Annotated in this window: 61 protein-coding genes and 1 pseudogene; 39 read left to right on the forward strand and 23 right to left on the reverse strand. The window is 63.1% G+C overall.

Translation table 11 applies throughout. The features are described from left to right. The first annotated feature begins 138 nt into the window (after positions 1-138). Positions 139-543 (forward strand): annotated as a pseudogene (locus VHD36_14430) (sugar phosphate isomerase/epimerase). A 22-nt stretch (positions 544-565) separates the two neighbouring features. On the opposite strand, the gene VHD36_14435 reads toward VHD36_14430, so the two are convergent. Beyond that, positions 566-967, reverse strand: coding sequence for a thioesterase family protein (locus tag VHD36_14435; GenBank protein HVU88514.1), 402 nt, complete (start codon positions 965-967; stop codon positions 566-568). Positions 968-1220: 253 nt separating this feature from the next. On the opposite strand from VHD36_14435, the gene VHD36_14440 reads away from it, so the two are divergent. Next, entirely contained in the window at positions 1221-1715 is a 495-nt protein-coding gene (locus VHD36_14440) for an acetolactate synthase (protein HVU88515.1), read from the forward strand. A 521-nt stretch (positions 1716-2236) separates the two neighbouring features. Beyond that, positions 2237-2920: a hypothetical protein gene (locus VHD36_14445; protein HVU88516.1), complete on the forward strand. Its 684-nt coding sequence runs from the start codon at positions 2237-2239 to the stop codon at positions 2918-2920. Positions 2921-2941: 21 nt separating this feature from the next. Here the strand turns inward: VHD36_14445 and VHD36_14450 are convergent, their stop codons facing one another. Continuing rightward, positions 2942-4474 carry an alpha/beta hydrolase gene (locus VHD36_14450; GenBank protein ID HVU88517.1) on the reverse strand — a complete coding sequence of 511 codons (1533 nt, stop codon included), beginning with the start codon at positions 4472-4474 and terminating at the stop codon, positions 2942-2944. Between the two features lie 157 nt (positions 4475-4631). Between VHD36_14450 and VHD36_14455 the strand changes: the two genes are divergently transcribed. After that, complete coding sequence (locus tag VHD36_14455) at positions 4632-5963, forward strand: HD domain-containing protein (protein ID HVU88518.1); 1332 nt, start codon at positions 4632-4634, stop codon at positions 5961-5963. Positions 5964-5997: 34 nt separating this feature from the next. Here the strand turns inward: VHD36_14455 and VHD36_14460 are convergent, their stop codons facing one another. The 3 genes from VHD36_14460 to miaA form a co-directional block, all read right to left on the reverse strand. Beyond that, a complete protein-coding gene (locus VHD36_14460; protein HVU88519.1) occupies positions 5998-6840 on the reverse strand; it encodes a redoxin domain-containing protein in 843 nt (280 codons plus the stop codon). Between the two features lie 134 nt (positions 6841-6974). Further along, positions 6975-8741: an aspartate--tRNA ligase gene (aspS, locus tag VHD36_14465; GenBank protein HVU88520.1), complete on the reverse strand. Its 1767-nt coding sequence runs from the start codon at positions 8739-8741 to the stop codon at positions 6975-6977. A 197-nt stretch (positions 8742-8938) separates the two neighbouring features. After that, positions 8939-9943: a tRNA (adenosine(37)-N6)-dimethylallyltransferase MiaA gene (miaA, locus tag VHD36_14470; GenBank protein ID HVU88521.1), complete on the reverse strand. Its 1005-nt coding sequence runs from the start codon at positions 9941-9943 to the stop codon at positions 8939-8941. Positions 9944-10132: 189 nt separating this feature from the next. On the opposite strand from miaA, the gene VHD36_14475 reads away from it, so the two are divergent. Then, positions 10133-10486, forward strand: coding sequence for a phosphoribosyl-ATP diphosphatase (locus VHD36_14475; GenBank protein ID HVU88522.1), 354 nt, complete (start codon positions 10133-10135; stop codon positions 10484-10486). Positions 10487-10490: 4 nt separating this feature from the next. Next, on the forward strand, positions 10491-11342 hold the full coding sequence (gene hisG / locus VHD36_14480; protein HVU88523.1) for an ATP phosphoribosyltransferase: 852 nt from the start codon (positions 10491-10493) through the stop codon (positions 11340-11342). Here the strand turns inward: hisG and VHD36_14485 are convergent. Continuing rightward, the gene (locus tag VHD36_14485) at positions 11323-12618 is read right to left on the reverse strand and encodes an amidohydrolase family protein (GenBank protein ID HVU88524.1); all 1296 of its coding nucleotides are present in this window, start codon (positions 12616-12618) and stop codon (positions 11323-11325) included. The two genes, hisG and VHD36_14485, sit on opposite strands and share 20 nt — an antisense overlap. Positions 12619-12895: 277 nt before the next feature. On the opposite strand from VHD36_14485, the gene VHD36_14490 reads away from it, so the two are divergent. From VHD36_14490 to VHD36_14505, 4 genes are all read left to right on the forward strand, one after another. Then, the gene (locus VHD36_14490; GenBank protein HVU88525.1) at positions 12896-13978 is read left to right on the forward strand and encodes a DUF1570 domain-containing protein; all 1083 of its coding nucleotides are present in this window, start codon (positions 12896-12898) and stop codon (positions 13976-13978) included. 294 nt (positions 13979-14272) lie between these two features. After that, entirely contained in the window at positions 14273-15385 is a 1113-nt protein-coding gene (locus VHD36_14495) for a LysR family transcriptional regulator (GenBank protein ID HVU88526.1), read from the forward strand. A gap of 7 nt (positions 15386-15392) precedes the next feature. Then, positions 15393-19982, forward strand: a complete 4590-nt coding sequence (gene gltB / locus VHD36_14500) for a glutamate synthase large subunit (protein ID HVU88527.1) — start codon at positions 15393-15395, stop codon at positions 19980-19982. After that, positions 19975-21468 carry a glutamate synthase subunit beta gene (locus VHD36_14505; GenBank protein HVU88528.1) on the forward strand — a complete coding sequence of 498 codons (1494 nt, stop codon included), beginning with the start codon at positions 19975-19977 and terminating at the stop codon, positions 21466-21468. The genes gltB and VHD36_14505 overlap by 8 nt, the downstream gene beginning before the upstream one ends. 107 nt (positions 21469-21575) lie before the next feature. Here VHD36_14505 and VHD36_14510 read toward each other — a convergent pair whose 3' ends face one another. Beyond that, positions 21576-23708 (reverse strand): hypothetical protein, encoded by a 2133-nt coding sequence (locus VHD36_14510; GenBank protein ID HVU88529.1) that lies wholly within the window; start codon positions 23706-23708, stop codon positions 21576-21578. 253 nt (positions 23709-23961) lie between these two features. Between VHD36_14510 and VHD36_14515 the strand changes: the two genes are divergently transcribed. Then, positions 23962-24540, forward strand: a complete 579-nt coding sequence (locus VHD36_14515) for a thioredoxin family protein (GenBank protein ID HVU88530.1) — start codon at positions 23962-23964, stop codon at positions 24538-24540. Positions 24541-24874: 334 nt separating this feature from the next. Then, positions 24875-25057, forward strand: a complete 183-nt coding sequence (locus tag VHD36_14520; protein ID HVU88531.1) for a hypothetical protein — start codon at positions 24875-24877, stop codon at positions 25055-25057. Positions 25058-25629: 572 nt separating this feature from the next. On the opposite strand, the gene VHD36_14525 is transcribed toward VHD36_14520, so the two are convergent. From VHD36_14525 to VHD36_14535, 3 genes are all read right to left on the reverse strand, one after another. After that, complete coding sequence (locus tag VHD36_14525) at positions 25630-25887, reverse strand: hypothetical protein (GenBank protein ID HVU88532.1); 258 nt, start codon at positions 25885-25887, stop codon at positions 25630-25632. A 51-nt stretch (positions 25888-25938) separates the two neighbouring features. Further along, positions 25939-26799 (reverse strand): MqnA/MqnD/SBP family protein, encoded by an 861-nt coding sequence (locus VHD36_14530; GenBank protein ID HVU88533.1) that lies wholly within the window; start codon positions 26797-26799, stop codon positions 25939-25941. A 240-nt stretch (positions 26800-27039) separates the two neighbouring features. Next, positions 27040-29826 carry a TolC family protein gene (locus tag VHD36_14535; protein HVU88534.1) on the reverse strand — a complete coding sequence of 929 codons (2787 nt, stop codon included), beginning with the start codon at positions 29824-29826 and terminating at the stop codon, positions 27040-27042. 265 nt (positions 29827-30091) lie between these two features. Between VHD36_14535 and VHD36_14540 the strand changes: the two genes are divergently transcribed. From VHD36_14540 to VHD36_14550, 3 genes are all read left to right on the forward strand, one after another. Beyond that, on the forward strand, positions 30092-32113 hold the full coding sequence (locus VHD36_14540) for a biotin/lipoyl-binding protein (GenBank protein HVU88535.1): 2022 nt from the start codon (positions 30092-30094) through the stop codon (positions 32111-32113). Between the two features lie 173 nt (positions 32114-32286). Beyond that, a complete protein-coding gene (locus VHD36_14545; GenBank protein HVU88536.1) occupies positions 32287-33180 on the forward strand; it encodes an HlyD family efflux transporter periplasmic adaptor subunit in 894 nt (297 codons plus the stop codon). A 114-nt stretch (positions 33181-33294) separates the two neighbouring features. After that, complete coding sequence (locus VHD36_14550) at positions 33295-35460, forward strand: HlyD family efflux transporter periplasmic adaptor subunit (protein HVU88537.1); 2166 nt, start codon at positions 33295-33297, stop codon at positions 35458-35460. Positions 35461-35507: 47 nt separating this feature from the next. Here the strand turns inward: VHD36_14550 and VHD36_14555 are convergent, their stop codons facing one another. After that, positions 35508-36407, reverse strand: a complete 900-nt coding sequence (locus VHD36_14555; protein HVU88538.1) for a hypothetical protein — start codon at positions 36405-36407, stop codon at positions 35508-35510. 520 nt (positions 36408-36927) lie between these two features. On the opposite strand from VHD36_14555, the gene VHD36_14560 reads away from it, so the two are divergent. The 4 genes from VHD36_14560 (at position 36928) to VHD36_14575 (ending at position 49439) form a co-directional block, all read left to right on the forward strand. Continuing rightward, entirely contained in the window at positions 36928-41589 is a 4662-nt protein-coding gene (locus VHD36_14560) for a hypothetical protein (GenBank protein ID HVU88539.1), read from the forward strand. A gap of 111 nt (positions 41590-41700) precedes the next feature. Further along, a complete protein-coding gene (locus VHD36_14565) occupies positions 41701-47376 on the forward strand; it encodes a protein kinase (GenBank protein ID HVU88540.1) in 5676 nt (1891 codons plus the stop codon). 270 nt (positions 47377-47646) lie between these two features. Beyond that, complete coding sequence (locus VHD36_14570) at positions 47647-48579, forward strand: nuclear transport factor 2 family protein (protein ID HVU88541.1); 933 nt, start codon at positions 47647-47649, stop codon at positions 48577-48579. A 194-nt stretch (positions 48580-48773) separates the two neighbouring features. After that, complete coding sequence (locus VHD36_14575) at positions 48774-49439, forward strand: hypothetical protein (protein ID HVU88542.1); 666 nt, start codon at positions 48774-48776, stop codon at positions 49437-49439. A 265-nt stretch (positions 49440-49704) separates the two neighbouring features. Here the strand turns inward: VHD36_14575 and VHD36_14580 are convergent, their stop codons facing one another. Further along, entirely contained in the window at positions 49705-50286 is a 582-nt protein-coding gene (locus VHD36_14580; GenBank protein HVU88543.1) for a hypothetical protein, read from the reverse strand. Positions 50287-50692: 406 nt separating this feature from the next. Between VHD36_14580 and VHD36_14585 the strand changes: the two genes are divergently transcribed. The 5 genes from VHD36_14585 to VHD36_14605 all read left to right on the forward strand — a co-directional run bounded on the left by VHD36_14585 (position 50693) and on the right by VHD36_14605 (position 57032). Further along, positions 50693-51391, forward strand: a complete 699-nt coding sequence (locus tag VHD36_14585; protein ID HVU88544.1) for an HAD family hydrolase — start codon at positions 50693-50695, stop codon at positions 51389-51391. Between the two features lie 137 nt (positions 51392-51528). Continuing rightward, complete coding sequence (locus VHD36_14590; protein ID HVU88545.1) at positions 51529-52089, forward strand: nuclear transport factor 2 family protein; 561 nt, start codon at positions 51529-51531, stop codon at positions 52087-52089. A gap of 16 nt (positions 52090-52105) precedes the next feature. Beyond that, entirely contained in the window at positions 52106-54556 is a 2451-nt protein-coding gene (locus VHD36_14595; protein ID HVU88546.1) for a VCBS repeat-containing protein, read from the forward strand. A 194-nt stretch (positions 54557-54750) separates the two neighbouring features. Then, entirely contained in the window at positions 54751-55878 is a 1128-nt protein-coding gene (locus VHD36_14600; protein HVU88547.1) for a tetratricopeptide repeat protein, read from the forward strand. Beyond that, positions 55875-57032, forward strand: a complete 1158-nt coding sequence (locus VHD36_14605) for a tetratricopeptide repeat protein (protein HVU88548.1) — start codon at positions 55875-55877, stop codon at positions 57030-57032. The genes VHD36_14600 and VHD36_14605 overlap by 4 nt, the downstream gene beginning before the upstream one ends. A 4-nt stretch (positions 57033-57036) precedes the next feature. Here the strand turns inward: VHD36_14605 and VHD36_14610 are convergent, their stop codons facing one another. Further along, entirely contained in the window at positions 57037-57819 is a 783-nt protein-coding gene (locus tag VHD36_14610; protein HVU88549.1) for an SDR family oxidoreductase, read from the reverse strand. A gap of 168 nt (positions 57820-57987) precedes the next feature. Between VHD36_14610 and VHD36_14615 the strand changes: the two genes are divergently transcribed. Continuing rightward, entirely contained in the window at positions 57988-58827 is an 840-nt protein-coding gene (locus VHD36_14615; protein HVU88550.1) for an amidohydrolase family protein, read from the forward strand. 5 nt (positions 58828-58832) lie between these two features. Here the strand turns inward: VHD36_14615 and VHD36_14620 are convergent, their stop codons facing one another. Continuing rightward, on the reverse strand, positions 58833-60494 hold the full coding sequence (locus VHD36_14620) for a hypothetical protein (GenBank protein HVU88551.1): 1662 nt from the start codon (positions 60492-60494) through the stop codon (positions 58833-58835). Between the two features lie 626 nt (positions 60495-61120). Here VHD36_14620 and VHD36_14625 point away from each other — a divergent pair. After that, the gene (locus VHD36_14625; protein ID HVU88552.1) at positions 61121-64351 is read left to right on the forward strand and encodes an efflux RND transporter permease subunit; all 3231 of its coding nucleotides are present in this window, start codon (positions 61121-61123) and stop codon (positions 64349-64351) included. Further along, positions 64335-65783, forward strand: coding sequence for an efflux RND transporter periplasmic adaptor subunit (locus VHD36_14630; GenBank protein HVU88553.1), 1449 nt, complete (start codon positions 64335-64337; stop codon positions 65781-65783). Before VHD36_14625 ends, VHD36_14630 begins: the two co-directional genes overlap by 17 nt. 247 nt (positions 65784-66030) lie before the next feature. Here VHD36_14630 and VHD36_14635 read toward each other — a convergent pair whose 3' ends face one another. Continuing rightward, on the reverse strand, positions 66031-67002 hold the full coding sequence (locus tag VHD36_14635; protein HVU88554.1) for an alpha/beta hydrolase: 972 nt from the start codon (positions 67000-67002) through the stop codon (positions 66031-66033). 260 nt (positions 67003-67262) lie between these two features. Between VHD36_14635 and VHD36_14640 the strand changes: the two genes are divergently transcribed. From VHD36_14640 to VHD36_14650, 3 genes are all read left to right on the forward strand, one after another. Continuing rightward, on the forward strand, positions 67263-67484 hold the full coding sequence (locus tag VHD36_14640) for a hypothetical protein (GenBank protein ID HVU88555.1): 222 nt from the start codon (positions 67263-67265) through the stop codon (positions 67482-67484). A 141-nt stretch (positions 67485-67625) separates the two neighbouring features. Beyond that, positions 67626-68408 (forward strand): PhzF family phenazine biosynthesis protein, encoded by a 783-nt coding sequence (locus VHD36_14645; GenBank protein ID HVU88556.1) that lies wholly within the window; start codon positions 67626-67628, stop codon positions 68406-68408. Positions 68409-68523: 115 nt separating this feature from the next. Further along, positions 68524-68979: an SRPBCC domain-containing protein gene (locus tag VHD36_14650; GenBank protein ID HVU88557.1), complete on the forward strand. Its 456-nt coding sequence runs from the start codon at positions 68524-68526 to the stop codon at positions 68977-68979. A 137-nt stretch (positions 68980-69116) separates the two neighbouring features. Here the strand turns inward: VHD36_14650 and VHD36_14655 are convergent, their stop codons facing one another. Both VHD36_14655 and VHD36_14660 read right to left on the reverse strand, forming a co-directional pair. After that, positions 69117-70298 (reverse strand): acyl-CoA dehydrogenase family protein, encoded by a 1182-nt coding sequence (locus VHD36_14655; protein ID HVU88558.1) that lies wholly within the window; start codon positions 70296-70298, stop codon positions 69117-69119. Positions 70299-70431: 133 nt separating this feature from the next. Beyond that, positions 70432-71409 carry a histone deacetylase gene (locus VHD36_14660; GenBank protein ID HVU88559.1) on the reverse strand — a complete coding sequence of 326 codons (978 nt, stop codon included), beginning with the start codon at positions 71407-71409 and terminating at the stop codon, positions 70432-70434. Between the two features lie 525 nt (positions 71410-71934). On the opposite strand from VHD36_14660, the gene VHD36_14665 reads away from it, so the two are divergent. Beyond that, positions 71935-73410, forward strand: a complete 1476-nt coding sequence (locus VHD36_14665; protein HVU88560.1) for a hypothetical protein — start codon at positions 71935-71937, stop codon at positions 73408-73410. A 159-nt stretch (positions 73411-73569) separates the two neighbouring features. Then, positions 73570-75846, forward strand: coding sequence for a HEAT repeat domain-containing protein (locus VHD36_14670; GenBank protein ID HVU88561.1), 2277 nt, complete (start codon positions 73570-73572; stop codon positions 75844-75846). Positions 75847-75905: 59 nt separating this feature from the next. On the opposite strand, the gene VHD36_14675 is transcribed toward VHD36_14670, so the two are convergent. From VHD36_14675 to VHD36_14685, 3 genes are read right to left on the reverse strand one after another with little or no spacing between them, the layout of a single operon-like run. Further along, positions 75906-76802 (reverse strand): energy-coupling factor transporter transmembrane component T, encoded by an 897-nt coding sequence (locus VHD36_14675; protein HVU88562.1) that lies wholly within the window; start codon positions 76800-76802, stop codon positions 75906-75908. Next, the gene (locus VHD36_14680) at positions 76799-78388 is read right to left on the reverse strand and encodes an ABC transporter ATP-binding protein (protein HVU88563.1); all 1590 of its coding nucleotides are present in this window, start codon (positions 78386-78388) and stop codon (positions 76799-76801) included. Before VHD36_14680 ends, VHD36_14675 begins: the two co-directional genes overlap by 4 nt. Next, the gene (locus VHD36_14685) at positions 78385-79203 is read right to left on the reverse strand and encodes a hypothetical protein (protein ID HVU88564.1); all 819 of its coding nucleotides are present in this window, start codon (positions 79201-79203) and stop codon (positions 78385-78387) included. The genes VHD36_14680 and VHD36_14685 overlap by 4 nt, the downstream gene beginning before the upstream one ends. Before the next feature lie 368 nt (positions 79204-79571). Here VHD36_14685 and VHD36_14690 point away from each other — a divergent pair, with 368 nt between their 5' ends. The 5 genes from VHD36_14690 to ispD all read left to right on the forward strand — a co-directional run bounded on the left by VHD36_14690 (position 79572) and on the right by ispD (position 87808). Next, positions 79572-81722 (forward strand): 3-hydroxyacyl-CoA dehydrogenase NAD-binding domain-containing protein, encoded by a 2151-nt coding sequence (locus tag VHD36_14690; protein ID HVU88565.1) that lies wholly within the window; start codon positions 79572-79574, stop codon positions 81720-81722. A gap of 131 nt (positions 81723-81853) precedes the next feature. Next, complete coding sequence (gene fadA / locus VHD36_14695; protein HVU88566.1) at positions 81854-83011, forward strand: acetyl-CoA C-acyltransferase FadA; 1158 nt, start codon at positions 81854-81856, stop codon at positions 83009-83011. A 12-nt stretch (positions 83012-83023) separates the two neighbouring features. Further along, a complete protein-coding gene (locus VHD36_14700; GenBank protein HVU88567.1) occupies positions 83024-84721 on the forward strand; it encodes an AMP-dependent synthetase/ligase in 1698 nt (565 codons plus the stop codon). Positions 84722-84912: 191 nt separating this feature from the next. After that, entirely contained in the window at positions 84913-86877 is a 1965-nt protein-coding gene (locus VHD36_14705; GenBank protein HVU88568.1) for an acyl-CoA dehydrogenase family protein, read from the forward strand. Between the two features lie 190 nt (positions 86878-87067). After that, positions 87068-87808, forward strand: a complete 741-nt coding sequence (gene ispD / locus VHD36_14710) for a 2-C-methyl-D-erythritol 4-phosphate cytidylyltransferase (GenBank protein HVU88569.1) — start codon at positions 87068-87070, stop codon at positions 87806-87808. A 279-nt stretch (positions 87809-88087) separates the two neighbouring features. On the opposite strand, the gene VHD36_14715 is transcribed toward ispD, so the two are convergent. Beyond that, positions 88088-88729 carry a hypothetical protein gene (locus VHD36_14715; protein HVU88570.1) on the reverse strand — a complete coding sequence of 214 codons (642 nt, stop codon included), beginning with the start codon at positions 88727-88729 and terminating at the stop codon, positions 88088-88090. 272 nt (positions 88730-89001) lie between these two features. Here VHD36_14715 and tyrS point away from each other — a divergent pair, with 272 nt between their 5' ends. Together tyrS and VHD36_14725 are read left to right on the forward strand one after the other, a co-directional pair. Then, the gene (tyrS, locus tag VHD36_14720; GenBank protein HVU88571.1) at positions 89002-90285 is read left to right on the forward strand and encodes a tyrosine--tRNA ligase; all 1284 of its coding nucleotides are present in this window, start codon (positions 89002-89004) and stop codon (positions 90283-90285) included. Positions 90286-90474: 189 nt separating this feature from the next. Then, positions 90475-91236, forward strand: a complete 762-nt coding sequence (locus tag VHD36_14725; GenBank protein HVU88572.1) for a hypothetical protein — start codon at positions 90475-90477, stop codon at positions 91234-91236. Here the strand turns inward: VHD36_14725 and VHD36_14730 are convergent. Further along, a complete protein-coding gene (locus tag VHD36_14730) occupies positions 91188-91592 on the reverse strand; it encodes a DNA polymerase ligase N-terminal domain-containing protein (protein HVU88573.1) in 405 nt (134 codons plus the stop codon). The genes VHD36_14725 and VHD36_14730 overlap by 49 nt on opposite strands. A 45-nt stretch (positions 91593-91637) precedes the next feature. Continuing rightward, positions 91638-94034, reverse strand: a complete 2397-nt coding sequence (locus VHD36_14735; GenBank protein ID HVU88574.1) for a hypothetical protein — start codon at positions 94032-94034, stop codon at positions 91638-91640. Positions 94035-94397 lie beyond the last annotated feature (363 nt).

Consider the following 94397-nt stretch of genomic DNA (forward strand, 5'->3'; position numbering starts at 1 on the left):
CAATTGCCATTGTTCGTCCGTCAGGTCGCTGGGATAATTCGCGCACATCGTTACGGCTCCGTCTTCCTTGACTTGAGAACCAAGACGGCGGAGTCGTAACGTTTTTCATCGATTCATGCAATTTGAAAACACGGTCTTAGAATCGTGATCGAGCTCGAGCCCTTTCCGCTGTCGCTCGTCAACGACGTCGACACGATGGTCCGCTTGCTCGATGACGTAGGGCTGGCGAGCGTGCAGGCCAATATCGACGTCTCGCACCTGGCCCTGTCGCACGTGCGACCGGAGGAGCTACGCCGCCTGGCGGGCCGGGCCGGGCACGTCCATATTTCGGACTGTGACGGCCGGGTGCATGGCGACTTGCCGCCAGGGCGCGGGGTCGTTGAGTTCGAGCCCTACTTGCGCGAAATCAAGGCGCTGGCGATCGACGGTGCGATTTCCATCGAACTTGAGTTCGCTCCGCAGCCCGAGCGCATCGTGGAATGGGTCGAAGAAGCGTATCGGGCGACCGACCGGCTACTCGCGCCGCTTGGCCTGCGAGGCTAGCCCATCGGAGGGGCGACCGCGCTCAGCTTTCGCCGCGCAGCCACTCGGGCACGCGTTGCACGCGGCCCTCGCGATCGACACAGGCCAAGGTGCTATGCCCTTCGGCCAGCAATTCCTCGCCGCGGTAAATCTCGTACGCGTGCTCGATCTTGGCCGCCGATATCTTGCTGACCCGCGTCCGCAGCGTCAGCACGTCGTCGTATTTGGCGGGCTTCTTGTAAGTGCAGCCGATCCGCACCACGACCATGAACATTCCCTCTTCCTCGACCTGGCGGTAATCGCGACCATTAGCGCGCAATAGTTCGGTCCGCCCGATCTCGAAGTACGTGAAGTAGTTCGCATGGTGCAACACGCCCATGGCGTCCGTTTCCTGGTAGCGGACGCGGATCGGAATGTCTTGTTCGAGAACCATGGTCGTGGGCATCTGGTGTGCATCCCCCTTGAACCGCCCGGCCCTCCAGGGACGAGGACTTCCGGTGGCCGCCATCTTAGAAACTATCGCATTGCGGACATAGACGAACTGCAAGGACCGCGCCAACGATCGGGAGTGCTCGAAGGTTGACGCAAAACGGGCCATTCTCTACAGTTACCGGTCTCTGTCGTGTTCCTGAAAAGGCCCGCACGTCTACGCCCACAGCGTTTCAAATACCGCAACCCTGTCGCGAGTCACAAGTCGCATGAGCACGGGTGAAGGGTTGGGGACGGGCTACTCGACGATGCGGGGTCGCAATTACCCCTCGATTCGCCAGTTCACGGTTTTTCTCGAGAATCGCGTCGGCCAGTTGCTCGAGGTTGTGCGCCGCTTCGAGGGAAGCAAGGTGCGGATCGTGGCCCTGTCGATCGCCGACTCGGCGGAATGCGCCTTTGTCCGCTTTTTGCTCAGCAACCCGGAAAAAGGGCGCGAAATCCTCGAACGTGCCGGGCTGGCGCTGATCGAATCGGACCTGATCGGCGTCGAATTGCCGACGGGCCCGCAGCCGCTCCTGGAGGTCTGCACAGCCCTGTTACAGGCCGAGGTGAACATCGTGCAGGCCTATCCCCTGTTGGTTCGTCCCCGCGGCCGCCCGGCCGTGGCCCTGATGGTCGATAATATCGACATGGGGATGGAGACGCTGGCCAATAAAGGCTTTTCGATGATCACCGAGGGGGATCTGAGCGACGAGGACGAGTAGGCGCCGTCCGATCGCGCTGCCTTTCGTTCGCTCCGGCGTGATGTTACGGTTGCCGTGCTGCCCATCAAAGTAAGGGTATGAACGAACAGGACTCCCCAATCTGCCGAAGGTGGCTGGCGATTGTCGCATACCGTTGCGAAATCGCGGGCTCACCGACTGATTCCATTGATATCCAGGTTCGTTATCTGGAGGCCGACTCGGTGCCGGAGATCGAATCTCGGATAAAGTCGGAACCAACTCAATCCTATGAAAACCAGGCGGGCGAGATCGTAACTTGGCCCCTCATTCGAATGATGGCTGCGGAGCCCATGGATCAAGTCCCGAATGGCTCAGAGATCGTCGGTTTTATCGCTGGATGCCACGACTTCGTTAGGTGGACCAAGGGTATGCCCTAAGAACGCGTTCTGGTGCCGCGTTAGGCTACTATCGTCTCCGCTCCTTGACTTGGGCCGCGTTCCGGGTTCAGACTAGAGATTCTTGCCACCATTGAAGTTTTCGCCCTGAATCCGAGCCTTCGCGTCATGCCCATTGCCGTCCTCTGCCCGAACTGCAAGGCCCGCTTCCAGGTCAGCGAGAAATTCGCCGGCAAGCAAGGCCCCTGCCCGAAGTGCAAGGCGCCGATCACGATCCCCGCCGCACAAGCGGAAGTGCAGATTCACGCCCCGGACGCGGCCGCTCCAGGGGGCAAGACGGCCACCGGCGCACCGTCGCTCAAGCCGATTACGCGCAAGGAAACCAAGCTGCCGCTCATTCCCACCGTGATCGCGGTCTGCGGCGTGCTGACGGTCTTGGCCGTCGCCGCGGTGGCCGGCAAGGTCTTTCAAGATATCGTGGCCTTGCGCGGGATCGCCCTCTATCTCGTATCGGTGCCAATTACCGTGGCGGGTTACGCGTTTCTGCGCAACGACGAACTCGAGCCGCACCGCGGCCGATGGCTGTGGGTTCGCGCGGCCATCTGCGGGCTGGGGTTCACCGCGCTGTGGGTCGGCTACTGGTTCATACCGGTCGACCTGCGCACCACCGGCTGGAGCTGGTTCTTCATCGCCCCGGCGTTACTTTCCATCGGTGGCGGCATCGCCTGGGCCTGCTACGATCTCGATTTTGGTAACGGCTTTCTGCTTTGCTGCTTCTACGCCGCTTTGACCATTGCGCTAGGATGGCTGGCGGGCTTGGAAATGCCCTGGGCCGTGATCCGCTCGCGATAGTGAACAGCGGCACCGTGCCGCTCACGAATCGGGGTGGGCCTGCCGGAATTTCGCCGACATCTCGCGAACGATGCGCTGCTCGATCTCGCGGTTTCGCAGGCTATGTCCCTTGCCGGGCAGAATCTCGACGATGGCATCGCTCCCGAGCGTCTCGAGCGACACCTTCAGCTTCCGCACGGCGCCGTCCAGGTAAAACGTGTCGAGTTCGCCCGTGATGATATTCAGCTTGCCTGCCAGTCGCGGACCGAGCGTCGGCCAATTTCGTTCCAGGATCAGTCGAATGTCGTACTTTTCCCACGACTTGGCCACGACCGGATCGATCTGCCCTGTCTGGCGGTCCCACAGTTTCTGCGGCAGGCCGTCGGCGCCCCGCGGGCTGAACACGGCCTCGAACGACCGCAATTGTCCGCCGCGGCCGATCACATCATCCATTTGCCCAAACTTGACGAACCACAAAAAGGGTTCCGCACCGCGCCGCGCGATTGGTCGCATTGCTCCTTGTGGATCGTAATAGAGGCTCAAAGGGGGCTCGGCGTACAAGTCAACCTGCTGGAAATCGCGAAAGTCGACGGGATCAGGCGACGTGCTCCAGCAACCGCCGAAGGTGTCGGGGTAACTCACCTGCAACCATAAGCTCGACCAACCTCCCGAGCTGTGCCCCGTGACGAATCGGCCGCTCGAATGCGGCACCGTGCGGTACTTGCTGTCGATGTAGGGAATCACTTCGCCGACGAGCGCCGCGCCGCGCGGCCCGTTCGTCGCGCTATCGGCATAGACGTGATGCCCCCATTTGCAATCGCCGCTCAGGTACACGCGGATGAAGTCGGTGTCACCCTCGGCCGCTGTTGGCGCTGCTTCGCGCTCACTCTTCGGCGGCCAGTACGATCCGCCAAAACCCGGAATCTCGTACACCACCGGGTACCGGCGTTGCGGCTGATCGTCGTAGCCGGCCGGCAGAACGACCGCCGCCCGCTCGACCACGTCATGGCCAAAGAAAGTCGACAACAGCTCGCTGCGCATCACGATCTCGTGTACCCAGGCCGACGCGGGAAACGGCTCGGCGGCGATGACTTTGTCGAGCAACAGCGCGGGCGCCTGCGGCGCATTCGGCTTAACGTCGATCTCAATGACCGGGCTATAAAAGTTCCCGACTCCCTTGCCCTGGTTCTGATGATAGAAATCGTGATCCAGGATCGCTTGCGCGCGGTATTTGCCGGCAGGCAGCTTGTCGAGCGGCTCGGGATAGCCGTTGGCCGTGCCGTCGATCCGCCGCATTTCGCCGGGCTGCACGTCGCGCACGTCGACGCCGAAAAACGGCTCGGGCTGAAACCAGCTTGGCCCGCGCACGGGCTCGCCCGTCTCACGCTGGGAGAGAAACACATACAGACGGCCCGACACGGCACGGTGCCCGTTCGTCTCGGGCAAACTCGCTTCGGCCGCGGCCCGATCGAGGGTGACGTCAAACGCCAGATTCTCGGCGGCCTCGCAGCGCGCGCGGTTCGCCAAAACCTGACAAGCGAGCACGCAAGCGTAAAGCAGCTTCTTATGCGACATCGAGGGCCATTCAAACAGGTTCTGGTGAGCGAATGATTAAGAGCCTCCGATTCTAACCACGCCGCGCGCGGCTTGCAGCGGGGCGAGGCTCGCTGTAGCCTACGCGCTTGACACCGTCGTCCGCGTCCCCCGCCGGCACCTTTGAAATTCCGCTTTGATGTCGACGATTCGCGAAATCCCCGAAGTGGCCGGACTCGATGCGCCGCGCAGTCTGGTGCGCATTCCGCCTGAGTTGGATGTGCCGCTGACGGAGCGGGTGCGGCAGATTCTGGACTGCCGCGATTTTCGCCGCCTGGCGCGAGTCAGCCAGTTGGGCCTGGTGTCGCTCGTTTATCCGGCCGCCATTCATACGCGTTTCGAGCACTCGCTGGGAGTGTATCGCCTCGCGCTTTTGTATCTCAAGCAACTGTCGCACGACGAGCGCTTCGTCAAGGCCATTCGCCCCGCCGACGCCGAGGTGTTCATCGCGGCCGCCTTATTGCACGATTTGGGGCATTGGCCGTTTTGCCATCCGATCGAGGATATCCAGCTGCCCGGTGTCCCCAGCCACGAGCTGTTCGCCAACAGCTTCTTGTTGGAGGGAGAAATCGCTGACGCGTTGCGGACCGATTGGCACATCAACCCTCGCGACGTCGTGACACTCTTGAGCGATAAGCCGCGCGACCCGAGATCGCGCATTTTGCAAAGCCTGCTGTCGGGCCCGATCGACATCGACAAGATGGACTACCTGGCCCGCGACAGCTTGCACGCGGGCGTGCCGTATGGCAGGCATTTCGACCAGGGACGGCTGTTGGGCAGTCTGTGCCTGAACGGGGCCGGCGACGGGCTGGCCATCTCGGACAAAGGGCGCACGGCCGCCGAGATGATGGTCTTCGCCCGCTACGTGATGTTCAGCGAAGTCTATTGGCACCATGCCGTGCGTTCGGCGACGGCGATGCTGCAGCGAGCGTTCTATCTATTGCACGGCGATTTGGATCTTGACGCCCTGCTGCGGCTGCCGGAAACCTCACTGATCACGGCCCTTATCGAGGCAGCGGGGGCGGGGCCCGCGCGCGACCTTTTGAATGGCCTCTTCGGCCCGACGCGACGGCTTTACAAGCGTGTCGAACAATACAGCTTCTTCGAGCGACGCGAGTTGTACGAGCAGCTTTCGCATCGCCCGTACACATGGCTCGCGGCGTGTGCCGAACAATTCGCGGCCCTGGCGAGCACCGCACTGGGGCGCGTGGTGGCCCCGCACGAGGTTCTTTTCGATGCCCCGCCCGTCGGACGGGAAGTGGAGTTCAACATCGAAGTTTACTTCTCCAAGCAACGCCACTATCGCACGCTGGAAGAGGTCTCGCCGATGATTCGAGCGCTAGCGCGCGAGCAGTTCGACGATTATGTCAAACGGGTGCGCATTTTCGCCCACGCACGCGTGGCCAAGGACCTGCGCGAGCTTTCGAATCTGCCCAGCCTGGTGGAACAGGCGGTTGCGCGGATGCAGTGAATGGGCTCTAGCTCGGCAGGTGTCCGCCGGCAGGCTATTTTGCCTCCGAGTTAGCGGGAATCAGCGCCCGCAATGCCTCGCGCAGTTCGCGCCACATGGGATGCGAGTACTCGATGTCGAACCACAGAATCTTGCCGGTCGGGTCCAACAAATAGGTCCGCGGCAATTTCGACGTGGCGACATGGCTCATCATCGCGCCATCTTCGTCGATGACCACCGGGAACGATGCGCCTGCCTCCTCGGCGATCTGCTTGGCCGTTTCGGCGGTACCATGTTCGCAAATGGCAAAGATGCGCACCCCCTGGGGATGCAACTGGCTGGCCACCTTGGCCGCCAGTTCGTTCAACTCTTCGACGGACGAGCGATTTTCCGGCGACCAGAAGAGCACGATTGTCAGGCGTTCGCCCAGCGATTTCTGCAAATCCTGGTTGTCGCCATTGATGTCCGGCAGCACGATGCCGGGCATGGTGTCGCCGACTTTGACCAGGCACGTTCCGGCGTGCTGATCGCTCATCGCGACCGAAGGCACGCTAGGATTCGGCGAATCGAGCGGGTCCTCAGTCAGAATGCCCACGCCGGTCGGCCTCGCTTTGGCGACGACGACAGCGGCCTGGGGCTTGGCCTCTTCGGCGGACTCTGCCTCGGTTTGCTCTGGCGGCTTGGGTGTCGTCGGAGCTGCAGACTCGGCGGGCTTTTCGTCAGCAACCGGCTTCTTCGCGACGCTTTTGATCGCTTTCGGCCTCTCGGGCTTGGCTGATTCTTCGTTCGCCGTATTTCGATCACATCCTGCGCCGGCGACCAATAACGCGAGGCCCAATAGCGTGAAGCCCAATCGCGTGAAACCCGTTCCGGCGGTCCATCTCTGCAAACGATTCATGCACGGCCTCATCCATTTTCCGCGATGTCTTCTGCCCGCTATTCTTCGAAAACCGAATCTCTGGCAGCCACGTCGCACACGGTCTCTTACGATCGTTTCGCGTATAGTCAGTTTCCCCGGTCATGCCCGTAGCGTCAACGGTTGAGCTTGATCGACAGCTCGCGCAGTTGTTTCGCATCGACGACGCTTGGCGCTCCGGTCATCAGGTCGCTGGCCTTCTGTGTTTTGGGAAACGCGATCACGTCGCGAATGCTGTCGACGCCGCCAAAGAGCATCACCCAGCGATCGATACCTAGCGCGATGCCGCCATGCGGCGGCGCGCCGAACTGCAGTGCGTCGAGCAAAAAGCCGAATCGCTCCTTGGCGCTCTCAGCATCGATGCCCAGCAGGTTGAACACCTGCTGCTGCTCCTCCTGGTCGTGAATACGAATCGTACCGCCGCCGGCTTCCAGACCATTGATGACCAGGTCGTAGGCCTGCGCGCGGCACTTTCCGGGATCGCTTTTGAGTAGTTCGCGGTCTTGGGCTCGCGGTGCGGTAAAAGGATGGTGCATGGCGGCCCAACCTTTCGTTTCCTCGTCGTACGCGAACATCGGGAACTCGACCACCCACGAGAAGTGCATCGAGCCCGGCTCGTACAGCTTCAACTGCTCGCCCAGCCGCTTGCGCAGGCCGTACAACGCCTTGCAAGTGACTTCGAATTCGTCGGCCACGATCAGCAGCAAGTCGCCCGGCGACGCGTTCATCCGCTGGCCGATCTTGGAGAGGACGGCGGGCTCGAAGTTCTTGGCGATGGGCGAGGCCAACGAGCCGTCGGCCTCGACCTTGAACCAGGCCAGCCCCTTCGCGCCGAAATCGTGAATAACATACTCGGTCAATTCGTCGATGCCCTTGCGCGAGTAGCTCGCCGCGCCCCCCTTGGCATTCAGGCCGCGCACGCGCTTGCCGGCATCGGCTACAGCGCGGAAGACACGAAACTCGGTTTGCCCGGCCAGGTCCGTGAGGTCGACGATCCGCATATCGAAGCGCAAGTCCGGCGCGTCGTGCCCGTATTGCTCCATCGCTTCGTCGTAGGTCATGCGCGGAAGTGGCAGCTTGACGTCGATGTTCAAGAGCGTTTTGGCCAGCTTCGCGACCAGCCCGTCGATGATGCCGATCACGTCCTCGCTGTCGACAAACGACATTTCCAAATCGAGTTGAGTAAACTCGGGCTGGCGATCGGCCCGCAGGTCCTCGTCGCGAAAACAGCGCGCCACCTGCACGTAGCGGTCGTAACCGGCCACCATCAAGATTTGCTTGTACAGCTGCGGCGATTGCGGCAGCGCATAAAACTCGCCCGGATGCACCCGGCTGGGCACCAGGTAATCGCGCGCCCCCTCGGGCGTGCTGCGGCCGAGCATGGGGGTCTCGATCTCGACGAAGCCGTGCTCGTCGCAATAGTCCCGCATCAGCTTGATCAGCCGATGCCGCAAAGTCAGCACGCGCTGCATCTCCGGCCGGCGCAGGTCAAGGTACCGGTACTTCAGCCGCAGGTCTTCGCCGGGCAGCTCGGCCGCGCCGGGCTGGAAAGGGGGCGTCTGGCTGCGATTCAACACCGTGAGCTTCGTGGCGCGCAACTCGATCTCGCCGGTCGCCAGTTTCGAGTTCACGGTTCCGTCGACACGGCGGGCAACCTTGCCGGTGACCTGGATCACGAACTCGGTACGCAGGCCGCGGGCCAGTTCCTGCAATTCGGGGCCGGCCTCGGGGGCGAAGACCACCTGCGTCAGGCCGTAACGGTCGCGCAGGTCGACGAACAGAACGCCGCCGTGGTCCCGGTAGCTATCGACCCAGCCGCACAACGTCACTTCCTGGCCGACGTGCGTGGCCCGCAATTCGCCGCACGAATGGTTTCGCAGCACCGCAACATCCTCGCTGGCTTGGGACTTAGGGAAAGAACCGAATATCTTAGACGGACACGCCCCAGTGCGAAAGGTTGTTCGCAGTGCGGTGTCATACCGCGTTTTTGCGGAAAGTGATGGCTGACGAGGGGTTCTCTCGGCAAATGTTCGAGAGCGCACTCGGAGGCCGGACAGTGAGCCGTGGCCAACGAATGGGTCTAGCGTGCCAGGGGGCCCGGGGCCGCGTTCCCAGCCGCAAGAATCGTCGACGCCAAATCAGCCGCTGCCTGGCCAGGGGTGCAAGGAACTGCGCGGCACTCACTCAAGCTGCGAAACCAGGTCAATTGTCGCCGGGCGAACGCGCGGGTGCGGTTTTGTACCAACGCGATCGTCTCGGCCAGCGTATGCGCACCGGCGAGATGCTCGATCACCTCGCGATAGCCGAGCGCCTGCGCGGCGGTGCGGCTGAAGGCGCCCTGGCGTGCAGCTTCCGGCCCGGCGTTCTGCTCCCCTCGCGCGGAACTGGCCGCGATTAATCGCCGCACCTCATCGACCAGCCCTGCGGCGAACATCGATCCGACCCGGGCGTTGATCCGCCGGTACAGCTCCTCGCGCGGCCAATCGAGGACGAATACACGGCACTGGCTCGCCGGCCGGGCATGATCGAACTGCTGCTGGAGGGCCGTAATCGGCTGCCCGGTTTTTTCGAACACTTCCAGAACCCGGATCAAGCGTTTGGTGTCCTGCGGATGCAGCCGGTCGGCGGCCGCGGCATCGACCTCGCGCACCTGCTCGTGCAGCCAGCCAGGATCATGCGCGGCGGCTTCGGCCGTCAACCGTTCGCGAAATTCCCAATCGGCCGCCGGGCCCTGGAACATGCCGCGCAAGAGGGCCTTGAGATACAGCGGCGTGCCGCCCACGAAAATGGGCGTCCGCCCGCGCGATAACACATCAGCCGTTACGCGTTCCGCAGCATCGACATATTGAGCCAGGCTGAACGCCTCGTGCGGTTCAATCACGTCCAGCAGGTGATGCGGCACGGCAGCCCGCTCGTCGGCCGAAGGCTTGGCGGTGCCAATATCCATGCCGCGATACAGGGCCATTGAGTCGAGCGAAATGATCTCGCCCGAGAGGCGCCGCGCCAGTTCGATGCCGACCGCGCTTTTGCCCGCGGCCGTGGGACCTGTCAGAAACCAGGAATCGGCGACGTGGGAGAAAGTCACGAGCTTCGAGCGTTACGAGAAAAGACTGTCTTCTGTAGCCGGCCTCTGTGAGGCCGGGACTTCATGCTGCAGGTCCCGGAGTTAGCAGACCCCGACCACAGACGCTCTCGGCCACTTTACCCCGGATTGCCACCCCTGGGGTCGCGGCTTAAAGTGGACCGTTCGATTCCGTACCGAGGGTGACCGTCGGTGAGCAACACAAACACGATCCTAACACGACTGATGGCCGTGATCGAGGATCGCCGCGCGCATCCGAGCGACAAGTCGTACACGTCGCGGCTGTTTGCTGGCGGCGTCGACAAGATCGGCGAGAAAATCGTGGAAGAGGCGGCCGAAGTCGTCGAAGCCGCGCACGAAGCCACGACACCCGAGGGGCGAGCGCACCTGGTACACGAGGCCGCGGACCTGATCTACCACTTGTTCGTCATGCTAGGCTTCAGGGAGATCACGCTGGCCGAAGTCGAAGCTCAATTGGCCGGGCGTTTCGGCATCTCAGGGCTCGAAGAAAAAGCCTCCAGGCCTCCCAAGGAACAGTCGAGCTGAAACGATGACGAACCTGCGTATTGGCATTCCCAGCAAGGGACGTTTGTCGGAACTGGCCGGCGAACTGTTGAAAGAAGCCGGGCTGAATTATCGCCGGCCCGATCGCAGCCTGTTCGCGCGCTGCCGCGACATGCCGATCGACGTCACCTTCCTCCGCACCGAGGACATCCCCGTCCTCTGCGCCGAAGGGGCCATCGACATGGGCCTAACGGGCGGCGATCTTGTGATCGAGCATCGGGCCGACATCATCGAGCGCCTGCCGCTCGACGTCGGGCACTGCCGGCTGGCGATCTGCGTCCCCGAAAATGGTGACGTAAAAAGCCCGCGCGACCTGGCCAAGCGCCGCATCGCCACGAGCTTTCCGAATACCACGCAGGCGTATCTCGAAAAGCACCACACCACGGCGCACATGGTCCCGCTGTCGGGGTCGGTGGAAGTGATGATCGCGCTGGGCGTGGCTGACGCGATTGTCGACCTGGTCGAGACCGGCAGCACGCTGGCGGCCAACGGGCTGAAGATTCTCGACGAGATCGGCCATTATCAGACTGTGCTGATTCAAAACCGCGAGCGCCGGCATCCCGAGCTGGCCGATCGGGTCGTTCGGCGGCTCGAAGGCGTGGTGATCGCCCGTAGCTACTCGCTGCTGGAGTACAACGTGCCACGCGGCAAGCTGGCCGAAGCGGAAAAAATCACGCCCGGCTTCAATTCGCCGACCGTCAGCGCACTGGAGGACTCCGACTGGTGTGCCGTGCGCGTGATGGTTCGCCGCGGCGAAGTGATCTCGATCATGGAACAGCTCGAAGCGCTCGGTGCAAGCGCCATACTCGAAACGCGGATCATGAATTGCCGTCTGTAATCGGCTTGCCGCGGCAGTAAGTCGCGACGACCGGCAGCTCGGCGTCGAAGACGAGTTCATGCGGATCGGCCGCCTCGTGCGACGGTAGCTCGACAATCGCCAGGTTCGCGAGCTTGCCGGGTTGGAGCGAACCGGTGTCGGCATCACATGCCAAGGCCTGCGCCCCGGCGAGCGTCCCCAGCCGCAACACGTCGGCCGGGGCGATCTCTGGGAATCTTCGCGCGACGTGTCGCATCTCGGCGAGCACACCGAGATCGGGATTCGAAGCTCGGCTGTCGGTGCCCAGCGCCACGGAAGCGCCTAAGGCCAGCAGCCGCGGCAGCGGATGGCGGGCGTGCCCGAAATAGGCGTGAGTCCGCGGGCAGTAGACCGTCGTCATCCGTTCGGCATGAATGGCCAGATATTCCAGTTCTTCGTCGCTTAGATAATTGCCGTGAACCACGAGCGCCCGCGGAGCGGCGCCCAGCACCTGCAGATATTCAAGCGGTCGCGTACCGTGCGCGAATGCGGTCGCATCCCATACACCCAGCTCTTCGAGAAAGGTACGAAAAGGGCCACTGCCGGTCGCCAGGAGCTCAATCTCTTCGCGTGACTCGGCTAAGTGCATGGCGACGGGAAGATCGTGCGCGTGCGCCATCCGCACCAGACCTACGAGTAGCTCGGGATGAACCGAGTACGGAGCATGCGGGCTGAGACCCGCGCGCCAAGCGTGCGGCGGGCGTGCCCTGCGCGCGCGCGAAGCGACTCGTTCGGCCTCGGCCAGCCGCTCCGGCACGCGTTCAGCCAACAGCCCGCGCAGTTCGAAGTACGCCAACAGATCCACGGGGGCCTCGGCCAACGACTGGTCGGTCCAGCCGCCGGTGGCAATCTCGCCGATGGCTGTCGTCCCCGTCCGTACCGATTCATCCAAGCCGCGCGCGATTGCCACAGCGGCATTTTCGCCGGCGTCACGCCGCGCCGCGATTACCATCCGCAACCACGCAGGCAGTGGCATGCCCGCCACACCCAAGGGCGCGGCGCAATCGCTGAATTCCAGGTGTGTATGCGCGTTGACGAAGCCAGGCAGGATGGCCACGTTGCCCAGATCGAGGCACTGGCCCGACGGTCGTGCCGCAACGTCGACGATGCGCTCTCCTTGCACGGTCACGCAACCGCCGGCAAGCGGCGGACCCGCGACAGGGAAAAGATAACGGGCCGTGAGTGAAGTTATGGCGGGCGTAATCGAGACATCTCGCTGCTGGGTAGGATTCTGCCCGTTCAAGTAAACAGGGGACAAGTGCCCCGAACACCGGCGGCGCCCCTGATAAGAGTAAACCCGCGAACCCAGATTTCGCCAACAGTCGGCCGACAGAGGCGGTCATATGGCGTGCCAGGCTCGAGCGTCGCTGAAAGCGCCGGTGGGCTCCCGCGCCCCTCTAGCCCTCGTAGCGGTTATGACACTTGCGCCGCGATTGTGCGGGCGGTTGCCACGCTTTACCGCCGCCGGAAGCGATTCGGCCTAAGCTTTCTGTAGCGGCTGGTCTTCGAGATATCGCATTTTGCAGGAGCCGTCCGTGCGCGCGTGTCTTGCTTTGGCAGTTAGTTTCTGCCTCGTTCCAACTGCCGTTGCCGCCGATTTGCGGCGGACCGTGCAGTTCGATTTCGGCGGCCAGCATATCGAGGGTACGCCGCTCACCAGTTCTTCGGCGGGGGTGGAACTCTTGGGACGTGACGGCCGTTTGTGGACCGTGCCCGCGCAGGCGGCGAAGTCCCTCAAGCAAACGAGCTCGTCATTTCAAAGCTACCCCGTTTCGGTACTCAAGGGACGGCTGCAGACCGAGCTAGGCAAAGGGTTTCGCGTCGTGAGTACGGGCCATTACCTGGTCGCGTATCCCGAAAAGGTGCGCGCCAATTGGGCCGCGCGTTTCGAAGAGCTCTACCGGTCGTTCGAGCTCTATTTCTCGGTGCGCGGCTTTCGCTTGCAGGATCCCGAGTTTCCCCTGATCGCCATCGTCTGGCCCGACCGGCAGAGTTTCGCCCGGGCCTGTGCGGCGGATCGCGGTATTGGGTCCGTGCCGACGGGATTGCTCGGCTATTATTCGCCGGTCTCGAACCGCATCATGCTTTACGACATGGGTAACGGGCGAGCCTCGGACGAGGCCTGGGAACAGACCGGGGCTACGATTATCCACGAGGCGACGCACCAGACCGCCTTCAATACCGGCATCCATCGGCGCTTTGCCGATACGCCGCGATGGGTCGTCGAGGGGCTAGGCATGATGTTCGAAGCACCCGGCGTCTGGAATTCGCGGGCTTACACCCGTCGCGAGGATCGGATCAACCACGACCGGCTCGACTACTTCCGCGAGCGACTCGTCCCCCGCCACAAGCCCGAGATTCTTGAGTCGCTCGTGGGCTCGGATCGGCTCTTCACGAGCGACATACTGTCGGCCTATGCCGAGGCGTGGGCACTGTCGTTTTACCTGGTCGAGACGCAGCCGCGCAAGTATTCGCAATACCTGGCCGTGACGGCGCAGCGACCCGTCGGCCAGGCCTATGTGCCGGCGAAACGGCTGGCTGATTTCACAGCCGTCTTTGGGGCGAATTTCCGTATGCTCGAAGCTCAGCTCCTCCGCTTCATGGCGGACCTCCCTTAGGTACCGCCAAGAGGCTTTTCGGGCTGCCGGAGCAATGGGATTGCTTCTACACCGGGCCGTAGCGGCGAGCCGGGAGTGCTTGCACGCTCCCCTTCTTTGCTGGCTTAGCTTTAGAAAGCCATATGTGGCATCGGCTTAAGGCGGTTTCCTGGGAGGGACTTCGTCTTTCGGATTACGGTACGCAGGTATCGATTTTTCCACAAGGATGCTTGACTTCGTTCAGTTGACCTTCTAACGTTACATTCTTGATTTCGATGCTAAATCTGCGCTCTATTCGCCTGATTGATTCTAAGCATGGCTGTCCATCTGAAATGGCTGAAGGTCTTCTGTGACGTCGTTCGGCAGCGCAGCTTCTCGCGCGCGGCTGACGAAAACGACATGTCGCAGTCGGCCGCCAGCCAATTGGTCCATCAACTCGAGGAACGGCTCGGCGTCAAACTGATCGACCGCTCGAAGCGGCCTTTCGTACTGACCCCCGAGGGAGAGGTGTATTACGACGGCTGCCGCTCGCTCATGGAGCGGTATGGTTCGCTGGAAGATAAGGTCCGCACCCTGCATCAGGAGGTGGCTGGTTGCGTGCGCGTGGCTTCGATCTACTCGGTCGGGCTGCACCACATGAACCGGTATCTGCAGGAATTCCTGGTCCAGCATCCGAAGGCCAACGTGCGGCTGGAATATCTACATCCGCACCGGGTTTTCGAAAGCGTCGAGAACGATCTGGCCGATCTGGGCCTGGTCAGCTATCCGAAATCGTCGCGCACGCTCACGGCCATTCCTTGGCGCGAAGAGCCGATGGTGCTCGTTTGTGCTCCCACACACGAACTGGCCGGCCGCTCGTCGATCGGGCTGGCGCAGTTACACGGGCGTGAACTCGTGGGTTTCGACAGCGACCTCACGATCCGCCGCGAGATCGACCGCGTGCTCCATCTGCACCGCATCGAGGTGCAATTAGTGATGGAGTTTGATAACATCGAGACGATCAAACGGGCCATCGAAATCGATGCGGGTGTGAGCCTTCTGCCCGAGCCGACTGTCCTGCGGGAGGTCGCGGCCGGAAGCCTGGTCGCGGTGCCGCTGGATACCGACGAGCTGGTGCGCCCGCTGGGCATCATTCACCGCCGTGGCAAGCAACTGAGCGCGACCACCTGGCGGTTTGTCGAACTTCTGAAGCGAGAAGGGGACCGGATGCCGGCCGAGCCGGCAGCGGATCAGCCGGCACGCACCTCGATTGCAGGGAACGGTGCCGCTGGACAATCTGCCAAGAACGGCAAGCCCTCGCATCAAGTCGCTGGCGAATCGAGATCGCATGCAGGCGTCTCGGCCAGCGCGCCTCCCGCCCGTGGCGCGGGAAATGGAGAATCTGCATCGATGGCCGAATGCCGCGCGGCCGAGACCACGGTAGGATAAAACCGCGATGCCACCAGTAGCGCGAAGTGCCGGTCTACCCGTTCGCGAAGGGCTCTACGATCCCGCCCACGAACACGACGCTTGCGGCGTCGGTTTCGTCGTCCATATGCGCGGTGAGAAGAGCCATCAAATCGTGCGTTCGGGCTTGGAAATCCTCGTCAACCTTACGCATCGCGGCGCCTGCGGCTGCGATCCGCTCACGGGAGACGGCGCGGGAATTCTCACGCAGATTCCGCACGATTTCTTCAAGGCCAAGTGCAAGGAATTGGGTATCGACCTGCCGGCGCCGGGCGAATACGGCGTGGGCACGGTCTTTTTGCCCCCCGATCCCACCGAGCGACAGGCCTGTCAGCGCCGGCTGGACGAGCTGATCGAGGCCGAAGGGCAAAAGCTGCTCGGCTGGCGCGATGTGCCGATCGACAACGCCCATATCGGCCAGACGGCCCGCGACGTCGAGCCGTTCATTCGCCAGGTATTCGTGGCGCGCGGTGCGCGGACGCCGGCCGACATGTTCGAGTGGAAGCTGTACGTCATTCGCAAGCAGCTCGAATCGTCGATCCGCTCCAGTGATTTGTCGCAAAAGAAATACTGCTACGTGCCGACTCTGTCGTCGCACGTGATCGTGTACAAGGGGCTGATGCTCGCCGACCAGGTGCAGTTGTTCTACGGCGACCTGGCCGACGAGCGATACGTTTCGGCGCTCGCGCTTGTGCATCAGCGGTACAGTACCAACACGTTCCCGACCTGGGACCTGGCGCAACCGTTCCGGTATCTCGCGCACAACGGTGAAATCAACACGGTGCGCGGCAACGTCAATTGGATGCACGCCCGCCAGAGCATGCTGGCGAGCAAGAAGTACGGCGACGACCTGCGCAAGATTTTCCCCGTCTGCACGCCCGACGGCAGCGATTCGGCGATGTTCGACAACGCGGCCGAGCTATTAGTGCTGACGGGGCGGTCGCTGCCCCAGGCGATGTCGATGTTGATCCCCGAGCCGTGGGCCGGTCACGAGAGCATGCCCGACGACAAGAAGGCTTATTACGAATACCAGGCGTGCTTGATGGAACCGTGGGACGGTCCGGCGTCGATGGCGTTTACCGATGGTAAAGTGATCGGCGCGGTTTTGGACCGCAACGGCCTGCGACCGAGCCGGTACTGCGTGACAAAGCAAGGCCTGGTGATCATGGCCTCGGAAGCCGGCGTGCTGAAGATTCCGCCGCGCGACATTGTCTCCAAGGGACGCCTGCGACCCGGTCGCATGTTCCTGGTCGATACGGTCAAGGGGCGGATCATCGCCGACGACGAGATCAAGCACGCGCTGGCGGCGAAGCACCCGTACCGCGACTGGATCAACCAGAATCAAGTCAACCTGGCCGATTTGCCCGCTGTGGAGAGCACCAACGGCCACAAGTCGAACGGCCATCCCAGCGAACCGCTCGTAAAGCTGCAACGCGCGTTCGGCTACACGCTGGAGGACGTGCGCATCCTGATGATGCCGATGGCGACCGACGGGCAGGAAGCGATCGGCTCGATGGGGAATGACGCGCCGCTTGCGGTTCTCTCCGACCGTCCGCAGCTTTTGTACAACTATTTCAAGCAGCTCTTTGCCCAGGTTACGAATCCGCCGCTCGATGCGATCCGCGAAGAGATCATCACTTCGATGATCACCACCGTCGGCTCGGAAGGAAACCTGCTCGACGAAACGCCCCAGCAGTGCCGCAAGCTGCGACTCGACCGCCCGATCATCACGAACGAAGAGCTGGCGCAGATCAAGGCCCTGAATCAACCGGGCTTGCGCAGCCGCACGCTGTCGACCCTCTTCCCGCGCGAAGAAGGAGCGCGGGGCATGCGCCGCCGCCTGGACGAATTGCGCCGCGAGGCGTCGCGCGCCATCGCCGACGGCGTGACGCTATTGATTCTGTCCGACCGCGGCGTGAATCACGAATGGGTGCCGATCCCGGCGCTCTTGGCGACGAGCGGTGTTCATCACCACCTGATTCGCGAAAAGACGCGCACCCGCTGCGGCCTGATCATCGAGTCGGGTGAGCCGCGCGAAGTCCAGCACTTTGCCTTGCTCACCGCTTATGGCGCGGGCGCCGTGAACCCCTGGCTGGCCCTGGCCACGATCGATCAACTGCACGCTGACGGCTACATCGCCGATTCGTATACGCTCGAAAAACTGCACAAGCAGTACCTCAAGGCCGGCGTGAAGGGACTGCTGAAGGTGATGTCGAAAATGGGCATCTCCACGCAGCAGAGCTACCGCGGCGCCCAGATTTTCGAAGCCATCGGCCTCAACGCCGACTTCGTCGAAGAGTTTTTCACCTGGACCCCCAGTCGCATCCAGGGCATAGGGCTCGAAGCGGTTGCCGAAGAGGCGCTCCGCCGACACGAGCACGCTTTCCCGCGCGCCAACTTGCCCGAGACCCTCGATCTCGACGTGGGCGGCCAGTATCAATGGCGGCGCAAGGGCGAAGCGCACATGTTCAATCCCGAGGTGGTTGCCAAGCTGCAACACGCCACGCGGTTGAACAGCCGCGAGGACTTCGTCAAATACTGCCAGGCCATCGACGATCAGCAGCGGCAGTTGCTCACGCTGCGCGGCCTGTTGGAATTCAAGAAAGTCGAGCATCCGATCCCGCTCGACGCGGTCGAGCCCGCGGCAAATATCGTCAAGCGCTTCGCCACCGGAGCCATGTCGTACGGCTCGATTTCGAAGGAAGCGCACGAGACCTTGGCCATCGCCATGAATCGCCTGGGCGCCAAGAGCAATACCGGCGAAGGCGGCGAGGACCCCGCTCGCTACCACCCCGACGCCAACGGCGACCGTCGCTCCAGCGCCATCAAGCAAGTCGCCAGCGGCCGCTTCGGCGTGACGAGTGAATATCTCGTCAGCGCCCAGGAGCTGCAGATCAAGATGGCGCAAGGCGCGAAGCCCGGCGAAGGTGGCCAGTTGCCCGGGCACAAGGTCGACAAAGAGATCGCCCGCATCCGGCACAGCACGCCGGGCGTAGGTTTGATCTCGCCCCCGCCGCATCATGATATTTATTCGATCGAAGACCTGGCGCAGCTGATCCACGATCTAAAGAACTCGAATCGCGACGCGCGGATCAGCGTCAAGCTCGTGGCCGAAGTCGGTGTCGGCACCGTCGCCGCTGGTGTCGCCAAGGGCAAGAGCGACGTCGTACTGATCAGCGGCCACGACGGCGGAACGGGTGCAAGCCCCTACACGTCGATCAAGCACGCCGGCATCCCCTGGGAGTTGGGCCTGGCCGAAACGCATCAGGTGCTGGTGAAGAACGACCTGCGCGGGCGCATCGTCGTGCAGACCGATGGACAGTTGCGCACGCCGCGCGACGTTGCCATCGCCACCATGCTCGGTGCCGAAGAATGGGGTATTGCCACGGCGGCCCTGGTCACGATGGGCTGCATCATGATGCGCAAGTGTCATTTGAACACCTGCCCGGTCGGCATCGCCACCCAGGATGTCGAGCTGCGGAAGAAATTCGCCGGCAAGCCCGAGCACGTCGTCAACTTCTTCTTCATGCTGGCCGAAGGGCTGCGCGAGATCATGGCCTCGCTCGGCATTTCCACCGTCGACGAACTGGTGGGCCGCGTCGATTTGCTGGAAACGCGCCAGGCGATCGGCCATTGGAAGGCGCGTGGGCTCGACTTCTCGACCGTGCTGTTCAAGCCGCAAGTGCCGCCGAACGTCAAAACCTACTGCGCCGAACCGCAGGATCACGGGCTGGACAAGTCGCTCGACATGACCATGCTCTTGGACTTGTGCCGGCCGGCCATCCAGGACGAGACGCCCGTGGCCTTCAGCCTGCCGATTCAAAACACCAATCGCACGGTCGGCACGATCCTCTCGAGCGAGATCACCCGGGCGCACGGGCCAAAGGGACTGCCCGAGGATACGATCCAGCTCACGTTCCACGGCAGCGCCGGGCAGAGCATCATGGCATTCGGCGTGCCGGGCGTGACGGTGCGGGTCGAAGGCGAAGTGAACGACTACTGCGGTAAAGGTCTGTCAGGCGGCAAGGTGATCGTCTACCCGCCGGCGGATAGTTCGTTTGAAGCTGAGAAGAACATCATCGCCGGCAACGTGGTGCTCTACGGCGCCACCAGTGGCGAGGTCTACTTGCGCGGCATTGCCGGCGAACGTTTCTGCGTTCGCAACTCGGGCGCGCGGGCTGTTGTCGAAGGCGTGGGGGACCACGGCTGCGAATACATGACCGGCGGGGTTGCCGTGATCCTGGGCGAGACGGGACGCAACTTCGCGGCCGGTATGAGCGGCGGCGTGGCCTACGTCCTCGACGAGGAAGGCGTCTTCCCCACGCTCGTGAACATGGAAATGGTCGAGCTCGAAGCGCTCGACGACGCCGAGGATCAAAAAGTCGTGCAAGACCTCGTGCGCAATCACGTGAATTACACCGCCAGCACGCGCGGTCAGTACGTGCTGGACAACTGGGAACAATTGATACCGAAGTTCGTGAAGGTTATGCCGCTCGATTACAAACGGGCCCTGGCGGGCATGAAGAAGGCCGCGGTCGGAAAAGCCGCCGGAGAGTTGGAAGAGGTGGCGCATGGGTGATATCCGCGGCTTTATGCAATTCGGGCGCCGGCAATACGACGAAGAGCCGGCCGAGGCGCGCGTCAAGCACTACAACGAGTTCTTGCGCGTGTTGCCGCCTGAGGAAATTCGCCGGCAAGGTGCGCGCTGCATGGATTGCGGCGTGCCGTTTTGCCACACGGGCTGCCCGCTCGGGAACATCATTCCCGACTGGAACGACCTCGTATACCGCGACCGCTGGCGCGAGGCGCTGGCGCGACTGCACGCCACGAACAACTTCCCCGAGTTCACCGGACGTGTCTGTCCCGCGCCCTGCGAGACGGCATGCGTGCTGGGGATCAACGAAGACCCGGTGTCGATCAAGCAGATCGAAATGACGATCGCCGACCGCGGCTTCGATGAAGGCTGGATCACGCCCGAGCCGCCCGAGGTGCGCACCGGCAAACGCGTGGCCGTGATCGGCAGCGGGCCCGCTGGACTGGCCGCCGCGCAGCAATTGAATCGCGCCGGGCATTACGTCACGGTTTTCGAACGGGCCGACCGACCGGGCGGGCTCTTGATGTACGGCATCCCCGATTTCAAGCTGCAGAAAGACCGGGTCTGGCGGCGCATTAAACAGATGGAGGCCGAAGGGGTCGAGTTCCGCTGCAATGCCAACGTGGGCGTGAATGTCGAGACCGCGCAACTGCGCGAAGAGTACGACGCGCTGTTGCTCACCGGTGGCGCCACCGCACCGCGCGACCTGCCGATCCCCGGCCGTAATCTGCAGGGAATCCACTTCGCGATGGAGTTCCTGCCGCAGCAGAACAAACGCAATCAAGGCGACACGATTGCCAAAGAAATCTCGATCATGGCCACGGGCAAGGACGTGATCATCATCGGCGGCGGCGACACCGGCAGCGACTGCACGGGCACCTCAAACCGTCACGGCGCCAAGAGCGTCACGCAGTTCGAGCTATTGCCCAAGCCGCCCGATCTTGGCTATTTCCCCCGTGCCGCCGAACGGCCGGTGAACACGCCGTGGCCCTACTGGACGATGATGTTGCGCACCAGCAGCTCGCACAAGGAAGGTTGCGACCGCCACTGGAGCATCCTCACCAAGGAATTTCAAGCCGACGAAAAAGGGAACGTCAAAAACCTGGTGACGGCCGAAATCGAATGGTATGCCGACGAGCAGGGCCGGCAGCAATTCAAAGAGATTCCCGGAACGACCAAAGCCTGGCCGTGTCAATTAGTCCTTCTGGCGATGGGCTTTCTCGGACCCGAAAAGAAAGGCGCGATCGCGGATCTCGATCTGGCGCTCGACGGCCGCGGCAACGTCAAGTGCGATGCCAACTACATGTCGAGCGTCGATGGCGTCTTTGCCGCGGGTGACATCCGCCGCGGCCAATCGCTCGTCGTGTGGGCCATTCACGAAGGTCGCGAAGCGGCCCGGGCCGTCGACAAGTACCTGATGGGCGTCAGCTACCTGCCCAGCGTGAACGCCGGCGATTTTGCCTGGAAGTAAATAGCTGCCACGGTCGTCATCGGCTCGAATACCGGCCCGAAGCGCCAGCGAGGGAACTACAGAAACGCTCGCTCGCGCTTCGGGCTGCCTGTCTGTCACGTACCGATCTACCCCAAGTCCAGCCCGAGCAGGTATTCGTCGAGCGACTTTTGCCGCTCGTTGATCTGCTTGTTGAGCTCTTCGATCTGGGCGTGCGCCTTTTCGACCTGGTCTTCTTGCTCGCTGAATTTCTTCACGTAGCGAGCGTACAGGTCGTTGTTGCGATCCAATCGCGTCATGTTCTCGCGAATTCTGGCCTGCTCTTGCGAGACGGTGGCAATCGTCTGCTCGTGCTCTTGCCGCTTCGTCAGCAACTCCTGGATCTGCTGCTTCCGCTTGACGACTTCGGCCAGCGCCTTTTTCACTTCGGCCGAAACGGCCTGCGAGTGTTGATAGAACACGATCGTGTTGTCATCAAGGTTCGAAAGCGCCAACTGCTGCGAGATCGTCTGCTCCTCGACGATCTTCAGCGTCGCCGGCTTGCCGGGCTCGGCCGTGACGGCAAAGCGGTACACGTCGCGGGTCTTTTCCGTCGGCTCCTTCGGCTCGACCAGCTTCCAATTCGCCTCGACCGGATACTCGACGAGTACGGTCTTGGTATTCTTGCCCGAGTTCTTTACGGTGTATGTCACGGTTCGCTCGTACTTGCGAGTCGTGGTCAGCGTTCCCTTGGCGATCTTCACGCTCGTCAAATGCTCGGGCGAAGGCTTGGTCTCGGGCACGACCTCGACGTCCAGATCCAGGGCGTAGCTGATCAACCGCTCGCTCCCCGGCGGCAGGTCTTCGATCCGCGCGTCACCGGCGTACGTGTTGTCATCGAAAACCGTGATCGGCCCCTGCATCAGGTGCAAGTCGGTCGAATTCTTCAACCGGAAGCCGTTCAGCGGATGTTTCGGCTGCACGTTGGCGTTGTAGATCGACAGCTTCTCGCCATTGATCTCCCCGTTCGCGATCGGCAGCATGGCCGACTGCTGGCGAGGTAACGTGACGGGCGACTCGATCTTGTACTGAAACAACTCGCCGACGTCCCCGCCCGTGGCCGCGCTCTCGACGCCGCGGGTGAGGTTTAATTGCTGGTTTTGAAAGCGACCGTCCTCGGCAAGTGAGACCTGGCCACCTGCGTCGGCTTCGGCCGATGCGGGCGCCGCGGCCGGAGCTTGCGGCTCGTCCCGTACTCCGCGCCGAAGTGCCAAGCTTTCTACCTGCTTGCCCTGCGCGGGCAGTACGCCGCCTTTGCGGTCGCTCAGGGCGAACCATTGCTTGTTGTTCACATCCTGCCCATAGACTTGCGGCCGTAACGAGCTAAAGAGCTCGCTTTCGACTACCGGGCGATTGTTGTACAGCGGTTGATACAAATTCATCACGAACGAAATTGGCCGACCGCTGACCAGCGTCAGGTTCACGTCGCGCCAGTCCTCTTCCGTGGTGTTTTCGACCAGGGCCCAGCCTTGCAGGAACGGCGCTTTCTTGTCCGACAGCACCAGCCGGTACGTGGTGCGCCAGATGGGCGATTGTTGGATGTAGCCGACGCGGACGGGGCGCTTGCCCGCGCCTTCGAAACTGAGCGACACGGTTTTCTTATCAGTCGCATGCCCCAGGGCGAGCACGTTTAGCGCCTGGCGCAATTCGCCGTCGAGCTTGGCGTCCAACAGCTTGATGCGGCTGATCGTCGCCATCGGAAAGCTGCGCAGGCCCGCGTCGGTCAGCAGGTTCAAGAACTCGCTCTTCACGACCTTGTCCCGATCGCCCACTTGCTGTTCACGCGTCTCGACGCCCAGGATCGTACCGGTCACGCGGTTGGGGGCTTCGATTTCGACTTTCTCGCCCCGCACCTGGTCGAGCAAATTGGCCAGCGTGGGATTGTTCGTCAGGTCGATGGCAAACGTCTTGAGCGTTTTCGTGATCGGATCCATCGAGGCATAGGTGACGGTCGAGACCTTTCCGCCGGCCAGGTCCTGCAGCACCATGCTCTTGAGCAAGTCGTTGATCTCGGCGGCGTTGAACTTCAGATCGACCTTGGCGTTGCCGTCGATCTCGGCGCGGCGCTCGAAGAAACCGACACCGGCGTTGTAGAGGACGACTTTCTTGACCGGCAACGGGTCGTCTTGCTTCTCTTGCGCGGAAACGGCGCCGCCACCGATGGCACCGGCGACAACCAGCCCCACGACAAGCATCCAATGAGTCAATCTGCGTGCGATCATCTCGATGTTCCTTTGCGATTGAATACCGGCTAGCTCGCGCGCGTGCAATGCTGCGCGGAGCAAGCCCCTGCCCGGCCCAAGACCATGAGCATGACTGCCCTCAAGTCTAGCCCTTTGATGCGTTTGCTGGTGCGAAAGTTCCCGGATTCCGGGCCACCCTGGCACTGTCAGGCTGGTTTGGTACGATGCGCACGGGCAGTACCTTCGACAGCTTTCCACACGCCCCGTAGCCCGAATACGCGAGGTTCCATCAATGGTTCTCACCCCCAGCACCATGCTGCCGCTGGGCACGAAAGCCCCGGCATTTTCGCTGCCCGATACTAATGGCAAGACGGTTTCGCTAAGCGATTTCGCCGGCAAGCCGGCGCTTTTGGTCGTCTTCATGTGCAATCACTGCCCGTACGTCAAGCACGTAGCGGCGGGCCTGGCTCAGCTTGCCAAGGATTATCAGGCCAAGGGAGCGGCCGTCGTCGGCATTAGCGCGAACGACATCAAGAGCCATCCCGATGATGCACCGGCGAAGATGGCCGAAGAGGCGAAGCTGCGCGGCTACACGTTCCCGTACTTGTTCGACGAGTCGCAGGCCGTCGCCAAGGCGTACCGCGCCGCATGCACGCCGGACTTCTACGTCTTCGATCGTGAGCAGAAGCTCGTCTACCGCGGCCAGATGGACGCCAGCCGACCCGATAGCGGCATACCCGTCACGGGCAACGACCTGCGTGCCGCGCTCGATGCGACGCTAGCCGGCAAAGCGCCCGCCGCCGATCAGAAGCCAAGCATCGGCTGCAATATCAAGTGGAAGGCGAACAACGAGCCGGACTACTTCAAGTAGTTCCCTGAGCTGGAAAGGCGGCGAGTGATCAGCCTTCTCGGGTGGCACGGACAACTCGTTTGTCTCGCTCGCTATTCTTTGGGCAGGATGGCCCTCGAAGTTCGCGCTCAAACTGTCGGGGTTCGTGACGTTTGCGCTCGTAGCCCTGGCCTACGGCCTTGTTGATTTAAGGAGCGATGCCCAGGCCGGAATCGCGTTAGAGATCTTGCTTATTCCGGTTCCATTTCTGAGCGCCATTGGCTTATGGAGTCGGAGTGGAGATCGATCGCCGCCGTAGACGAATGTCGAGCGACCCTCGCTAAAGTCGACGTTTGCAGCAACCTAGCTCGGTTTGATGAAGTACACCTTCGATCCCACCCGCGTCGCGCACAAGCCTGAGACCGCCGAGAGCGCGATCAAGCGCGCAGCGCGACGAATGCGTGTTCGTCTCGCAACATCGCGCGGCATCGCGATTGTGCAGAATCCAAGTGAGCCCATGCGGCTCAAGCTAGCTGTTCCCAAGCTCCAAGGCTTCTAGCGTCTCTGTCCAGTTGCGGCACTGCGACAGGTCGGGAAGCTTAACCGCGCGATGTGCCTGGCGAGTGCTGGGCGATGCGGTGATTGGGCCATTGGAATCGCCAGCGCTGCGATACTGTGGGCCGATGGCCCGCGCAAAACTGAGAGTTAGCGCTGACAGGTGCCGAAGACGACAGATCTTTGTGAGGCTCATTAGCGGTCTCTCCTTTACGAAACAGGGGGCACCCAGTGATGGCTGGAAATTACCCCCCCGTTATAGGACTGTCAAATATTTTCTAGTAATCCTGTCGAATCCGTCGCCTTTTGCATGAAAACCGGGTCGCACGATTCAAGAAAAGAAATGAGCCGTGTTACACGGGTAAGTGGCGCTGAGCCGACCCCCCGGGTGGATGAATGTGTTTCCCCCCTCCGGACAGGAATGGACTTCCGCGTTTTGCGTGTGGATGTGCAATGCACAAGCGCTTTAGAAACAGTAGCCGCAGCGGCCCTCGACCACGAATATTGGCGATCGACGGCCATCGGTCGGCCCGCTGGCATGGTTGGCAATTCGGAGACCCTGCAGAACCGTGGCTTTCACCGCCGGTTCGGCGTGCGCTCGTTCTCGTCCTCCTCTTCCGCTTCCACCTCGCGGTGGATCGCCGGCCCCAGCCACCATCCCCATACCAGGTAATGGAGGCCCACGGTCAGGAACAACCCGCCGCCCACGACCACGGCCAGCCCGATCGTTCCCAGCGACAAGACGTAGAGCATCACCAAAGCCACGGCCAAGAGGCCGATCGTCAGTGTGGCGGCCAGCAGTGAATGCCAGGCGCGTGGCTTTTCGTCCGACATGACGCGCGTCTCGAAACAGATCGGTTGCCGCCCGACGGCATCCGGGCGGCTTCAGTCGATGAACTCGGGCTTGATTTTTTGCGGAATCACGCCCGCCGCATGACCGCGCGCCAATAACTCGCGTACGGCCTGCCGTCCGCGCGGGCCGAAGTCGAGCGTCCAATCATTCACGTACATGCCCACGAAGGTGTCGGCCTTGGAGCGATCGAGATCGCGACCGTATTGCAGCGCGTAGTCGAGAGCCTCCTGGCGATGCTCCAGTCCGTAGCGAATGCTCTCCTTGAGCAGCCGATTGACGTCGCGCATGACGTCGGCGCCCAGATCCTTGCGAATCGCATTAGCGCCCAGCGGCAGCGGCAAACCGGTTTCTTCGAACCACCACTGCCCGAGGTCGACGATCAGGTCCAGCTTCCGCTCGCCGTAAGTGAGTTGCCCTTCGTGGATAATCAAGCCTGCGTCGACGGGCTTACCCTGATACGCGCCAGCCTCGACCGCGTCGAGAATCTGATCGAATGGCACCACCACATGCGCGAAGTCACGGGCCAGGCACATCCGCAAAGCTAGGTAGGCCGTCGTCAGCGTGCCCGGCACGGCGATCGACGTGCCGCGCAGCTCGTCGAGCGACATCCTCTTTTTGGCGACCACCATCGGGCCATACTTGTCCCCCATGCTCGCTCCGCACGGGCACAGCGCGTAAATATCGGTCAGGTACGCGTAACCGTGCAGGCTGACGGCCGTCAGTTCGAGCTCACCCGAAAACGCGCGGCGGTTGAGCGTTTCGATATCGACCAATTCGTGGCGAAATTCGTATTCGCCGGTGGCGATCTTGTCGTTCGCCAGCGCATGGAACATGAACGCATCGTCCGGATCGGGGCTATGCCCGACGCGGATCAGGTGTTTCGTCGCCGTCACTCGATTTCTCCCGAGGCAATTGGTCGCTTCGTGCGGTTTGTGCCGCTGAATGATAGAAGGCCGGCCGAACATCGTCAATTTGCCCGGCAATGCTCGCGCGGCACGTGACGGCGAGCGGCAAAAAGGGGCCATTGACACCGCTCGCGCGCAATTCCATCAACGAAGGAACCGCGAACTTGCGGCCGCGATAACAGACGCGGACTTCGTCAGGGCCACCCAGGTGACGTCGCACGCCTGAGCTTATCGTAGCGGCGCGGCGCCCGATGGCAGCGGCGGTGCAGGCGGCAACGTGACAGGCTCGCCGGCCGAGATCACGACCGCGCTTGCCGGCATGTTCGTGGGCGTTGGCGTCGCAGCTGGGATACCCGCTCCGGCCGGCGCTGGACCGGCGGCAATGACTACGGTTCCGGTTGGCGCCACGGGCGCCTGCGGAGTGGGGGACGCGAGTGCCGCGCGTTCGACGGCGCCCCCGTCAGGCCGGCCGACGTCGGTCACCATCGTCGTCGCCCGCGGCGAACCGGACACCATGGCGACGGCCGGCCGCACGACGCCTGACCCCGGGGGAATGCCGGCCGAAACGAGCGGCGCGGGCCCCGGCACGGAACCGCCAGGTCCCATCCCGATGGGCGCGGTCCCGCTTCGCCCCACCGTCGACGGAGCGCCAGGCGCACCCATGACGTGCAAGGACGAACTTTGTTCGTTGGCCATCGCCACCGGTGCGCCGGAGCGCAACGTGTTGCGTCCCTCCTGGCCCGGCGAAGGCGCCGGAGCCGGCATTGCAGGACCGTTCGTATGGATCGGCGGCGCGGGGCCCGGTAGCTCGATATCGGGCTGCTTGGCGCCGGGCATGGCACTGCCGGGTGACGGCAGGCTGTTCGGCGGTCGCGTTTCGCCGCCCGGCGTGGCACTCGGCGCCGGAATTACCTCGCCCGGCGCGGTGCCCTGCGGGGTCTTCGTAAGCGCTTTGCCTTCGGTCGTGACCGCCGGTGGTAGCTGGAACTGCTGATACATGCCGCGATCCGTGAGGGGGCCTTGCGGCAGGATGTAGCTCAAACGAGTTGGCCGCGAGCGATTTTCGTCGCGACGCTGGGCGTCGTGATAGGCCTTATGCGGCCAGGGCCCTTCCGCCATATTGATGCCGTTGTTCTCGAGCAATGTATTGCTCTCGAACATCACATTCTTTACGGCCAGCGTGTACTCGACCATCGAGCGCGCGTACCGGCTGTCGGCGTCGGCCAGGCGGCGCTGCGATTCGACCAGGTCCAAAAGCGATGCCGTGTCGGCCTCGAAAGCGGCCTGCACCGCGGCCATTTGCTGCGCTGCCGCCACGCGGCGATTGTAATTCGTCTGCGCCACGATGTAGGAGCGATCGACGTCCCCCACGACATTGCTTAGATCGTGAATGACCTGTAGCTCCATTTCGCGCAAAATGGCACGCTCGCGGGCCAGCACCAGCTGCGCGTTGCGCACCGCGGCATGCCCCTGGCGAAAACCGATCGGCATGTCGAACTGCGCGCCCAACTGCCATTCCTGGAATTGCCCGCCAAACAGGGTTTGCACGGCGTTGTCGAATTGCGGATTGTCGCCGTAATTGATCAGGTTGTGGCCGAAGCCGCGCCACCGGTACAGCCCCTCGGCGTCCAAGCGGGGCAACAGGAAATTGCGGGCCGCGATCAGCTCTAGTTCGCGGCGTTTGACGAACGAACGCTGCCGGCGCAATTCTGCACGGCGGTTGAGCGCTTCTTGCGTGAGTTGATCCCAGTCGAAACAGACCCGAGCTTGCAGCGGTTCCTCGGCCGGGCGGATGAGCCGTGGATCGTTCGGTGGCAGACCCATCGTCAATCGCAGCCGGCGCTCGGTCACGTAGACGCCCGGATTGGCGCGGAACGTGCCGCCGCTCGATCCGTTGTTGGTGCGCGTACCGTCGAACAGCCGCCCTGTGAGAGCGTCTTCGACCTCGGCCTGGAAGAAATAATACTGGTCGCGGGCCTGCGCTTCCTTGTCGGCTTCGCCACCGCGGCGGCCGGTGACGTACAAAGCATGAATCCGCCGCCACGTTTCCAGGGCGCTGTCGCGGGCCACGATTTTGGCGTGCAAGTCGCGATAGGCGAAATAGAGGTCCCAGTAGGCGTTCTCGACGTTGCTGATCAGGTTGCGCACGCCCAGCTCGAACTCGGCCAGGCTGATGTCGGTATTAACGCGCGCGATCAGCACACCGTTGGCCTGGCCGATCGTGCCGTTGGGACCGGCGATGCGGTTGTAGAGGACGCCGGCGCCTTGCAATAACGGCTGGCGGACCTCGGCCTCGATGTTATTGTCCCAGGAATGCGGGAACAAGTTCGCCGGGGCGTTGTTGGCGTCGTAGACCGTGTTCTGCCGCAAGAAGTACTGGCCGCCGGTCGCGGCGCGTTTGGCGAGCTGAATCTGGTACTGATTCAAATCCTGTTGGAACAGGCGCGTGCCGCCGCCGAAGAACTCGTTGTTGAGCGCGCGATGGTTGTTTTGCCAATTGCCCGTCGCCGACAGGTCGGCATCGAACTGCGATAGCGCGGCTTCGACACCGTAGTTGGGATCGGTTTCAGTGATCGCTGGCCCCTGCACCGTGCGCACGATTTGCGGATTTACGAGCACCTGCCCGCCCAAATCGCGCAGCACCGGCGAATTGACCATCGCCAGTTTCAGAGCCTCCTCCAGCGTCAGGTCCCAGTACTGCGGCGGTCCTTCCCGGATGACGTGTGGCGCGAAAGATGAAAAATCGTCCTTGCGCTCGGGCACCGGCTCGTTCGGGTACTCCATCTCCAGGGCCACGTTCTTGTAGTGCGCGGCTTGCTGCACCGAGGGATCGGCCACCGGCAGAGGCGTTCGCATCAGGCAGCCAGTGCTAGCTGCCAGGACGATCGCGGTCCAAAGCATGTTGGCAAGGAACACCCGGGCGGCAACGGCGCGGCGCAGCAAGGCCAGCGGTGCATCGCCATCAGGCGAATGCGCCGGCCCGTCGCTTCGGCCGTAGCGGCGTTTCGTTTCCAAGACGTTGGTCGCCAAAAGGATAGGTGCTGCCCACAACCCGCCTGGCGGCGGCTGCGTATATCTGCTGACTGCTTTGACCGTGGCGCAAGCGCAGCGCGGGCATCGCGCGGCCCTAGGCCATTGGGCATATAGATCGGCGCCCGCAGACTTTTCCCAAACTCTTTTTTCCACATAACCGGAAAGTTCGCCGCGATATTGGCCAGGCCTCCCGCCCCAGGCCTCGCTAGCAGCGTGACTCTGGGGGTGCGGCGATATACTGGGAAGAATGACAGCAGACCCGCTGCCGACGGAATTCGCGACCGCTGCGTCGACCTGGCAACATCTCGACGATCTCGTCGACGAGATTGTCGATCTGGTGCATGGCCGTCTGGCCCCGCGCGAATTCTGGCGGCAACTGCTCAATCGCAGCGTCCAGGCGCTCGCTGCCTCGGGCGGCGCCGTCTGGCTACAGCGCACCGACGGGCGTTTCGTGCTCGAGTGCCAGATTGGTTCGGAAGAAGCGCCTTGGCAGGGACCGGCCGAGTCAGCGCACAGGCACGCGCGGCTCATCGAGCACGTCGCCGAAACGCAATTGGCGCTTTCGCTCCCTCCTTGCAGCGGCCCGGCCACCGAGGCGGCGACCGATAACCCGTCGGCGCAGCTATTGTTGCTCTCGCCGGTCGTTGCGGATGGACGAACGACGGCCATCCTGGAAATCTCGCAGCGTCCGACCGAAGCGCCCGCGGCCGCCGACGGCTACCTGCGATTCCTGTCGGCCGTTTGCGAGGTGGCCGCCGACTACGTTCGGCAGCGGCAATTCCATGAGTTGCGCGAGCACGCCACGTCGCGCGGGCAGTTCGACAACTTCACGCAATCGGTCCACGCCACTCTCGATTCGCGCCGCGTGGCCTATGCCCTGGCCAACGATGGTCGGTCGATCATCGGCTGCGACCGCGCGAGCGTGGCGCTCATGCGCGGGCGGAAGGCACGCTTGCTCGCGGTCTCGGGCGTCGACACGCTGAATCGCCGCGCGGCCAGCGTGCGGGCCCTCGAAGCGCTCACTAGCGCGGCGGTCGCGATCGATGAACCGCTGTGGTACCCGGCGGACGTTGCCGAGCTGCCGCCGCAAATCGAGCGCGTATTGCAGGCTTATCTCGACGAATCGCACGCCCGGCAATTGGCCGTTATTCCGTTGCGCGAGCCGGTCACGGATGACGATCATCCGCGCGAGGCACGGCCCATCGGCGCACTGGTATGCGAATACTTCAAGCCACACGATGACGCCGGGCAGGCGCAAGCGCTGCCGCTCGCCGTGGCCGCGCAGGGGGCGACCGCGCTGGCAAACGCCCTGGAATACGAAGCGATTCCCTTCGCCCGCCTGTGGCGTGGGCTGGGCCAATCGCGACGGCTGGTGCGCGGCCGACAATTACCCAAGACTCTCTTGGCCTTGGCCGCAATCGCCGCCGCCGTGGCGACGCTGGCGTGGGTGCAGGTCGACTTCACCGTCGAAGGACGCGGAGAGTTGGTGCCCGCGGTGCGCCGCGACGTCTTTGCGCCGGTCGACGGCGTAATCTCGGAAATCCTCGTAGCGCACGGCGACGCCGTACGCGAAGGGCAGGAACTGCTCGTACTGCGGCGCCCGCAACTGGAGCTGGAACGCACCCGCGTGTTGGGCGAGCTGCAAACGGCGCGCAAGAAGTTGTCGAGCCTGCAGGCCATGCGCTTCGCGGGGAACGCGTCCTCGGCCGAGGCCCGCGAACAATATCGCCAGCGCACTGCCGACGAAGAAGAAGTCAAAGAGCAACTCGCGAGCTTGCAAGAACAGCTCGCGCTGCTGGACCAGCAGCAAGCGGAACTAACGGTACGCAGCCCCATCGCCGGCCAGGTGCTCACCTGGGACGTCGCGCAAGTGCTCGCCTCGCGACCCATCGAGCGTGGGCAGATGCTGCTATCGATCGGCGACCCGGCGGGGCCGTGGGAACTCGACCTGCGCGTGGACGATGATCGCATCGGCCACGTGCTCGAGGCGCGGGGCCAATCGGACCTGCCGCTGCCGGTATCGTTTTTGCTAGCGATGGATCCCGATCACGAGTGCCAGGCGGAGCTTGCCGACGTCGCCCTGAATACCGACGTGCTGGAGAACGCCGGACCGCAGGTTCTGATCACGGCCAAGGTCGATAGCGAGGTCCTGCAGCGGCCGCGACCGGGGGCCAGCGTGGTGGCAAAAATTCACTGCGGACGGCGATCACTAGGGTTCGTCTGGTTACACGACCTATGGGATGCGGCGCGGACGCGATTGTTTTTCTAACCATTTGTTTGAAAACCTTAGGACCGTCTCGGGTGGGTGCCACTGGTAGCTTGTCTACCAGTGCCTATGTGGAGTTCTGCACTGGTGGGCGAGCCACCAGTGGCACCCGATCGAGGATATTAATACGCCGTCGGACGAATTAGCATTTCACGCCAGAACACGCGGAGATCGCCATGCAGTGGCTCGCTACGATGTGCCTGCTGTTAGCGCCCGATGCTGCGGCGGCCGATGATTCGATCGTGGTCGAGGAAGCCCTGGTCACGTTGATCGAGCAGGCCGAGGTGCCAGCGCGCGAGGCGGGCGTGCTGGCCGTGATCAATGTCCGTGAAGGCCAAATTGTCGCCGTCGGCGATGCCCTCGCCCACCTCGACGACACGCAGGCCCAATTGACCAAGAAGCGGGCTGAAATCGAGCTCGACGTCGCCCGGGCCGAGGCCGCGAATGACGTCGACGTGCGCTTCGCCCAGAAATCGACCGAGGTCACCCGCGCCGAGCTTCGCCGCGCCAGCGAGTCGATGGAGAAATACAAAAAGAGTGTCTCGGCCACCGAGCTTGACCGGCTGCGTCTCGAGGCCGAGCGCGCGGCATTGCAAGTCGAACAAGCGCAGGAAGAGTTGAAGGTCGCCGGCTTCACCGAGCGGCTCAAGCAGAACGAGCTGGACTATGCCGCGTGGACCCTCGAACGGCTGCGCATCAAGTCACCGCTCGACGGCATGGTGGTCGAGATCAATCAACGGCCCGGGGAATGGGTGGAACCCGGTGAAACCATGTTCCGCGTCGTGCGCATCGATCGGCTGCGCGTGGAAGCGTTTCTCGATGCCCATCAGGCGGCGGGCTCACTCGCCGGCCGCCCGGTCAAGTTGTCTATCGATGGCAAGGGAGACAGGAGCGCGGAATTCTCGGGCAAGATCGTTTTCGTCAGTCCCGAAGTCGATCCGGTGAACGGCCAGGTGCGCGTGTGGGCCGAGGTGGAAAACCGCGACGGCCAGTTGCGCCCCGGCGTACATGGCAAGCTCACGATCGGCCCGCTACCGGCCGACACTCCGCGCCCGGCGGCGGCGAATTGAGCGCGATTTCGGCAGGATCCGACATTTGAATTTCGACATTCGTCATTTGACACACCCGTGACCACGCTTGCTCGACAATCTGCCGCTGCTAGCCGTCGGGCACTGGCCGTGCGCATGCGCCCGGACCTGGTCGTCGTGCCGCAATCGGTCGCTGGTCGTCGCAGTTGGGCCATCAAAGATCCAGTGGCGCTGGCATATTTTCGACTGCGCGACGAGGAATTGGCCGTGCTGGAAATGCTCGACGGCCGCGCGAGCGCGGCCGAGATCATGGCCCGTTTTGAACAGCGTTTTGCGCCGCGCCGTCTCACGCCCGAGGGCTTGCAAGGCTTTCTGGCGCGGCTGCACCGCGACGGTTTGATCGTCTCGGCCGCCGCCGGACAGGGCACGCAACTGCTCGACCGCGCCGGGGCTTCACTGCGGCGGCGGCGGCTGGCCAGCGTCACGAATCTGTTGTCGATTCGGCTGCCGGGGATCAATCCCACGCGGTTTCTGGAGTATCTGCAACCACTGGCGGCTTTGTTCTTCTCGCGCACGGCGCTGCTTGCGGGGGCGTCGCTGGCGATCGCCATGCTGGCGGTCATGGCCACGCATGTCGCGCGCTTTGCCGCGCGGTTGCCCGACTGGCAGAACTACCTCACGCCGCGCAATGCTGTGCTGGCCGTGGCCGCCATTTCGCTGGTGAAGGTGCTACACGAATTCGGGCACGCCTTGGCGTGCCGGCGTTTCGGCGGCGAGTGTACCGAAATCGGGCCGATGTTCCTCGTGTTTGCCCCTTGCTTGTATTGCGATGTTTCCGATTCCTGGATGTTTGCCAGTAAATGGCGACGCGCGGCGGTGGCCGCGGCGGGCATTTACGTCGAGGTGGTGTTGGCCGCGATGGCCGCCGCCCTGTGGTGGTCGAGCGAGCCGGGGCTCTTCAAGGCCTTGTGCTTTAACGTGATGCTCGTCGGCTCGATCAATACGCTCTTGTTCAATGGCAATCCGCTATTGCGCTACGACGGCTACTACGTCCTCTCGGACTTGATCGAGATACCGAACCTGGCCGAACAATCGTCGACGGCGCTCCGGACGTTGGCCGCGCGCGTGCTGCTGGGGCAGCGTTCGCGAACCCGCAGCGAGTGGACCGGATGGCGATACGTTTTCCTGCTCGCCTACGGCGTTGCCGCTACGGCTTATCGTTTTGTGCTGGTGGCCCTGTTGCTGTGGTTCTGCTATCGAGCACTTTTGCCCTATCGGTTGGAGACGCTCGCCGTCGCGCTCGGCGCGAGCGTGCTGGGCGGCATGATTGCGAGCCCGCTCGCGCGCGGCTGGCGTTTTGCCCGCACGCCCACGGTGGGACCAAAAGTGCCGGCCGCACGCCTTTTCGCGGTGGGGGTTCTGACTCTCTCGCTCCTGGCGGCGCTCGTGCTCGTCCCCCTGCCGGTGCGGGTCACGGCACCGGTGGTGATCGAACCGCAAGACGCTCAGAGGGTCTACGTATCCGAAGCGGGCACGCTGCAATTCGCCGTCGCGGCGGGGCAGGCGGTGCAGGCAGGCGAGACACTCGCGCGCCTGACAAACCCCGATCTGGACCTGGAACTCGCACGCCTGACGGGCGAGCGCAATCAGCAGCGTTCGCGCTTGGCAAATCTGGAAAGGCGCCGCGGGCAGGATCGCGCCGCTGCCGCCGAGATTCCCACCGCACGCGAGGCGCTCGCCGACGTCGAAGAGCGTCTCGCCAAGCGCACTGCCGATCGCGAGCGACTCGTGCTGCGGGCACCGATCGCCGGAACCGTACTACCACCGGAGTGGAACGCGCAGCCCGTGCTGCCCGAATCGCTGCCGACGTGGCGCGGGACGCCAATGCTCGCGCGAAACCAGGGCGCATTTCTAGAGGTCGGCACACTTTTTTGCCTGATAGGCGACCCGCAACGCGTCGAGGCCGTGGCCACGGTCGATCAGGCCGACATCGATCGGCTGGCCGTGGGCGAGCGCGTCGACATCAAGGTCGACCAGGCGGCCGGCACGATTCTCCTCGGCACCGTCAAGGAGGTTGCCGAAGTCGACGTCGATATCGCGCCGCGGCGGCTCGCCAAGACAGGCGAGTTAGCAACCCGTACCGATTCCACGGGCATCGCGCGGCCGTTGTCGGCCTCGTACCAGGTGCGCATCGTCCTGGACACGACGGATCGGACGGTGCTCTTAGGCGCGCCAGGCCGGGTGCGCATTCACTGTCCGGCCGAGTCGGTCGTGGCACGCGTTCGCCGCTGGCTGCGCGGATCGTTTCATTTTTCCGTGTAGCGCAGCGCAAACGCCAGAGGCGAAGCCCGAACGATCGGCGAAACCGCCTACGGGATCAAGAAGCACAGGCCCACGATGTAGGCCGTTTCCATCGAGATGGCGTCGAGACGCACTTCCGGCCAGTTGATCTGATACGGCGCGCGGCTGCCCGGCCGGTAATACCCGAGCGAGTAGACGCGCTCACGCGGCGGGTGGACGACCATCATGTAGGGGAGCAATGGAATCTTGACGAAGAACTGCGCGCCCGAGATCCAGAACTGGCCGATGCCCCAGTCGTAGCCGTAGCGCTCGAGATTGGGTTGCTCGAAGTACAACGGCTGATTGAAGAAGGCCGGCGATTCCCAGTAATACGAGTAATTCAGCGGTATGCGCTGATATTCCGTCGCGCCAAACTCGCGATCGAGCGTGGACGTGGGATCGGTCTCGCGCGGAACTTGCCCTTCCTTGGGCAGAATGTTGATCGTCAGCGACCCAATCGGGCGGATGCCGTAGTCACCGTAAGTTGGCGGCGACACGGGACCGGTCGGGCTAGCCGGCGCAATCGTCTCGCTGGGCGGAGGAAGCGGTATCGGCTGCGCCGAGGGGGACCGTGGCGCGTCAGGTTGGTTCAATAGCGCGGTGGGTCGAACTTGGACCCGGGATGTCGGCAACCCCATGGGAGCCAGCCGCAGTTCCGAGGAGTTGATCGCTTGCAGTGGTTGACCGACATCGCGCGGCGCCTGCTCGACCGTCGACATCCGCAACACGGACCCCTGTGATGCGGGAAGACCGGCCGGGACAAATTGCAGCGAACCTGGCGGATCGGCGACGGCTGTCGATGCACTCTGAAACAAACCCGTCAGCAAGACACCGACGACTAACAGCCGCGGCCTTGCCACCGCGCGGCGCGCACCACGAGCCGGGCGTTCTTGGCCGACGGCAATCGTTGGCAATGCGTCGTGCCGCATGGTGGTAACGTGTACGAATCGTGAAGGGTGTAGGGGTTCTATCGGCCAGAGATCGGCCTGTGCTGAATTGCAGTTCGCACGTTCCGGCCCAGGGGAATGACGCAAACCTCCTATCTCAACAGGATTTACTCCCTGGCCGCCGGCTTGTCGTGGAATCACCCTCGGCCAGACCCGCCCAGCGGAAGGCGCGATTTCTCGCTCGAATCTCGCGCGCGAATGTAGGGATGGCAGGAGCCAAAAGGTCCGCTGCCGAAGCACGTTACGGCGACAAAATCGTTGACAGTTACGGAGATTCGTCCTGATAATCGAGGTCTACGCCGCGCGCGGAACAGAGCCTGCCAGAAGCGGCGCGGCGCATAGCCTGGCAAGATCAAGGTCGGGGCGGCGGCCGTAGATAGGTATCAGCCCGGTTCTGGGCGCGTGGGTTCGCGTTGGCGTCGTAAAATCGTCGCTCGGCGCGGGTGTTACGCGTCCCGCTGCGGCCCGGCTCACATCACGGCAAAAAAAGCGGCAGACAGCAATGACACTGCGCGAGCTCTTGGACCGTCTTGGTGTCTCTTCTCAGCGTCGACCCGGCCAGGCCTCATGGCAGCAGAGCGAGGAGGAATTGTTCCCTGCGCTCTACGTCCATCGGCTCGAAGAACGGCGCCTGCTCAACGCCGCGCCGGTGGCCGTGGCGCCCGCTCCGACGCCTAAAGATAGCGGCACCGAAGCGCACACGTCTGCCCATGCCGCGAGCCACGATCAGGCCGGGAACGATGTCCAGAATCTGGCGCGAATCACATACGGCGGGCCGAGCTACGGAAATTTCTCGGCCGAGATGATCGCCCTCACCGCGCATGCGGGTCACGGCAGTGGCGGCCACGACTCCGCAAAGAACGACGACAGCGGCAGTGACTCGACGGACGCGGCCGACGCAACCGCCAACGCGGACGTGACGCCGGCCGCCACGGCGCAGGTCGCGGCGCTCGAGATGGTCACCGGTTTCGGCCTGGCCGCTGATCAGCCGCCGGTCAACGTGGTGCCAGGTCCACAAACGACTAACGAAGATACCTCGCACGTGATCACGGGGCTGTCGGTTTCGGATCCTGATTCCGGATCGAATCCGATTACGACGCAATTCTCGGTCAACCACGGCACGCTGTCCGTCGATACCACCGGCGGCGTCGCGCAGCCGAGCGGCGCGATCCTGATGCCCGACGGCACGGTAATCACCGGCAATGGTACCAATACGCTGATCATTGCCGGCAGCACTTCGCAAATTACCAGCGAACTTTCGGCAGGCCTGACCTATACGCCGAATCTGGATTACAACGGCGCCGACCAGCTCACGATGACGTCGAATGATCTCGGCGCTACGGGCTCGGGCGGGCCCCTGCAAGATGTCGATGCCGTGGCGATCGCGGTCGCGGCGGTCGATGATCCGCCGGTGAATGTCGTGCCGGGCCCGCAATCGACGAACGAAAATGCGGCGCTCGTCATTTCCGGCTTGTCGGTGTCGGACGTCGACTCGGGCAGCAATCCGATCATTACGCAATTGAGCGTCGCCCACGGCACGCTCTCGGTCGATACCACCGGCGGCGTCGTGCAGCCGAGCGGCGCCATCCTCATGCCGGATGGCACGGTGATCACGGGCAACGGCACGAGCACGCTGATCATCACGGGTACTACGGCGCAAATCACGAGCGAGTTGTCCGCGGGTCTGACCTATACGCCAGGCTTGAACTACCACGGCAGCGATACGCTGACGATGACTTCGAACGATCTGGGCGCCACTGGCCTGGGCGGGCCTCTCAAGGACGTCGATACCGTCGCGATCTCGGTGCTTCAGGTGGACCAGCCGCCGGTGAACGTCGTGCCGGGTCCACAAACGGCGCACGAAAACTCGCCGCTGGTGATCGGTGGACTATCGGTTTCGGACCCCGATTCTGGTTCCAATCCGATCACGACGCAGTTCACCGTCGCGCATGGCACGCTGTCGGTCGACACGACCGGTGGCGTTGTACAACCCAGCGGCGCGATCCTTCTGCCCGATGGCACCGTGATCACCGGCAACGGCACGAATGCCTTGATCATCACCGGCAGCACGACGCAAATCAGCAATGAGTTGTCGCACGGTCTGACTTATACGCCGGCCGCGAATTATTTCGGCGGTGACACGTTGACGATGACGTCGAACGACCTGGGCGCCACCGGCTTGGGCGGACCGCTGAAAGACATCGACGCCGTGGCCATCACGGTGCTCGAAGTCGATCAGCCGCCGGTGAATGCCGTGCCAGGCCCGCAAACCGCGCTTGAGAACACACCGAAGGTGATCGGCGGATTGTCGGTTTCCGACCCCGATTCGGGCACAAGTCCGATCACGACCCAGCTCACCGTGACGCACGGAACGTTGACCGTCGATACGACCGGCGGTGTTACGCAACCGAGCGGGGCGATCCTGCTGCCCGACGGCACGGTGATCACGGGCAATGGCACCAGCACGCTGATCATCACCGGCACCACGGCGCAAATCAGCAATGAGCTTTCGCAGGGTCTGACCTACACGCCCGCCGCAGATTACTTTGGCGGCGATACGCTGACCGTGACCTCGAACGACCTGGGCGCCACCGGCTTGGGAGGACCGCTCAAGGACACGGACACCGTGGCCATTACGGTGCTCCAGGTCGATAAGCCGCCGGTGAACGTGGTACCTGGACCGCAGACGACCAATGAAGACACGCCGGTGGTGATCGGCGGATTGTCGGTTTCGGATCCGGATTCCGGTTCATCGCCGATTACGACGCAACTCACCGTTTCGCACGGCACGCTCTCGGTCGACACGACGGGCGGCGTCACTCAGCCGAGCGGCGCGATTCTGATGCCCGACGGCACGGTCATCACCGGTAACGGTACGAACACGGTGATCATCCTCGGCACGACCTCGCAGATTACGAACGAGCTGTCGCACGGCCTGACGTATACGCCCACGTTTGCGTACTTCGGTCCCGACACGCTCACGATGAAGTCGAACGATCTAGGGGCCACGGGCGTCGGCGGTCCGTTGACGGACACGGATACCGTGGCCATTACCGTCGCGCCGGTCGTGCACGCCCCCACGCTCACCGTCACGAGCCCCGCCAGTGGATTCAACGGCCTGCCGATTTCGATCGGTATCTCGGGCGCGCTCACCGACAGCAACAAGCCCGAAGTGCTCACGTTCAACGTCTCGGGCGTGCCGACCGACGCCGTATTGCACGACGGCCTGGGCAACGATCACTCAGGGCAATCGAGCTACACACTGACCGAGGCCGAGGTGGCCGGGCTGACGTTGACCATGCCCGACAGCAACGTCTCGCAGAATTTCGATCTAACCGTCGTGGCCGTGGCCACCGATGCGGCGATCAACCAGACGGCCTCGTCGGCGCCGCAGACGATTTCGGTCGCGAGCCTGAATCCTTACCCGATTTTGACCAATCTTTCGGCCCCGGATGTGTTGCAGGGATCGTCGACGACGCTCACCGGTACGCTCGCGAGTCTTCGCCCCGGCGCATTCCCGATGGAAGTGACCGTGACCTGGGGCGACGGCAGCCCGGCCGAGACGGTTCAAGTGAACGCCCAAGGGCAGTTCTCGGCAACGCATACCTATTTGTACGAGAACGCGAACGCGGCCCTGACCGAAATCCAAAACATTCACGTCTCGGTGACCGACGCCTTCGGCAAGACGACGACCGGCGATACGTCGCTCGCCGTGACTGATGTGCCGCCGACGATCAGCAACCTCTCGATCACGCCGAACGACATGGTGATCAACAACGTGGCGGTGTTGACCGGCACGATCTTCGATCCCGGTCCGGCCGATTCGTTCACGATGACCGTCAACTGGGGTGATGAAACGGCGCCGCAGGTTATCGCGCTGCCGGCCGGGTCGACGAATTTCACGCTCTCGCACTTGTTCGATGACAATCGCCGCGGCGATCCGAACCAGGTCAATCCGGTGCAGATCACGATCGTGGACAACCACACCGGGCTGAGCACGTCGGCCACCGCCATCACGGTACACGACGTGAATCCGACGTTGATCAACTACACCGGGACGAATCTCGGCTCGAACGGCATCCTGACGATCTCGGGCAACATCAGCCACCCGGGCCCGGGCCCGCTGACGCTCACGATCAACTGGGAAGATACCGTCCAGGTGATCCAGAACGTGCCGCAGGGTAACTTCCAGATCTCGCACTTTTACGACGTGCCGCCGAATCCGGCCGATCCCTCCGGTCCCATCACGGTCTCGGTTCGCGTCAGTAGCGATACGAACCTATCGGCCACCGCCAGCAACACCTCGACCGTGCCCGGTCTGGGAGCTCTGGGCGGGTCGTTGGCGTTTTTCTACGTCCAACAGGAAAATAACATTCCGCATTTCGAAAACGGCGGCCAGCACGTCGATATGGGCAGTGCCCAGCCGATCGTGCTCACGTTTACCACCGTGCAGTTCGACGTGCGTCCGCCGCAAGGGCAGGGGCTGGCCGACACCAAGGCCGTGGTGGCGCTGCGAACCTTCGATGCCGAGGCGGCAACGGAACGCGGCGTCGTGATCCTGCCGGTCGACGTGCTCAACAATTTGACGGCGCTCTTTGCCAAGCTGCCTGACGATCATTACCGGCTGTACTACGTCGAGCAGGGGACCGAGCGCATGATCATGGACGTGGTCGTGCGCCGCGGCAAACCGATCGACCCGACGGACGAATCGGAGGGAACCCAAGATCGTCCGCCGACATCGCATCTCGATCGCATGGACGATCAAGAACAAGTTGCCGGCGAAGCTGACGAAGCCGCGCCGGTCGCGATCGGACAGCCCGATGCGTTCGATCAATCGCGTAGCGATGTCTCGGTCGATGCGGAAGCCGACGGCGAGCTTTTGAATCCGCTGCCGTCCCCTCTCGTGGCCCCGGGGCCCGTTTCTTCGAACGCCTTATCGAATGTGAACGCCGCCGAACGTGCGACGGCGGATCGCTACCGGGCGCTGTTTGTTCCGGCCGTGGCGGCGATCGCCATCAGTTCGACCTGGAGCGCCGGAACCTGGGCTCAACGTGTGGACGAAGAACTGACGCAAGCACCGGCCGACGCCCTGTCACGACCGTCGCGCTTGCGGCGCCGCCTGCGGCGTTTGCTCGACCGGCCAACACCGCGTCATCCCCGCTGATTCTGTAGGACATTCGCTGACCGGCAACTTATGACTTCCTGTCCATTCTGCAACACGGCTCTTGAAGGCGCGGTCGAGCGCTGCCCAGGTTGCGATGCGCAGTTGGGGCTAATGTCGGCGGCCACGGTCGATTCCGGCTTTGTCGAGGCTGAGTTCATCGAGCCCGGTGCCGCGCCCGTCTCTGAAGACACGGCGGCTGCTTCGACCTCCAAGCCAAAACGCAGCGTCCGCGCCTTCTTCCGCCGGATTGTCGATCGCACGCGCGGCGGCCACTCGATCGAGAAAAGCGATAAGGATTCGCAAACCTACTCGCGCGAGAACGTTCTCACGTACCAGCACACGCAGCCGACATTTCTCGATGACACGGCCGGCACGAAGCCTCCGGCGACTGAGCCCGGCGGACTCAAGACGCCCGATCCGCAGGCACCGGAGCTCGACGTTCCTGAACTCGAACTAGCTGACCTCGAGCCGCTCGATGCTGAAGTAGAGGCCGAGCTGGTCATCGAGCCGGTCGACCCGGAGCCGCTCATCTTTGCCGAGGAGGAGGACGAAGCGGCAGGCCCTCGCACCATCGGCGAACAGGATTTCACGATCGCGTTCGAAGGCGGGCTTTTGGATGCCGAGCCAGGCGATCTGGCGCCAGGCGACTCGGCTCCGCCGCAAGGTGGGGACGCCGAATCCGGCGGCCCGCGCACGATCACCAGCAGCGACCTGACGATCGCCTTTACGCCGCCCGAAGCGGTCGATGATCCGATCGCCGGCGTTATCGGCGTCCCGAGCGTGGTCCCCGAGGATGATCCCAACGCGACGCGCGCGGTGACCGACAGTGACTTCACGGTCGCCTTTGTCGAAGATGACGCAGGCTTTCTCGATGAGCCCTCGTCGCCCATCGCGGGCGCCATCGGGCCCGAGCGAATCGATCCCGATGTCGACGAGGATGATCCGACCGGCACGCGCCGTCTGTCGGACAGCGATTTCACGATTGCCTTCACGCCCGCGGAACCGGAGAACGCCGCCGACGAATCGCAACCTCCCTACTCGCGTCCAACGATCGCGACGGGCCTGACCCTCGATTCGGCCGATCTGGCGACCGCTGCGGCGGCGTCCTCGGGCCCCGACGCGCCGCGCCCGGTCACGGATAGCGACTACACATTTGCCTTCGTCGAGGACGACGCCGAGGAAAAGCGCGATCCGCGCGCCACCCACGGCATCGGCGCGACGCTCAATGCCGACGAACTGCCGGCCGAAGAGATCGAACGCCTGACCGGCATGTGGGAAGCGACGATCTCGCCCGAGGCGCGCCCAGGCATGACCATCAAGGCCGCGTCACCTGGCTCGGCATCGCAAACACACCTGGTGGTGCGTTCGCGTACGGTGCGCGCGCCCGAGGAACCGGCGCCCGACGGCGCCGACTACGAATTGCTCGACACGATCGGCAAGGGGGGCATGGGCGTGGTTTACGCCGCCCGCCAGGCATCGATCGATCGTACCGTGGCCATCAAGATGATTCGCCGCGACATGGCCGGCGACGCCGACCAGCGTCAGAAATTCCTGTCCGAAGCCGTGGTCACTGGCGACCTCGATCATCCGAACATCGTGCCCATCTACGATCTGGGTTCGAACGAGTCGGGCGCGCTGTTCTACTCGATGAAGCGGGTCGAGGGGACGCCGTGGATCAAGGTGCTGAAGAAGAAGAGCCTTAGCGAGAATGTCGAGATCCTCATGAAGGTGGCGGACGCCGTGGCGTTCGCTCACTCGCGCGGGGTGATCCATCGCGACCTGAAGCCCGAAAACGTGATGCTCGGCGACTTCGGCGAAGTGCTGGTGATGGACTGGGGACTGGCATTATTGGCGCCACGTTTTCGCCATTTGGGTTCGATCACGCAATCGGGCGGCATGGGCGGCACGCCCGCCTATATGTCGCCGGAAATGGCCAGCGGGCCACTGGAACGCATCGGCGTGCCCAGCGACGTCTACTTGCTGGGAGCCATCCTGTACGAAATTCTAACCGGCAAGCCCCCGCATGCCGGCAAGGACGTGATGAGCTGCCTGTACGCGGTGGCGCGCAATGAAATTCAGCCCACCGAAGTTACCGGCGAGCTGATGGACATTGCCCGCCGGGCCATGGCAACGGAAATCAGCGAACGCTACGAAAGCGTCATCGAATTCCAATCGGCGATTCGCCTGTACCATTCGCATTCGGAAAGCATCTTGCTCTCGGACCGGGCCGCCGAGGACCTGGCCAAGGCCGAGCAATCGCACGACTACCAGGATTATGCCCGGGCCGTTTTCGGCTTCCAGGAAGCGCTATCCCTGTGGGATGGCAACGAGCGTGCCCGATCCCGCCTGATCGTCGCCAAGAGATCTTATGCCGAAAGTGCCGTGGCCAAGGGGGACTTGGACCTGGCGGCCTCGCTGTTGGATCCGGACGAGGCTTCATACGCCGAACTGCGCACGCACGTCACCGCGGCGCAGCGCGACCGTGACGTACGAAACAGGCGATTCAAGCTCGTGGTGCGCGCCGCGCGGGCCCTCGTGGCTACGGTGGTGGTCATCGTCACGGTGGCATTCTTCGCCATCCGGGCGCAGCGCGAAGAGGCCAAGGCCCAAGCCGCCCGCGCCGACAACGAAGCCACGAACGCTCGGATCGCCGAAAAGGAGGCAGAGAAACAGCGCGACCAGGCGGTCGCCTCGGAGCAAGTGGCCAAAGAACAACGCGCGCGGGCGCAGGCTGCGGAGAACCAGGCAACGGCCGATCGCGACAAAGCCATCATGGCTAAGCAAGCCGCGGTCGAAGCTGAGGAAGCCGCCGTCAAAGCCAGGCAAGTCGCCGTGGATGCCGAGCGGGCCGAAGCCAGGCTGCGTGCGCAGGAAGAGGCTCTGCGTCTGCAGAAGGAATACGACGCCTACATCGCTTCGATCGGCCTGGTGGCCGCCAAGATCGACGAAAACGCTTTCGGTTACGCGCAGCAACTGCTCAACGAGTGCCAATCCCATTTGCGAAATTGGGAATGGGGTCGGTTGATGCACCTCTGCCGCCAAAGCGCGCAGACGTTCCGCGAACAGGGCCCGATCGATGCGGTCAGCTACTCGCCCGACGGCAAGCACGTGGTGACCGGCAGTTGGGAAGGGGTGGCGCGAATCTGGGACGTGGCGACCGGGCAGCCCGTACGAGAATTGAAGCACGGCCGCTATGTGCACGCCGTCGCTTATTCTCCCGACGGTCGCTTCATTGCCACCGGCAGCAACGACAAAGCGAGCGAATTGAAGTTGTGGGACGCGGCGTCGGGCGTCGAGATTCGCTCGTTCGACGGTCATACCGACGCCGTGCTCAGCGTGGCTTTCTCGCGCGATGGTCAGCGGCTGTTGAGTAGCTCCTATGACAAGACCGCCCGACTGTGGGACGTCGCCACCGGCCAGCAGGTCCGTCAATTCAAAGGACACACCTGGTGGGTGTGGTCGGCCGCCTTCTCGCCGGACGAAAGCCATGTCGTCACGGCCAGCCAGGACGGCACGGCGATCGTCTGGTCGGTCGATTCCGACGAAAAGAGCGCTCCTTTCACGGGACACGCCGGACCGGTCTATGCGGCCGTCTTCTCACCCGACGGGCATTTCGTGGCCACGGCCGGCTACGACAAGCGCGTTCTGCTGTGGCGGCCTGACCAGGTGCGGCCGTTCGACTTCAGCACGCTTTTGAGCCAGCAATCGGGCGTGCCCACGAACTACGTTGCCTTCGTCGGTCATGCCGCGCCGGTGCGCTGTGTGCGCTTTTCAGCGGACGGCAAAACTCTGCTCACGGCCGGCCACGATAACACGGTAAGGTTGTGGGACGTTGCTAGCGCTGTCTGTCGCCAGACGTTGCGCGGCCATGCGGGCTGGGTGCGTTCTTGTTCGTTCTCGCCCGACGGCCAGTTCGTGCTGTCGGCCGGTTACGATCATCAGGCGAAAATCTGGGACGTGACGCATTACGAGGAATTCCGCTTATATGGCGGCCACGACGATGCGCTCCTGGGAGCGACATTCTCACCCGACGGCAAGCAGATCATCACGGTCAGCCGCGATCGTACGGCCAAGATTCAGGATCTCGTCGTCGGCCGCGAGGCCACGACGCTCAGCGAGGGGCATGCATTCCTGGTTTCGACCGTAGCCTTTTCGCCGGACGGCAGCCGGGTCTTCACGGGGGCGGGCGATGACACAATTCGTGTGTGGGATGCCGTCACCGGGGGCGAGCTGCGGCATTTCGAACACACCGGCCGCGGCGGCATCTTCGCTCTTTCGCGCGACGGCCGGCTGATGCTTTCGGGCGGCGAAGGAAATGATGCCCTGTTGTGGGACGTCGCCACCGGCAACACGTTGCACAAGCTGGCAGGCCATCGCTCGGAAGTCACGGCGGTTGCCATTTCGACCGACGGCAAGCTGTTGTTCACGGGCGACGCCGTGGGACGTGGTCGTATCTGGGACGCCGCGACAGGCAAGCAATTGCACCTGCTCTCGGGCCATAGTCGCAAGATCACGGCCGCCCATTTCCTGGCGAGCGGAAAGCGCGTACTCACGGCCAGCAGTGACAATTCCGTCGGACAATGGGACGTCGCGACCGGCCAGGAGTTGCCGGCGCAAGTGCTCAAGCATCCTGACGGCGTCACGGCCATGACCACCTCCTGGGAAGGACGCTTTGCCATCACGGCCTGTGCCGACAAGCACATTCGTTTGTGGAACCTCGATGGGCCGCGCGTGGTGCGCGATATCGACGCGGGAAATTGCGCGATTTCGTCAGTGGCCCTGTCGGCCGACGGTCGCCGCGTGCTAACGGCTTGTGCCGACAACAAGGTGCGCTTGTGGGACCTGGCCAGCGGCATGGAAGTGAAAAACCCCCGACCGCAACACGCGCACGGCGCCTTGGTCGACACCGGTCATAGCGCGGTTTGGACCGCCGTGTTTTCGCCCGACGGCACTCACGTCGCGACGGCGGGCGGCAATGACGCGACGCTCTGGCGTGTCGACAATGGCCGTGAAGTGATGTCCTACAGTCCTCATGGCGCGGTCGCGGCAGGGGCGTTCTCGCCTGATGGCCAGCACGCCGCCACGTGCAGTTGGGACGGCACGATCAAAATCTGGAATGCAAAAACCGGTAATGTCGAACTGAAGATTGTCGCCTCGCCAGAGAAGTACGTGAATTCGGTGATGTACTCACCCGACGGCTCCCGCCTGCTTTCGGCAAGCGACGACGCGACGGCGAAGATCTGGGACGCGAAGACGGGCAAGTTGCTGTTGTCGTTGCCGACGGACGAAAACGCCGCCGGCCATCAGGACACGGTTCGTTCGGCCCGGTATTCCGCAGACGGCAAGCGCGTGGTCACCGCCTCGAGCGATAAGACGGCGCGGGTGTGGGACGCCGAGACCGGCGAATCTCTGGCCGTGCTCGAAGGCCACGAGTGGGCCGTCCTGGCCGCTGAATTCTCGGCCGACGGCACGCGCATCATCACCGGCAGCGAAGATAACACCGTGCGCATCTGGGACGCCGCCACCGGCAAGCAATTGCTATTACTCGAAGGGCATACGGCGCCAGTGACCAGTGTGGCCTTTACGCCGGACGGCACGCGCGCGGCCACGGGAGCCCAGGACAATGCCGTGAAGCTGTGGGACGCCAAGAACGGCAAGGAAATCCTGCACCTGAAACAGCACTCGCAGGAAGTCTCGTCGGTGGCGTTTTCGCCGGACGGAAAGCTGCTGCTGACCAGCAGCCGCGATGGCACGGCCATCGTCTGGCCCGCCGTTGACTGGCAATAAGGCGAGTGGCAGTTTGCCGCCGGCCGGATCGTGCCCGGGGCATCGACGCGGCACTCTAGTCCGACCCACGCCAGGCACGCAGACTCTCCTGGGTTCTGGTTCCACGGCTGATCGACGGCAAGGTAAAATGCCGTAGTCGATGCGCGGAGGTGAACGCGGTGCAAACGGCGCATGTGTCACCCGCAAAGCCAGACAACCGACAACCGAGGACTCATGAAGGGACCAGCACCATTGGCATCTGTAGTGCAAAATCCGTTGCGACTAGGGGAAATGGGACTTTTGTTGGCCCTGATATTGGCTGGTGCGCAAGCGCCGGCCTGTGCGCAGGAATCGGCGCCGCCAACGACGACTCGCGATACGAGCCAGGAAGAAGCGGCGGTTCGCACCGCGGCGGACGCTTATCGCAAGGCGGTCGAGTCGGGCGATACCGAGGCGATGGCCGCCTTTTGGTCGCCCGATGCCGATTATGTCGATTACAAGGGGCGGGCCTTCAAGATTCAGGCATCGATCATTCGTGCCAGGAAGCAGGCGCGCGACGACGGTCACATGGCTCGGCCGGCCCCCAGGACCGAGACCTTGGCGATTCGCGTCATCACGCCCGACGTGGCCGTCGAGGACGGTACGGTCGAGCGCCCCGACGTCGAAGGCGATCATCCGAAGCTGGGACGCTATTGCGCCTTGTGGGTGAAAAAAGACGGAAAATGGTTGATCGATGGCGTTCGCGAGTCCCCCTATCGGGCACCAGCGACCGAGAGTCACTTCAAGGAACTGGGATGGATGCTGGGCGATTGGACGGCCGAGGGGCCACAGGGAACGGCCGAAGTGTCCTGCGTTTGGGGCCCGCAGAAGGCGTATATTCTGCGGCACCTGAAGGTGCACCTGAAGGGAGTCGACAGGGCGCTGGAAGCCACACAATGGATCGGCTGGGACCCGATCCACGAACGAATTCATTCCTTTGTATATGATTCCCAGGGAGGCTACGCCCAGGGGACATGGTCGAAAGACGGCGACGCCTGGGTCGTTAGCACGACGGGCGTGTTACCGGACGGCCAGCGTACGGCGTCTACGAATTTCTACAGCAAAGTTGACGAAAATACGTCCATCTGGGAGTCGATTGACGACCGCGTGGACGGCGCGCCCACCCCCGATATTCGTTTTCGTGCCACCCGCCAGCCGAATAAGAAAAAGGTAGAGTCGCAGTAAGCATTTTCCGCGTCATCCTGGGGTCAAGGAGCGAAACTATGGTTCGCTATCTGTGCAAACGCGCGAAATGGATGGCGCCGATTCAAACGCTTGTGATGTGGGCGGTTCTTTCCGGATGGGGGACTTCATGTGACGGGGCACAAGCTGCGCCGCCGTCCAGGAAGCCGGCTGCTGCAAGTTCCGCATCTGCTGCCGTGGCGAAACCGGCGACGCAAGCCGATGGCAAGGCGCCGGTCGCGGCGCCGAGCGCCGCGGAACTGGCCGCCCGCGAGCAAATCCTCAAGAGCGACCAATGGCGTGAAACGATCGAACGCTTCCAGGAATGGCTGACGAAGCAATCGCTTTACGATGCCGAGCAGGTTGCCCGCACGCGTTTGCGTCTCGAGGTGGGCATCAAGCGCATGACGGCCGCCCAGTTGCAGCGTTTCCTGGCGGAACTGCACACGAAGCTCGAGGTGCTAGAAAATCAGCATGCCATCGACGCGCAAGAATACCTCACCGAGACATTGTCGGTCGCGTCGCCGGTGTACGCCCGCAAGGTTCGTCAGCAATTGCCCGACGTGCTGTCGATGAATGCGACGCAAATCGACCAGAAGCTGGCAGCCGTCACGTCGAAGCGCGCGGCGACGGCCAAGATGCAGAAGACCTTTGACACTTCACGCCAGCGGATGATCGCCGCCAACGAGGCGCAAACCCGTTCCCGGCAACGGGAACAGGTGGCCGAAGGAGTGGATCGCGGCCCAGCGCCGAGAAACTACACCCCCGCGTCCGACTACTACCCGAACTATTATGACGCGTTCGACAACGGATTGGACGGCATGGCCGGTGTGACGCTGCCCTTGAGCGGCGACCGCTTCTAAGCCGGCCCGAGCGCTGGAATCGTAACGTCGGCGGCAGCCAAATCGCGCTGTGTCATGTGCCCCGTGCCATGCTTTTTCGGCGCAGCCGAAGAAGCATGCCGACTCGGCCGCGAGCAACGCTCAACGGAACCTGCCAGGTTCCAACGCACCCGTCGCGCCAATTTACTTACAGGCGTGAATCCCGGACGCCGATCAAGACCTGCTTATTCGCCTAACGGCGAAAAAGTATGGCACAGCCGTGGTTGTTCCAACTCGCGCGGCGTGCTCAGTCGGTCAGCACCCAGTTGGCCCGCAGCATGTGCTTGCTGCGTTCGATCTCCTGCGGCGTCATGGGCGTTTGTTTCCGCAGAGCTTCTTGCACGCTCTTGGCCTGTGCCACGCTTGGCTCCTGCACCAGTCGGCAGATGCCATTGGCATCCTTGACGGCAAACCATGTCGGCTGAACCTGACCGTTGGCGGGATTCATGGCCGGCAGTCTCACGGTCAAGAAACCACCCAGGACCGGCTCGCGGTGGCGAATGATCACATAGCCGCGACCATTGCCGGTGATGCCCTGGATCTCGGTCGCTCCGCCGGGAGCGGCCTTCACGGCAAAGTACTTGCCAGCGGGGATCGTGTAGCTCTCGGTCCAGGCGGCGCCGTCGGCGCGGTGCAGTTGAAACACGAACGGTTGGTCAGTCAGGTTGTAAATGCGCCCTTCGCCGACCGGCAGGTCCAGCTTGTCGGGCACATCCTGGGCCTTTGCGCTTGTTCCAGCCGTGGAAAGGATGGCTGCGGCGAATAGCGCGATCGCGCGTCGACCCGTTGCGCAGCGGATCGAAAGAGTCGTCACCTGTCGGGATATCATGATTGGCTCCTGTCCCTTCTGAGTTTTGTATGCGAACGTTGCGGCCGCGGACTCCGACTGTGCATCGTCGGGCAAACGCGGTTTGCGACGATGGATGATTCGATTGGCAGAGGGTGCAAATCCGTTACGACCGCGCAGCGCCGCATAGGTGTCACGCCGCCCGTTTCCTTCCCGCAAGCATGGCACATATCTCGGCGCGTGCCAAAGCTTCTTGCATTTTGCCACTTTCCCAGCGGCAGGGCAAAAGTGGCGTTCTGCGGGGGCCTCGAACGCCCAGGCGGTCCGCGGTACAACCTAAACACGGGTGGAATAAGCTTGGCGCGGCTGCCGAAAGGGAAAAAGCGGCATTCTCTCCCCGGGCGGTTTTTTACCCGACCCACGAATCGACCTACACAGGCGCTTCTTTATGACTACCGAGTCGGACCTGGTCTTTCTTTTCGACGTCGATAACACCCTTTTGGACAACGATCACGTCCAGAAAGATCTCGCAGCACATCTCGAGAAGGAGTTCGGCGACAACAGCCAGAAGCTGTATTGGCAGCTCTTCGAGGAGCTGCGCAGCGAGTTGGGCTACGCCGACTACCTGGGCGCGCTGCAGCGCTATCGCCGCCACGAGATGTACAACCCGCAGATGCTGCGGATGTCGTCATTCCTGGTCGATTATCCATTCGCCGAACGGGTGTATCCTGGCGCCCTGGAAGCCGTGGCCCACGTCCGCCGCTTCGGCCGCACGGCGATTCTCTCCGACGGCGACGTCGTCTTCCAGCCGCGCAAGGTCGAGCGGTCGGGCTTGTGGAAAGCGTTCGACGGTCACGTGCTGATCTATATCCACAAAGAGCAAGAGCTCGACAACGTCGCGCAGAGCTTTCCCGCGCGGCATTACGTGCTGGTGGATGATAAGCTGCGCATCCTCACGGCGGTGAAGAACACGTGGGGGGATCGCGTGACGACGGTCTTCCCGCGGCAAGGTCATTACGCACTGGATGAAAAGGAAGTAGCGAAGTATCCGGCGGCCGACGTCACGCTCGATTCGATCGGCGAACTGGCCGACCCGAAGCTCGATACGCTGTGGGCCTCGCTCCGTGGCCGGCCTGGTGCTGCCTAGTGCTCAATCGGCCGTCGGGGTGGCACGCGGCGCTTTGATTTCGCGATGGCGGCGCCGGTTGCTATAGTTGCGGTCGCGGCAGGGCCGGCGGCGGCCGGTCGACGATGCGCGAAAACCTCGTTCTCGGCAAGGTTCCCATGAGCGCGCAACCGACGAAGCTTGATCCCCGCCAGCAACAGTTGGTCGATATTTGGGAGCGGCATATCGCGGCTGAATTCCAAACGCACAGCCTGGAAGAAACGCTCGCCACCATGGTTGCCGAGCCGGCCGTGAATCATGTGCCGATCTTGACCGGTGGAACGGGCGCGGCGGAGATCAGGCATTTTTATGGTACGTATTTCATCCCTTGCCAGCCGGCGGACGCAACTTTCGTCTTTGTTTCACGCACCGTCGGACGCGACCGGCTCGTCGATGAGCTGATTCACAAATTCACGCATGACATCGCAATGCCGTGGCTCTTGCCGGGCGTGCCGCCGACGGGCCGCAGCGTCGAACTGGCGGTGATCGTGGTCGTGGAGTTCGAAAAAGACAAAATCGCCCGCGAGCGAATCTACTGGGACCAGGCTTCGCTGCTGGTGCAGATAGGGTTATTGGATCCGAGGGGCTTGCCGGTCCGCGGCCGGGAAGTGGCGCGCAAGTTGCTCGATCCGAGCTTGCCCTGCAACACCCTGATTACCGATGGCACGGGCGGAGATTAACCGAGGGAAACATCGCATGTCAGTGACTTGGACACTGCTGGTCCTGGCCGTTGCGGCGGCGCCGCCGCCGGATATCCCGTGGGCTGGCGAAGGCCGGCTTCGTGTGCTGCTGGAAGTGGATTCCGCGGGCAACAACGAGAGCCAACCGCAACCGGCCCGCGAGGCATCGGCGCGAACTGACGAGCGTCCGGCCGACGTGCGAATCGAATTCGCCACGCTGCTTGCCGGGCAGGGCATCGAAGACCAGGTCGTCGACCCGGCTTCGATTCAGGTCATTCGGCACGAGGCGGCAACGGGCGCGCCCGAGCGGACTGGCTTGTTTGCCTTTGCCCGTGGCGAATTCGAGATTCCTTCTCGCTGGTACGACGCCACGATCCCTTATGAGTTCCCGGAGTGCAACATCAACTTGGCAACGAGCCAAGGGCGATTGCCGCGAACCAAGGAAACCCGCACCGGCTATTTTTACGAGTGCGTGGGCGAGGGCCGCGACGGCCACCTGGCATTTGTGCATCGCGATGACGGCAAGCCCGCGATTTACGGTCTGTACTTCGACACGATTCCCGCCGACAAGCTGCCCGACCGGCAGCCGCCGCGCGGTTTCGTCGGCGACGGGTCGCATCGCTGCGAACCGATCGGCCACAGCACGACGGGCCTGATTCACAGCCGTATCGATGTCGTGGATTTCAACGGAGACAAGTTGCCGGATTTGCTCGTAGGGTGTAGCCGAGGATCGATCGTCTGGTACCCGAACGTCGGCCGCGCCGACGATTGGAAGTTCACTTGCTCCCGGCTGCTGGCGACGCGCGACGGCGAGCCGATCGACGTCGGCTACGGTTCCACGCCACACGTCTGCGATTTCGACGCTGACGGAAAGCTCGATCTGCTCGTAGGTGGCGAGCGGAACCGCGTCGTGTGGTACCGCAACGTGGGCACGGCCACGGCGCCGGCCCTGGAATATCAGGGACTCGTCGAGGCCGAGGGTGAGCCACTCGAGCTGCCCGTAAAGCCGTGCCCCGAAGGGCCCGATATTTTCACGCTCGATTATTATCCGGTGCTGGAGACGGCCGATTGGGATGGCGACGGCGATCAAGATCTGTTGGCCGGTGGTTACGTCACGGGCCGCATTTACTGGTACGAGAATACAGCCGGCCCCGGCGCGCCCTGGCAATTGCATCTCGCCGGCGAACTTTCGGCCGATGGCGAGCCGCTGGATGTCGGCTGGGCGGCGGCGCCGGGCGTGGCCGACGTCGATGGCGACGGCGACCTCGATCTGTTCACCGGCTGCATGCTCATGACGGCCGGCGGCGGCGATAGCATCAGCGACAAGAAGTTCCTCTGGTTCTTCGAGAACGTGGGCACGCCGCGCGAACCGCGGCTGCACGCGCGAAGCATGCCACATCGCGGAGACTTTCCCGTGGCTGCGATGGCCACACCGCGCTTGGTCGATTTCACCGGCGACGGCCTGGCGGACATCATCGCCAGTTCCGGCGAACGGATTTATTTCTTCCGCAACGTGGGGACACGAACCGAACCCATCTTCGAGGCACACCGCGACTGGATGCCCGGCGTTTGGAACAACGCGCCACTGGCAGGCACCCAATTCTTCGATTACGACGGCGATGGTCGGCTCGATGGCGTCGACGGTCCGCGCGTTTATCGAAACACCGGTCGTGGCAGCCCCGGCATCTTTGCCAGCCCGATTTCTTTATTGCAGCCGGGCCAGAAGATCGACCACCTCTCGGGCATTGGCGACGACTGGACATTTCAGCGTCTCTACGACCTGGACGACGACGGCACATTCGACTTGCTCGATGCCGATCACGCTGGACACATCTGGTGGCATCGCAACCGCGGCACAGCCAAGGCATGCGATTTCGACACGACCGGCGTACGGCTGAACCTCGCCGACGGCACGCCGCTTACCGTCGGCGGCAAGCGAACCGGCTTCGACGCCTTGCAGGGAGCCCGCGCCACTTATACCGCCGGCGACTTCGACGGCGACGGCCATGCCGATCTTGTGACCACCGATACCTTCGGCGACGTGGTTTATTTTCAGCAAGCGCCCCGCGGCGGCGCGGATACAAAAGTTCCCACATTCGAACCGGGCAAGAAGATCGCCAAGCTGCGCATCCGCGGCGTGCCCACGGCTTGCGATTGGAACGGTGACGGCCGATTGGACATCGTCGCCGGTTCGAGCGCCGCGGACGTGGTGGTCATACTCGGCAAACGCGCGGGTGATGTGGCAACGCGTGAAGGCGCGACATTCGACGAGCCGGCGCCAATCAAGCTGCCACCAGCGCCCGATGGCGCCGGCGCGCCCTTGGTCGTTACCGATTTTAACGGCGACGGCGACCTGGATATCATCCTGCACACGGCCTACGCCTACACGTGCTTTTACGAGCGTTCCTTCATCGACCGCGGTTATGCACGGGGGCACGTGGTGGCCCTGCAAACCAAGCCAAAGTAGCGCGTAGCCGTCCGGTACAGGGGTCTGGTCACAGGGGCATAAAAGATCCTTGCCGAAACGTTAGCTAACACGTCGCAATCGCCTTGGCGGCCAGCGTGAAAATCGCCGCATAACAGGCTAGACTTGTGCGGCGACGCCGGAGCAGCCGCCCGCCTCCGCACCTTTCCCGGCGGCATTTCGTAAAGAAAACCGTCATGCGATCCGTTCTGATTCTGTCCTGTCTCGGCGCGGCATTCTCGCTGAGCGCCGCGCGCGCGGACGATGGTTGGCTTAACCAGCGCGTCTACCTGAAGGTGAACGCCCGGCCGAAATTGCAAAACCGCGCCTTCGCGTGGAACGATATCACGGTCCCGGCAAAGATCACGCAAGTCAACGGCGACTGGCTGTGGGTCGGCAGCGCTTGGGTCCGATCGAGCGAAGTCGTCAAGGAAGCTGACGGCGTCACGTACTACAACAAAGTCATGCGGGAGTCGCCGGACAACCTCACGGCCTTGTTGTATCGCGGCGTGAGCTTTCGCATGAAGCGCGATTTCGCGAACGCCATCAAGGATTTCACCGAGGTGATTCGCCTCGATCCTTCGTCGGCCTCGGCGTATGCCGAACGCGCCGCGACCTACGACCACCTGCATCAATACGACAAGTCCGTGGCCGACCTTAATCAGGCGATCCGCCTGACGCCAGACGTGGCGGTGTTCTACAACAACCGCGGTTGTTCGACGCGCGGGCTAGGCACTTATGCCAGGGCCAAAGCCGATTTCGACGAAGCAATACGTCTCGACCCGAAAATGGCGATAGCATATTCCAATCGTGGCGTGAACTGGATGCTGCAGGAGGAATACGATCGGGCGATGGCTGACTACAACAAAGCACTCGCCATCGATCCGACAATGGTCTACGCCTACGACGGCCGTGGATACGTCTGGAGCAAGCGCGGCCACTATCAAGAGGCGCTGCACGACTGGGACGAATCGATCCGGCTCGCGCCGGACGAGCCCGGCGGCTATCATAACAAGGCCCGGCTGTACGCCACGTGCATGTCGTTGGGCCACCGTGACGGTAAGCTGGCGCTCGAGAACGCTAAGCAAGCGTGCGAGCTGGATCACTGGGAAAACTGGCAATATGTCTCCAGCCTGGCCGCGGCTTACGCGGAACTCGGCCAGTTCGACAAGGCCATCGAGTGGCAGAAGAAGGCGATTGCCATGGACATTCAGCCCGAACTCAGCGACGAGAAGAACCAGACCGAACGCCTGCAGGCCTACGAGTCCGGTCGAGCGTTTAGCGATCCTGAAATTCCTGAAGAGGCGGAAGAAACGGGGCCATGAAGATGTCACTGTCGAATATCGCGAAACGGACCTTTCTGCTCGCGCTTGCGGTTTTACTGGCCCAAGACGTATCGCGGGCCATCGCCGCCGAGGATACCTGGCTGGGCCAAACGGTCTTCATCAAGGAAACCGCCAAACCCAAACTCGGCAACAAGGTGATCCCGTGGAACGAGGTGGGCATGCCCGCCACGATCACCAAGGTCGACGGCGATTGGCTATGGGTCGGCAAAGCGTGGGTGCGCACGGGCGAAGTCGTGCGCCGCGACGACGCGCCGATCTATTACGCGACGGTGCTGAAACGCGATCCGAGCGCGGCCTACGCCTATATGTTGCGCGGTGTGGCCTGGCGATTGAAACGCGACTATGAAAATGCCCTGCGCGATTTTACCGAGGCGATCCGCCTCGAACCCGACGCTCATATCGCTTATCAGGCCCGGGCCGCGGTCTATCACCAGATGCAGGAATACGAAAAGGCCCTGGCCGATATTTCGGAAGCCATTCGCCTGGCGCCGAACGTCGGGCTGTATTACAGCGACCGCGGCTGCATCTACAAGAGCCTGGGCAACTATCCCAAGGCGCGCGAGCAATTCGACGAAGCGGTGCGCATCAATCCAAAGCTGGCCCTGGCCTTTGCCAACCGCGGCGTGAACTGGTTCATCGAAAAGCAGTACGACAAGGCGATGGCCGACTGCGACAAGGCGCTGTCGATCGACAACAAGCTCACGTTCGCCTACAACCAACGCGGCTACGTGTGGAGCAAGCAGGGGCACTACGCGCAAGCACTGAAAGATTGGGACGAATCGATTCGCATCGCTCCCTTCGAGCCCGGCGGCTACCACAACAAGGCGCGGCTGTACGCTACCTGCATGTCGCTGGGACATCGCGACGGCCAAATGGCGCTCGAAAATGCCCGGAAGGCCTGCGAGCTGGACCACTGGGAAGAATGGCGCTACGTGGCGTGCCTGGCTGCCGCTTACGCGGAGCTCGGCAAATTCGACGAAGCCATCGAATGGCAGAACAAAGCCATCGCCATGAACAAGCATCCCGAGCGTCGCGACACCGTCGAACAGCAGGAGCGGCTCAAGCTCTACGAAGCCGGCATGCCGTTTCGCGACCCGGAGATTTCGGAAGACGAATCGGACTCATCAGGTTAAAGGCCTATTCGGCCGGCGGAACACCCAACGATTTACCACCATCGATCGCGATCATGGTACCGGTGACCATCGCCGCGGCATCGCTCGCCAGGTACAGGATGGCCTGGGCGACTTCCTCAGGCGCGATCATGCGGCCGAATGCCTTGGCCAAGGGGCTGGCGGCGATGAACTTTCGGGCCGTCGCTTCGCGGTCGGTCGCCGCTGCCAGGTCAGCATTCATCATGCCCGTGTCCCCGACGGGGCCGGGACAGACGGCATTCACGCGAATGCGATCGCGCGCATGGCACAGAGCCAGGCTGCGCACCATGCCCAGCAGGGCCATTTTGCTGGTGGAATAAACGGGATCGTGTGCGCGCGGCAGAATGCCGGCGTTGCTCGAGGTGACGACGATCGCGCCGCCGCCGGCGGCGCGCAGGTGCGGAATGGAATACCGCGCCAACAGGAACGTGGCCTTGAAATTCGTGTCCATCACGGCATCCCATTCAGCCTCGCTCACGTCGGGAATCTGTTTCACAAGGCCGACACCGGCGTTGCTGATCACGATGTCCAGGCGCCCCTGTTCGCCGACGGCCTGGTCCACGAGTTGCCGTATATCGACTTCGCGCCGCACATCGCAAGTCCGCTCGCGAATGCCGAGCCGTGCAAAGGTCGCGGCATTTGTTTCATCTTCCCGCACGTCACCAGTGAAGACCTTTGCCCCCTCGCGAGCTAGCGCCAGGGCTGTTGCCCGGCCGATGCCGCTTGCGCCACCCGTTACGATGGCCACGCGTCCCGCCAAGGAATTCATAACACCTCCGCTTGAGAATCAGCTGACCCGCGGCCGCGGATCTTCCGCACCAACTTAACAATTGTCGCCGGCGGTTGCTTGCTTCCAGGCGGAGGGGCCGTCTACGATTGTGCGCACCATGGTTGACCGTCCTTGACCCGGTCTTGATTCATCCGAAGAGGCTTCCATATGCCCGACCCGCAGGTCCCCATCATCGACGCCTGGGCAAATCCGGCGATCAAAGAGATGTCAGAATCCGTGCCCGAGATCGCCCGCCTCTTTCGCCAGTCGGGCGCGACGCATCTTTTGGAAACGGGCGTAAGCGCCGAAGAAATGGTGGGCATGATGGACGCGGCCGGCATCGAACGGCTGTGCATGACCACCTGGGCACGGCCGGGCATCTCGATCACCAGCAATGATCGCATCGCCGAGTTTACGCGCGCCTATCCCGAGCGATTCGTAGGCGTGGCGGCCGTGAATCTCGAAAAGCCGGTCGAAGCCGTGCGCGAGCTGGATCGTGCCGTGCGCGAGCTGGGTTTCAAGGCGCTGCGCGTCATTCCCTGGCTGTGGAACCGGCCTCCTAACGACAAGCTCTACTATCCGCTCTATGTGAAGTGCATCGAGCTGGATATTCCGTTTTGCACGCAGGTCGGCCACACCGGGCCCTTGATGCCCTCGGAGCCGGGCCGGCCGATCCCGTACATCGACGAAGTGGCGCTGACCTTTCCCGAGTTGCGCATCCTGGGCGGGCACATCGGCTATCCATGGACCGACGAAATGATCGCACTCGCCTGGAAGCACGAGCACGTGTACATCGACACGAGCGCGTACCTGCCGCGCTACTACCCGCCGCAACTGGTTCACTTCATGAACACCTACGGCGCGGACAAGGTGCTCTTTGGCACGAATTTTCCGATGTTGTCCCTGGAAAAATGCGCCGCCCAGGCTCGCGAGCTGCCGCTCAAACCCGAGGCCAAGGGAAAGTTCTTGCGCGAGAACGCGCTCCGGGTCTACAAGTTGGACCGTTGAAAGACTCACTGTCCGCGGACGTTCGGTAGCGCCGGTCCGCGATAGGTGTCCACCGATTCGATCGGGCCCGGCGGCCGGCGACAGGCCAACACTTCGGCAGGAAAGCCGAGCGCGTAGAACAGACGGAACTGCGCGCGGTTGAAATCGGCAACCGTGCTGTAGTAATTGACATAGGCCTGCTGCAGTTGTTGCAGCGAGGCCACGACTTCCTGGGGCCGGTTGACGAGCGAAAGAATATCGTTGAAGCGCTGCGTCTGGCCCATGCCGATCAGGTTGCCGCGATACGATTCCAGCCCCTTCTTCAAGCCGGCTTCGGCCTGTGTGACGCGGAGCGTGGCGGAATCGACGTCGGCCTTGGCCTGCGTCACTTCGGCCGCCACATGATCTTGCATGTTAAAGAGCTCGATGTTGGCCAATTCGGTTTCGCCGCGCTGCTCGCGCACTTTGGCCTGATAACCGAATCCGAGATTATCCAATTGCCACACGGCCTGCGCCGCGACGTCGCCGCGGCCGTCCCATTGGTTCAGATTGCCGTTCGAACCGGTGCCGAAAATGCCTCCCTGAAAATAGAAGTCCGGCGTGCCGTTGCCGGTAATCAGCAGTTGGGGCATCAGCGGTCGCATCCGCTCTTTCTGCAAGCGGATCACATTCGCGCGTACAAGCGCCCGGTTAGACGCCAGCTCAGGCCGGTTCATCAAGCCGACCACGATCAGGTCATCGACCATCCAGCTTGGCTCGATGAGCGCGACCTGCATGTGGTCGGGTTCCAAGGGAACGACGACCGCCGACGGATCGAGCCGAAGCACGCGTGTCAACCTTGCGCTCGAGACGCGCCACTGCTGCCGCGCAATTTGCGACGACTGTTCAAGCTCGGCCAGCAGCGTGCGGGCCCGGTCGATCTCATCCGGCGCGACCAGCCCGCGGGCCAGCGTTTCGACCCGGCGCACGACGTCGCGCGCCTTGGCCGTGGCGTCGGTCATCGCCGCGTAGGTGCCGCGTGCCATCTGCACGGTGAAATACGATTCGGCCGTGATTTCCAGGGCTTCATTGCGCGCGGTTTGCGTGTCGATGCGCCTCGCGGCCAGCACCTGCCGCGCCGCGAGCGGTTCGAACAAGGCGTCGGCCGTCCCCACGCGCAGGATGAGCCCGCCGCCAGCGATCAACGAGTTCGTGCTATCGACCGCCAGGCTGCCGTTGGTATTTTGAATGCCGCCGGAATGCCGGATGTACGCCGTGCCCGCGTCCAGGTTCGGCAGCCACAGGACATTCGCCTTTTCGGCCTGGGCCGCCGCGATTTGAACGCGCGCCTGCGCGGCCGCAATCAACAACGGCCGGCCATTCGATAGTCGCAGGGCCGTTGCCAGATTGATCGGCAGCGGCCGATCGCCCGGCGCAAGCTCGCCCGGCGGTAGTACGCCCGGGGTGCCGGAATCCGAGAGCACGGGCCCCGTCAGCACGTCGCGCTCTCGCGGCGGAGGAAACGCCGGTACCGCAATCGCGCCGACCGATGGGGTGGCGATTCCCTGGCTCGTCGACGGCAGTCGCGTCGGGCCTTGCGGTCCGGTTTGCGGTTGGCCGGGCGGGGGTGGCACCGCCTCGGGTTGTGCCGCACGCTGCGCAACGGTCACGACCTGCGCCGGCAGGCGCGCAGCACCGCAGAGTGCCATGGCCATCGCCATCGCCAACGCTGCGCAGCACCGCCACCGGAGCATTGTCCGAGCCATGTTTCGGCGGCAGGCTGGCCTCGCCTCAGGGGGCGGCGAGGCAGTATGAGCCATCGCGGGTTCCTTGTGCGTGAGCATCTGCGAGTTGCCAGCAAGCGCGGTTTGGCACGTGCGCGGGCGAGCGCGTGCTGGTCGTGGCATGGAGATCGAGCGAGAAGAGGACCTTGGGAGTCGAACGGACTTGCGAGCAGACGGGGAAGGGAAAATGGTGCGCGGCGAAAGCGCATTTATTCGGTCTGTACTGTTCGCATCGGACTTGGCGCAAGTGCGGCATGAGCCGGTGGTAGCGGCCGCCTATCACCGGTCGAACCGGCATTCTCTGTCCAGCTTTCCAAAGCTTTCTGCGTCGTCACAACCAGCGTGGTACGTTCCTGAAGTGCTGCGCGCAGGGACTCTTCGCCCGAGCGGCACGCGCCCGGCGCCCGCCTGACGTCGGGCGATAGCAGTGCCTGCGCGCTCGCGGCCGGAACTCCCACGCTGCTTGCACAAGCGCCCTGCCGCGCCCCCCCGCCGCCCGCTACCCCCCCGAGAAGCCCTCGCCAGCCACGCCCGAGAAAGGTCCGCCCGCCGTGAATCCCGTCTTTTTCGCGATGAAGCACCCGATCACCACGCTCATGCTGGTGGTGGGCCTGGTGTGCAGCGGGGCGATGGCCTTGAGCCGCATGCGCGTCGACATTTTTCCGCCGCTCAACGAGCCGCGGATCTACGTCTTCTTACAGTACGGCGGCATGAGCCCGGCCCAGATGGAAGGGCTCATCGTCAATCAGTTCGAACTGATGTTCCAGTACGTCGACGGCATCAAGGAAATCGAGTCGCACAGCATTCAGCAAGTGGCGCTCGTGAAGATGTCGTTCTTTCCGGGCACCGACATGGGCGCCGCCGAAGGCGAAGTCGTCGCCATGGCCAACCGCGCCATGTCGCGCATGCCGCCGGGCACATTGCCCCCCATGATCATGCGCATGGACGAAGGTAGCGTGCCGGTGGGCTACCTCGTGCTGACCAGCAAGACGACACCCTTGGGATTGGTCGGCGACATCGCGATGAACGTCATCCGCCCGCTCGTGCAATCGAACGTGCCGGGCACCGTGGCCACCGCGCCGTTCGGCCCGAACGTCCGCACGATCCTGGTCAACGTCGACCCGCAGAAGCTGCAGAGCTACAACCTGACGCCGCAGGATGTGGTCAATTCGCTCATGTCGGGCAACGTGATCGTGCCGGCCGGCAACTTGTACATCAAGGACCAGATGCCGCTGGTGCCCAATAACGCGTTGGTGGACGACATTCAGGAGATCGGCAAGATCCCGCTACGGCTGGGGTCGAATCTTTACGTCCGCGACGTTTCGACGGTCGAGGATTCGACCGACGTCAATTACGGCTACGCGCTCGTCGATGGCAAGAAATCGGTCTACTTGCCCATCATCAAGAAGGACACCGCTTCGACGTTGACGGTCGTGGCCGACGTCTACAAGTCGTTGCAGGTGTTCAAGGATGCCGTGCCCAAGGACGTCGAAGTCACGTTCCAATTCGACGAATCGCCGACCGTGAAAGACGCCATCCGCAGCGTCGCCACCGAAGGCTTTATCGGCGCCACGCTCACGGGCTTGATGATTCTTATCTTTCTGCGCGATCTGCGCAGTGTGATCGTGGTGGTGCTCAATATTCCGCTCGCGCTCACCGGCTCTTTGGCCGGGCTGTGGCTCACGGGAAACACGATCAACATCATGTCGCTGGGCGGGATGGCGCTGTCGATCGGCATGCTGGTCGACGAGGCCACGGTCTCGATCGAAAACATCCAGGTCCAAATGACCAAAACCCGCCGGCTCGCCCGGGCGGTCGAGCGCGGCAGTATGCAAACGGCCGTGCCTCGTTTGTTGGCGATGCTGTGCATTCTGTCGGTCTTCATCCCGGCCTTCGTGATGCAGGACCCGATCAGGTCGCTGTTCATGCCTTTGGCGCTGGCCGTCGGCTTTGCGATGATCTCGTCGTATTTGCTGTCGAGCACGCTGGTGCCGATCGTGTGCGTGTGGCTCTTGAAGCCGCATGAAGAGCACGAGGGAGGCGAACACGCCGAAAAGAAAGATTGGTTCGAGGGGCTGCAATCGCGCTTCGAAAAGATCGTCACGTTCATGGTCGGCCATCGCAACCTGATCGTGCCGGCCTATTTGATCGGCTGCGGGTTGATCCTGGGCTTCGGCGGCATGCAACTCGGCACCGAGCTGTTTCCGCAGATTGACTCCGGCGAATTCGTGTTACGCTACCGGCCGCCGTCGGGCTCGAATTTCGAGATCACGCGGCAAATGGGCGTGAAAATCCTGCAGGTCATGCAAGAGGACGTCGGGCCCGAGAACATCGACATCTGCCTGGGCTATGCCGGGCAGATCGCGCCGAACTTCGGTATGAACAACATCGTGCTCTTCATGCGCGGACCTGACGACGGCTGGCTGCGCGCCAAGTTCCGCGAAGGGGGCGGCGTCAAGCTCGATGCCTTTCGCGAGCGCATGCGCAAGGCCCTGCCCGAAAAGATCGTCCCCTACATGGCCAAGCTCCTGGAGGGGTACGGCGTGCCGGCCGACGTGGCCGCCAAGCGGGCCCAGGACTGTATCTTCGGCTTCGAACCCGGAGATATCGTCAGCGAAGTCATGAGCTTCGGATCGCCGACGCCAATTGAAATTCTGGTGGCGAGCCCGAACATTCCCGAAGCCGTCAAGCACGCCGATAAAATCCGGGCCGAAATGGCCAAGATTCCCTGGCTGCGCGACGTGCAATTCCATGAATCTCTCGCTTATCCCTCGGTGGAAATCGACATCGATCGCGAGAAGGCCGGTCTGTCCGGCGTGACCGCGCAGCAGGTCGGCAACGCGGCCATCGTGGCCACGTCGAGCAGCCGCTTCATCGCGCTCAACTATTGGCAGAATCCCAAGACGGGCTTCGACTACCAGGTCGAAGTGCTCGTGCCCACGCAGCGCATGACCTCGATCGATCAGGTGTCGACGCTGCCGATCGAGCGGATCAACAACGCCGTGAACCTGATGGTGCGTGACGTGGCCAACGTGCGCGAGACGAGCATGATGGAGCAGATCGACCGTATCGCCTCGCAGCGATACGTCAGCATCACGGCCAACGTCGAAGGCGAAGACATGGGACGCGCCGCGCGGCAAGTGTCGGCCGCTGTTCGGGCGGCTGGCGAACCGCCGCGTGGTGTCCGCGTTATGACGCGCGGCCAGTTTCCGCCCATGATCGACATGTTCGAAGGCTTGGGCGTCGGTCTGGGCATCGCGGTGGTGGTGATCTTGATCCTGTTGACGGCCTACTTCGAATCGCCGCGGCTTGCCGTGATCGCCCTCGGCGCCGTGCCCGGCGTGCTTTCGGGCATCGTGATCATGCTGCTCGTGACCGGCACCACGCTCAACCTGGAATCGTTCATGGGAACGATCATGTGCATCGGCGTTTCGGTATCGAACTCCGTGATGCTCGTGACGTTCGTCAACGAACATTGGCGCGGCGGCATGCCGACCGTGCAAGCCGCCATTAGCGGCGCCGCCGAGCGATTGCGGCCGATCATCATGACCGCCTGCGCCATGACGGTGGGCATGGTGCCCATGTCGCTCGCGCTCGAGGCGGGAAGCCAGATGCAGGCGCCGCTGGGCCGGGCCGTGATCGGCGGTCTGGTGTGCTCGACCTTTGCCACGCTTTTGGTGGTGCCCTCGATCTTCGTGGTCGTGATGGGGCGCCAATCGCCGCATTCCATCTCGGTTCATCCCGATGATCCAGAAAGTCCGCACTATGATCCACAAAGTTAACGTCGCACCTACCGAACGCGATAACGGCGGCCGCTACGGCGTGCTCGTCGCGCTGGCCGTGCTGCTGGCAGCACTTCCCGCGGGCTGCGGCCGGCATAAGACGGTCGAAGCCGAGGCAGTTTCCGACGCGCCAACCGTGCGGCTCGTCAAGGCCGCGCGCCGCGATCTGGTGCGGTCCGTCGGGCAGCCATCATTCATCGATTCCTATGAACAGACCGCGGTGTACGCCAAGCTGCCGGGCTACATCCTGAAATGGAACGTCGATATCGGCGACCGCATCAAGCAAGGCGAGCTGCTGGCGACGCTCTTCATTCCCGAGCTCGAACAGGAACTGAATCTGAAAAAAGCCCAGGTGACGATGGACACCGCGCTTGTGGCGCAGGCCAATCGCCTGGTGGAAGTGGCCGCGGGCAATCTGAAGGCCGCGCAGGCAACGGTCGTGCAAAACACGGCAGACGTCGGCAAGTACCAGGCCCTGGTCAAGCGCTGGGATTCGGAAGTCGGCCGGCAAGTGGCGATGGTCGACGAGCGCGTGCTCGACCAGCAGATTCTAGGTGAATCGCGCCGCCAGCTCGAATCGAGCCAGGCCGCGAAAGACGCGGCCGACGCGGCCGTGAAAACGGCCCAGGCCACGGAGCTGGCGCGCGAAGCCGATCTGGAAAAATCCAAAGTCGACGTCGAAGTAGCGACCGCCCGGCTCGAAGTCGCCAAGGCCGACGAGGAACGTGTTGCCGCTCTATACAGCTATACGCGGCTGACAGCCCCCTATCAAAGCATCGTGGTATTGCGCAACGCCAACACGGGTGACTTCGTGCTGCCGGCGACGGGCGATCCTTCGGCCTCGAATCGAGCGCCTGATCAGTCGGCCACGCGTGCCTCGCCGATCTACGTGCTGGCTCGGACCGACGTCGTGCGCGTGTACGTCGACGTGCCCGAGTCCGAGGCGAACTATATCGTCAGCGAAGTCGACAAAAAGGCAGGCGATCCGCGCGAAGTGACCAAGGCCACGGTCCGCGTCGCGGCCTTCCAGAACGACGATATCCCGGCAACCGTGACGCGCAGCTCGTGGGCCCTGAATATGAGGAGCCGTACGCTGCGGGCGGAAATTGACTTGCACAACCCTGACGCAAAATTGCTGCCCGGCATGTACGCCTACGGCAACGTGACGATCGAGCGTCCCCAAGCGCTGGCCTTACCGCAAACGACCGTGGCCGAGCTCGGCAACCAGATTTGCTGTTTTCTGTACGTCGATGGCAAGTCGATTAAAACGCCCGTGCAGACGGGCTTACGCGCTGACGGCTGGATCGAAGTGCTGAAGAAGCAGGAGAAGGGTGCGTGGGTCGACTTCGCGCCCGAAGACCAGGTGATCGACGCGGACCTCAGCGAGTTGGTCGACGGCGGCGCAGTGAAAATCGCGCCGGCCGTGAAGTGACCGGGCTTTTGCGACAATCTTGTGGCGCGGTCGTATCGGCCGCTCTGAATTGCTGGCGTTACGAGATTAACGCGGCACAGAGACGTCAACGCGGTGCGGGAGGTTCTGGCTTTCGCGGGAAGCGCTCAGCATTTCCTGCCGGCCAAGATGCAAGCGAGACGCCTGCACCACAAAATGCCGACGGGAGACGAGTTGTGGTGCGGCCGTCTCGGCTGCACCGTCTGCAGGAAACGGTCAAACGCCGTTTTTACTCCGCCGCCGGCTTAGCAGCCGCCTGAGCTTCGGCCTTGGCGGCCGACGGCGCCGGCAAGTACTTGTCGAACCAGTCGCCCAGCGTGACGAAGTCGGCCAGGATCGTGGCCCAGCCGTGGCCGCCCCCCTTTTTCACGATCAGTTCGGCCGGCACGCCGGCTTCCTTGAGCCGGTCGATGATGATCTCGGATTGCTGCAGCGGCACCAGTTCATCGGCATCGCCGTGGATGATCAGCACCGGTGCGTCGTCTTTCGTGACGTGATAGATCGGCGAAATCTCTTTGCAGATCTTTTCGCGCGTCTCCAGATCGACGGGCTTGAACAGCTTGCTGCCAGCCTCCTGCTCGTGAAAGTCAAACGGCGCCTTGAATTGATGATTCGGCTCGATCCCCAGGACCTTTTCGCCCATCTTGCCGTAGTTCAAGAAATCAGTAGGCGGAAAGAAGCAGGCCACGGCCTGCACCCGGCTCGAGGCGCGATCGACGGGATCTTTGGCTTTGGGATTACCTGTTTCACCGGCGCACCCCATCATCAGCGACAAATGGCCGCCCGCCGAGGCGCCGCTGATGCCGATGCGATTCGGATCGATTTGGAAGTCATCGGCGTTGGTGCGGATGTAGCGCACCGCGCGGTGCAGGTCGGCGACCATCTCCGGAATCGTGAATTTCGGCTGGCTGCCATGCACCACGGCAAAGACGGTGTACCCCCGCTTCATCATGTCGAAGACGAAGATCGGCTGGATCTGATCTTTGCTCGACACCCAGCCGCCGCTCATCACCAGGATCACCCCGGCGCCGTTCGGCTTCTCCTTGGGCGTGAACACGTCCATCGTCAGAGCGGTGCCGAACTTGCGCCCGTAGATCACATCCTGCTGACGATCAAAAGCGTAACCAGCGGCCAGGCTGGGGGCCGCACCGGCGACCAGGCTAGCGATCGATACGAGCAGAGCCAGGAACAACTTCCTCATCGAAACACCTTGGAGTGAGGCAGGAAACATGCGGGCCGCCGCGGCCGATTGGGGGCCGTCCGGCTGCGATGCGGGGACTCATTTTGTTGTAATCGCCGGTCGGCCCAGCGTCCACACCGCTTGCTGCTGCAACCCTGCTCACCGAAGAGAAGAACTGGGCGGAATCGGCCCGCCAGCGCCTTATGGAGTCGGGCTTCGGCGGAAACCGGCCGCTAAAATCGAATGCCTATAGCCCACCATCTTCTCTGGGGACACGCGCCATGCAACAAATCAAGATCTTCAAAGGCATCGAGAACGATCTGTCGACGCTCGAGGCGGAAGTCAACGCCTGGCTGGCCGAGTCGGGCGCTGACGTGATTCGCATATTCGGCAACATAGCTCCCCAAAGCGGGGCCGCGTCACGCAGATCGGACAGCCTCTCGCACACCGACTATCCTCCTTCGGATGTCCTGTTGGTGGTGCATTACAACAAGGCCAAGTAACGCGCGGGACGACCTCGCGGCGATAAAGGCTGCTTCTCCACGGTTGTGCCTGCGCGAACATTCCATGTGGATTTCCTGTCCTGGCACGCATCGGTGAAAGGCCGTGCGGTTTGAAAGAAGACAACGCGCAGGAGACGCAGCATGGCGATTCCCGTTTTTCAGGTGGACGCTTTTACGAACCGTGTGTTCGGCGGCAATCCGGCCGCCATTTGCCCGCTCGACGAGTGGCTTCCCGATGCCACCTTGCAGGCGATCGCGGCGGAGCACAATCTTTCGGAGACCGCCTATCTGCGCCGCTCGTCCCCAGGCGTTTACGATCTCCGCTGGTTTACGCCCGCCGTCGAGGTCGATCTGTGCGGGCATGCCACGCTGGCCTCGGCCCTGGTCGTGTTTGATCATCTTGAGCCGTGGTTGAACGAGGTGGGTTTCGACACGCGCAGCGGACGCTTGCTCGTGCGCCGCGCGGACGGCCGTTTGTTAATGGACTTCCCCTCCCGCAAGCCGGTCCCCTGCGAGGAGCCCGTGTTTCTGATCGAGGGATTGGGTTTGCGACCGCAACAGGTGCTGAAGGCGAGCGATTACGTCGCCGTGTATGCGACCGAAGAGGAAGTGCGCTCGCTCGAGCCGGACATGCGCTTGCTGAAAGAATTGCCGAGCCGGGGCGTTATCGTCACGGCGCCCGGCAGGGAGGTCGATTTCGTTTCACGCTTCTTCGCTCCGCAGTCCGGCATCGACGAAGATCCGGTCACGGGCTCGGCGCATTCCACGCTCATTCCGTATTGGTCGGAACGATTGCAGAAGTCGCAGTTGCATGCTCTGCAAGTGTCGCGTCGCCAAGGGGAACTGTGGTGCGCGGATCGCGGCGAACGCGTCGAGATCTCCGGACAAGCAGTGCTTTACTCGCGCGGCACGATTCTCATCTAGTTCCCAGCCGCTTTCCGTCTACCCGGCGCGACTGCTAGTCGGTCGACCGCCCTCGACGTAAAATGACCGCGATTATTGAACCGACAATCGATTCCTCGAAGGCGGATAAGAGCGGATGCCCAGTCCCAAAGCAGTATTCGGCGGCGAAGAGATGTTTCGCGCATCGCCCGAGCGGCTTTACGCCCAGCTCACCGATCTCGATCGCATGGCGAAGATGCTGCCGGACGTGGTATCGACCGAGCGCGTGGATGATCATTCGCTGCGCGCCGTGGTACGGCCGGGCTTTTCTTTCTTGCGCGGGACCATGCGATTATTCATTGCGCTGGCCGATCTGGCACCGCCGACGGCGGCCGGAATGAATGTCACGGCCGAGGGGATCGGCGTCTCGATGCGCGTGGCTTCGACATTGCGGATCGCCGCCGAGGGCGCGGGCTCGAAGCTGACCTGGGAAGCGCGGCTGGAAGAAGTGAAGGGGCTGGCCGCCGCACTCAGTCCCGGTTTGATCAAGGCCGCCGCGGACCAGGTCATCCGACACGCCTGGCAGCAAGTACGGGCCGAACTCGGCGAATAGCTTATCGGCGGTTTCAAAACCTGAAGCGGGTGGTGCCACTGTGGCTTGTCCACCAGTGCTCTCCGCGGGGTCTTTCCATGGTAGACAAACTACCCGTGGCACGCTGCACAGGTGTTGCAACGTATTGACATTGCGAGTTACGAGAAGGCGGCAAATTCCTTGCCGAGCAATGCCGACGCAATCTTCAGTTTCATGATCTCGTCGGTCCCCTCGTAGATGCGGCAAACGCGCACATCTTGCAGGTGCCGGCCCACTCGATAGAGCTCGGACCAGCCGCGGCCGCCGAAGATTTGCACGGCTCGATCGGCCGCATCCCAGGCGGCGTTGGTGGCAAAAAACTTCGCTTCGGCCACCAGGAAATCCGCGCGCGAGGCCAGGGCCGCGTCACTGTAATCAGCGTCGCTGGCTGCCTTGGCCACGGCCGCGCGTTCGACCAGGGCGTCGCTCGCGGCGCGAACCATTTCGATCTGCGCGATGTGTTCCTGCACGAGCTGGTGTTTGCCGATCGGCTTGCCGTGCTGCACGCGCGTGCGGGCGTAGTCGAGCGCCTCGGCAAGGCAGTCCTCGATCACGCCCAGGCAGCCCGCCGCCACGCTTAACCGTCCCGAGACGAGCGTTCCCATGGCAACGCGGAAGCCGTTTCCCTCTTCGCCCAACAGATTCTCGGCGGGCACGGGATGATCGGTCATCTGGAACATGCCCGTGTTCGCGGTGAACATGCCGGGCTTGGCGTGCAAATCCTCGGCTTCGAAGGTGGCGCCGGCGGTGTCGACGATGAACGCGCTCATGCGGCGCTCTTTGCCGGTCTTGCCCTCGGGATATCCGAACGCCACCACGGCGTTGGCAATGCCGCCGTTGGAGATCAGATACTTCACGCCGTTGAGCAGGAAGCGATTGCCGTCGCGCCGATAGGTGGTGGTCATCTCCAGCGGATTACTGCCGGCGTCGGGCTCGGTCAGCCCGAAGGCCAGGATCATATCGCCGCGCGACGAGGGCGCGAGGTAGCGACGATGCTGATCGGCATTGCCGTAACGCAGGATCGGGTGTTGGCCGATCGACGTCTGACCGGAAAAGAACGTGCGCACGCCCGTTCCTTCGCGCCCGATGCGTGCAAGCGCCCTGGCATAGGTCAGCGAGTCGGCCCCGCGGCCACCGTACTCGACCGGCACCGGCATGCCGAGGATCTTGTACTTCTTGGCCAGCTCGATCGTCTGCTCGTTGAAGCGGTGCTCCAGGTAACACAGCTCTTCGCTGGGACGCAGCTCCTGGCAATAGGCGTCGACGTCGGCCAATAGTTTTTCGCTTGCCTCGGGTGTCATGTTTTTACTTCCGCTGGCGCGACGCGATGGGCGTTGCAAAGGTGAAAACGCAAAGAGTGCTGCGGCACCGCCCTGTGCAATTCGAGGCGGCGCTTCGCTGGAGACTTGACTAAGAAACACGCCGCGACGGTTACTACCTGTGGGGCCGATCGAGTAAACGTCGCAGGTGAACTTCCACGCAGCCAGCCAGGATACCGGGGTTATAGCCCCCTTCCAAGACACTAACCAGGCGCCCGCCGGCGTACGTGTCGGCAACGTCGAGTACGGCATCCGAGAGCGGTTCGAAATCTTCGATCTCCAGACCTAGCGACCCGACGGGATCCTCGGCATGGCTATCGAAACCGGCGCTCACCAGCACCAATTGTGGCTGCGTGCGAGAGGCAAAGCGCTCCAACGCGTCACAGAAGCAGCGGATGTATTCCTTGCGCGACAAACCGAATTCCATCGGCAAGTTCAAAGTGGTGCCCAGCGCGTCGCCGGTGCCGGTTTCATCCTTCCAGCCAGTGCCGGGATAAAACGGCCAGCGGTGAATCGACAGGAACGCAACCCGCGGATCCGCCCAGAACATGTCCTGGGTGCCGTTGCCGTGATGGACGTCCCAGTCGACGACCATGACGCGATCCAAGCCCAGCTCGCGCGTGGCCACCGCCGCCGCGACGGCCACGTTGTTGAACAGGCAGAAACCCATCGGCGCGTCGACCAAGGCGTGATGCCCGGGCGGCCGCACCAGGCAGAGAGCGTTCCGGTCCTGGCCCGCCACGACACGCCGCACGGCGTCGGCTGCCGCGCCTGCTGCCAATCGGGCGACATCATAGCTTTGCGCGCACACGACCGTGTCGGTCTCGATGTGACCTCCGCCGGCCTGGGCAAAGCGAGACAGCTCCTGGGCGTAATCCAACGAATGGACCAGTCGTAGCGAGTCGTCCGAAACCGGCTCCCAAGCGGTCGTCGCGCACCGACCCTTCAACCCGGTCCGAGTCAGATGCGCGACAATCTGTTCAAGCCGTTGAGGGCGTTCAGGATGCGCGCCGGTCCTGTGGTCGAGAAACCGCGGATCGTAATAGAGCAGCGTCATCTTTTTGCCCGTCGTGGTCAGCCGATCCTGGGTCAAACAGGTTGACCGAGGGGAGCCATCGTAACTCTAGGGAGGCGAGATTGGGGCTGTCAAACGGCACCTCGCCGAGCGGCTACGCCGGGCCCCTGCCACCGGAGAAAGGGGGTCACAAAAATCGCGTAAACTGCTGTCATACCAAGGAGAAACGGCTTGACGGCGCGCGCAATTCGGTGGTAGCCTAAAGGTGTTGTGTGGAGTGGGAAAAGCCTGCTTCGACGCCGCCTGGGGGGAAGGTTGGCGTGGGTAAGGCTCGCGCTGCTTTGCGCGGAACATTCGGTTCTGCAAAACAATCGATCACGCCTGACGCACGAGTCCGAGTCGAACGAGTCATTTCTGCATTTTGCTCGTCGTGTCAGGATAATAGAAAAAGCGACCCTAGGGACCGACGCTGCGCGGCAGGGCAGACGTTGTTGCCGGACACGGCGCGGACTACGATTTTTCATCATGCTAGCGATGTCGCGAAACCCCTGGCGAACTTGTCTTTGCGTGGCGGCTTTGGGCTGCCTTTGCGCCGAACTGGTTGTGCCTGCCGCGGGAAAAGCGCCCCCCGCGAAGCGACCGCCCGCTGCCGCGAAGAACAAAGCCTACGAGGAGCTCCCGCTCGGACCGCCCGACCCCAAGGAGTGGAAGCTCAAGAAGACCACTCTCATGGCCGAGGGGAAGTTCCCTGAGGGGGCCGAGGGGCAAGACGACGAGAAGATGTTCGACGACCACTACAAGCGTCTCGTCGCGGAAATGACGCACTGGAATGTGCGCGACAGCCTGCACTTGAAGTGGCGGGAAATCAAAAAAGATCTCAACGGCTTCGGCCGGGCCCCCGATAAGTCGCTCCATGTGAAGCTGCGCGACATGATGGCCAAGAAGCTCCTCCCCTTCTTGATCAATGGCCCGAAATTCAACCCCGCGGCCCGCTTCAATGCTCTGCTGGCCTACGGCGAGTTGAACACCGACGAAGGCGACCTCGGGGGCAACGGGTGCGTGCCTTACGGACCGGCATTACCGCTATTGATCGACGTCCTGAAGAACAAGGACGCCAAGTATCCCGACTATTTGCAACTGGCCGCGCTGACGGGCGTTATCCGCCATATCCTGGCGCCGAAGAATTCCGTCACGCCGGAGAATCGCAAGGAGCTCGTTCAGGTTCTGGCCGCCACGTTGCGGAAGCCGGCTGCCGAAGGCGGGTCGTCCGACGTGCAAAACTACACGCGTCGTCGCGCGTCGGATCTGCTGCGCCTGCTGGCCCGCTGGCCCGAGGCGAACAATGCGGACGTCGTCACGGCACTGAATCAATTTGCCACGGACGAGGATGCGCCCCTGGATGACCGGTGCGAAGCGATTCGCACGCTTGGTGTGCTCGATAAGAAAAGCTATCCAGAAAAGAATGTGCCGGCCGTTGCGCGAACCATCGCGCTGTTGGTCGCCGAAGTCGGTCGCCAGACGCCGGCTCTCGAAGCGCCGGCGGAAGCTGAAGAGGAACCCGAGGCCGATGTACCGGCCGAGGGAGCGGAAAATGGCGACGCCCCCGCGGTTGCCGCTAGCGCCGAGCCGGCCGCGGCCGACGGTGCCGGCAGCCCCGACGCCGAGGGGGCCGCAAAACCGCCGGCTGACCCGCCGGCCGTAGCCGCTGACGGAGCGGTAGCTGATGCCGCGGTGCCGGCCGAAGCGCCGGTCGCGAAGGCGCAAAGCTCCCTGCCGCCTGACCTGCAGGCTTATCTGCTGGCCTGTTTGCGCTGCGGCGTCGCTGGTCCGTCGCCAGATATTCAAGGGCGTGGCCTGGCGAGTGCCGCCTCGGCCGACAACAAGCAACTTCTGGACGATATGGTGGCCAAGGTCGACGAGATGCTGAACGTCGTCAAACGCAAGAAGCGCGAGGACAAGCTCAACGAAACCGAGATTCGTAAATTGCAAGACCTGGCCACCGGTGTCGAAGCGATCATCGGGCACACGCCCCCTGATGCCGACGGCACCACGGAACAGGCCCGGGCGCAGCGAAATTGAGCTGCGAAACTGAAGGGCGGGAGTGAATCGCGAATCTGAGTTCGCCTGAACAAAGAGCGCAGTGCCGCGAGAGCGGCAACGAGATGCGAGTGCAGGACGCACGCCGGGCATCTCGCCGGAAAGGGATTTCCTGAATCGTGGCAAAAGGATTTGCCTGAGATGGGTTTCTGTCAGCGATACAGCCTGATGCTGCCGCTCGGCCTCGCGGCCGGGGCGATCGCTTCGATGGCGATCGGCTGTCGTTCGCTGGAAACGCCGGCCGATCTAACGGCCGCGCTCGGCAGTCAAGAGCCGGCCCGTACGGCCACGCTCGTCGACCCGGTGCGCCGGCCCGTGCCGCTTCCTGAGCCGACGCCCCCGCACGAATTCCAGGAGGACGGCTGGACACTGACCGCGGTTGCCGCTGACCAGCCCGACGCGCCGGCGTTCCGCTGGCAACATGCAGGCCTGGCAAAACTGCTGGCGCTGCCGCCGGAGGATCGTCCGGACGTGGCTGCATTGCTGACGGCCGACGATCCGGTGGCCGCCACGAACGCGGCCATCCTGCTGGCCCGTGCCGGCGACGAAAGCGTCGACCGTTGCCTGATCGAATCGGTGCGCAACGAGAAGCTGAATCTGCCGCAGCGCCTCGCCGCGGTCGAAGCGATCGCCGCTGAAGACGCTGCCATCGCCGGCCCGGCACTGGCGGAACTGCTCGACGAATTCTCCGACGCGGGCGACTCACGGTACTCGGCAGAGTTGCACGCTGAACTCATGCGCGGGCTCGCCAAGCACGTCGACGCCTCGGCCAGTCATTACTTTGCCGACGGCCTGGTTTCCAAGCATGCCGAAGTGCGGCAAGTCGCCCTGTACGCTTACACCGTGAGCCGGACCGGCGTGTTGCCTGGCCAGGCGCTGGAGTTACGCAAGGACGCCAATCCACGCGTGCGCGCCGCGGCGCTTGCCTGTTTGGCCGCGCGGCGTCATCCGCAGGCACTCGAATTTGCCGAAGCGGCCCTTTCCGACTTTCATCTGGACGTGCGACTGGCGGCGGTTCAAGCGCTGGGCGAATTAGGCAATGCGCAGGCACGCACCGACTTGCAGCGCCTGTTGATCCACGAGCCCGAGACCATTCGCGCGGGCGCCATTCTGGCCTTGGCGGCCACGGGCGACGACATCACGGTATTTGCCTCGGCGAACGACGCGTCATGGCAGGTGCGGCGCAGCGTCGCGCAATCGCTCGGCCGCTTCGTGACGCCGCGTGGCGCCACGATCGCCCGACAATTGCTGGCCGATCGCAGCGCCGAGGTGCGTCGCGCCGTAATCGACGCTCTTGGCTCGTGGCCCCTGTCGCAAGGCGGACCAATCCTGATCTCGGCCATGGCGGACGCCCCGCAGGTTACGCGCAAGCAGGCGGCCGAGAAGCTGGCCCAGTTGTGGCCTCCGGCGCGGGAATTCACCAGCGACGCCCCTCCCGAGCGCCGAGCCGAGCAATTGAGCGCCATCCAGGACCACTGGCGGCATGCGCAAATCGGCGGCGAGCCTTGGGCGGTCGCACTGCCGGCATCGGCCGCGCCCTCTGAGGAACCCAAAGTCGACGAAAATCCAACGAGCACGTCGCTGGCCGCACATCACCGCCTGCTGAACACCAGCGACCCGATGGTCGACCTGGTCGATCAACTGCTGGTCGAAGACGTTCACGCCAGGCGTGCCGCGGCGCATCGCCTGGCCGAGATGGCCGGCGAGAGACAGCCCTTCGACGAAATGACGCTTGGTCAGTTGGCCGACGTGGCGATGGCCGAGACCGACCCCTTGGTATGGCGCGACCTGCTGCGGAGCGTGAAAGATAGCGCGAGCCCCTCGGCCGCGCGGATGGCCTCGGTCGGTGTCAGTCATGCTTCGGCCGATGTGCGCCGTTTGTCGTGCGGGTACCTGGCCGCACACAGCCATCCGGAACATGCCGTCGTTTTGTATCGCCTGCTCGGCGATCCGAATCGAGCGGTTGTGCTGGCGGCGATCGACGCCCTGAGCGTGCCCGACATGGCGGCCGATCCGGCGCCGCTCGAGCGACTGCTCGGAAGCGATGACGGAGCCCTGCGCGTGGCGTCGGCACGCGCCCTGGCTGTTAACGGTCATGCGACGGGAGCGCCGGCGCTTGTACGTTTAGCTGGTGACGCGGATGTGGAAACTCGCCGCCTGGCGGTGACGGCCATGGGCCAGTTGCGTGACGTCTCCTACGTCGACGCGTTGATCCTGCGCCTGGATGATGAGTTGAGTGTTCGACTCGCCAGTGTGGCGAGCCTGGCGCAAATCGTGGGACGCGACGTCACGGTGGCAGAGGGCAGCACGCCTGCCTCACTGGCCGACCAGGTGGTCGGATGGAAGAAGTGGTGGGCCGAGCAGCCGCAGCAAACGGCGCAGGCCCAGCGATCAGCCGAAGCGCCTCAGCGCCGCTAGCGCCCACGCTGATGCGTCGAGGCGGCCTCACGCCGTCATCGCCAGGGAGGTCGCGGCGTCTACAGCCAATCTCTGGCGAATTCGTACCACCGGACGAGCGCCGGAAATTCTGCCGTGCCGCTCACCGAGAGCCAGTACACGGATTTCAGCAGCGCCAGCCCGACGCTTAATGCCCAAAGCACCGTCACGGCAACGCGCTCGAAGGGCGTCATCGCGATTGCCGGATAAATAGTGCGCGGCCGCGCAGCGTCGAAGCCACGCGCTGTGAGCGCCGTGGCCAGCATGCCGGCGCGACGTAGCGCCGCGGCCACGACCGGAACCAGGATCGCCAACTCCGTGCGCCACGATGTAAGTGCGCCTTGGCCGATGTGCCACAGCCGAGCATGATAACCGCGCAGTTGGCGCGAACGACGCACGGTGGCCCACTGGTCGATGAGCGTCGGCAAGAACCGCAGCGCCGCCACCGTCATAAAGCTGATGGCTGACGGAACGCGCAGCCAGGCCAGAGCCGCTAGCAATCGTTCCGGGCTAGTCGTCAGACACGTGGTCAGGCCGGCTAGCATTACGGCGACCATCCGCGCCGATTGGATCAATCCGTAAGCCGCCCCTTCACGAAACAGCGCCAACCCGGGAAATCTGTAGTTACCCAAATCGAAAGCAGGGACGAGCGTGACGATCGGCGTGCGCGGCTCGCCCACGTAGAACATGGCCTGACTCAAAACGGTTCCCCAGGCCACCAGAACCAGCGCGGTCCCGACCGTCAGCCAGGTGCGGGTCGACCAGCCGGCTGTGGCCGCGACGACCAAGGCGACACCGCAAAGCGTCAGCAGGGCAACACGCGAGTCGACGAGCACGGACGCCAGCGAAACGGTCGCGAGCCAGGAGAGCTTCAAGCGGGGATCACACTCGGCCAGCCATGTGCGGCGGCTCGCCCCCACCGAGGATACGTAACTCATGGGGCGCCTCCGGGCGCGGCTTCGCGGCCAGCGACGAAGCGGCGCGGCGGCTGTTCGCTTGCCGAGTCGTCCTCTGTCGATCGCAAACTTGCGCGGCGCATCAGCTGTGCATCGTCTAGCAACTCGCCGGGTGGACCATCGGCGAGCAATCGACCTCCGGCGAGGACCAGCACGCGCGTGGCAAATCGTGCCGCGATCCGCAAATCATGAGTCGTAAACAGCACCGCACCCACATCTCCTGTGGCAATCGATTGGGCGATTGTCGACAGCAGCCGCTGCGCCTCTTGCGGATCCTGTCCCGTAGTCGGCTCGTCGAGCATGAGTAAACGTGGCCGCAACGTGAGCGCCGCGCCCACGGCGATGCGCAGACGCTGCCCTTGGCTAAGTGACAGCGGGGCCTCTTGGAGTACGGCTTGCAGTGCCAACTTTTCGGCCACTTCGCGACTGCGGCGTGCGATCTCTGCGAGCGACTGGCCGAATTGTCGCGGTCCAAATCGCAATTCGTCGTCGACCGTCGAGCAGAAGAGCGTCAGGTCGGGGTTTTGCGGCACCAGCGCCAAAGGTGCCTCGCCAGGCGGCGCAGCGATCATTTCGAGCTTTCCCGCCGCTGGTCGCAAGAATCCCGCCAGCGCGTGTAGCAGGGTACTCTTCCCCGATCCATTGGGACCAACGATGGCGACGCGTTCGCCCGGTCGGATCTGGAAGTTCAAATCTTGCCAGATCGGCGGAGCGTGTCGTGTGACGCGGGCCGCGAGTCCCTCGACCACCGCAATGGATGGTGATTCGTTAACGTCCGTCCGATGACGAGGAGACGCGTCGGCCATTGGCCCTGAGGCGACAAGACCGGTTGCCGCCAGAGCGTCGGCCATGCGCGGCTCGCCGGCGGCGCAATTGGCGCACAAACGGCCCTCGTCGAGGATCAACACCCGATCGGCCCGCGGCAGCAAGTCATCGAGCCGGTGTTCGGCAATCACGATGGTCAGGCCTTCGCGTCGCAGCGAATCAAGGATTCCCAGCAACTCATGAACAGCCAACGGATCGAGCTGCGCGAGTGGTTCGTCGAACAGCAAGAGTTGCGGGCCCATCGCCAGGATGCTGGCCAGAAGCAGCTTTTGTTTTTGCCCGCCAGAGAGTGTGTTCGTGGCCTGATGACGGCACGCCGAAAGTCCGAATCGCGCGAGCCACGTCTCGGACCGGCGCGCGATCTCGCCGGAGGGCAGGCCGAGATTCGCCAGGCCGAACGCGATTTCGCTGTCGACGGTGGTGGTGCAGATTTGCTCGTCGGGATTTTGCAATACCAGTCCCGCGGTGGCGGCCAGTTCCTGCGTTCCAAGAGCGCGAGTGTCGCGGCCGAAGAGATCGATCGCGCCTGCCATTTCGCCAGCGGCGTGATGCGGGATCAAGCCGGCCAGGGCGCGCAGCAACGTCGATTTTCCGGAACCTGTGCGGCCAGCCACGACCACCAGCACACCGCGCGGAATCGTGCAGGAAATGTCCGCAAGCCACGGCCTGTCCCGCGCCACGAATCGATAGCCGAAATCTCGAACGACGATCGCCGACGACTGAGGGCTACCGGATTCCGTCACGGCGCGGCTCTCCGCAGGCGCAGGCCGACGAGCGCGCCAATCGAGGCGCCGATGCCACCGAAGATGAAGCCCGTGATGAGCGAGACAGCGATCTTGTACCAGGCGTCGAAATATAATCGCAGCAATACTTCGAAGAGGGCATATTGCGTGTACAGCGACAGTCCGTTGGCCGCGCCGATGGCCAGCCCCACGCGCGCGCTAAACCAGAGACGCGCCGCGCGCGACGTCCGTGGGTCCTCGGCCTTACCAACCGTCAGACCCAGCGCGGCGGCCAGTCCTTCGTGCAGAACGATGCTGACCGTCAAGAAAAGCAGGGCCGTCAGTCCGACCTGGCCGCTGGCCAAGACATTCAAACTGAACAGCGTCGAGAGCGCAAGCGCCAGTGCCCCCGGCCGTGGCAACAGAGCGACCAGCACGCCCAGGAACAGGCAACTGAGCCCTTTGCTACCAACGCCATCGACAAAGACGTACATCGGCCCGAGGATGGCGCCGGCGACCGACCCTAACACGCGAGCGGCGTACGAAACGGTGAATTGCAGGGCAGCGATCGAGGCAATAGTTGCCAGGCCGGCGTTACCTAATCGTGCGACGATGCCCTTCCAGAAAATCACCAACGATCCCAATCCGGCGGCTGTTACACCGAGCGATGAAAGAACCAAGGGGACCGCGGTTCGGTCTTCGCCACCCGCCTCAAGGGCCAGCGACCGGCAGATGACCGGAAGGGTGAACAGCAGGCCGAGCGCTCCCCATCCAAGCACCGGGGCCACGGCTTGGAGAATCGGTCGCGGTTGGTTGGGTTCTAGCGAGACGGACATGGCAGGGAACCACTTCCGAGACCATTGTCAGATGATGTGGTGCGAATCTGTGGCCGCGCGTCTGACACCTGGAAGCCGCACTTTTCACATTCCGGGCTTGAGGCCGGCTTACAGGAAGGGACGGCGGCGTTTTTCGACCTGGCAGAACCCGCGATTCCACAAACCGGCTCGCCGCCAGTATTGAGCGCCTAAATGTTAGTATTGAAAGTTTTTCGATCCGCAACCCCTGCCGGGGCCATGGCCTCGTGATATAAAGAGAAATCTGTATTGGGTGCTGATTTTCTGTGCGCGACCCCGTGGTGCTTTTTCGGTTGCGGGTTGCCAGCTTACTCCTCTCTCGATCTTTGCTCCAGTAGGAATCCATCGCCATGCCCGAGGCGTCGAATATCAAATTGTCGATGGCCGAGCCGGATATCGCCGTGCTCACCTTCGATGCGGCTGACAAGGGAGCGAACGTTCTCTCCCGCCCCGTCCTGGAAGAGTTGGAACGGCATCTGAACGAGCTGGAAAAGAAGAAGGATCTGAAGGGCCTGATTCTCGATTCGGCCAAGCCGGGAATCTTCATCTTCGGCGCCGACGTCCGCGAATTCGTGGCGGCCAAGAACATTACGCGCGACCAAAAGATCGAGCTATCGACCCGCGGCCGTAAGCTGTTCCAGCGGCTGTCGCACTTCCCGTGTGTGACCGTGGCGGCGATTGACGGCGGCTGTTTTGGCGGCGGCGCCGAATTGTCGATGTGGTGCGACCGGCGGATTCTGTCGAACAGCCCCAAGGCCCAGATGGGCTTTCCGGAAGTGAAGCTGGGCATCTACCCGGGCTGGGGTGGTACGGCTCGCGCGCCGCGCTTGATCGGCCTGTCGAATGCCGTGGAAATGGTCTCCAGCGGCGAAAACATCGACGCCAAGACCGCCTTTCAGATGGGGCTGGTTTCGGACGTCGTGCCGAGCGAGAAGTTGCGTGAGGCCGCCATCAAGCTCATTCGCGCCGAGAACCAGTCGCAAAAGTATCTCGACGATCGCAAGCGTTGGGACGGCCCGCTGCCGATGGACGAGACCGAGCTCATGTTCCTCGGCGTCACGGCCAACGCCTACATCCAGCAGCAGACCAAGGGGCAATACCCGGCCCCGATCGCGGCCTTGGAAGTGATGATCGGCTCGGCCGGCGGCGACATCGAAGCGGCCAGCCAGGCCGAAGCCGAGGGCTTCGCCGATCTGTTCGGCTCGCCCATCAATCGCTCCTTGCTGAACATCTTCTTCCTGACGGATCGCAACAAGAAAGAAACGGGTGTCTCGAACCCGAACGTCAAACCGAAACAGATCAAGTCGGTCGGCGTTTTTGGTGCGGGCATCATGGGGGCCGGCATTGCCGCCGCGTCCTTGAAACGCGACATGGCCATCACGATCACCGACGCCATCGCCCCGGCCTTGGCCGGCGGTGTGCAGAAGGTGCTGGAAGAAGTGTCGTTCAGCAAGGCCACGCGCGGGCCTGACGCGCAGAAGATGGTCAAGTACGCCCCGCTGGTCAATGCCACGACGACCGACAGCGAGTTCGGCGCATCCGACCTGGTGATCGAAGCGATCATCGAAAAGCCCGAGGCCAAGCAGGAACTGTACGCCCGGATCGAGCCGAAGTTGAAGGACGGGGCGATCCTGGCCTCGAACACGTCGGCCATTTCGATTACGCGCTTGGCCGAGAAGCTCAAGCATCCCGAGCGGTTCTGCGGCATCCACTTCTTCAATCCCGTCCGGCAGATGCCGCTGGTCGAGGTGATCCGCGGCGCAAAGACGAACGATGAAACGATCGCCACCGCCGTGGCCTATGCCAAGAGCATCGGCAAGTCGCCGATCGTCGTGAACGACGGTCCCGGCTTCCTCGTCAATCGGTTGCTGTTGCCGTACATGACCGAGGCGCTGGAGCTGTTGCGTGAAGGAGTTGAAATCAAGGCCGTCGAAAAGGCGGCCAAGGCCTTCGGCATGCCGATGGGGCCGATCACGCTCTACGACGTCGTGGGGCTCGACACCTGCTATCACGCCGGCAAGGTGATGCACGAGGCGTTCCCGACCCGCGTCGTCGAATCGCCGATTCTCGACGCCATGGTCAAGGCGGGCCGCATCGGTCAGAAGGCGGGCGTTGGCTTCTTCGCCTATCAAGGCAAGAAAGGCCACGGCACGCCCGACCCGACCCTGGCGGATGTCATCGGCCCACACGTCGGCAAGCCGCAAAAGCTCTCGGACGAGCAGATCATTCATCGCTTGTTCCTGCCCATGATCCTCGAAGCGACGCGCATCCTGGCCGAGAAGAAGGTGGCCGCTCCGCAGGACGTGGACCTGGGGCTGATCTTCGGCACCGGCTTCCCGCCGTTCAAAGGCGGCCTGCTGTTCTGGGCCGATACGATTGGCTTGCCGAAAATCGTCGAGCTGCTGAAGCCGTACGCCAGCCTGGGCGAACGCTACCAGCCGACGCCGATGCTTACCGAGCTGGCGGCCGCAGGTAAAGGCTTCTACGACCTGCCGTCCTAGGCCGGACGGTTCCGGTTCAAGTGCGTGAACAGTGATCCGAGAATCATTGACCTGAAAATCTACGAGGCTAGCTAAAACGCGTCGCAGACGTCGCACCGATTTCTGCCGCGGTGCCATAGGAAATAAGAATCATGAAACAAGCTGTTGTAGTTGATTGCGTTCGCACGCCGATTGGCCGCGCTCACAAAGAAAAGGGGGTCTTTCGCGAGATCCGCTCCGACGACCTGGCGGCCACGGTCGTCAAAGCCCTGGTCGAGCGCACTGGCATCGATCCCAACGAGATCGAAGACGTCGTGATGGGCAACACGCAGCAGCAGGGGGAGCAAGGCATGGACGTCGCCCGCGTCGTCGGCCTGCTGGCCGGCTTGCCCCTGGCCACCGGTGGCACCACCGTCAACCGTCTCTGCGGCTCGGCCTTGCAGGCGATCAATCAGGCTTCGCACGCCATCGTCGCCGGCAGCGAAGACGTGCAGATCGTCGGCGGTCTGGAGCACATGCACCACATCCCCATGGACAAGGACATCGACCTGAATCCCAAGCTGTTCACGCGCACCAGCAAGGGCGCGATGATGATGGGCTTCACGGCCGAATTCCTGGCCCAGAGCCAGGGCATCTCGCGCGAAGAGCAAGACGCGTTCGCGCTGCGCAGCCATCAATTGGCCGCCAAGGCGCACGCCAACGGCGAGTTCCGCCGCGAGATCATTCCCGTGTGGGGACGTGACGAGGCGGGCAATCGCCAGTTGGTCGAAGTCGATCAATGCGTCCGGCCCGATGCGACCGCCGAATCGCTGGCGGCGCTCAAGCCCGCCTTCATGCCCGGCATGGGCACCGTCACCGCCGGCAACAGCTCGCCCTTGAACGACGGCGCCGCGGCGCTGTTGATCATGTCGGACGAAAAGGCCAAGGCCTTGGGCTTCAAGCCGCTGGTGAAGATCGTCGCCACGGCGATCGTCGGCGTTGACCCCTGCGTGATGGGCACCGGCCCGGTGCCGGCCACGAAAAAGGCGCTCAAGCGTGCCGGTATGAAGCTGTCGGATATCGACCTCGTGGAGCTGAACGAAGCTTTCGCTTCGCAGGCGCTGTCGTGCATTCGCTCGCTCGGGTTGGATCAAGATAAGGTCAACGTCCGCGGCGGTGCCATCGCCATCGGGCATCCCCTGGGCGCCAGCGGGGCACGCATCACTACCACGCTGATTCGCAACATGATCGACCGCAACGTCAATCTCGGCCTGGCCACGATGTGCATCGGCGCCGGCCAGGGCATCGCTACCATTTTCGAACGAGTCTGAAACAGGTTTTTCATGAGTATCGACGCCGCCCCGACCATCGTTGCTTTGTGGGCCGACAGGGCCAAGGCCAGTACCGACAAGACCGCCATGCTGGTTAAACGTGACGGCAAATACGAGCCGGTCACGTGGCAAGAGATTCGCAAGGACGTCAATCGCACGGCCGCGGCGCTTGTGAATCTCGGCGTCGAACATGGTGATCGCGTCGTCCTCGTGTCGCGCAATCGGTACGAGTGGATCGTGTGCGATCTCGCCATCCTGGTCGCCGGCGGCACGCACGTGCCGGTCCACGCTTCGCTCGCCGGGCCGCAGATCGCTTACCAGATCGTGGATAGCGGCGCCAAGGTGGTCATCATTTCGGGCCCCGACCAGGCTGAAAAGCTGGCCGACCAGGCCTCGAAATTCGCCAAGACGACGAAATTCGTCGCGCTCGATCCCTGCCCCAAGCCGATCGGCCCGTTCGCCGTCACCTTGCTCTCGGATCTGACCGCCAAGGTCGATGACGCGACCGCCGCAAAAGTCGAAGCCCGCGGGCTGGAAATCGTCAAGCCGGATGACCTGGCCACGATTTTGTACACCTCGGGCACGACGGGGGACCCCAAGGGCGTGATGCTCGCGCACAGCAACATCGCCTCGAACGTCGCGGCGATTCTGAAGATGTGGGTGCCGCGCGAGGATGATGTGCGGCTCACCTGGTTGCCGCTAAGTCATATTTTCGCGCGCACGTGCGACCTGTACACGTGGATCGCAGCGGGCGCGGTGTTGGCGCTGGCCGACAGCCCCGAAGCGGTGCCCGCCAACTGCCAGGAAGTGCATCCGACGCTGATCAACGGCGTGCCGTACTTCTTCGACAAGCTGCACCGCTTCCTCGTCTCGCAAGGCATGGCCGATAAGCCGGGCATGCTGCAGATGGTCCTGGGCGGCCGGATACGCTATTGCGGCTCGGGCGGCGCGGCGCTCGCGGATCACACGCATCTGTTCTTCAAGGAGCAGGGGGTCTTCATCTCGCAAGGCTACGGTCTCACCGAGACCTCGCCCACGATTTCGACCGGTCAGGAATCGGATACCAAGATCGGGACCGTCGGCCGATTGCTGCCCGGCGTCGAGGTGAAGATTTCCGACGAAGGCGAAATCTGCACCCGCGGCCCGCACGTGATGAAAGGTTACTGGAACCTGCCCGAGGCGACGGCCGAGGTGCTGAAGGATGGTTGGTTCCACACTGGCGACCTGGGCGAGATCGACGAGGACGGATACCTGAAGATCACGGGCCGCAAGAAGGAATTAATCGTCACGGCGGCGGGCAAGAACATCGCGCCGGTGAATCTCGAGGCGCTGCTCACGGCCGATCCGCTGATTGCCCAGGCGCTGGTCATCGGTGACGCGAAGAACTACCTGACGGCCTTGATCGTGGTGAATCCCGAGCCCTTGATGGCCGAAATCAAGGAACTGGAAATTCCCGTCAATTCCGTCGAGGAAGCGCTCACCAACCCGCAAGTGCGCGAGCTGTATGCCGGACGGATCGCACAGCGGCTGGCGGGCGTGTCGCATTACGAGCAGGTGCAGAAGTTTACGCTCATCGCCCGGCCGTTCTCGCCCGAGACCAATGAGCTGACGCTGACGTTGAAGCTTCGTCGGAAGGTGATCGAGGGAAATTACGCCCGTGAAATCGCGGAGATGTACGCTCCCGCCGGGGCGCACGCGGCGGCGCATTAGCCGTTGCGTCGGAGCGTTACTCTCCTTTACGGGGCTTGAAGTTGTGGCAACGTTCGGGGGTCATGATTACAATACACCGGCTGTGGCGGTCGGTTATCCTGGTTTCTCACTTATTTCGATGCCAGTTAGGCTTTTGCGAGCCGTAGGCCGGCCGCCATGCCAAAGGCGTTCCTAACGCGAGGGGAATGACGATGAACAGTCGTGCGGTGGATACAGAACCTGACGTGAAAAAGGGTGCGGGCACTAACGGCCACACGCCGGAGGCAGAGAAGGAATCGTTTGCCGAAGTCGCTTTGAAGCTCGGCGGTAAGAGCGCGGAAGAAGCACGCCGCATGGGCGCCGTCGACAAGGCCGACGACCAGGTCGAGGCCTTGTTCGCTCCGCAGTATCAAACCGTCAACAGCCCCGCCCACCGCGCGGTGTGGGATGCCCAGACCCCGATCAATGAATTCATTAGCACGCCGGCCCAGACCCCGCCGCACGTGCAAAAGGTGATGGACGATTCGCTGGCGGTGGTGCGCAAGCACTTCCAGGCCGGCACGCTACTGAACGAAACCAGGAAGGGAATCGCCAAGACGGTTCTCGACGAGCTCGGCTCGGTCGGTTACTGGGGCTTGCTCGTCGGTCGCGAATACGGCGGCTCGGGCGCTCCGTTCTCGTCGTTCGCTCCGTTCCTCACGAAGATGGCCACGGTCGACGGCACGATCGCCGGCATGGCCAGCGTTCACGGCTGCATCGGCGCGGTCGATCCGGTCCGCTCGTTCGGCAATCCCGAGCAGAAGAAAAAGTACCTGCCGCAGTTGGCCAGCGGCCAGCGACTGTCGGCGTTTGCCTTGACCGAACCGAACGCCGGCTCCGACTTGACGGCCCTCCGCACGACTGCCACGCGCGACGGAGACGATTACCTGATCAACGGCGAGAAGCTGTTCATCACCAACGTCACCTTCGGGCGCACGATCGGCCTGGTCTGTTTGCTGGACAAGAAGCCGGCCGTGTTCATCGCCGACCTCCCCGACCAGGAAAACGAGAACTTCCACTTCAAGCCCTACGGCCTGTACGCTTTGCGTTACGCGTCGAACCAGGGCTTCGTGATGAAGAACTTCCGCGTTCCCGCGGCCAACCTGCTGAAGCCGGTCAAGGGTGACGGTCTGACGATTGCCTATCACGGCCTGAACCTGGGGCGCGTCTCGCTCTGTGCCAACGCCGCCGGCACCATGCGGCTGATGATGGCCAACATGCTCCCCTGGGCCCGCTACCGCCGGACCTACGGCGAGGCGATCGTGAAACGCGAGCTGGTCGAGCGCCGCTTGGGCCGCATGGCTGGGCTGATCGTCGCTTGCGACGCGCTCGTCGAGTGGTGCGCCGGCCTGATCGACAAGGGCTATCGCAGCGAGATGGAATGCGTCATCGCCAAGATCTTCGGCAGCGAATCGCAGAAGGAAGCCGCGATCGAGCTGTTGATGAAGACCCACGGCGGCCGTTCCTTCCTGCACGGCCACATCTTCGGCGACAACGTTCACGAGTACCTGGCCCCGTGCATCTACGAGGGCGAGGGCGAAATGCTCGGCATGGCGTTCTTCAAGTCGCTGGTCAAGCATCACGGCGTGCAGTTCTTCGAGCCGATCGGCAAGGCCCTGGCCGCCGCCGGCATCAAGAAGCCGAGCATGACGAATCCCGCTCATGCCTGGGCGCTCAAGGGCCCGATGGCCGCTTACGCCAAGTGGTACCTGGGCCAGATGGTCAGCCGGCCGAGCTGGTCGGCGCTGCCCCCGATGCCCGAGACCTTGCGGAAGCACGCCGAGTTCGCCGCCCAGTGGCTGGGTCGCAGCCGCATGGAAGTCAGCGGCACGATGCGCCGCCATCAGCTCGGTCTGGCCGATCGCCAGTGCCGTATGTCCGAGCTGTCGCAGCGCGTGCAGGACGCGATCACGATCCTCTGCACGGCCCTGTACGCCTCGCGCAGTCAGGAAGAGACGGTCCGCACCGCGGCCGACGTTATCTGCCAGGACCTGACCCGCAAGCTGACGCGCGAGCCGGTTTCGGATCGCTACTTCCGCACCGTGACGAAGCTGGGCCAGGCGATCGCCAACGGCGAGTTCAAGAGCATCGCCGGCCTGCCCGAAGCCGAGATCATGATGCCCTACAAGCAGGACTAGTTCCTGCTTGTAGCGGATCGATGTTGATTCGAAGACCCACGGCTCGTGAAAGCGGGCCGTGGGTTTTTTGTTCGTTCCACTGGTCAGCTTGACGGTGCATTGAGAGCGGGGACAATTGAGCTGCGCGAACCGTGGTATCACGGATGGCGCCGGCTGCTAAAGTCTTGCTCTCAAAAAAAGGCGCTTCGCCGTGGCCAAATTTGCTGTCATCATGCCGGCCGCGGGGGCTAGTAGCCGGTTCAACGACAAGAACTACAAGAAGCCGTTTGCCCCCTTGGCAAACCGCGCGGTATGGCTGCATTCGGCCGAGAAGTTCTTGAATCGCGCGGACGTGGTGCAGGTCTTGCTCGTGATCTCGCCAGAAGATCGCGAGGACTTCAACTTCAAGTTTTCGGCCAACGTAACGATCCTGGGCATCGACGTCGTAAACGGCGGCAAGGAGCGGGCCGACTCGGTCGAGAACGCCATTGCCCGGCTCAAGCCCGAGGTCGAATATGTGGCCATTCACGACGCGGCTCGGCCGTGCATCGCCGACGATTGGATCACGAACGTTTTCGAAGCGGCCGAAAAAAGCGGCGCAGCCATTCTGGCAATTCCTGTCGCCTCGACGCTGAAGCGCTCCAAGGACGGATCGAAAATCGACGAGACCGTCCCGCGCGAAGGGCTGTGGGAAGCGCAAACGCCGCAGGTATTTCGGCGGAATATCCTCATCGAAGCGTACGGCCGTCGGGCCGGCTTCGTGGCCACCGACGACGCGCAGCTCGTCGAACGACTCGGCAAGCCGGTAACAATCGTCCGCGGCTCGCCGATCAATATGAAGATCAGCACCAAGGAAGACCTGCGCCTGGCCGAGCAGGCGCTGCGCGCGCTGCCGAAGCCCAGGCTCTCCGGCCCGGCGCATCCGTTCGCCGGCGACGACATGTGGCGGTAAATCCTTACGCGAAGAATGCGAATCCATCCACAGTGTTCATGCCGCCCGAGCGGCACCCGAAGGCATGAAAATATGCGTTGGCGGTTATGTTTCGACGTTGGCTTCCGGGCGATTTACTGAGCAGATTTCGCAGATTAACGCAGATTTTAAGAACAGGATTGCGGTGCGAGTTCGTTCGCTTCGTCAATCCATCTGCGGAATCTGTGTCATCTGCGGATGTATTCTTTCTCCCCAAGGATGTTGTGGCGGACCTTGCTGCGACGATCGCTTCCGCACTATTTAGTCGTTGTCGTCGTCGTCGCGGTCCGACTTGCCCGTCGCTGCCTGGTCGCCGTCTTCCTGCTTATTCGACTCTTCGCCGTTTTGCTCCGCGGCGAACTGCAACGTGGCCACGACGTACTTCATACGCCCTTCGGCATCGAGGCCATTGACGAAATCGACGACGTCGTCGCCATAGGCGCGCACGGCATACTGATAGGAAGCCAGTCCGCCGTCGGCCTGCTTGCGATAGCAGAACACGTTGAATTCGGCAAAGGACTTGTCGTCGGGAAACACGGTGAAGTCCAGTACCGATTCGCCGGTCTTCGAGTTTTCCAAGAGATCGTAGTGGATCGGCGGATCGCTATCATCCAACTTCTTGGTAACCGCCTCGGCGGCCGCCGTCGGATCGTTCAGCCCGGGGTACTCGCGGATGGCGGCCAGGCGGGTCCAGGTTTCCAAGGATTCGTCGCTGGGGATGAACTCGCGGATCGACTCGCCGTCGGCCTCGCCCTCGTAGGAGAGGGCCAGCTCACGGCCGTCGACGGTCACGGTCGCATCTTCCGACGACGGGTCGTGCGCCTTCGACGAAACCTCGTCATCACTGACGGCGAATCCGGCCAGGCAGGAGAAAAGCACGAGCGAACAGGCGAAAGCGCGCATGGGATAACCCCTTCGTTGGTGGATGGTCGGAAAAAGTATCCGCGTGTCGTCACGCCAAGCTTAGGTCATGCCGTAATCTGGGTGCGGCGACTGGCGGCCAATGCCACCGCCGCGCCGCTTCGGGACGGGCGTCGGCGAGCGAATGCAACTCGGGCAAGGGTATGGAGTTTCGCCAAGTGCCCTACCCCGCCCGGCGGGCGACCGGGTAGGATGCGGGCCACAACCATTCGCAGTTCAAAGTGAGCGCCTGTCACAAGCATGGAAGGACTCCCGTGCACGACATCATATCCGAGCTTTCTTGGCGTGGATTGATCCACCAATCGACCGACGAAGCGAACCTCGGCCCGCGCCTCGTCGCGCGGCCGGCCACGGTCTACGCCGGGTTCGATCCCACGGCCAACAGCCTGCACGTGGGGCACCTGGTGGCGCTCATGATGCTGCGTCGTTTTCAACGCGCCGGCCATGCGCCGATCGCCCTGGTGGGCGGGGCGACCGGCATGATCGGCGACCCGAGCGGAAAAAGCGAAGAGCGCAACCTGCTGTCGCTCGACGCACTCGAGCGCAACGTCGCGGCGATGCAGCAGCAGATGCGCGCTTTCCTGGATTTCGGTACCGGTCCGGCCGCTGCGCGGCTGGTGAACAACTACGACTGGATGCGCGGGTTCAGCTATCTCGATTTCCTGCGCGACGTCGGCAAGAACTTTCCCGTGAACGTCATGCTGGCCAAGGATTCGGTGCGCAGCCGGCTCGAACGCAGCGACAGCGGCCTGAGCTTCACCGAGTTCAGCTACATGCTCTTGCAGGCCTACGACTTCGTCTATCTGAACCGGCAATTCGGCTGCGAGCTGCAAATCGGCGGAAGCGACCAGTGGGGCAACATCACGGCCGGCATCGATCTGGCCCGCCGCATGCACTCGGTGCAACTGTACGGCATCACGTGCCCGCTCTTGACCAAAAGCGATGGCTCGAAGATGGGCAAGACCGAGTCGGGCGCCCTGTGGCTTTCGCCCGAACGGACGAGCCCCTACAAGTTCTACCAGTACTGGATCAACGTCGATGACGCGGACGCCGGCAAGTGTCTGCGCTTCTTTACCGATCTGTCGCGGGAGGAAATTGAAGCGCTGGACGCGGCCCGCGCCACCGATCCAGGTCGGCGTGAAAGTCAGCGCCGCCTGTCCGAAGAGATCACGCGGCTGGTGCATGGCGATGCGGGCCTGGCCAAGGCGCAGCGAGCCAGCGAAATCCTGTTCGGGGCCGAAATCGCGTCGCTTTCCGACTTGGAACTGGCCGAAATCTTTGCCGACGTGCCCAGCCAGCAGCTCGACCGCGCGGCGCTAGCGGCCGGATTGAATGTCGTCGACGCGTTCGTCACTGCCGGCCTGGCCAAGAGCAAAGGGGACGCCCGCCGCACGATTACGCAAGGGGGCGGTTACGTGAACAACCGCCGCATCGCCTCGGCCGACGCGACGCTCTCGCCCGCGGACCTTGCTAGCGAGAGCGTGCTGGTGCTGCGCTCGGGCAAGAAAAGTTACGCTCTGCTGCGATTCGTCGGGTAAATGGGCCGCGGTCGTGGGGCTGCATAGGACTGTCTGCTAGCAACCGGCAACACCCGCATTGACCCGTTTCTCTCGCGGTCCTACTATCCGGCCGCTTATGCGGGGGGCACTCACGTTGCCGGACGCCTTGGCCGGTCTATTGACCGTGGCGTCGCATGATCTGGACCACGCGGGAAGAAACTCTTGGTCGTGCCATCGCCCGCTCGCTCGCGCGTTCGCACCTGGAGCCTTGTGGCCACCGGGGGCTTCTGCGCGCTTCTGCTGCTGTTCGGAATCTTTACGCTCGCCGTGCGGCATGTCCCGGCGTTCTATCGAAAGGCGCTAGAGATCGAGGATGCGATCCTGCGAACGGGCAACGACCAACTGCTGGAAAGTGCGACGGCGCTCATGAACGCCGCGCGCCATCCAGGCCAATGGTACGCCCTGCTGACCGAGGAGCAGATCAACGGCTGGCTGGCGATTGATCTGGCGCAGAATCACCCCGAGTTACTGCCGCCGGGAGCCAGCGATCTCCGCGCGCGCTTCGAGCGCGACCGGGCCATTATCGCCTGCTCGTACGAATACCCAGGGCTGTCGACGGTCGTCTCCGTGAAATTCGACGTGTACCTGGCCGAGCCGCACGTCGTGGCGCTACGGGTTCACGGAGCCCGGGCGGGCGCCGTCCCGGTGCCGATCACACCCATCATGGATGGCATCGCCAAGGCGGCCGAGCGGCTGAATCTGCGCATCGAATGGCGGCAGGCTCACAACGACCCCGTGGCCTTCATCACGCTGCCCGAGGCGCACACGGCCACCACCGTGCTCAAGCTCGATTCGCTGCAACTGCGCGATGCGGCGATCTATCTGGCCGGCCGCACCGAATCGGTTTCCGCAGGCTCGCCCGACGCCCCGGCCGTCGACCGTCACCGCGGCGTGGCCACGCTGCCGGATGAAAAGCGAAAGGTCCAGTGATCGCGATCGTCCTCCCGGGTGAGCAGGACCTGGCCCCGTAGTTGGTCGGCGGCGATCTCGATCTCACACACGTCTGCGTCGCTGCGCTTCACACGGCAGACTCCGCCGTGCAATCGCGAGACCTCGCCGCGATTTCCCGACACCGGCCCTTCGTATTCCAGATAAGCCAGGCGATGGTCTGCCAGAGCCAGCGCGGCAATGTCAACGCCGTCGGCCGGCTCGCGCTCGAGGGCCCAGGTGCGTAGCGCGCCGTCCCGCTCGACCATGAAATCCCAGTGCGTGGCGCGCGGCGCGCCGGCCGGCATTTCATGCCGCAGGATCACGAACCGGCGCGAAAGAGAATCGTCGGACTGCACGCTCGCGATTATATCGTTCGTCGGTACGTACGAGCGGCGCGACGGCTACTGGGCGAAGATCGTCGTCAGTTCCTCGCCGACGACGCCTGCTGGATTGCCGGCGCTCGTGGCTTGCGCCCGGAATTGCACCTGCCCCGACTGGTCGGCACGGGCTTGAATCTGGAAGGTCAGTGTCTCTCCTGCCGCCAGCGTCGCCACGGGAGCGAAACGAACGGTTTTGCCGTCGATCGTGGCTTGCGTGATTCCGACCGGGCCGACGCCCAGGGGCGTCATCTGGTTCGGCAGAGTGACCGTGAGCGCGATCTGGCTATCGGGACCCTGGCCGGCGTTGGTCAGTTTCACCTCGTACGTCGTGACGCGTCCGACAGCGACCGGCTCGACCAGATCGGCCACGGCGATGGTCAGCCGTGGGGCGCCCGCCGGCGGGGTAGGGGGCGCCGCGGCGGCCGTGATCGTGAGGCAGGCCTGATCCGAGGCCGTGGCTCCTTCATTCGTCGTCACCGTGACCCGGTTGCACGCGCTGGCCACGGGCGTGAGGCATTCGCAGCGGATCTGGTAGCGCACCGTCTTGCCGGCGGGCAACGTATCGAGATTCCACACCAGGTCTTCATTATTATTTTCCCAGGCATGACCTTCCGTCGCGCTAATAGGATTCATGGCCCGATCGTAGTTATCGGCGATGCGCACCACCGTCGCCGGCGACTGGCTGGAATTGGTGACCTCGATCACGAAGTCCGCAACCTGTCCAGCGGCGACTTGGGTCGGTCCGGTCTTCTTCACCGTAATTGTCGGACGTGCGATCGGAGCGCTGGGAGCGATGGCGGTCACGCACGCCTGAGCGCTCGCCAGCACGTTGCCGCCGGCGTCATGCACTTCGAGCGTGTTGCACAGTTGGCCCGGCTGCGTCGGCCGTAACGGGATGACGACGCGCTGCGATTGGCCCGGCGGAATGGATTCGAGATTGCGCTCGATCGGGCTGGCGCTCGTGGCATGCTGCAACCCGGTGTCAAAGCGATCAACGACCGTCAGCACAGGCGTCGCCGCGACGCCACGATTGGTGACGATGGCCACGAAATCGACATCCTGCCCGATCGCTGCGCTGGGCGGAGCCGTCATGGTCATTGTCAGCGACTGGGCCGGCACGCTCACGGCCACGATCGTTGTCGTCGCGCAACTTTGGGCGCTTGTTCCTTCACCCGTGTTCAGCATAGCGCAGTTGTTGATAATGCCTGCCTGGTCGGCGCGAAAATCGACTTCGATGGCCTGGCTCTGGCCGGCCCCCAGGTCGCCGAGGTTCCATTGCAACGAGCCGCCGGCGGGTTGCGCCGGGGGCTTGCTACTAAGAAACGTCAGCCCCGGAGGAATTTGATTGGTCACGATGACGTCGCGCGTCGAGAGCGGGCTGGGGTTACCGACCTCGATGCGATAGCCGACCGTCGAGCCGATCGTGGCCTGGCTGGGACCAAGCGTGCGCAGCGACAGATTACCGGCCGTCGTCCAGTTGCAGGTCGTTACGGAGTTGCCCACGATCAGCCGCTGGCCGTAGCTGCCGCTCAATTCGGCAGGACGAATGATCTGCACCGCGATCGTATTCGTGCCCGGCGCCGCTTGCTGCTCGGCGATCTCGACCGTCGCCTGCCCCAGCGCGTTGGTCGGCTCTTCGATCACCTGGCGGCCATCGGGAGCGAAGCCGGCCGCGGGGCCGCCCGTGATCTCATAGCGGACGATCCAGCCGACCAGCGGCGTGCGATCTGTCTGCCGGGTAACCGTCGTGGTGAAGGCATGCCGCGTTCCCACGGGATTCGTGGCCGGCACGGGAAACGCCCATTGAGCATCGACCCAGTAGATGGTCGAAGTTCGCTTGCGCTGATCCCAGCCGAAGACGTTCGGCGCGAAAGCCGTGATGTAACTCGCGCCCTCGACCGGTGAAGTCACGGTGACCCACGCCTGCCCTTTCTGCACCGGCACGTCGTCGTCCAAGGTCGGCGTGCCGCGCGTCAGGGCCACGTATTTCGTCGACGTGGTGCCGATGGCATACGAATTATCGAGCTTGCGCGGCGTGTCGTCGGGATGCTTCACCCGATCGAGCCAGCCGGTTCCATTCAAATCGACGAACTCGCCGACGCCGCCGGGGGCGAGCATCCACTCGATGCGCTCGCGAGCGTGCATATAGCCGTCGGGGCCGCAGATGCTGCCGACCAGGATGACTTCCGAGCCGACCGGCGCGATGACTTTGGCGGGCGCTACGCGCAGAAACGTCATGTTGTGATGCTTGGGCGTCGACGGCTCGGGCACGTACCGCGTCAGCGGCGGTTGATTCCACAGAAAGAGGTGCCGGCCCGAAGGATCGATGCGTGGCAGCGTGCCGGATGCTTCATGCCCGGCGCAGGCGATGATCGCCGCGACCAGACAGCATCCTCCTTGGTTGATCCACCACCGCACGGCAAAAGCGTCCTGGGTTTTGCGGCGTCACAGCGTGTGCCGCAGGATTGCCGATCCGCACGCCGCGTGATGCGCGGCAGCGGGCGGCGATGTTAAAGATTGCCGCCTGGAGAAAGGGTAGCATGCACTTTTGCAACGTGATGATATTTTGCAACTTACCCGGTCGTGATTTGGCAACGTGAGCGCTGCAATCGGCAAGAGCGGTGCAAGCCGAACGTCGCACTAGCAGCCTGTTGAAGAACTCAACGGGCTGCGACATCGCAGGGATGCGATGGCAAAATATCGACGTAAGTCGTTATTTTGCGAGCCGTGCGAAGCTTTGCTTCGCACTTGGCGAGGTTGAAAAAAGCCACGAGGGCTTTT

The sequence above is a fragment of the Pirellulales bacterium genome, assembly GCA_035546535.1.
Lineage (GTDB): Bacteria > Planctomycetota > Planctomycetia > Pirellulales > JACPPG01 > JACPPG01.

Coding starts and splice junctions, on each gene's coding strand:
- VHD36_14685 (HVU88564.1), bottom strand. CDS start 79,203: ATGTCCGTCTCGCTAGAACCCAACCAACCGCGACCGATTCTCCAAGCC.
- VHD36_14440 (HVU88515.1), top strand. CDS start 1,221: ATGAGCACGGGTGAAGGGTTGGGGACGGGCTACTCGACGATGCGGGGT.
- VHD36_14715 (HVU88570.1), bottom strand. CDS start 88,729: ATGCGCGCTTTCGCCTGTTCGCTCGTGCTTTTCTCCTGCCTGGCCGGA.
- hisG (HVU88523.1), top strand. CDS start 10,491: ATGACGAACCTGCGTATTGGCATTCCCAGCAAGGGACGTTTGTCGGAA.
- VHD36_14640 (HVU88555.1), top strand. CDS start 67,263: ATGCAACAAATCAAGATCTTCAAAGGCATCGAGAACGATCTGTCGACG.
- VHD36_14450 (HVU88517.1), bottom strand. CDS start 4,474: ATGTCGCATAAGAAGCTGCTTTACGCTTGCGTGCTCGCTTGTCAGGTT.
- VHD36_14525 (HVU88532.1), bottom strand. CDS start 25,887: ATGTCGGACGAAAAGCCACGCGCCTGGCATTCACTGCTGGCCGCCACA.
- VHD36_14675 (HVU88562.1), bottom strand. CDS start 76,802: ATGAGTTACGTATCCTCGGTGGGGGCGAGCCGCCGCACATGGCTGGCC.
- VHD36_14630 (HVU88553.1), top strand. CDS start 64,335: ATGATCCACAAAGTTAACGTCGCACCTACCGAACGCGATAACGGCGGC.
- VHD36_14650 (HVU88557.1), top strand. CDS start 68,524: ATGCCCAGTCCCAAAGCAGTATTCGGCGGCGAAGAGATGTTTCGCGCA.
- VHD36_14555 (HVU88538.1), bottom strand. CDS start 36,407: ATGCGGCACGACGCATTGCCAACGATTGCCGTCGGCCAAGAACGCCCG.
- VHD36_14565 (HVU88540.1), top strand. CDS start 41,701: ATGTCGGCGGCCACGGTCGATTCCGGCTTTGTCGAGGCTGAGTTCATC.
- VHD36_14560 (HVU88539.1), top strand. CDS start 36,928: ATGACACTGCGCGAGCTCTTGGACCGTCTTGGTGTCTCTTCTCAGCGT.
- VHD36_14700 (HVU88567.1), top strand. CDS start 83,024: ATGAGTATCGACGCCGCCCCGACCATCGTTGCTTTGTGGGCCGACAGG.
- VHD36_14585 (HVU88544.1), top strand. CDS start 50,693: ATGACTACCGAGTCGGACCTGGTCTTTCTTTTCGACGTCGATAACACC.
- VHD36_14505 (HVU88528.1), top strand. CDS start 19,975: ATGGGTGATATCCGCGGCTTTATGCAATTCGGGCGCCGGCAATACGAC.
- VHD36_14540 (HVU88535.1), top strand. CDS start 30,092: ATGACAGCAGACCCGCTGCCGACGGAATTCGCGACCGCTGCGTCGACC.
- VHD36_14590 (HVU88545.1), top strand. CDS start 51,529: ATGAGCGCGCAACCGACGAAGCTTGATCCCCGCCAGCAACAGTTGGTC.
- VHD36_14550 (HVU88537.1), top strand. CDS start 33,295: ATGCGCCCGGACCTGGTCGTCGTGCCGCAATCGGTCGCTGGTCGTCGC.
- VHD36_14515 (HVU88530.1), top strand. CDS start 23,962: ATGGTTCTCACCCCCAGCACCATGCTGCCGCTGGGCACGAAAGCCCCG.
- VHD36_14460 (HVU88519.1), bottom strand. CDS start 6,840: ATGAATCGTTTGCAGAGATGGACCGCCGGAACGGGTTTCACGCGATTG.
- VHD36_14455 (HVU88518.1), top strand. CDS start 4,632: ATGTCGACGATTCGCGAAATCCCCGAAGTGGCCGGACTCGATGCGCCG.
- VHD36_14615 (HVU88550.1), top strand. CDS start 57,988: ATGCCCGACCCGCAGGTCCCCATCATCGACGCCTGGGCAAATCCGGCG.
- VHD36_14545 (HVU88536.1), top strand. CDS start 32,287: ATGCAGTGGCTCGCTACGATGTGCCTGCTGTTAGCGCCCGATGCTGCG.
- VHD36_14595 (HVU88546.1), top strand. CDS start 52,106: ATGTCAGTGACTTGGACACTGCTGGTCCTGGCCGTTGCGGCGGCGCCG.
- VHD36_14635 (HVU88554.1), bottom strand. CDS start 67,002: ATGAGGAAGTTGTTCCTGGCTCTGCTCGTATCGATCGCTAGCCTGGTC.
- VHD36_14495 (HVU88526.1), top strand. CDS start 14,273: ATGGCTGTCCATCTGAAATGGCTGAAGGTCTTCTGTGACGTCGTTCGG.
- VHD36_14690 (HVU88565.1), top strand. CDS start 79,572: ATGCCCGAGGCGTCGAATATCAAATTGTCGATGGCCGAGCCGGATATC.
- gltB (HVU88527.1), top strand. CDS start 15,393: ATGCCACCAGTAGCGCGAAGTGCCGGTCTACCCGTTCGCGAAGGGCTC.
- VHD36_14435 (HVU88514.1), bottom strand. CDS start 967: ATGCCCACGACCATGGTTCTCGAACAAGACATTCCGATCCGCGTCCGC.
- VHD36_14600 (HVU88547.1), top strand. CDS start 54,751: ATGCGATCCGTTCTGATTCTGTCCTGTCTCGGCGCGGCATTCTCGCTG.
- VHD36_14580 (HVU88543.1), bottom strand. CDS start 50,286: ATGATATCCCGACAGGTGACGACTCTTTCGATCCGCTGCGCAACGGGT.
- VHD36_14445 (HVU88516.1), top strand. CDS start 2,237: ATGCCCATTGCCGTCCTCTGCCCGAACTGCAAGGCCCGCTTCCAGGTC.
- VHD36_14655 (HVU88558.1), bottom strand. CDS start 70,298: ATGACACCCGAGGCAAGCGAAAAACTATTGGCCGACGTCGACGCCTAT.
- VHD36_14620 (HVU88551.1), bottom strand. CDS start 60,494: ATGGCACTCTGCGGTGCTGCGCGCCTGCCGGCGCAGGTCGTGACCGTT.
- VHD36_14645 (HVU88556.1), top strand. CDS start 67,626: ATGGCGATTCCCGTTTTTCAGGTGGACGCTTTTACGAACCGTGTGTTC.
- VHD36_14670 (HVU88561.1), top strand. CDS start 73,570: ATGGGTTTCTGTCAGCGATACAGCCTGATGCTGCCGCTCGGCCTCGCG.
- VHD36_14570 (HVU88541.1), top strand. CDS start 47,647: ATGGGACTTTTGTTGGCCCTGATATTGGCTGGTGCGCAAGCGCCGGCC.
- VHD36_14520 (HVU88531.1), top strand. CDS start 24,875: ATGAAGTACACCTTCGATCCCACCCGCGTCGCGCACAAGCCTGAGACC.
- fadA (HVU88566.1), top strand. CDS start 81,854: ATGAAACAAGCTGTTGTAGTTGATTGCGTTCGCACGCCGATTGGCCGC.
- VHD36_14605 (HVU88548.1), top strand. CDS start 55,875: ATGAAGATGTCACTGTCGAATATCGCGAAACGGACCTTTCTGCTCGCG.
- VHD36_14510 (HVU88529.1), bottom strand. CDS start 23,708: ATGATCGCACGCAGATTGACTCATTGGATGCTTGTCGTGGGGCTGGTT.
- VHD36_14610 (HVU88549.1), bottom strand. CDS start 57,819: ATGAATTCCTTGGCGGGACGCGTGGCCATCGTAACGGGTGGCGCAAGC.
- VHD36_14705 (HVU88568.1), top strand. CDS start 84,913: ATGAACAGTCGTGCGGTGGATACAGAACCTGACGTGAAAAAGGGTGCG.